Raw genomic sequence first — 115,343 nt, 5'->3', positions numbered from 1 at the left:
TGAACCAGTTCTTCCCTGATATCCTCGATGTCTTCAGAAGAAGCCAGCTCCATCTGCTGCAGCAGCCGGTCGAAATATTCCATTTCTACTTTTGCATTTTTAATTTCTTTCTGTACAAACTGCACAGAATTTTTTAATTTATGATATTTTTTAAAATACTGCTGGGCATTTTCAGAAGCTGATTTTCTTGGAGAAAGAGGAATGGAAAGTTCATTTTGATTTTCATCATAATAATCCACCACCGTAACTTCTTTCTGACCCGGTTGGACGATATGCATGTGAGCTGTAAGAAGCTCCCCGTATTTCTGCTGCTCAGCGGCTTTGTCGGCATCCTTTAAAGTTTTTTCCAGTTTTTTGATTTTCTTTTTGTTTTTTTCGTATTCGTTTTTCAAAAGACGCTCAAGGTCAAAAGCACGCTGTTTAACCCGGTCCCGCTCAGCTTTATTAGTGAAAAATTTGTCGAGCATTTCATGGACAGTATCGTATGTGGATACGTTCCCATGTTTATGGTGCATAGGCACAACAGAAAAACTTTCCCGGTTTGATTCAGTGATTATACCGTATTCAAATTGATAGTTCTTTACAGGGTTGATAACTGATTCGAAAGCATCCCTTAGTGTATCGGCGTTTAAAAATCGGGCGCGGTAAATTATTTCCTGTATAACCTGAGGTGAAAAACCGCTGAATAACTGAAGCAGCTGTTTGTCCATTTTACCCGCGTTAAAATCAACGGCTCGTATCAGCTCTTCACCCGAAGTTTCAAGAGGATTCTTTTTGTCCATGTGAGGAGGTTCAAGGTACGGCCGTCCGGGAAGTACCGTACGGTACTGTGATAGAGAAGGTGGAATATGCTTTATACTTTCCAGGATTGTATTGTTCTCAGAATCAAGAAATATTAAGTTGCTGTGTCTGCCCATTAGTTCCAGTATGAGCTTTTTGTAGGAAACGTCCCCAAGTTCGTTTCTTCCTTTGAAGGATATCGTTACTACCCGTTCCAGTCCTGTCTGTTCAAATGATTCGATTACAGCCCCTTCCAGATGCTTTCGGAGGACCATACAGAAAAGCGGGGGTTCCGAAGGATTCTGGAATTTCACATCTGTTAAGTGAAAGCGGGCGAAATTAGGGTTTACTGATAGAAAAAGCGGATAATTTTTCCCCTGTGCCCTTATCGTTATAACAAGGTCGGTAGGGTAGGGCTGGTGGATTTTAACCACTCTGCCTGACTGCAGTCTATTCTGCAGGTCATATGTTACGGCTCGTGTTGCAATACCGTCAAAAGCCATGTGTGGTGCCTCCTTTATCTTCACTACCAGCCTATTATAACAGACACTCGTTTGTCGGACCGTATAAAATGCTGTAGGATTAAACGAAGATGTATTACAGCTTCTGTGAAAGGTCCATACAGCCTGTTCCTCATCAGAACACATACTGCCAGCCGGTATTATTTACCGGGGGGATTGGACACAATATACGTTGTGTATGAGCTGGGCTTGTTGAAAATAAAAATATTAGTTAGAATAAAAGAGTGGATGTGATAGCTATGGTGAGAAGTATGACCGGATTTGGCCGCTCAGTGAAACAAATCAGCCACGGTCGGGTGACAGTCGAAATTAGGGCTGTTAATCATCGATTTTCTGATGTCAGCGTTAAACTTCCAAAACAGTGGAGTTTCATGGAAGAGAAAGTCCGCCGGTGGTCGGCCTCTGACATTCTTCGCGGAAAAGTGGAAGTTTCGGTGTACCTTGAATCAGAAGGTTCACCTGGTGAAGTACATATTAACTGGCCCCTGCTTACACAATTTCAAAAGAAGTTTGATGAATTGAAGGAAGCAACGGGATCAGCCGAGGATTTTCCGGCAGCAGCCATGCTTCAGCATAGTGACATCGTCTATATGAAACAACCGGAAGCAGATTCGGAACTGCTGGCGGAAGAACTCAGCGGCTGTGTAACTGAGGCTGCCCGGGAAGTGATGAAAATGCGCCGGATGGAAGGCAGACTGCTTAAGGAGGATCTGCAGAAAAAAACAGATCGACTCCGGCAGTTGACAGAAAGGATAAGCATGGAGGCTCCTCTGACTAAAAAAACAGTTTATGAGCGTCTGCGTCAGCGTGCAGAGGAATTTTTATCAGGGGTGGAAGTGGATGAAAGCCGCCTTTTGACAGAAGTTGCTGTGCACGTGGAAAAAGCGGATATAGAAGAAGAGCTTATAAGAATCGAAAGTCACATCGGGCAGTTTTTAAATACTCTCGAAGCAGAGGGAGCTGTTGGAAGAAAACTGGACTTTCTTCTTCAGGAGCTGAACCGTGAAGTAAATACGATCGGTTCAAAAGCAGCTTCAGCAGAAACAGGCGCCCTCGCTGTGGAAATGAAAGATGAGATCGAAAAGCTCAGAGAGCAGGTGCAGAATATTGAATAGGAAAAGAGGAGATCTTTCAGTGGATATTAAACTTATAAACATAGGCTTTGGCAATATTGTATCAGCAAACCGCATAATTTCTATTGTGAGCCCGGAATCGGCTCCGATAAAAAGAATCATTTCAGACGCCCGCGACCGAAATATGCTCGTTGATGCGACCTATGGGAGACGTACGAGAGCGGTTATAATAGCTGACAGTGATCACGTTATACTTTCTGCAGTACAGCCGGAAACGGTTGCTCAGCGAGTAATTACGAGTAAGGAAGATGCTACGGAAGAATAGAAAGACCGTGACGGAGCTGAGCTCCCCGTGCTATACTACGATAATACTGTACTAAGTGGAGGAAAAGAATGAAGCGTGAAAAAGGATTGCTCATCGTCCTCTCCGGACCTTCCGGGGTGGGCAAAGGGACAGTTTGTGGTGCCTTAAGAGAGCAGGATACAGACATTAAATATTCCGTTTCTGCAACTACACGCAGTCCGCGTGAAGGGGAAGTGGACGGGGTGAACTATTTTTTCAAATCTAAAGAAGAATTCGAGCGCATGATCCGTGAAGGAGAAATGCTTGAACATGCAAAGTACGTAAATAACTATTATGGAACACCCCGCACGTATGTTGAAGAAATGATCAATAAAGGACACGACGTTATCCTTGAAATTGAAGTCCAGGGAGCTCTTCAGGTTAAAGAAAGTTTTCCAGAAGGCGTATTTATTTTTCTTATGCCCCCGAGCCTGCATGAACTGAGGAATCGTATTGAAGGACGTGGAACTGAAACAGGCGACCTCATCGACAGCCGTATGACTGTGGCCAAAGAAGAAATTGACTTAATGGATAATTACGATTATGTCGTGGAAAATGATAAAGTGGAACTGGCGGTAGAACGTATAAAATCTATTGTTACTGCTGAAAACTGTAAAAAAGACCGTTTGATTCATCAATATAAACAACTAGCCGAGGAGTGATTAAAACGATGCTTCAGCCATCGATCGATTCATTACAAACAAAGATTAACTCGAAGTACACGCTTGTGACGGTTTCTGCCCAGCGGGCGCGCCAGCTTCGTGAGCATCCAGAAAAGTTCAATCAGCCGGATGGTGCCAAATCCGTTAATTATGTAGGTATGGCTCTGGAAGAAATTGATGCAGAACAGCTGAGTTTTGAACTAAACGAAGATGACGTAAAGGAAACGATCTGAGCATCAGATCGTTTTTCTTTTGGTTTCAGCTGAATCTGCTGATGACAAAATCTACGGAGGGGAATGGCATATGGAGAGGAAAAAAAGAGTGCTCTTGGCAGTTTCGGGAGGAATAGCGGCTTTCAAAGCAGCGGCTTTAACTTCCAAATTAGTACAGGCAGGGTACGAGGTGAAAGTTCTGATGACGCCTCATGCCCAGGAATTTGTTACACCTCTGACATTTCAGGCACTTTCAAGAGATCATGTTTATACTGATACGTTTACTGAACCGGATCCTGCAGGCATCGCCCACATTGATGTGGCAGACTGGGCGGACCTGATCTTTGTAGCACCTGCTTCAGCGAATATTATAGGTAAGCTTGCGAACGGTATAGCTGATGACATGGTCACCACCACTCTGCTTGCAGCAACAGCTCCCGTTTATATCGCTCCGGCTATGAATGTACATATGTACGCTCATCCTGCGGTTCTGCGCAATATGCAGCAGCTGGAGAAAGACGGATATTATTTTGTGGAACCCGACGAAGGATATCTGGCCTGCGGATATACAGGGAAAGGCAGAATGGCAGAACCGGAGGATCTTCTGGCCATGGTGAATTATCATTTCACTAAACAGAGCCATCCGGAGTGGCACGGAAAAAAAGTACTTGTTACAGCAGGACCTACCCAGGAAGTGCTCGACCCTGTACGGTTTCTCTCCAACAGGTCTTCTGGAAAAATGGGCTTTGCCATCGCCGGGGAGGCTGCTGCAAGAGGAGCGGACGTAACGCTTATAGCAGGCCCCGTTTCCCTTCCGGACCCGCACGGGGTTCGCAGAATTAATGTACAGTCAGCTGAAGATATGTACAATGCAGTCATGTCTGAAGCTGAAAGAATGGATATAATTATCAAAGCGGCAGCGGTTTCCGATTACACTCCCGCTGAAACTACGGCCCATAAAGTTAAAAAATCGGACCGCCCTTTAAGTATCGAAATGGAACGCACGAAAGATATCCTTCAGGAACTCGGGAGCAGAAAAAAAGATCAGGTACTTGTCGGTTTTGCAGCAGAAACCCAGGACATTGCACGTTATGCTGAAGAAAAACTGAATAAAAAAAATGCCGATATGATCTGTGCCAATTCTGTAATAGAAGCGGGCTCCGGATTTCAGGGGGATACTAACGCACTTACCTTATTCTTTAAAGCCCTTCCACCTCAGGAAATACCGCTGACATCCAAGACTAAAGCCGCAGAACTTATACTCGATGCAGCTGCCGGTCTGACGGGGAAAACAAAATGATAGCAAAAGTCATTGTAGACGTTCCTTCACAGGCTGTTGACCGGATGTTTGACTACTCAGTACCTGACTCGCTGGCAAAAACACTGGTTGTAGGATGCAGAGTCCACGTTCCGTTTGCGAACAGGCCCGTACAGGGATTCGTAGCGGAACTTTCCGATTCAACGGAAGTCCCAAAGCATAAGCTGAAACCTGTGACTGAACAGCTGGACCTGGTCCCGCCGCTTACGGAAGAACTTCTGCAGTTAGCGGAAAAGATAAAAACCGAAACCTTATCCCTTCATGTAGCTGTGCTGAAGGCAATGCTTCCCCAGGCGATGCGTGCCAAGTACAAAAAAATATTAACAGTGACAGCAGAAATAAATAAGCTGGACCCTCTGCTTCAGCCGTATTTTAAAACTTCTGAGGATGTTATCGAATGGGATGAGTGGATTAAAAATGCTTCCGAAAATGAGATAAAATCGGCCGTTTCTTCCCTGAGAAAAGGTCTGCTGTCAGCAGAGCCGGTCGTTACTACAAAAGATGCAGCGAAAAAAAGACTTGTTTATTCGCTTAAAGAAGAAAGCCGTCAGGCCATGAAAGAGGCGGAGTCCCTTCAGAAAAAAGCCCCAAAACAGGCGGCAGTGCTGCGTTTTCTGTCTGAGAGGCCGAATGATAAAGCCTATACTGCACAGGAACTTTCCGAATATGGCTCCAAAGCTGCCCTGGATGCACTGGTGGAGAAGGGGTGGCTTGCAAAACAGGAAACAGTCGTAAAACGGGATCCCTACGAAGGAAGGGAATTTGAATCATCTGAAAACCTTCCTCTGCTTGAAGATCAGGCAGTTGTCTTAGGTGAAATTACAGCAGCAATGGATGAAAAAGAACATAGAACATTTCTTCTCCGGGGTGTGACCGGCAGTGGAAAGACGGAAATTTACCTTCAGGCGATCGACCGTACGCTGAAAGAGGGTAAAGAAGCTATCGTACTTGTCCCTGAAATCTCTTTAACACCTCAGATGGTGAACCGTTTTAAAGCGAGGTTTGGTTCCAGAGTGGCGGTAATGCACAGCGCCCTCTCCAAAGGTGAAAAATACGATGAATGGAAAAAGATACGTGATGGGGAAGTGGATGTCGTTGTTGGAGCGAGGTCAGCTGTTTTCGCGCCATTCACTAATTTAGGAATTATCATCATCGATGAAGAACATGAGGCCAGCTATAAACAGGAAGAGGCTCCGCGTTACCATGCCAGAACGGTAGCTGTTGCCAGGGCGGAACATTATAACTGTCCGGTCGTGCTCGGGAGCGCGACCCCTTCTCTGGAAAGTTATGCAAGAGCCCAGAAAGGGGTCTATCAGCTTCTTACGATGGAAAACAGAGTGAATGACGCTGTTATGCCTTCTGTAACTTTAATTGATATGAGGGAAGAGCTGCGTACCGGAAATCGTTCCATGTTTTCTGAGGATCTTCTTGATAAGATGGAAGAACGCAGACTGAAAGGAGAACAGACTGTCCTGCTTTTAAACAGACGCGGCTACTCCACGTTTATAATGTGCCGGGAATGCGGTTTTGTCCCTGAATGTCCGCACTGTGACATTTCGCTTACGTATCACCGTACCAATCAGGCTCTGCAGTGTCATTACTGCGGGTACAGGGAAACGGTTCCTGTGAGGTGTCCCGACTGTGACAGTGACCAGATAAGGTTTTTTGGGACCGGTACCCAGAAGGTGGAGGAAGAATTAAAAAAGCAGCTGGATGGTATCCGTATTATAAGAATGGACGTTGATACAACCAGGACTAAAGGAGCTCATGAAAAACTGCTTACTAAGTTCGGCCGGGGGGAAGCTGATGTGCTTCTCGGAACACAGATGATAGCTAAAGGTCTGGATTACCCGAATATTACTCTAGTCGGTGTTCTTGCAGCTGACTCTATGCTTCATCTCCCGGATTTCAGAGCTTCAGAGCGAACGTTTCAGCTGCTGACCCAGGTGGCAGGGAGAGCCGGCAGACACAAAAAAACGGGTGAAGTGCTTATCCAGACGTATTCCCCGGAACACTACAGTATTACGGAAGTAAAACAGCATGATTTTTTGTCTTTTTATCAGAAGGAAATGCAGATGAGAAAGATGGGGGGATATCCTCCGTATTATTATTTAACAATGCTGCAGGTTAGCCATACCGATCTGCATAAAACGGTACAGTTTACAGAAAAAATTACTGACTTCCTGCGTCAGAACCTGTCTGATACAACGAAAGTTTTTGGTCCGGTCGCTTCTCCCATCCCCCGCATCAAAGATAGATATCGCTATCAAGTCATGATAAAATACAAAATTGAACCGCAGCTTGCTGATGTACTTCATGAACTGATGGTTTCCCTGCAGACAGATATTGCACGGACGGACCTGCAGGTGATAATAGACACCAACCCGCATATGATGATGTAGATTCAGGAAGGATGAGAAAAATGAAAATTGTTTTTATGGGAACACCGGATTTTGCAGTTCCTGTTATGGAGGCGGTTCAGGAAGCCGGACACGACATAGCTCTCGTTGTTACACAGCCGGACCGGCCGAAAGGAAGAAAGAAAACTCTTACTCCTCCCCCGGTAAAAACAGCAGCTGAGAGGCTTGACCTTCCTGTTTTTCAGCCGGAAAAAATTAAGGAAGATTATCAGCCTGTTTTAGAGGCTGCGCCGGATCTGATAGTTACTGCTGCGTTTGGGCAGCTTCTGCCTAAGAAAGTACTCGATATTCCTGAACTTGGAGCTGTAAACGTGCATGCTTCTCTGCTTCCTAAGTACAGAGGCGGAGCTCCAATACATTATGCTGTAATGAATGGCGAAAAAGAAACAGGGATTACTATTATGTACATGGCTGAAAAACTGGATGCCGGAGATATGCTCCTTAAACGATCTATTCCGATTAATCCGGACGACACGACCGGAACAATGCATGACAAACTAAGCCTGCTCGGAGCAGAAATGATAAAGGAAATTCTTCCTATGCTTGAAAAAGGCGAAGTGGAACCGGAGCCTCAAAACAGTAGTGAAGCAACATTTGCTCCGAATATTACGAAAGAAAAGGAATTTATCAACTGGGAAGCGCCGGCAGAAGAAGTCAGCAGCCAGATAAGAGGCCTTAATCCCTGGCCTGCAGCCTATACTACTTTTTTCGGTAAAAGGCTTAAAGTCTGGGAGGCAGAGCCGGTTGAAGGGTCGGTGAACGATCTTCCCGGAACAGTAACGGCTGTAACAGATAAAGCTGTACATGTAGCGTGCGGCAGCGGAACAGTCCTGGCATTAAAAAAAGTGCAGCCATCTGGTAAGAAGCCGATGGATATAGCAACTTTTTATAATGGTCAGGGCAGAGATGTAAAAGCGGGGACGGTGCTTGGAATCGATGAGTAATTCAAATGTAAGGGAAGCTTCGCTGGATGCTCTCTTAAAAATTCATAAAAACCAGACTTACAGCAATCTTCTGCTTAATGATGTTATTAACCAGAAAAAGCTCAGTAAAGTAGATGTCCCTCTCTATACTCAAATCGTTTACGGAACACTCCAGCAGCAGCGGTATATTGATTTCATTCTTGAAAGTTTCAGCAGAAAAGCTCTGGATAAACTTGAGCCCTGGATGCTTGTCCTCCTGAGACTCAGTATTTACCAGCTTAAATTTCTGGACAGAGTGCCTGATCATGCTGTTTTAAATGAAGCGGTTACAATAGCAAAGCAGAGGGGACATAAAGGCATTTCAGGAATGGTAAATGGCATCCTGCGTTCTTACCTTCGAAATGGGGACCCGGAACTTAAAGAAGCCGGCAGTCCATTAGTACAGCTCGCCGTCAAAACCTCCCATCCTGATTGGATGATAGAAAGATGGGTGAGTCAGTACGGTTGGGAAACTGCTGAAGAAGTCGCAGAAGCAAACAATCAGCCGCCCGGAACTTCTGTAAGAATTAATCCGCTCCGCGTTACCAGAGATGAAGCAGTAACGGAACTTCAGGAGGAAGGGCTGGAGCTGGAAATCAGTCCATTACTACCGGAAGATTCGCTGCGTATTCATAGAGGATCAGCGGCTGCTACGAGGGCCTTTCAGGAAGGAAGAATTACTATTCAGGATGAAAGCTCCATGATGGCCGGAAAGGTCCTTGCACCGAATTCAGGCGAACGGATACTGGATGCGTGTGCAGCACCTGGAGGAAAAACTACCCACCTGGCTGAGCAGATGCAAAATACGGGAGAAGTAATAAGTGTCGATCTTCATGAACATAAGATCCGCTTAATTAATCAACAGGCGGAACGATTGGGTCTGACTAATATTACCTCCCGGACCGGCGACGCCAGAACACTTGAATTGGAAGCGGCCGGCAGTTTCGATAAAATTCTGGTGGATGCACCGTGTTCCGGTCTTGGTGTTATACGCCGCAAACCAGACATGAAATGGACAAAACAACAGAAAGATCTTGAACGTCTCGTCTCCATTCAAAAAGAAATTCTCCAATCTGTATGGAAACTGCTGAAACCAGGGGGCAGACTGATTTACAGCACTTGTACAATAGATAAACACGAAAACGAACTGCAGGTTAAACGGTTCTTGGAAGATCATGACGATGCTTTGGCAGATCAGAAAATGTCCGACCGGCTTCCTGAAAAAGTAAAACAAGCTGTACAGGAAAATTATATGCTTCAGCTTATGCCGGGAAAATTCGGTACTGACGGTTTCTTTATGGCTTCATTGGAGAAGCGGTCCGACCAGGGAGAGTGAGGTGCCTAAATGGAATATAGTTCGGCTACAGATGTGGGAAAAGTCAGACAGCATAATGAAGATGCTGTAGCTGTAGTAGAAAGTGGAGAATACGTACTGGCTGTTGTTGCAGATGGAATGGGAGGTCACCGGGCGGGCGATACCGCCAGCAGGCTGGCCTGCGAAACACTCGTAACAGGTTTTTATGATATGAAAGAACCACTGGCCCGGGATGAGGTGACTGTATGGCTTGAAAAAGCGGCAGCAGAAGCCAACACGAATATTTTTGAATATCAGAAAGTCCATCCTGAGTGCCGGGGGATGGGAACAACGTTAACTGCAGCACTAAGTACGGCGGATTTCACTGCTTACGCCAATGCTGGAGACAGCAGGATATATATTTATGGGGAAAATGAACTCCGACAAGTGACAGAAGATCATTCTTTAGTGGAAGAACTTGTAAGGAGAGGGGAGATTTCCGTAGAGGAAGCTGAAAAACACCCCCAGAAACATGTTCTTACGAGAGCTCTCGGCACCGAAAAAACAATTATGGTCGATACCGGTATTATAGAATGGCAGAAGAAAGATACGATTCTTCTCTGCTCAGATGGACTGACGAATAAGCTGCCAGCTGAAGAAATAGAAGAAGTTTTAAAGAAATATTCGATAATGGAGATCCCCGGTTTATTGATAGATAAAGCAAACGAACGGGGCGGGGAAGATAATATTACAGCAGCGGCAGTCCAAAACAGGGAAGTGGGTATATGATGATCGGAAAGCGGATTAATGAGCGGTATAAGCTTATACGTCCGGCCGGAGGGGGCGGAATGGCCGACGTTTACTTGGCAAAGGACCTTATTCTCGATCGCCTTGTAGCGGTAAAAATGCTTAAATCCCAGTTCTCTGAAGATGAAGAATTTATTCGGAGGTTTCACCGGGAGGCAGAATCTGCGAGCAGTCTTTTTCATGATAATATTGTGTCTATTTTCGATGTTGGGGAAGAAGATGGTCTGTACTATATTGTTATGGAGTATGTAGAAGGGCAGACTCTTAAAGAGTACGTGCAGGAGCATGGTTCACTTGAGGTGAAGGAAGCAGTAAGGATTTTGAGCCAGATTACAGAAGCAGTGAGCCATGCCCACTATCATCACATTATTCACCGCGACATAAAACCGCAGAATATACTTATGAGTATTAATGGCACAGCAAAAGTAACGGATTTTGGTATAGCCAGAGCTATAAGCGAAGCTACGATCACTCACACAAATTCTGTGCTTGGTTCAGTCCATTATCTTTCTCCGGAACAGGCTCGCGGTGGCAAAATAACTTACAAATCCGACCTTTACGCTCTGGGAGTTATTTTGTATGAAATGCTCGCAGGAGAAGTTCCGTACAGTGGAGACACAGCAGTAACCATAGCTCTTAAACATCTTCAGGAACCGTTCCCGAAAATCAGCGAAGTAAATCCGTCTATTCCTCAAAGTGTAGAGAACATGATTATGAAACTGACTGCCAAAAATCCAGATAACCGGTACGAGAGTGCTGACGAAGTTTTTGCGGACCTGCAGACAGTTCTTAGTCCCGAAAGAATAAATGAAGAACCTCTTCATTTTGAAGATGATGACGAAGTAACTAAAGCAGTACCGGTTATTAATCCTGAGACACCTCCGGAAGAGAGTACGATGGTCCCGCCTATAAAAAACAAAAATGCTGAAAAAGAAGAAAAATCAGGCAGGCGCCCCTGGATGTGGGGCGTACTGGGAGCTGTTTTCCTTATAGGTCTGCTGTTTATAGTGATAGCGGTTGTACCGCGTTTTCTACATGTTGATGAAGTAGAAGTACCGAATGTCGCCGGACTGACTTCCGCTGAAGCTTTGGAAGAGCTGGAAGAGCTTGACCTTGAAGCAGATCTACAGGAACGGGAAGATGACAGTGTTCCGGTGGATCATGTGATATCAGTCCGTCCTGAAGCCGGAACTTCCGTTAAAATCGGTTCAGAAGTAACATTAATCGTCAGCAGCACTGAGCCTGTTACAGGAATGGAAAATGTTCTCGGTCTTTCCGAAGCAGAAGCGGAAGAAGCTTTAGCCGATTATGCTTCTGTAAATGTCTCTTATCGGGAAACAACAGAGGAGCCGGATGATACAGTGATCGAACAGCTTCCGGCGCCGGGGGAAAATACCGTATCGGAAGAAACGGAAGTCGAACTGATCGTTACAGAAAGGGAAGTCTTTACTCTTGGTAACCTGTATGGTATGACGAGAGAGGAAGTACTGGAAGAGCTTAATGATGCCCCCTACATTGATCTTGCATTCGAAGAGCAATATCACGATTCCATGGAGGAAGGCAGAGTGTTTTTTCAGGAACCGGCGCGTGGAACAGAAATAAGTGAAAGTATAACGGTGGATGTAACTTTTTCCCAGGGTCCTGAGGAAGAAGAAACGGACAGCGAAACTAATAACGAAGAAAATAATGAAGAAATGAATAATGAAGAAATGAATAATGAAGAAATGAATAATGAAGAAATGAATAATGAAGAACAAGAGATTGAACCGGAACCGTCACCTGAGGAAACTGAGGATAATAATAATGCAGACTCAGAAAATAATGATGAGCAGGAAGGGGTAAGAGCCGAAGTTCCTTTTGCTGTGAATCTTCCTGATTCAGACGGGGAAAATTCTGAAAGCTATGCAATTGAAATTCAGGTGGAGGATGCAATTAATCATTCACCTCAGACGGTAATTGAAGAAGAGATTACTGAATCAACACAATTTGCAGTTCCGATGGCTGTAGAGCCGGGTGGCTCCGCTGCGCTGATTTTAATTGTGGATGGGGAGGAATTTGCTGAATCTCCTTACAATTATACGTATGAGGAAGTCCAGCAGTATGAATGATGGAGGTGCGTATGCCTACAGGGAGAATTGTTAAGGCATTAAGTGGATTTTATTATGTGGAGAACGAAAACGGAATTTTTCAATGCAGAGCCAGAGGGAACTTTCGAAAAAGAAAAATAACACCGCTCGTCGGAGACTGGGTGGAGTTCGAAGCGGAAAACAGGACAGATGGCTATGTGTTGGAAGTTAATACCCGAATAAACGAACTGGTACGCCCGCCGATAGCGAATGTTGAACTGGCAGTGATCGTTTTTTCGGCCAGGGAGCCGGATTTCAGCACCTATCTGTTGGACAAGTTTTTAGTGCATATTGAAGCGAACGGCATAGAAGCGGTCATATGTCTCACCAAAACGGATCTGGGAGTCACTGAACAAACGCAGAAAGAAGCGGAGGTCTACGAAAGGCTCGGATACCAGGTGCTTTATACTTCACAGGAAAGTAAAGAGTCAGCCGATGATGTTGCAGAAGCTCTGCAGGGACGGATTTCCGTTTTCGCCGGGCAGTCGGGGGTAGGCAAATCCACGCTTCTTAACGTAATAAAGCCGGAATTGCACCTGGAAACAAACCCAATTTCACGCAGTCTCGGCAGAGGAAAACATACCACAAGACATGTAGAGTTAATAAAACTGGATGAAGGAACTTACGTAGCTGATACGCCTGGATTCAGTTCCCTCGACTTCCGGGGGATCGAAGCGGCTTCCCTTTCTCATTTATATCCGGAAATGGCAGCTTTAATAAATGACTGCCGTTTCCGGGCGTGTACGCACTTGAAAGAGCCGGGATGTGCTGTAAAGCAGGCTGTGGAGGATGGCAGTATTGCACAGTTCCGATATGAAAGCTACAAACAGTTTCATGACGAAATTCAATCCCAAAAACGGAGGTACTGAAGGAATGACTTTAAAAATAGCCCCTTCTATTTTATCGGCAGATTTTAGTGAACTTGGTTCAGAAATAAAAGAAGTGGATGCAGGAGGCGCGGACTATATTCACATAGACGTGATGGATGGCCATTTTGTGCCGAACATTACGATTGGTCCTCTCATTGTGAAAGCTGTCCGTCCGCATACGAATCTTCCGCTTGATGTTCATCTTATGATTGAAAACCCGGAGCTGTACATTCATGAGTTTGCGGAGGCCGGAGCTGATATTATTTCTGTACATGCAGAAGCGTGCCCCCATCTTCACCGGACCATTCAGCTAATAAAAAAAGAAGGAATTAAAGCTGGGGTTGTCATCAATCCGGGGACACCTGTAAGCATGATAGAGCACGTTATCCAGGATGTGGATCTTGTCCTTCTTATGACAGTTAATCCCGGCTTCGGTGGACAGACATTTATTGAAAGTGTACTGCCTAAAATTGAGTACGTACGGAGGCTGGCAGGCCCCGATAAAGATGTAGAGGTCGATGGGGGTGTGAACGCCGAAACAGCTGCATTATGTATAGAAGCAGGAGCCAACGTTCTTGTAGCCGGTTCAGCAGTATTCGGTAAAGAGGACCGTGCAGAAGCTGTTGCACAAATACGGGGAACTGAGTAAAATTTATAATGTAAACCACAGGGGAGTCTTTTGAAAGACTGAGAGGGAACTGTATGTTCCGACCCTTTGAACCTGAAAGCTGATACTTGCGAAGGGATGTGGAGTAGAAATGCTGTAATCACGGCTGTCTCCAGGGCAGTCGTGTTTTTTTATTTAAAGCTATGTTCGTTGACGGCTGGAGAAACACTTCGCTTTCAACCGGTATGTCGTGGAGGAGTTTTTCGGGGAGACTGCGCCCTGTCCTCCAATCTCTTTTTTCGACGACCGGAAGAAGCTCACTCCTGACATAATAAAGAAGAAGCTGCATAAAGCTGAGCTGTTCAAAAAAGTTGTCCGCGCGAATGAATGATGGAGCTGTAAAAGGAGGGGAAGAAATTGAACAGGTTAAAGCTGATTGTGATGATGGAAATTGCGCTCATGACAGGCCTTGCAGTTGTACTTGATTTTTTAACGCTATTCCGTATGCCTTACGGTGGATCAGTAACTCTCGCTATGCTGCCTATTTTAATTATGGCTTACCGGAGGGGAGTCGGGGCCGGGGTAATAACAGGTCTGCTTTTCGGACTTGCAAACCTTATGTTTGGCCCGTATATCGTTCACTGGATACAGGCGCTGCTTGAATATCCTGTTGCTTTTGCTGCTGCAGGACTTGCCGGTGTATTCCGGTTCAGTAGAAATGCTTCAGTAAAGAAAAAAATTGTTTACTTAAGTTCAGGCATTTTTCTGGCAGTTATTCTGCGTTTTGCAGCTCATTTCACAGCTGGTGTTATATGGTTCGGGGAGTTTGCACCGGAAGGAACTCCGGTAGCTTTATATTCATTTTTATATAATTTGAGCTACCTTGGACCGACATTCATACTGCTGCTGGTTATCATGTTTCTGTTTGCCCGAACAGGGAAGCAGCTCTTTCACCCTGCAGCTTAAAAGGAGAAATTGAATTAATGAAATATATTATTTATGGGGGAGGCCCTGCAGCCCTTATTCCGGCAACGGAGGATATTATTGAAAGGCATGGAAGGCATGTCAGATGGATTGGAGTGGACCGGGGAGCTTTTACGCTGGCAGAATCAGGAATTTCAATGGAAAAAGCTGTTGGTGATTTTGATTCTGTTTCCCGCCGGGAATGGGAGACGATAAAAACGGCGGTTCAACTACCGGAGATTTACCCGCCTGAAAAAAATGAAACCGACCTTGAACTGGCCGTGGACTTCGCAGAAAAGCAAAAGCCGGAACAAATTGTAATCGTTGGAGGCACCGGAGGACGGATGGACCATTTTTTATCTGCAGTACATTTAATGGAGATGAGCAGAAGCTATTTAACGATAGAAGACAAAGTTAATCGCATGTGTTCTCTGGAAGCCGGTCTGCACTGTGTGAGCCGTTCTTCTTTTCCCTACGTGTCTTTTCTTCCGGCTACAGATACAGTAGAAGGCCTTACTTTAAAGGGGTTCCGGTATGATCTGTCCAACAGGAAGCTTACGAAAAAATCGACCCTGTGTATCAGTAACGAATGGAATTATACTGAAGCTGAAGTATCTTTCCGCACAGGAAGACTTCTGATGGTCGAAAGCCGGGATATGTATTAATTAACTTTCCGGTTGGTTTTAAAGCTTAATAATGATGACGGGACGTGTGAGGTGCCTTTTCCTTTGACCGCCCCGTCATTTTTCCTGGACAGCCGTTCAGAGAACCGTTTTAACAAACGGCTTTATCAATGAATATAAAAAAGCTGCTCCCTTTTTCAGGGAAGCAGCTTAATTTATTATACCCGCTGAACTTTGCCGGATTTAAGTGCGCGTGCAGAAACATAAACACGCTTAGGCTTACCGTCCACCATAATTCGTACTTTCTGAACGTTGGCGCCCCATCGGCGTTTGTTAGCATTCATAGCGTGGGAACGTTTATTTCCAGTTGCCGGCCCACGGCCAGTAATTACACAACGACGTGCCATGCATATCCCTCCTTCTTACAATCAGCATAACTCATACTTGAATATTGTAGCATCACCATTTTTTAAATTCAAGGGATAATTTCAAGTTAAAAGCCTTGACACTAATCATCGCATTTTACGCAGGGGTGTGCTATTCTCAATGTCGGGCTGTCAGAGGAACTTTCCAATTCATTCTAACTGTAGTAAAATAACCTTAGCCATTCAGTAAATATACCTCGGAGGAGGCAGTTTTTTATGACCATTGAAATGAATACAAAGTATGGAAATATCGACGTATCGAAGGAAGTAGTTGCTGTGATCGCCGGAGGAGCGGCTGTAGACTGTTATGGCATCGTAGGAATGGCTTCCCAAAAACAATTGAAAGACGGTATTACCGACCTTCTCGGCAGAGAAAACATGGCCAGAGGAGTGGTTATACGTGAAGAAAACGATAAAGTTAACATTGATATGTATATAATCGTAAGCTATGGAACAAAAATTTCAGAAGTAGCCTACAATGTTCAGCAGAAAGTAAAGTACCAGCTGGAACAAATGCTCGGCTTAAAAGTAACTTCTGTAAATATTTTCATTTCGGGAGTCCGGGTAACAAATTAGTTTATGCTAGGAGGAACACATGTGGCTGTTCAAAAGATAGATGGAGAAAAACTTGCGCAGATGCTGCTCGAAGGGGCGGCGAACCTTTCTAATAACTCTAAAAAAATTGATGCATTAAACGTTTTTCCTGTGCCTGATGGTGATACTGGAACAAATATGAACTTAACTATGACTTCCGGAGTGAAGGAAGTTAAAGGAAACGAAAAAGCACACGCAGGTAAAGTGGCGGGATATTTCGCCAAAGGTCTCCTTATGGGAGCACGAGGAAATTCAGGGGTAATATTATCTCAATTGTTCCGGGGATTTTCAAAAAGCATTGAAAAACAGCCTGAGCTTCAGCCGTCACACATTGCAGATGCGCTGAAACAAGGCGTGGATATGGCCTACCGTGCCGTTATGAAACCTGTAGAAGGAACGATACTTACAGTAGCTAAAGATGCAGCAGAAGCGGCTGCAGCAGAAGCTGAAGCCGGGACGGATTGTATTTCCCTTCTTGAAAAAGTCGTGACAGAAGCAGATGCCTCACTGGAACGAACGCCGGATCTTCTGCCTGTTCTGAAGGAAGTGGGGGTTGTTGATTCGGGCGGCCAGGGTCTGCTTACCATTTATGAAGGGTTCCTCGCAGCCTTAAAAGGTGAAAAAATCAAAGTCTCCTCGAATGCGGAAACACCATCGATGGAGGAACTTGTTAAGTTTGAGCATCACCAGTCAGCCCAGAGCCACATGGCTACTGAGGATATTGAATACGGGTACTGTACGGAAGTAATGGTGAAATTCGAGGACAGTAAATTGAACGAGCACCCTTATAACGAGGACGCTTTCCGTAATCAGCTCGACAAATTTGGTGATTCACTGCTCGTAGTATCGGATGAAGACCTTCTGAAAATACATATTCACGTCGAGTATCCGGGATCTGTAATAAATGAAGCTCAAAAATTCGGGTCACTAGTGAATATTAAAGTGGAAAATATGCGTGAGCAGCATACTTCGATTTTGAATGAGGAGCAGCAGGCCTCCGCGTCAGAACCGGATGAATTCGCAGTTATTACTGTAGGTATGGGTAAAGGAATACGTGAATTGTTTGAAGGTCTTGGTGTGAAGAAAGTAATAGAAGGCGGACAGACGATGAACCCTTCCACGGAGGATTTTGTTAAAGCCATTGAGGAAGTGAACGCTGAGAATATTATACTTCTTCCTAATAACAGCAACATTGTGATGGCGGCAGAACAGGCGGCTGAAGTAGCAGAAGCGCACGTCAAAGTGGTCCCTTCCAAATCGGTGCCGCAGGGGCTGGCAGCTATGCTGGCTTTTAATGAAGAACAGAAACTTTCCGAAAACGCTGAGTCTATGTCTGAAGCTCTGACGTTTGTGAAAACAGGAGAAGTGACCTATGCAGTAAGGGATACAAGTCTGAATGGAGTTTCCATTAATGAAGGAGATTTTATGGGGATTTCAGAAAAAAATATTGTATCCAATGGATCGGATGTCAAAGAAGTAGCTGAGAAACTCGTTGATTACCTTGTGGATGACGAGAGCGAAATAGTAACTGTAATTTATGGGGAAGACCGCACTTCTTCGGATGCAGAGAAGTTGAGACAATACATTGAGTCCGAGCATGCAGAGGTGGAAGTAGAAGTGCATGCCGGTGATCAACCGCTGTATTCCTACATTTTATCCGTCGAGTAACGGAAGCAAAGGGGCTGGGAAAATGAGAAAAGTAACAATTGTCACGGATTCGACAGCGGATATTCCTGTAACAATGACAGAGGAGCTTAATATTCATGTGGTGCCGCTGAATGTACATTTCGGAGAGGAAACATATGAAGACGGAGTTGATCTGGGTGCTGAGGATTTTTATAAGAAGCTGAGAGAATCGCGGGATATTCCTACTACCTCCCAGCCCTCACCGGCACGCTTTGAAGAAGTCTACCGTAACCTTTATAAAGAAACCGGTACGGAAATTATCTCTATTCATCTATCTGCAAAAATGAGCGGCACTTTTCAGTCTGCACATATTGCCCAGCAGACGCTGGAAGGAGAGATCCCGGTAGATGTAATTGATTCCAAAAGAGCTTCCTATGCTATTGGTGTAATCGTAGTGGAAGCTGCCCAGCTGGCCGAACAGGGGGCTTCCAAAGCGGAAGTGATGGACAGAATTAATGAAATGCTGGAAGAAGCGAATGTTTATTTTATGGTGGACACCCTTGAGTATCTCCAAAAAAATGGCCGCATCGGCAAAGCTTCTGCCCTGGTAGGGTCACTGCTTAAAATCAAGCCGATACTTTCCCTTACGAAAGAAGGAGAGGTTTATCCTTTTGAAAAAGTAAGAGGTCAGAAAAAAGCAATTCAAAAAATATTAGCTGAAATGACGAAGAATTATAATGGAAAACCGCTGCATGTAGGTATCTCCCACGCAGAAGCAGAAGGAGATGCAGAATTAATCATGGAGCAGGTTAAAGAGCAGTTCGAAGTGGAACAGGAAGTAATAACTAATATCGGTCCTGTAATCGGAGCGCATGTTGGGCCGGGAACTGTAGCTGTCAGCGTTACTCCTGTCAGAAGAAAATAGAAAAACAGAACGGGCGCACGACATGTACAAAAAGCCGGCAGTTACTTTCTCCTGCCGGCAATTATCCACACAGGACTTTAAGATCGTTTTTTAAAGAGTATTACAGTAATGACAGCGCTTACAAAAAGATTTGTGCAGGAGGCATAAAATGAAATACAGAAGTGTATTTGACATTATTGGACCGGTAATGATCGGGCCTTCAAGTTCCCACACAGCAGGAGCTGCCCGAATCGGTCTGGTCGCACGGCAGTTGTTTCGGGATCAGCCCGAAAAGGTATCATTTCACCTGTACGGATCATTTGCTAAAACGTATCAGGGCCATGGGACTGATGTAGCTCTCATAGGTGGAATTCTTGGTTTTGATACCAGTGATCCACGGCTTACGAATGCGGTGGAAGAAGCTCAGAAAAATGAGCTGGCCTTTGAATTTATTATAGAAAACGAAGTGAGCCACCATCCAAATACCGTGAAAATTGTTATGGAGAAAAATGGGAGAAGTATGTCACTTATGGGAATATCAATAGGTGGAGGAAAAGTGGAAATTAAAGAGTTAAATGGTTTTGAACTTAATCTCAGCGGAAACCATCCGGCAATTTTAGTCGTTCATGAAGATAAATACGGTGCTATTGCTTCTGTAGCTGCTGTGCTGGCAGGGAAAAAAATCAATATCGGTCACATGGAAGTTTCCCGTAAAGAAGAGGGAAAGGATGCTCTGATGGTAATTGAAGTGGACCAGAACGTTGAGCAGGAAACACTTGAAGAAATTTCGGCTCTTGATCATATTACTCAAGTGACTAAAGTTCATGAGTAATGGAGGGAAAATAAATGTTTAAAACAGCAGAAGAACTCGTTCAGAAAGCAGAACGGGAAGGTATAAAAATTTCCGAAGTAATGATACGTCAGGAAATGAAAGTACACGACAGGTCAAGGGAAGATATTTATAACCAGATGGAAAGAAATCTGGACGTGATGGAGCGGGCTGTAAACAGAGGCATAACAGAAAGCGTGCGCTCTGTTTCCGGACTAACGGGAGGAGACGGAAAAAAGCTTCATGAATATATGATGCTGAACGATACCCTTTCCGGAAATCTGACGATGGATGCCGTTGCAAAAGCAATGTCCACTAACGAAGTTAACGCGGCTATGGGAACGATCTGTGCAACACCAACTGCAGGAGCAGCAGGGGTAGTGCCGGGCACGTTGTTTGCAGTAAAAGAGAAATTGAATCCGACGAGAGATGAAATGATACGATATTTATTTGTGAGTGGGGCTTTTGGATTTATTACGGCAAATAACGCTTCTATTTCCGGTGCTGCAGGAGGATGTCAGGCAGAAGTAGGTTCGGCTACAGGTATGGCTGCCGCAGCTATTGTGGAAATGGCTGGAGGAACCCCTCGCCAGTCTTCCCAGGCGATGGCCATGGCTTTGAAAAATATGCTTGGTCTTGTTTGTGATCCTGTTGCCGGACTCGTCGAAGTACCGTGTGTGAAGAGAAATGCTTTTGGTGCTTCCCACGCTCTTGTCGCAGCCGACCTCGCACTTGCCGGAATAGAAAGCCGTATTCCGTGCGATGAAGTAATCGACGCAATGTACCGGATTGGTGAAAATATGCCGACAGCTTTGAAAGAAACCGGCGATGGTGGTCTCGCAGCTACGCCGACCGGAAACCGGTATAAACAAGAAATATTCGGTGCAGGTAAGTAATGCCAGGAACTGCGGGAATGGACGTGCCGGTGCATGCAGTTAAAGGAATTGGTGCGAGAGCGGCGGAGCAGATGTCCTTAATGGAAATTCATACGGTGAAAGATTTGTTATTTTATTTTCCTTTCCGGTATGAAGATTTTTCGGTCCGGCGTCTGGAAGAAGTACAGCATGAAGAACGTGTAACTCTTCAGGGGACCGTTCACAGTTACCCGGAATTAAGGTTTTACGGAAAAAAGAAGTCCCGTTTGACCGTTCGCGTGCTCGTGGACGGTTTTCTCGTTCAAGCTGTATTTTTTAACCAGCCTTTCCTGAAACGGCAGATTGAGGTAGGGCAGAATCTTATTTTTCACGGAAAATTTGACCGCCACCGTCTTATGGTGAATGGAGCCATCGTTAAAACACCGACATCAGATGGGTCGCTGGAACCGGTATATCCCCTGAAAGGGGATGTGAAGCTTACATCACTCAGGAAGTGGATTGCCGGTGCTTTTGAAGATTACGGAGGAGAAATTAAAGAACTGCTTCCAGCATCAATACTTGAGAAATACAGGCTGATGCCTCGGAATGAAGCCTGTTATTATCTTCATTATCCCCAGGATATGGATATGTTCAAACAGGCTAAAAGGCGGATGGTTTACGAGGAGCTGCTGCTTTTTCAGCTGAAAATGCAGTATTTCAGAAAACGCACACGTGAATCTACAGACGGCGTTTCAAAAACATGGAATGAGGAACAACTCCAGAATTTTATTAATGAACTGTCTTTTTCACTTACCAATGCCCAGCACCGTGTATTAACAGAAATACTTGCAGACTTATATTCGCCTTACCGTATGAACCGTCTGCTGCAGGGTGATGTAGGTTCTGGAAAAACAGTAGTAGCTGCTGCAGCTTTATACGCCTCCGTACTTGCCGGATGTCAGGGGGCGCTGATGGTTCCAACAGAAATTCTGGCGGAGCAGCATACAGACTCCTTAAAAAGTCTATTTAAAGATCTGCCGGTTAACATTGGACACTTGTCAGGATCTTCGAAAGTTAAAGAACGCAGAGAAACGCTTGAAAAACTCGCGGCTGGAGATATTGATATTATTATCGGTACCCACGCTCTCATTCAGGAAGGTGTGGACTTTAAAAATCTCGGCTTAGTCATTACAGATGAACAGCACCGTTTTGGTGTTTCGCAGAGACGGGTACTCCGGGATAAAGGACTTAAACCGGATGTTCTCTTTATGACAGCCACTCCAATACCTAGAACGCTGGCGATTACAGCTTTTGGTGATATGGACGTGTCTACCATTGATGAAATGCCGGCCGGCCGGAAAACGATAGAAACTTATTGGGCGAAGCCGGATACGCTTCCCCGAGTACTTAATTTTATTGAAAAGCAGACAAAAGCCGGCCATCAGGCGTACGTAATATGTCCTCTCATTGAAGAATCAGATAAACTGGACGTTCAGAATGCAATAGATCTGCATGCTCATATTCAGGAATTTCTTCCCGATGTAAAAACCGGCCTTATGCACGGCAGGCTGCCTGCTGATGAAAAAGAGGAGATTATGCAGCAGTTTGCAGAAAATGAGATACAGATCCTCGTATCTACTACGGTCGTTGAAGTAGGAGTGAATGTTCCGAATGCTACTGTGATGGTTATATATGATGCCAATAGATTCGGACTCGCTCAGCTTCACCAGCTCCGGGGACGTGTAGGAAGAGGAGCTGATCAGTCATACTGTATCCTTCTTGCTGATCCAAAGTCCGATTCCGGAAAAGAAAGAATGAGTATCATGACAGAAACGAATGACGGATTTGAACTTTCCCAGCGAGACCTGGAGCTTCGCGGGCCTGGAGATTTCTTTGGCGTGAAGCAGAGCGGACTCCCCGAAATGAGAGTAGCAGACATTGTAGAGGACTATCGAACGCTGGAAGTAGCCCGTCAGGATGCAGCTAAAATGATAGAATCGAAAGCATTCTGGAATTCAGGGGTATACAGTGCTCTGCGGCAGGCACTTGAAGAGGAAGGTATATTGAATACCGATAAAATTGATTAACATCTTCCAGTTGAAAATGGAAGGTGTTATCTATATACTACAATTAGTACCTAGTCCTATGAGCTTGGAAGTGATGAATCTATGAAATGGACCAAAAAGCAGCGCCAGCCGAAGCTGCAGGAGCGGATTAAAGAAGATCCGTTTATTACAGATGAAGCTCTGGCTTCCTTGTTTCAGGTGAGTGTGCAGACGATCAGGCTTGATCGACTGGAAATGAACATTCCCGAAGTCAGGGAGCGCATCAAAGATGTCGCTCAAAAACAGTACGATCCAGTGAGGGCTCTGCCTGAAGAAGAAATTATTGGAGAAATTATAGACCTCGAACTGGATAAATATGCGATTTCTATTTTGGATATAAAGCAGGAGCATGTTTTTTCCAGAAACAATATAGCAAGAGGCCACCATTTGTTCGCCCAGGCGAACTCTCTCGCTGTAGCAGTAATCAATGATGAACTGGCTCTTACTGCTAATGCCGAAATTTCCTTTAAACGGCAGGTTTCAGCAGGAGAACGAGTAATCGCTAAAGCGAAGGTAGTTGATATCCGCCGGAACCGGACGGACGTCACAGTTGAAAGCTTCGTAGAACAGTCACTTGTTTTTGAAGGCCGTTTTTCCATGTTCCGTGAAGACTATGCAGAAGGCGGGGAATAAAAATGCGTTTAGCAGTGGATGCTATGGGCGGCGATAATGCCCCGGAAAGTGTTTTGCAGGGCTGCATCACAGCTCTTGATACATATAAAGATCTGCAGGTAATTCTAATTGGTGACAAGGATAAAATTACTCCTTATATCGAACAGTCGGACCGGGTCAAAATCATCCATACTACAACTGTGATTGATGCCGACGATTCACCTGTAAAAGCAGTACGCCGTAAAAAAGATGCATCGATGGTGCAGGCGGTACAGCTTGTAAAAGATGGAAAAGCGGATGCGGCTGTTTCAGCAGGAAACACCGGAGCACTTATGACAGCCGGGCTCCTCATTATCGGACGAACTAGAGGCATTGAAAGGCCGGCTCTTTCTCCAATGCTTCCAACCATGGAAGGAAAAGGTTTTCTACTGCTGGACGTAGGAGCGAATATGGAGGCTAAGCCGGCACATCTTGTACAGTATGCTTTAATGGGCGATGTTTATATGCGCAACGTGCGGGGAATGGACTCTCCGAGAATCGGCCTGCTGAACGTCGGGGCCGAGGCCGGAAAGGGCACGGAACTTGCTAAAGCAGCATACGAGGAACTGGAAAAAATGCCCCTGAATTTTATCGGTAATGTAGAGGCCCGGGACCTCCTGGACGGGGCGGCGGATGTAGTTGTCTGTGACGGATTTTCAGGTAATCTTGTGTTAAAGACAATTGAAGGCACAGCATTATCTCTTTTTGCCCTGTTAAAAGATGAACTGACTTCTTCTCTTAAAAACAAACTGGCGGCCGGAGTTCTTAAACCGGCGTTTAAACGGGTGAAAAATAAAATGGACTACTCCGAATATGGTGGAGCAGGTCTGTTCGGTTTGAATGCGCCTGTTATTAAAGCGCACGGTTCTTCAGATGCCCAGGCATTTTTCAGTGCTGTCCGTCAGGCTAAGACGATGCACGACGAAAAAGTAATCGACACGATCCGTGAGACGATAGAAGCCACAAAAAAATCGGAGGAGCAGCTATGAAAAAAACAGCAGTAATTTTCCCGGGACAGGGAGCTCAGCATATTGGAATGGGTCAGGAGCTTGCAGAAAAATACCCTGAAGCAAAAAAAGTGTTTGAAATGGCGGATCATGCTCTTGGAGAACATTTTTCTGAAATGATATTCAATGGAGAAGAAGCAATTCTAAAACGTACAGAAAATACACAGCCTGCTCTGCTGACTGCGAGTTTGGCAGCATGGAAAGTGCTTGAAAGCCAGGGTGTGAAAGCTTCTTACACAGCCGGACACAGTCTCGGTGAATACAGCGCACTTACAGCTTCAGGCACACTCTCGTTTACGGAAACCGTACAGGTAGTTCGTAAACGCGGCCAGTTTATGGAAGAAGCAGTACCAGAAGGCAAAGGAACGATGGCTGCCATTCTGGGGCTCGATCGTGACAAGCTTGAAAAGGTTACGAAGCAGGCTTCTGAAGAAGCAGGTGTTGTCGAGCCGGCCAACTTCAACTGTCCCGGTCAGATTGTCATTTCCGGAAGTGTTGAAGGAGTTAACCGTGCCGTGGAACTTGCTAAAGAAGCAGGGGCGAGAAGAGCAATGCTTCTGCAGGTGAGCGGCCCGTTTCATTCCAGTCTGATGCAGCCGGCAGCCGAAAAAATGAAGCCGGAACTTGCGCATATGGATGTCAACGGGCAGAGTATGCAGGTGATCGCCAATGTAACGGGAAGGCCGGTTACGAAAGAAAATGTAACAAAAGCTTTAACAGAACAAATATCATCCCCCGTGCTCTGGGAGGACACAATAAGGTACCTGCTCGATCAGGGCGTGGACACGTTTATTGAAGCAGGGCCTGGGAAAGTGCTCAGCGGCCTCGTGAAAAAAGTATCCCGTCAGGCAGTAACACTTCCTGTCTATGACAAAGAAACATTGGAGAAAGCTGTAGAGCATTTAAAGGAGGAAGAGAAATGAAAGGGTTGAATGCACTCGTCACAGGTGGTTCAAGAGGCATTGGAAGGGCGGTCTGCCTTGAACTTGCTGAAAAAGGGGTGAACGTTGCCGTTAATTATTCCGGAAACAGGGAAAAGGCAGAAAACACTGTCGAAGAATGCAGGAAACACGGTGTGGAAGCTTATGCTGTTCAGGCGGATGTGGCTGATGGGGAAGCAGCACAAAATATGGTGAAAGAAGTCGTCAAAACATTTGGAAGTATAGATATACTCGTAAACAATGCTGGTATTACAAGAGATAACCTTGTAATGCGCATGAAGGAAGAAGATTTTGATGCTGTTATAAATACAAATCTTAAAGGTGTTTTCAATTGTTCGAAAGCTGTAACCCGTCCTATGATGAAACAACGTTCCGGGAGAATAATTAACATTTCTTCAGTGGTGGGGGCGCTTGGAAACGCCGGCCAGGCTAATTACGCAGCCAGCAAAGCAGGAGTGATAGGGTTAACTAAGTCGCTCGCACGGGAATTGGCAAACCGGAACATTCTCGTGAATGCCGTTTCACCGGGCTTTATTTCTACAGAAATGACAGAGGAGCTGCCGGAGGAATCAAAAGAGGCACTCTACAGCCAGATTCCTCTAGGGAAACTCGGGCAGCCGGAGGACGTAGCACGAATTGTCCGTTTTCTGGCATCTGCTGACAGCGAGTATATGACTGGGCAGACACTTCACGTCGATGGTGGAATGTATATGCCGTAAAAGTGTCTGGCATTTCGCCGGGCTTTATCCTATAATGACGTAAGGAGGTGAAAGACATGGCAACGAATCAGGAACGCATTTCCAAAATCGTATCCGAGCGCCTCGGAGTTGACGAATCAGAAGTAAAGCGCGAAGCTACATTTAAAGATGATCTGGGTGCTGACTCTCTTGACGTAGTAGAACTTGTTATGGAGCTTGAAGACGAGTTTGATCTGGAAATCTCTGACGAAGACGCAGAGAAGATCGCTACAGTCGGTGATGTCATTGACTACATAGAGAATCATCAGTAATAACTGCAGGGTGATCCCGGTATCCACCGGATCGCCCTGATTGATTCTCTCGTACTGCCGGCTTATACGAAAAAAGAAACTGGTGGGGGTTTGCATGCAGCAATCAAGAAAAATTTACAGGCGGGGTATGAAACGTCAAGGAAAAAAACTTCAGATGACTCAGGCACAAAAAGCTAAATACAGGCAGTTTCTGGAGTCTATTGAAGTATCTTTTGAAAAAGAAGATCTGTTTATTCAGGCTTTTACACATTCTTCCTACGTAAACGAACATAGGATCCGTCCGCACGATGACAACGAAAGACTTGAATTTTTAGGCGATGCAGTTTTGGAATTGGCCATCTCACAGTATTTATTTAAACTTTTTGAACATATGAGTGAGGGAGAGATGACCAAACTCAGAGCTGCTATCGTATGTGAGCCTTCTCTTGCTAAAAATGCAGAAGAGCTGCATTTTGGTGACTATGTGCTGCTCGGTAAAGGAGAAGAAATGACGGGTGGCAGGGAGCGTCCTGCACTTCTTGCGGATGTATTTGAAGCGTTTATAGGCGCATTGTATCTGGATTCAGGAATGGAAGCAGTTTACGGATTTTTGGAGAAGTACGTTTATCCGAAAATTCATGACGGTGAGTTTTCCCATATGATGGATTTTAAGAGTCAGCTTCAGGAACTGATTCAGCGGGAAACCCAGGGACAGGTGCAGTATCATATTGTGCAGGAAAAAGGCCCTGCCCATTCCCGGGAGTTTGTATCCGAAGTCCAGCTGGACGAAGAGCCTCTCGGCACAGGAACCGGCAAGTCCAAAAAAGAAGCGGAGCAGATGGCTGCCCAGAAAGCGCTCGAAAAGCTGAACAATGAGGAATAAATAAAAAAGCGTGATCTATGAGCACCTGCACAGTGCTGATAGATCACGCTTTTACTGTTTAGTTCTGATACTGCGCGGTGTTTTTTAGAGCGCTCGAGGCTTTTTTCTTCAGTCGTCCACAGCGTACTGTTAAAAAGCTTTAAAAGCATTCATAACCGTTTGAAAAAGCCTTAATTAACTTTACAGAGCCCTTCATTAAACCCGGTACTCCTCCCGGACCCGCTGAAGTGCGCTGAAGCATGCTTTCGAGAAGTCGGAATCATTACTGCGGAGTTCTGCCGCATACGTATCCGCGGCTTGCCGCAGAGATTCTTCATAGGAAGGAGGATCTCCTTCGAAAGGTTTTAAATGAGTTACAGGAATATTAGCTTTCTCCGTATAACTCAATGCTTTTCTTTCATGAAAAAGAGGTACGTCCACCTGATTTGGATTATGAAGGTCACCTTGACGCGGATGCTTGGTTACTGCCAGAATCTTAACGACCGCAGTTTTTGAACCAGGAGACTGACTGATAATTTCTCCAATATAGCCGCCGGTTTTGTAAGTGCAGCGGACTAAATCTCCGTTTTCCATAAAAAACCTACTTTCTGATCTTTTACTGATTACGCATATTTCCAAGTTCAGAGACGATGGCATCCATTTCGTTAACGCTGAAGTTTGGTTTGGACATAACCATATCGTGAATTTCTTTTATTTCATCGTACTTCTCGGCACCATAAAATTCTGCTTTCATAGCTCCTCCATTAACGATCTGGAGCTTATCTTTTATATCTTCTATCATTTGTGCCATTTCTTCTTTTTTTACATCCGTATCCTTCAAATTTATCACCCTTTCTATTGATTATATTTAATTATAAGCTGAAGCTGTTTCAACTAACTATAACGCTGCCTTCTAACACAGCGAACAGCCTGTTTAACCGTAAGCAGCTGCCACCTTGCTTTTATCTTAACATGAGAAAGAGGAGCATAACAGCCATTTCCCCGTCACGATGTAAAAGCTAGTTAAACTGCCCTTTAATGTATGATAAAATAGCTTGGTTAGCACTATATAACTCATGAATAGAAGGTAGAGGTGAGTGACATGTTCCTTAAAAGGCTTGAACTCGCAGGATTTAAATCTTTTGCAGATCTGGTGCACGTGGAGTTTGAAGAAGGAGTAACGGCAGTGGTCGGTCCAAACGGCAGTGGAAAAAGTAATATTTCGGATGCCGTCCGCTGGGTACTGGGTGAACAGTCTGCGCGCAACCTGCGGGGAGCAAAAATGGAGGATGTCATTTTTTCAGGAAGTGAAACAAGACCGCCCCTGAATATGGCGGAAATTTCACTGATTTTGAATAATGAACAGCAGAAGCTGGCGGTGGACTACACAGAAGTAGCCGTCACAAGAAGAGTATTCCGGACAGGGGACAGCGAGTATTTAATAAACGGTCAATCCTGCCGCTTAAAGGATATTATAGATTTATTTATGGATTCAGGCATCGGCCGCGAATCCTTTTCAATCATCGGGCAGGGACGGGTAGAAGAAATATTAAGCAGTAAAGCAGAGGACAGACGTGCCATTTTTGAAGAAGCTGCCGGCGTAAGAAAATACAAGCAGCGCAAACAGCAGTCCGAAAAAAAGCTGCTGGATACTGAAGAAAACCTTAAAAGAGTCAGAGATATACTTCACGAGCTGGATGCTCAAGTCCAGCCGCTGGAGGAACAGGCTTCTGCAGCAAAAGAATATCTGGCACAGAAGGAAGAGCTGAAACAAATTGAGGCAGCTGTACTTGTTCACGAAGTTAAAGAAAAGCATAAAGAATGGACAGCTGAAAAAGAAAAATTAGAAGAACTCGAAACTAGAAAAGCCCGTCATGAATCAAAAATTTCTAAAATAGAAGAAAAGCAGGTTTCCGCCAGAAAATTAATGAGGACTCTTGATAAGGAAGTGGAGAAGCAACAGCACGATCTGCTTGAAATAAGTGAAGAGGTTGAAAAACAGGAAGGTCTTAAGGAGCTTTGGAAAGAGCGTAAAAAGCATTACTCCCAAAACCGCCAGCAGTACCGTAGAGAAATAGAAGTGCTTCAGCAGAAAAGAAGCGTGCTTGACGAATCATTGAAACGGGAAGAAAGTGTGCTGAAGAAAACAGTTTCAGAGCTTGATAATACGAAAGCAGAATTAAGGAAGGTCCAGGAAAAACTCAACGAGCTCGGGGAAAATAAGGAACAACAGCTTGAAGAACTGAAATCGAAGTACATTGATCTTCTCAATGAAAAAACCTCACTCGATAACGAAAGGCGCTACACAGAAGAACAGATTTTAAAAGCTGAAGAATACTTGAACAGGAGAGAAAAAGAGAACGCCGACGTTCTGAAGCAGCGGCAGGCTTTTGAACAGAAACTCCAGGAAAAAGAAAACAAACATAAGGCTGCCAAAGAAAAAGTAGAAGCGCTTACGAGCCGATGGTATGAAAAGAAGAAAGCATTTGAAAGTATGCTCCGTCAAAATGAGGAAAAAGAAAGCCTTTATTATGAAGGACTCCGTCACCTGCAGCAAATGGAAGCAAAGCGTGATACGCTGGAAAGTATGCAGCAGGAATACACAGGTTTTTTTACAGGTGTAAAACATATCCTTAAAGAAAGAGACCGGGACTTTTCCGGCGTGCGCGGGGCGGTTGCTGAACTTATTTCTGTACCGGAAAAGCTTGGGAGAGCAGTGGAAACAGCACTCGGGGCGAGCCAGCAGCATGTAGTGGTGGAAAATGAAGCTGCCGGAAGAAAGGCAATTCAATACTTGAAAAGCAAAAACCTTGGACGGGCGACTTTCCTGCCATTAGACACTGTAAAATCCAGGTTCATCTCCGAAACAGATCTGGATAAAGTGCGTAAATTCGATGCTTTTACCGGGGTGGCCAGTGAACTCGTGGAAACGGAGGACAAGTATCGTCATGTCATGCGGCACCTGCTTGGAAACGTCCTGATTGCCTCCGATTTACAATCAGCTGAAAGTCTGGCGAAGGCCGTAAATTACCGGTACCGTATCGTAACGCTGGAAGGCGATATCTTAAACCCTGGAGGTTCTATGACAGGGGGGAGTCTTCATAAAAAACAGACACAGCTTCTCGGACGTCAAAAAGAGCTGGAATCATTGAAAGAAAAAATCAGTTCTATGAACGAAAAAACAACCGAATTGGAAGCCGGTGTCCGAGCCTGGAAATCGAAAAGAAAAGAACTGGAAAATGAACTTCAGGAAATTAAACAAAGCGGAGAGAAAAACCGTGACGAAGAGCTGAGGATGAAAACAGAGCTGGAAGAATTCAGAGTCACCGGGTCTTCTCTGCAGGAGAAGCTGCGAATTTACGACATGGAAACGAAAGAAACAATGGAGGAACAGCATAACCGAAAGCATAATCTCCAAAAACTTACGAGAGAAGTGGATCAGCTGAACAGAAAGCTGGAATCGATGGATGAAAAAATTCGTAAGCTCTCAGAGAATCGTGAAAAAGAAGAAACTGACAAAGCTCAACTCGTTCAAAGAAGTACTTCCCTGCAGGTTACGTATGCTAAAGAGGAAGAGCAGGCCGCTAATCAGCAGGAAAACCTTCAACGAATCCGGCGGGAGCTGAAAGAACTTTCGGAAGAAATTGCAGAAAAAGATGAAGCAAACAGTCTTTTGGAAGCAGAATTAAACGAGAGGTCTTCCGATGCTTCTTCGGTTGAAGATATTCTTATGGAGAAAAAAGCAAGGAAGAGCGAACTCGCTTCAAAGCTTAAAAACCTGCGTGAAAATCGTACAGAGCAGGAAAAGCGACTTCAGGAAGTAGAAAGCGAATTAAAAGAAAACGCCAGTCAGGATACGTACCTGCAGGAACAGATTCATAACAGACAGCTCGAGGTAAATCGCCTTGACATGGAGCTTGACCACCGCCTGAATCATCTTCAACAGGAATATGAGCTTTCATTTCAGGCAGCAGAGCAGCGATACCGCCTCTCACTCCCGCTTGAAGAAGCACAGTCCAAAGTACGGCTTCTGAAAATGGGGATCAGTGAGCTGGGAGAAGTAAATACAGGAGCAATTGATGAATTTGAAAGGGTAAAAGAAAGATTTGATTTTTTGAACGGTCAAAAAGAAGATCTCGAAGAAGCAAAAGCTACCTTAACCAATATTATTCGTGAGATGGATGATGAAATGGTCAGCCGCTTTGAATATACGTTCAACAGTATACAGCAGCATTTTCAATCAGTATTCAGGGATCTGTTCGGGGGTGGAAACGCAGCTCTTGAACTGACAAATTCCGGGGACCTGCTTCATACAGGAGTGGAAATTTCAGCGCAGCCTCCTGGCAAGAAACTGCAGAACCTGGCTCTTCTTTCGGGCGGGGAGCGTGCACTGACGGCCATAGCACTTCTGTTTTCCATATTAAAAGCACGTCCAGTGCCTTTCTGCGTGCTCGATGAAGTGGAGGCAGCTCTCGATGAAGCAAACGTGAGCCGATTTGCCGAGTTTTTAAAGGATTTCAGTTGCGACACCCAGTTTGTTGTTGTCACCCACCGCAAAGGTACTATGGAAAAAGCCGATGCTCTTTATGGGGTGACGATGCAGGAGTCCGGTATTTCCAACCTCGTATCTGTAAAACTGGAAGAATCAAAAGAACTGGTAGGGACCGGTTCTTCTAAGGAGGAATAAAAATGAGCTTTTTTAAAAATATTAAAGATAAACTGTCGACACAGACAGATTCGGTAACAGAAAAATTTAAAGATGGTCTGTCAAAAACAAGAGACTCCTTTGTAGGGGCGATGAATGAACTGATGATGGATTACAGAACAGTGGATGAAGAGTTCTTTGAAGAACTTGAAGAAGTTTTAATTACAGCCGACGTAGGTGTCAGTACGTCTATGGAGCTCGTGGACGAGCTGAGAGACGAAGCTCTGCGCAGAAATATTAAAAATACACAGGATCTCCAGCCGCTTATAACGGAAAAGCTTTCAGCACTGCTTGTTAAAACGGAAGAAGAAACGGAACTGAACTTGCAGACAGATACCCTCACGGTGATTCTCGTAGTCGGGGTCAACGGGGTTGGAAAAACAACAACTATCGGCAAACTTGCCCATAAATTTAAACAGGAAAATAAAAAGGTGGTTCTGGCCGCCGGGGATACTTTCCGGGCCGGTGCTATTGAACAGCTGGAAGTGTGGGGCAGCAGGGCCGGAGTGGAAGTGGTCAAACAGCAGGCAGGGTCGGATCCTGCAGCTGTAATGTATGATGCTGTCCGATCTGCAAAATCCCGCGGTGCCGATATTCTGATCTGTGATACAGCCGGCCGGCTCCAGAATAAAGTTAATTTGATGAAAGAACTTGAAAAAGTAAAAAGGGTACTCACAAGGGAGATACCGGAAGCTCCCCATGAAGTGCTTTTAGTACTCGATGCTACTACCGGCCAGAATGCGATGACACAGGCTAAAATTTTTGGGGAAGCTACAGACGTAAGCGGTATTGTACTGACGAAGCTTGATGGTACAGCAAAAGGGGGTATCGTCATGGCTATTAGAAATGAACTTAATATCCCCGTGAAGTTTGTCGGTCTTGGGGAAGGTCTGGATGATCTGCAGAAATTTGTCCCGGAACAGTACGTGAACGGTCTTTTTTCTGATTTAATTGAAGAAAGAAAGAATGAGGAAGAAACCTCGTAGTTGACAGGCATTCTCTGCATCCTGTAGCATTAATTTGTAAAGGAAAACACCTTAACAAGGCGGTGGCGCTTTGATCGATAAAACTATTCGCATGAACTATTTGTATGATTTCTACTATGCATTACTAACGGAGAAGCAGAATCAGTATATGTCGATGTATTATCTGGATGACTGGTCACTTGGAGAAATTGCCGAATATTTCCATATCAGCCGTCAGGCAGTATACGACAATATCCGACGGACCGAAGTACTGCTGGAAGAATATGAAGAGAAACTGCAGCTTCTTAAAAAGTATGAAGGACGAAAGACAGAAATTGAAAAATTAAAAAAGCTGCTTCAGCAAGGAGAGCATCCGTATTTGGACGAGGTTGTTCGCGCCTTGGAAAATTTAGAATAGGAGGCGTATGCATGGCATTTGAAGGATTAGCTGAACGTCTGCAGGGAACGATGAAAAAGATTAAAGGCAAAGGGAAGGTTTCCGAACAGGACGTCAAGGAAATGATGCGCGAAGTACGTCTGGCACTCCTGGAAGCCGACGTAAACTTCAAGGTAGTAAAACAATTTATTAAAGATGTAAAAGAACGGGCGGTAGGGCAGGAAGTGATGGAGAGTCTGACGCCGGGACAGCAGGTAGTAAAAGTGGTTAATGAAGAATTAACACAGCTTATGGGCGGAGAACAGAGTAAAATAGCTGTTGCTCAAAAAGCACCTACTGTAGTAATGATGGTCGGCCTGCAGGGTGCCGGTAAAACGACAACTACCGGCAAACTCGCCCTTCATCTCCGCAAAAAGCACAATCGAAAGCCGCTGATGGCAGCGGCGGACGTTTACCGGCCGGCTGCCGTGCAGCAGCTTGAAACACTGGGTAAACAACTCGATATGCCGGTATTTTCGATGGGTGACCAGGTAAGCCCTGTAGAAATTGCGGAAAAAGCTGTGGAGCGGGCAAAAGAGGAACATAATGATTATGTTCTAATTGATACTGCCGGCCGGCTGCACGTCGATGAAAACCTTATGGATGAACTGGAGAACATTAAATCTGCGGTCAAGCCGGACGAAGTTTTACTTGTCGTCGATGCAATGACCGGGCAGGATGCAGTGAATGTTGCAGAAAGCTTTCATGAGCGGCTTGGTATTACCGGAGTCGTAATGACGAAGCTGGACGGCGATACACGCGGCGGTGCTGCAATTTCTGTTAAATCCGTAACGGGCCAGCCTATTAAATTTGCCGGAACGGGCGAAAAAACCGATGCTCTCGAACCTTTTCACCCTGAAAGGATGGCTTCACGGATTCTTGGGATGGGTGATGTCCTGAGTCTGATTGAAAAAGCGCAGACGAATGTGGACGAAGACAAGGCTAAAGAGCTGGAACGAAAAATGCGTTCGAACGATCTTACATTCGACGACTTTCTGGACCAGCTGTCCCAGGTAAAGAATATGGGACCTATCGATGAACTTCTGCAGATGATGCCGGGAGCGAACAAAATGAAAGGCCTGAAAAACATGCAGGTCGATGATAAACAGATTGCCCATATCGAAGCTATCGTCCGTTCGATGACAAAAGCAGAAAGGGATGACCCTTCTCTGTTAAATGCAAGCAGAAAAAGACGTATCGCAAAAGGCAGCGGAAGAAATATTCAGGAAGTAAATCGCCTGATCAAACAGTTTGATGAAATGAAAAAAATGATGAAACAGATGGCAGGTATGCAGAAAGGGAAGAAAAAAGGCGGATTCAAGATGCCTTTCATGTAAACAATTCAACTTGATTTTTAAAAAAATCAGGTGTGTAAAGATTTTTTCCTTTACTAGGGTTGTAGAATCCGGATTGGTGTGCTAATATAATTAATCGTGTGAGACAATTTTGGAGGTGAAACACATGGCAGTTAAAATTCGTCTAAAGCGAATGGGAGCAAAAAAATCTCCGTTCTACCGTGTGGTCGTAGCGGATTCCCGCGCGCCGCGTGATGGACGTTCTATTGAAGAACTAGGAACTTATAATCCACTTAAAGATCCGGTTGAATTCAATATCGATGAAGAGAAAGCTGTAAAGTGGATGCTGGATGGTGCAAAGCCGTCTGATACAGTTCGTAATCTTTTCTCCCGTAAAGGTCTTATGGAGCAGCTCCATAACGCCAAAAACGGCAAGTAATTAAAGCAGGAGGTGAATGACTGTGAAAGAACTCGTGGAGTCTATAGCAAAAGCACTTGTTGACTTTCCGGAAGAAGTTCATGTAACTGAGGAAGAAAATGGTCATTCACTGCTCCTGCGTCTGGAAGTTCATCCGGACGATATGGGAAAAGTTATCGGGCGGAACGGGAAAATTGCGAAAGCAATACGTTCGGTTGTTTACGCAGCCGGCACGAACCGCCAGAAACGGGTTCAGCTTGATATAGGCAGAGACTCAAAATAAGCCCGTAACAATTCAGTCAGAAAGATCTGTCAGTATACTCTGACAGATCTTTTATGCTTTTCAGGAAAAATTTCCGCTGTCTACTGAATCAGCCTGTACTCCGGTTATGTGAAAAGTATGGAAGCTGATGGACTACGGTAGTTGCAGCCGGGGTTCCGTCTGCAACTCCACTCTTTTTTTCCCTCCCTAAACAAGGTATACTGGGATTGCAACGTATAAATCAGGAGGTGCTCCACATGGAGATCATCAAAAAAGTCGTAGTAAAGCAAATTTTAACCGAAGCCAGCAAAACTAAACTTCAGGAACAGTTTTTATCCCGCCAGTATAAATTAAACAATGAACTAAAGCAGCTGGAGTTCGTGTTACATAAGAAACTTAAAGAAAATACCGATCCAAACTATCAGAAGTCTTTAAAAGAAAGCTTTAACAAAGAAGTGGCAAAACGTAAAGAACGTCTTCGTCAGATCGAGCTGAAGCAGGGCCAGCTGGAAGAACTGGATTTTGGAGCCGAGATTCGTGAAGGAACTATTCAAATGATTGAGCAGGTTGAAGAAGGCGACAACTGGGACGAAGTAATGAAAGGTACGGAAATTGTTATTAAAGACGGTATCGTCCACGAACTCCGGCACGGAGGCATGGAAGATGAGTGATTGGTTTAACGTCGGGGAAATCGTGAATACCCACGGAATCCGCGGCGAAGTGCGGGTTATTTCCCGTACGGACTTTCCGGAACGCCGTTATCGGAAAGGCATGGAGCTTACCGTATTTTCAGCAGAGCAGCCTCCTAAGCCGGTGACTGTCAGCGGCTGGAGAAAGCATAAACAATTTGATCTTCTGACTTTTGAAGGCTTTAATAATGTAAATGATGCAGAGCCGCTGAAAGGCGGCATGCTGAAGATTCATTCTTCAAAGCTGGAAGAAGATGAACTTTTGGAAGGCGAGTTTTATTATCATGAAATTATCGGGCTTGAAGTTTATACAGAAGCAGATCAGAAACTCGGGGTTGTCAAAGAAATTTTAACTCCGGGGGCAAATGATGTATGGATAGTAAAGCCCGATGCAGGGGGAAAAGACATATTAATCCCTTATATTAATGAAGTAGTAAAAACAATAAATCTTGAAGAGGGAAGGATCGTCATTACACCGATGGAAGGTCTGCTTGATTTATGAAAATATCGATTCTTACTTTGTTTCCGCAGATGTTTGAAGGGTTGTTCTCCCATTCCATCCTTCATCAGGCTCAAAAGAAAGGGATAGTGGAGTATAACGTCATGGATTTCAGAAATTACAGTGCTGATAAACACGGCCGGGTGGACGATTATCCATACGGGGGCGGCGGAGGAATGGTACTTACACCGCAGCCTTTGTTCGATGCAGTTGAGCAGGAGAAAAGAGAAAGTAAATCTGTTCCGAGAGTTATTCTGCTCTGTCCGCAGGGCGAAAGGTACACCCAAAAAAAAGCAGAGGAACTCGCCCGGGAGGAGAGCTTAATTCTTCTGTGCGGCCATTATGAAGGGTACGATGAGCGTATCAGGGAGTATCTTGTTACAGATGAAATTTCTATTGGTGATTACGTGCTCACCGGCGGGGAAATAGGTGCCATGGTGATTACGGACAGCGTAACAAGGCTTCTGCCGGGGGCGCTGGGCAACGAAAGCTCTGCGGTTACAGATTCTTTCAGTACCGGTCTTCTGGAATATCCCCATTATACAAGGCCTGCTGATTTCCGGGGGTACAAAGTGCCGGAAATTCTTTTGTCCGGACACCACGCGAAGATAGAGGCATGGAGAAGAGAACAGGCTGTCAGGCGGACATGGGAAAGAAGACCGGATCTGCTGGAGCACGTCCCGCTGTCCGATAAGGAAAAAAAGATGATTGAAAAATGGGATGAAGAATAAATTTTTGGTTGCTGAAGCCGGCTTGCTGTGTTATTATTTTCTTTGTGGCTTTGGCCAGATCAAGACGTTCCGCTGATGAAACTGTTATGAATGTCTGTAGGGAAGGAGGCGAACAAAATGGAACAACTTATTCGTGATATTACTAAAGAGCAATTGAAGTCTGACATTCCTGAGTTCCGTGCAGGGGATACTGTACGTGTCCATGCAAAGGTTGTCGAGGGTTCACGTGAGCGTATCCAGGTATTCGAAGGTGTCGTAATCAAGCGCCGTGGATCCGGTATCAGCTCTACATTTACTGTTCGTAAAGTATCTTACAACGTTGGCGTTGAGCGTACATTCCCAGTACACTCACCTCGTATCGACAAGATTGAGGTTAAGCGTCGTGGTAAGGTCCGTCAGGCGAAGCTTTACTATCTGCGTTCTCTACGCGGAAAAGCTGCGCGAATTAAAGAGCGATAGTAAGAAAAAGAGACTGTCCTTTACTGGACAGTCTCTTTTTTTCAGTTTGTTGATTAAATAATCGGTGCAGAATATGTATTCCAGATGTTGTATAATCTCCTTTTCTTACCGGGCATGCCGTGGTCTGACTGAGCTCAATTCCCACCGGCATCTCCGCCGTATAGGAGGGAAAAGCCTCTCTTGATCGAAAAATAACGGCTTTATAAAGAGAGGTTTTTCATGGCAGAAAACTTTTTTGATTTCTCTGCAGCGTCCCGGAAGGTGAAGGCAGGTAAGCGTCTGTCTATACAAACAAAAATATCTTATCGACAGCTTGAAAAAAGACTGTTCATAAATGTTTCTGCAAATACCCGCTAACGTGCAGGCTGAATACGGTTTTTTCATACAGTAAACTTCAGCTGCAATTGTATTGATTTAAACCCCTGATTCAAGTAAATCTCGTCCGGATGAATTCCTTGTGATAAAATATTAAAAAGTGCGGGGGTGGAGAGATGGTCGAATCAGGGGTTCGGGAATGGGTAAAAACAGTCATGCTGGCAGTTATTTTCGCGCTGGCAGCACGATATTTTCTTTTCGCCCCAATACTTGTGGACGGTCAGTCGATGCTTCCCGCTCTCAATCATGAGGATCGGATGCTCGTAAATAAGATAGGGTATTTTATCTCAGAGCCGGACCGCTTTGATATTATCGTTTTTGAAGCAGAGGAAGATATAAATTATATTAAGCGGGTGATTGGACTGCCGGGAGACGAGATATCGTACAGAGATAATGTACTTTATATTAATAATGAAGCTGTTGAAGAAGATTTTTTAACAGAGTACAAACAAAATCTCCCTCTCGTGCCCTTCACTGCTGATTTTGAAATGGAGGAGCTCACTTCCTATAAAAAAAGTGCCTGAAGACCATCTGTTTGTTCTCGGGGACAACCGGCAGTTCAGCAGAGACAGCCGGCACATAGGAGTAATTCCATTCGACAAAGTTCTCGGTGAAGCAGAAGTTATTATATGGCCGATAAATAATGTGAAGATTGTAGACTAAGGTGGTGCAGACTATGGCAATTCAATGGTATCCCGGTCATATGGCAAAAGCCAGAAGACAGGTGCAGGAAAAACTCAGTCAGATAGATGTCGTAATAGAAATCGTCGACGCAAGAACTCCTCTGTCTTCCCGTAATCCTATGATCGAGGAACTCGTAGAGCAGAAGCCGAGGCTCGTGCTTTTAAATAAAGCTGACCTCGCCGATACTGAAATGACCAAGCGCTGGCTTGAATACTTTGAAACAGAATTTTCGAAAAGCCTCGTGATCGACGCACAAAGAGGAAAAGGAATGAATAAAATTCCGGAAGCGGTAAGAAGTCTTGCTGCGCCGTTGCTTGAAAAATGGAAGCGTAAAGGTATTAACCCTCGGGCACTTCGGACATTAATACTTGGAATACCCAATGTAGGAAAATCCACTGTCATTAACAAGCTCGCGGGTAAAAAAATTGCAAATATTGGCGACAAACCAGGGGTTACGAAAAAACAGCAGTGGATAAAAGTCGGTGGAGAGATGGAGCTTCTGGATACACCGGGCATACTCTGGCCGAAATTCGAAGATGAAGAAGTAGGCTACCGTCTCGCTTTAACCGGGGCGATCAAAGAAGAGATTTTTGATTTTCAGGATACCGTTGTATTTTTTCTGAAATTTATGAAGGTGCATTATCCTCAGCTTTTAAAGCAGAGGTATGACCTGGAGGAGCTGCCGGAGGACGTAGTAGACCTTTTTGATGCTGTTGGAAAAAGGCGGGGGTGTCTGGTAGCCGGCGGTCTGATTGATTACGACCGGGTTGCAGAAATTATTTTCCGGGATTTCAGGCATGGCAAGTTTGGCCCTGTTACGCTGGAAACTCCGTAAATAATAGCCGCACAGCTTTTATACTGCCCGCGAGCTGATTCGTTTATTTGTCGAATATGCAGTTAGTTCCGGGCCGTTTTATTGACGAGCAGAACAGCGTCATTAATTGTAGCTGAATTATGAATAACAAGAAGCCGGGGGGATTCCATGAAAGAAAGCATTAATCAAATCAAAAAAGAACTTCAGTTTATTACAGCTGAAGACCGACGAATTCAGGAGTGGCGGAAGGATGAAAGAAAAGGAGTCAGAGTACTCCTGGAAAAATGGGACAAAAAGCAGGAAACAAAGAAAAAACTAATGGATGATCGGGAAGAGATGCTTTACTTTGAAAAAAAAGAAAAAGACTTAGGTTTTACAGCGACAGCCGGCATAGATGAAGTCGGCCGCGGACCGCTCGCAGGACCGGTTATTGCAGCAGCGGTTATTCTCCGCACATCGGAACCTCCACTTGGCATTACAGATTCCAAAAAACTTTCAGAAAAAAAGCGGAATGAATTTAATGAATGGATCTGGACAAACGCTTCGGTAGGTATTGGAAGAGCAGAAGCGTGGGAGATCGATAAATATAATATATATCAGGCTTCCAAAATGGCTATGAAGCGTGCGGTTGACAGCCTCCCGCAGCTGCCGGACTCCCTGCTTATCGATGCTATGGAAATAGAAACCGACGTGCGTCAGACCTCTTTAGTTAAGGGAGATACCCGCTCTGTTTCAATTGCTGCAGCTTCCATAGCTGCGAAAGTTAAACGGGATGAGTGGATGAAGCAGCTCGCAGAAAAGCACCCGGGCTATGGGTTTGAAAATCATGCCGGGTACGGGACGAAAGAACATCTTCAGGCGATGGCTGGATTAGGAGTAACTGAAGAACACCGAAGAAGTTTTGCTCCGGTCAAGGAGGCTGTTTGCATAACGGAAAATTAAATCTGTCGAAGCGGTATTAGTCAGCCCTTGGAAAATTCACGTATCCCCATACTACGCGTAAAACTTTCCGCAGCACCTTTATCAAAAGCAGGGCAATATGTAAAAATGAAAAAATTCTATTTTTTTTTGCTTTCCTGTACATAATCTTCCCAATCTATTGTAAAATGGTAATTGTGTGAAATTGTTCTCACAGGAGTGGGGCAGTTTTATTCCTAAGACAATGCTTCTTTAAAAGCAGTAGCAGTGACTCAAGTAAGGAGGATGGCTATGAATATCCATGAGTATCAAGGTAAAGAAATATTGAGGGACTATGGTGTTGCTGTCCCAAATGGAAAAGTTGCCTATACACGCCAGGAAGCGGTAGACGCAGCTAAATCTTTGGGTACAGATGTAACCGTTGTCAAAGCACAGATCCACGCAGGTGGACGAGGAAATGCAGGCGGAGTTAAAATCGCCAAAAATCTGGATGATGTACGTACATATGCGGAGGAGATTCTGGGCAAGACTCTCGTTACGCACCAGACAGGTCCAGAAGGGAAAGAAGTGAAGCGTCTTCTTATCGAAGAAGGCTGTGATATTAAAGATGAATATTACGTAGGTCTGGTTGTAGACCGCGACACTTCCCGCATTGTCATGATGGGATCTGAAGAAGGCGGTACAGAAATTGAAGAAGTTGCCGCAAAAACACCGGAAAAAATCTTCAAGGAAGTTATTGATCCAGTAACAGGCCTAATGCCTTATCAGGCCCGGCGTCTTGCATTTAACATGAATATCCCTAAAGAACTTGTAGGGAAAACTGTTAAATTCATGCTCGGTCTCTACAAAGCGTTTGAACAGAAAGACTGCTCCATTGCAGAAATAAATCCTCTTGTTACGACTGGGGACGGAAATGTAATGGCACTGGATGCAAAAATGAATTTTGATTCCAACGCCCTTTACCGCCAGAAAGACGTACTGGAACTCCGTGATCTGGATGAGGAAGATGAAAAAGAAATCGAAGCATCCAAATATGATCTCAGCTACATTTCTCTGGACGGCAATATCGGATGCATGGTAAACGGTGCCGGATTGGCTATGGCTACGATGGACATTATTAAATACCATAACGGTGACCCTGCGAACTTCCTCGACGTTGGGGGCGGTGCTGACGCAGAAAAAGTAACCGAAGCATTTAAAATCATTCTTTCCGACAAATCGGTTAAAGGGATTTATGTAAACATTTTCGGCGGTATCATGAAGTGCGATGTAATTGCTGAAGGTATCGTAGAAGCTACAAAGCAGATGGGTCTGGAGCTTCCTCTCGTTGTTCGGCTTGAAGGTACAAACGTAGAGCTTGGAAAGAAAATTCTGGACGAATCCGGCTTGAATATTACTTCTGCAGATTCCATGGCGGACGGTGCAGAAAAAATTGTTAAAGCAGTGAACTAGGCAGAAAGGCGGGATATTGCATGAGTATCTTACTTAATAAAGACACAAAAGTGATCGTACAGGGGATCACCGGGGCGACAGGTCTTTTCCATACTAAACAGGCAGTGGAGTATGGAACAAAGATTGTCGGCGGTGTAACTCCTGGTAAAGGCGGTACAGAAATTGAAGGCATACCAGTCTTTAATACCGTAGAGGAAGCAGTGAAGCAGACTGGTGCCAATGCCTCAGTAATTTATGTTCCACCTCCGTTTGCAGCGGACGCTATTATGGAAGCGGCAGATGCAGGAGTGGAACTGGTCATTACTATTACAGAGGGAATTCCTGTAATCGATATGATTAAGGTTAAACGTTTCCTTGAAGACAAAGAAACGCGTCTTATCGGGCCGAACTGTCCAGGTGTTATTACTCCGGAAGAATGTAAAATTGGTATTATGCCGGGTTACATTCATAAAAAAGGACATGTTGGTGTAGTATCCCGTTCAGGTACTCTCACTTATGAAGCGGTTCACCAGCTTTCCACAGAAGGAATCGGCCAGTCAACAGCTGTAGGAATCGGCGGAGACCCGGTTAACGGTACTAACTTCATCGATGTTCTGAAACTTTTCAATGAAGATCCGGACACCCACGCTGTTATTATGATCGGTGAAATCGGCGGAACGGCTGAAGAAGAAGCTGCAGATTGGATTAAAGAGAATATGACGAAGCCGGTAGTTGGATTTATCGGCGGGAAAACAGCACCTCCTGGAAAGCGCATGGGCCACGCTGGTGCGATTATTTCCGGAGGTAAAGGCACAGCAGACGAGAAAATTAAGTCTCTGAACAATGCAGGTGTGAAGGTGGCTGAAACACCTGCTGTTATGGGTGAAGCGCTTATTTCCGTGCTGAAAGAAAATAATATTTACGATAAATGTGTTACACACCCGGTCAAATAAACCGGAACGGCAATTTTTGAGTGTGTGAAAAAGGAGAATTCTCCTTTTTCGCGCGCTCTTTTTTTATGGAGAAAGCTCCGTGTTGTATGTGAAGGTTGCCTGCGGCTGTCTTTCCATCCGGGAGGATCTGCGCGCTTCCACAGGCGTCTCGAAAAATCGCTATGGCATCAGTTTTACAGCATAAAGAGCAGTGTTTATGAAAAGCAGAATTTTTCTTTTTCTGTGAAAAAACGAAGCGGACACCGGCCCGTGGAAGAAGGATATTGGAGGATAGGGCGCAGCCTGCCCGAAAATCTCCTCCACGGCAGGCCGGTTGGAAGCGAAGTGTTTCTCAAGCCGTCAGCGATATTTAAATAGCTATGGAAAAAAGGTAACCAGCCGAATACAGCTGGAGATGAGGCTGCAAATTGGTGATCCGTATATTTTTACGATAGACCGCAGGAAAATACGAGAGCCGGAGGAGAAAATATGATTCCAGAGAGCATAAATGACCGTGTAATTCATCTGCACTACTGCAGTGGAGGGAACAGCAGACTGGTAAATGAAATTTTTCGGATGGACCCGGATATGAACGGAATATATGAAAAAAATTCATTTCTCCTGGGGGAAATCCCATTTCAAAGAAAGGAAAAGCTGCGGACGATTGTGCAAAAAGTCCGGGATCTCTCCTACGACGCCATTCAGGAACTTCTTTTGAAAGACGGCGTAAAAGCCATTTCATTAATTGACGAAGATTACCCTTCCCATCTCTTTCACATGACTGTCCCGCCTGCTGTTCTTTACTGTAAAGGAAAAACATTCCCTCTTCAGAACATGACGCTCGGTGTTGTCGGAGCCAGACATCCTTCCGTTTATGCAGCAGGAAATATGGAAGTGCTCTTAAGGCCGGCAGTAGAAAAAGGTATAGTAGTCGTCAGCGGGATGGCAGCAGGTATAGATACTCTGGCCCACAAAACTGCTATAAAATTTGGAGGAGAAACGGCAGCTGTTCTTGCTTACGGGCTGAATCACCTGTACCCCGTAAGCAGCAGAAATCTCAAGGAGAAAATGGAAAGGGATCACCTTGTCTTTGGCGAGTATCCCCCGTATATAAAACCTATGAAACACCGATTTCCTGAAAGAAACCGGATAATCAGCGGGTTAAGCAGGGGGGTCTTCGTTGTAGAAGCTAAAATGCGGAGTGGCTCACTGATTACAGCAGAAACTGCCCTGGAGCAGGGGAGAGATATTTACGCACTTCCTGGAAGAATAACTGACCAGCTTTCTGAAGGGACAAACCGTCTTATTCAGGATGGTGCCAAGTCAATATTGACTCCGGAGGATCTGCTTGAGGAGTTTGGTTATTAAAAAGACTTTTAAAAGCAGTTTGACAAATTGAGACAGAGTGTTTAATAATAGGGGAGATTCTTTTACTTGTGATACAGGGAGGAGCGACAGCACATGTCGGATTACTTAGTGATCGTAGAATCTCCCGCTAAGGCGAAAACGATTGGAAAATATTTAGGGAAAAAATACGTTGTTAAAGCATCGATGGGTCACGTCATCGATTTACCTAAAAGTCAGATGGGTGTAGATGTAGAAAATAATTATTCTCCTAAGTATATTACGATTCGCGGAAAAGGGCCGATTCTTAAAGAACTCAAACAGGCTGCAAAGAAAGCCAAGCGTATTTATCTTGCTGCCGACCCCGACAGGGAGGGGGAAGCAATTGCCTGGCATCTGGCAGACAGCCTGAATATTGATATGGATTCCAAATGCCGGGTTGTATTTAATGAAATTACTAAACAGGCTATCAAGGATTCTTTTAAGCATCCAAGAGAAATTAACACAAACCTTGTAGATGCCCAGCAGGCCAGACGTGTTCTCGACAGACTGGTAGGTTATAACATCAGTCCGCTTTTATGGAAAAAAGTTAAAAAAGGACTGAGTGCAGGGCGTGTGCAGTCTGTCGCAGTTAAATTAATAATTGACCGGGAAAACGAAATTAAAGCTTTCGAGCCGGAAGAGTACTGGTCAATTACAGCAGACATGGAAAAAGACGGCAGGTCTTTTGAAGCGAAATTCGTATCTTTGGACGGAGAAAAGAAAGAACTGAAATCTGAAGAAGACGTCAACCATGTACTCGACAGGATGGAAGGAAGAGATCTGACCGTTGATTCAGTAAAAAAGAAAGAGCGGCGCAGAAAGCCGGTCGTTCCTTTTACTACGTCCTCACTTCAGCAGGAAGCCGCCAGAAAACTGAATTTCCGTGCCAAGAAAACAATGATGCTTGCGCAGCAGCTTTATGAAGGTATTGCTATAGGTAAAGCCGGAACAACCGGTTTAATAACGTATATGCGTACTGACTCAACCAGGATATCAGATACAGCTAAAAACGAAGCATATGACTATATTCTGGAAAATTTCGGTAAAGAGTATGCTGGAGAAACAGGTGAGCAGAAGCAGTCTTCCAAATCTCAGGATGCCCACGAGGCAGTAAGACCTACAGTAGTTAAATATGATCCAAAGACGATAAAACAATATTTATCGCGGGATCAATACCGTCTGTACAAATTGATATGGGAGAGAATGGTCGCCAGCCGAATGGCACCGGCTGTGATGGACACAATGGCTGTTGATATGTCAAACAACGGTGTTCAGTTCAGGGCAAATGGTTCCAAGTTAAAATTTGCAGGGTTTATGAAAGTGTATATTGAAGGCAGTGACGACGGAAAAGAAGAAAAAGATAAACTTCTTCCGGATATGGAAGAGGGAGAAGTCACCACTGCGGAAACTATCGCTCCTAACCAGCATTTTACACAGCCGCCTCCACGTTTCACGGAAGCGAGGCTTGTAAAAACTCTGGAAGAGCTTGGTATTGGGCGTCCTTCCACATATGCCCCGACGCTGGATACGATTCAGCGGCGAGGATATGTTGCTCTTGAAGAAAAGCGTTTTGTTCCTACTGAACTCGGAACGATTGTTCTGGAACTGATTAATGAATTTTTCCCGGAAATTCTTAATGTGGAATTTACGGCTACGATGGAATCTGATCTTGACTCTATTGAAGATGGTGAAAATTCCTGGGTCAGTATCATTGACCGTTTCTATACGGATTTTGAAAAGCGCCTGAAAACAGCAGAAGAGGAAATGGAAGAAGTCGAGATTAAAGATGAGCCTGCCGGGGAAGACTGCGAAAAGTGCGGCCACGAAATGGTCTATAAAATGGGCCGCTATGGTAAATTCATGGCCTGCTCCAACTTTCCGGAATGCAGAAACACGAAAGCCATTGTTAAAGATATAGGGGTTCCGTGTCCTTCATGTAACGAAGGAAATGTAGTGGAACGTAAAAGTAAAAAGAAGCGTATATTTTACGGATGTGACCGTTATCCGGAGTGTGAATTCATTTCATGGGATAAACCAATTGAACGTAAATGTCCTAAATGCAGCAGCCTGCTCGTAGAGAAAAAATCGAAAAAAGGCACACACGTCCAGTGTACGGAATGTGATTATAAAGAAGACCGCAATTAACGAAGGAGGGCTGTTACCTTTTTAGGTGATGGTCCCTTGTTTTGGATGCGGGTCTTCATTTAGAATCCTCCACTTTCTGAAGTGCCGTTTTATAAAGAGTCGCTCTTTTAAAAACGCCGTGTTATTTTTTAGAGTCCGTGCGGCTCTTCACCTCTGCTGCGGAGGTCCTTCCGTCCGGGAGCGTCTTCTCACTTCTGCTGGAAGTCTCTGCCCTGGCATCATTTTACGGAACAAAGAACAGAACTGATGAAAAGCAGAAACACTTTTCTCTCCAAATATCGACGCGGGCTTTAACATAGTGTAAATTACGAAGTATTTTTCATTCGACGGGCCCGGGCATCATTTCATGACCTTTTTCCAGTCTTTGAATAGTTGGAAGGAAGTGTCTTCAAGTTCATCTGCTGATTCAATACCAGGAATACAATTCTGAATTTTGTGAAAAAAATGTAAAGTTTATTGAAAGAGCTGCTGGATTATGATACTATTTAGTAGCTCTAATTTTATGTTTTCTAAATGTGCCGGAAAGGAATGTGCTATGGACCGGGAATATTCAGATTTTCTTACATTTCTCCGTATTGAAAAACGTGCTTCTAAGCATACTGTAAGCAGTTATGAAAAAGATATTGCTCATTTTCTGAAATATATTGATCAGCGGTGGAATATTTCTGCGGCTGAGGTTTCGTATGTACATATCCGGGAGTATTTAACAGAGTTGTACGCTGAAAAGCTGGCGCGTACGACCGTAGCCAGAAAGATTTCATCCCTGAGGTCGTTTTATACGTATCTTTTAAGGGAAGAATCAGTTGTGGAAAACCCTCTCACGCTTATTCACGTGCCGAGGAAGGGAAAAAGGCTTCCTTCTTTTTTTTATGAGGAAGAAATGCTTCAGCTGTTCGATTCTGTAGATACAGAAACAGACCTTGGAAAAAGAAACTCAGCACTGCTCGAGCTGTTTTATGCAACTGGGATCCGCGTAGGAGAATGTATTAAACTTGATGTTAAAGATTTCGATATATATTTGGAAACTCTTCTCGTCAAAGGAAAGGGTGGCAAGGAGCGTTATGTTCCGGTCGGAAGTTTTGCAGCGGAGGCCCTCACGGTTTATATTAATGAAAGCCGCCCGAGACTTAAGCCGCAGGATGATGCACTTTTTCTTAATTACACGGGAAAAAGACTTACTGCCCGGGGTATCCAGAAAATTCTCAACAAATTATCCGTGGATGCCTCATTGACTTCCCGTATGAGTCCTCATATTCTGCGGCACACATTTGCTACGCACCTTCTGAATGAAGGTGCCGACCTGCGGACGGTTCAGGAGCTTCTCGGTCATACAGATCTTGCCGCTACCCAGATTTATACTCATGTAACGAAGGACCGGCTTCGCGAAGTATACCGAAATACTCATCCGCGGGCATAAAACGACCGGAAAGGAAGATGCAGGTGGAACCGATTAAAGGAACAACAATTTTTGCTGTGCGTCATAAAGGCCAGTCTGCCATGGCCGGCGACGGGCAGGTCACTTTTGGAAATGCTGTAGTGATGAAACATTCAGCCCGTAAAGTACGTACACTGTACCGGGGGAAAGTTACGGCAGGTTTTGCCGGTTCAGTGGCGGACGCTTTTACACTTTATGAAAAATTCGAAACAAAACTGGAGGAATTCAGCGGTAACCTGCAGCGTGCTGCAGTGGAACTCGCAAAAGAATGGAGAAGCGACAGAGTGCTCCGCCGGCTGGAGGCTATGCTGATCGTAATGGATAAGAATTCTATTTACCTTATAGCAGGAACCGGAGAAGTTATAGAACCGGATGACGGAATTATTGCTATAGGTTCCGGGGGAAATTATGCTCTTGCCGCCGGCAGGGCAATGAAGCAGCATGCTTCCCACTTATCAGCAGCTGAAATCGCGAAAGCAAGTCTTGAGACGGCCGCGGACTTATGTGTTTATACAAATCACCACATTATTGTAGAATCACCGGATGGAACGGAGGAGAGCTAAGATGAACAGTTCACTTACCCCTGTTCAAATTGTTGAACGTCTGGACCAGACAATTGTCGGTCAAAGGCAGGCAAAACGGTCAGTAGCAGTAGCTTTAAGAAACCGTTACCGCCGCAGCAGGCTGGACGATAAAATAAAAGAAGAAATAACTCCAAAAAATATATTGATGATTGGGCCTACTGGTGTAGGTAAAACAGAAATAGCACGTCGTCTTGCTAAGCTGGTCGGAGCCCCTTTTATTAAAGTGGAAGCGACCAAATTTACTGAAGTGGGGTACGTCGGCAGAGATGTGGAATCAATGATCCGCGACCTGGTCGAAACCTCGGTCCGGCTCGTTAAAGAAGAAAAAATGACGGAAGTAAATGATAAAGCGGAGAAACTTGCTGAGAAGAAACTTGTAGATCTTCTGCACCCGCACAATAAAAAATCCAAATCTTCCCAAAATTACAGAAATCCTCTCGAAATGTTTTTTCAAAACGAAGAAGAGGAACCGGAGGAAGAAGAAAAACCTGCAGATGAAACCTACCGCCAGACACGGAGAAAAATACAGGAGCAGCTGAAAAATGGCGAACTGGAAAATAAAGAAGTAACAATTACTGTAGAAGAACAGGGAAAATCATTTACAGACATGTTCCAGGGCGGCGGTATGGAACAGATGGGAATGAATATGCAGGAAATGCTTGGGGGAATGATGCCGAAGCAGACAGCCGAACGAACGCTTCCTGTCAAAGGTGCCCGCCGTGTACTGGCCGAGCAGGAAGCTCAGAAACTAATCAACATGGAAGAAGTTTCCCAGGAAGCTGTAGAAAGAGCAGAGCAGCTCGGTATAATTTTTATTGATGAAATTGATAAAGTTGCCGGAAAGAGTCAGCAGTCGGCGGATGTTTCAAGAGAAGGGGTTCAGCGTGATATTCTCCCGATTATTGAAGGCTCAACTGTAGTTACAAAATACGGAGCGGTGCAAACGGATCATATGCTCTTTATAGGGGCAGGAGCCTTCCATTTCTCCAAGCCTTCAGATTTAATTCCTGAACTTCAGGGAAGACTTCCTATAAGGGTGGAGCTTGATTCCCTCGGAGTCGACGATTTCGTCAATATTTTGACGAAACCTCAGTATGCTCTGCTGAAGCAGTATGAAAGTATGCTGGAAGTGGAAGGAATTAAGCTCGTATTTGAAGATGGAGCAGTCCGCCGTATGGCAGAAATTGCAGCCGAAGTTAATGACCAGACGGAAAATATTGGTGCCCGAAGGCTCCATACTATTTTGGAAAAGCTGCTTGAAGACCTATCTTTTGAAGCTTCAGAAATAACAATGGATACTGTTACAATTACACCGGCATATGTAGAGGGAAAACTGGCCTCGGTAGCTAAAAACCGTGATGTCAGTCAATATATTTTATAAATCTCAGGAGGGTATTAACCTATGGATCTACTCACAAAAACAAGAAAAATCAATGACCTGCTTCAAAAAAGTGCAGGACAGGCTGTAAACTTCAAAGAAATGGCCGAAACGCTTCGCGACGTAATCGAAGCGAATATATTCATCGTCAGCCGGCGTGGAAAGCTTCTTGGATACTCTATTAAGCAGGAAATCGAAAACCAGCGTATGAAGTCCATGCTGGAACAGCGTCAGTTTCCTGAACAGTATACAAGCGGACTTTTTAACATCCAGGAAACTTCTTCGAACCTCGATATCGAAAGTGATTATACAGCTTTCCCTGTAGAGAATAAAGACCTCTTTAAAAATGGGCTGACAACAATTGTACCGGTACAGGGCGGAGGCCAGCGGCTCGGGACACTCATCCTCGCTCGTCTTGATGATTCCTTTGACGATGATGACCTCCTTCTTGCCGAATACGCTTCAACTGTTGTCGGCATGGAAATCCTTCACGAGAAGCAGGAGGAAATTGAGCAGGAAGCGCGTAGTAAGGCTGTTGTTCAGATGGCAATCAGCTCACTTTCCTACAGTGAACTCGAAGCTGTAGAGCATATTTTTGAGGAACTGGACGGAAACGAAGGCCTCCTCGTAGCAAGTAAAATTGCCGATCGTGTAGGAATTACCCGATCAGTGATTGTAAATGCGCTTCGTAAGCTGGAGAGTGCGGGTGTAATTGAATCACGCTCTCTCGGAATGAAAGGGACTTATATTAAAGTGCTTAACGATAAGTTCCTGGCAGAACTTAAAAAGCAGCGCGGCTGATAGGTGTCAGGTTTTTCAGCTGGAAGTATTGCGGATTATTAAAAGATATGATATATTTTTTGATGGTGTTAAAAACACACGGTTTTGGATTCTGCGCCGGGGTGCTCAGTCGAGTCCGGGTGGAAGATGATATTACCGGAGGTAAAAAACCAAGAGGAGGTGAGTGATTATGGCAGTGATTTCCATGAAACAGCTTCTTGAAGCTGGGGTACATTTTGGACACCAGACACGCCGCTGGAATCCAAAAATGGATCGCTACATTTTCACAGAAAGAAACGGTATTTATATTATTGACCTTCAAAAGACGGTCAAAAAAGTTGAAGAGGCATTCAATTTTGTACGTGACCTTGCGTCACAGGGCGGAACAGTTTTGTTCGTAGGTACAAAAAAGCAGGCTCAGGATTCTGTTAAAGAAGAAGCCGAGCGTGCAGGAATGTACTACATCAACCAGCGCTGGTTGGGTGGAACACTCACGAACTTTGAAACTATCCGTAAGCGTATTGCGCGTCTTAAGCAGCTTGAAGTAATGCAGGAAGACGGAACGTTCGAAGTTCTGCCAAAGAAAGAAGTTGTCATTCTTAACAAAGAAATGGACAGACTTGAAAAGTTTCTTGGTGGTATTAAAGAAATGAACAAGCTTCCGGATGCCCTGTTTATTATCGATCCTCGTAAAGAGCGTATCGCAGTGGCAGAAGCGCACAAGCTGAATATTCCTATCGTAGGAATTGTAGATACTAACTGTGACCCTGATGAGATCGACCACGTCATCCCGGGTAACGACGACGCTATTCGTGCGGTTCGTCTGTTAACTGCTAAAATGGCGGATGCGATCATTGAAGCAAACCAGGGTGAAGAAACTACAGCATAGGTAATCAGAAGGGTGATAGAGGGGCTGACCCTTTATCACCTTTTTTTAAGAAAAACGGATTATTTATAATAGACGGCCGGCCTGAATGAACGGATTTTTTTATTCTGCCGGTTACTACGGATTTATATTATTAAGGAGGAATTTTACAATGGCGATTACAGCAAAGCAGGTAAAAGAGCTTCGTGAAAAAACAGGGGCAGGTATGATGGACTGCAAGAAAGCCCTTTCAGAAACAGACGGTGATATGGATAAGGCAATTGATTTCCTTCGTGAGAAAGGAATTTCCAAAGCAGCAAAAAAAGCAGACCGCGTTGCTGCTGAAGGTCTTGCTCATATTGTACAGGAAGGCAACCAGGCAGTTATCGTAGAAATTAATGCTGAAACAGACTTTGTATCAAAGAACGAAAACTTCGTAAACATGGTGGATGCTGTAGCAAAGCACATTCTTGAAAACAAGCCGGCTACTGCGGCTGATGCTCTTGAGCAGGGCTTTGCAGGAGAAGAAAACACTCTCCAGGACTTTATTACTTCCCAGATTGCTAAAATTGGAGAGAAAATCTCCCTCCGCCGTTTTGAAATTGTAGAACTTCAGGAAAATCAGCATGCTGGTTCCTATATTCACATGGGAGGCCGTATTGGAGTACTTGCAGTCGTTGATGGAGCAGATGCACAGACAGCCAAAGATGTGGCTATGCACGTAGCTGCTATCAACCCAAAATATGTAAGCCGTGATGAAGTTTCCAAGGAGGAGACTGACCGGGAGCGTGAAGTTCTTAAGCAGCAGGCAATGAATGAAGGCAAGCCTGAAAATATTGTAGAGAAAATGGTGGAAGGCCGTCTCAGCAAGTTTTTTGAAGAAATCTGCCTTAATGAACAGGCGTTTGTAAAAGACAGCGATCAAAAAGTAGGCAAGTACGTAGAGTCCAAAGGTGGATCCGTCAAAACTTTCTTCCGTTATGAAGTTGGAGAAGGCATGGAGAAACGTGAAGACAACTTTGCCGAAGAAGTTATGTCCCAAGTGAAAAAGTAAGGAAACGGAGGGGCACTTTGTGTCCCTTTTTCCTGAGCGGTTTTTCGAATACATGGTAAATTTTAATCACTGGAGGGACCTATGGAGCAGCCAGCTTACAAACGTATCGTACTTAAATTAAGCGGAGAAGCACTTGCGGGAGAGAAAGGCTTTGGAATTGATCCGGAAATGATTCAGTCCATTGCGGAACAGGTCAAGGAGCTTCAGGAAATGGATGTAGAAGTAGCTATCATCGTCGGTGGAGGAAATATCTGGCGCGGTATGGCTGGAGCAGCCAAAGGAATGGACCGTGCAACAGCTGACTACATGGGAATGCTCGCCACCGTAATGAATTCACTGGCTCTGCAGGACAGCCTGGAAAACATTGAAGTGCAGACAAGGGTTCAGTCTTCTATTGAAATGAGACAGGTGGCAGAACCTTATATCAGAAGACGTGCCATCAGGCACCTGGAGAAGAAGCGAGTTGTGATTTTTGCTGCAGGAACGGGAAATCCTTATTTCTCAACAGATACGACAGCCGCTCTCCGGGCTGCTGAAATAGAAGCGGACGTTATTTTAATGGCAAAAAATAATGTAGACGGTGTTTACAGCGCAGACCCATCCACTAATGCCGATGCTGTAAAATATGAAAAACTCACTTATCTTGATATACTGAAAGATGGATTGGCAGTGATGGATGCTACAGCTTCCTCTCTATGTATGGATAATGATATTCCTCTCATTGTTTTTTCCATCGGTGAAAAAGGCAATATTAAACGTGTAGTAAACGGCGAAGAAATAGGTACGATTATAAGGGGGCAGTCTTAATGTCATCATCAGTATTAAAACAGGCAGAAGAAAAAATGAACAAATCAGTGGAAGCTTTCGGAAAAGAACTGGCTACAATCCGCGCAGGCCGTGCAAACCCGTCCCTTCTGGATAAAGTCCAGGTGGAATACTACGGGGCGCTTACTCCTCTAAATCAACTGGCTTCCATTTCCGTACCGGAAGGACGGATGCTTCTCATCACACCGTTCGATAAGTCTGCTATGCAGAACATCGAAAAAGGAATTCAAAAAGCCGATCTGGGCCTTTCCCCGAACAATGACGGAAATGTGATCAGAATTACAATTCCTGCATTAACCGAAGAGCGGCGCAAAGAACTCATTAAGCTGGTCGGACGTTATGCAGAAGAAGCAAAGGTGGCTGTGCGAAATATCCGCCGCGAAGCAAACGACGAGCTTAAAAAGCTTCAGAAAGATGGGGAACTTACAGAAGATGAGCTTAAGCGCAGTCAGGAAGATGTTCAGAAGCTTACTGACAAGACGATTAAGTCAATCGACGAGCATTCCAAGAGGAAAGAAGACGAAGTCCGGGAAATTTAATCTTCTCTGTAGGCTGTGCTGCTGAAAATTACTCGGCAGGACAGTCTTTCTTTATTTAACAGAAGGAAAGGAATACATAAAATAACTATTCTTAGTTATACCCTGGCAGCAAACGTGATAGAATAAGAACGGAGCTTTTCAAAGACAGACAGAACCAGCTGGAGGCATACGTTCATGCTTAATAAACTGACAAAACGAAAAAAATTAGAATATAATAAAGAATATCCGAATCTTCTGGAGGGGGAGGTCCCTGCCCATATTGCAATAATAATGGATGGTAACGGCCGATGGGCTAAACAGCGGGGGCTTCCACGAATAGCCGGCCACCGGGAAGGTATGAATGTGGTCCGGAACATAGTTGAAACGGCGAGCGAAATAGGAGTGAAATATCTTACTCTTTATGCTTTTTCCACAGAAAACTGGAAGCGTCCAAAAACAGAAGTGGATTTTTTGATGAGACTTCCCGAACGTTTTTTAAATAGTGAACTTCCTAAATTAACAAAAGAAAACGTTCAAGTAAAAATAACAGGGGATATCGAAAAACTTCCGGAATTTACGATCCGTGCAGTAAACAAAGCGGTGGAGGCCACAAAAGAAAACAGTGGACTGATATTAAATTTTGCCTTAAATTATGGGAGCAGAGCAGAGTTGATGGATGCTTTCCGGGCCATGTATGAAGATGTAGAAAAAGGACGCCTTTCGGAAGAAGAAATTACAGAGGATACAGTAACGGAGTATTTGATGACGAGCAGTTTTCCTGAACCTGATCTCCTGATCAGGACAAGTGGTGAAATCAGGCTCAGTAACTTTATGCTATGGCAGCTTGCGTATTCCGAGTTCTGGTTTACAGAAGTATTATGGCCGGATTTTTCACCGGATAATTTTATTGAGGCTGTCAGTGCATATCAGCAACGGCAGAGGAGATATGGCGGAGTTTAGAGGAGGGTTTTTTTGAAGCAGCGTATTATTACGGGAGTAATAGCAGGGGCCGGGTTTTTAGGGCTGATTTATCTCGGGGGTCTCCCCTTCACTTTACTTATTATACTACTTGCCTTAATAGGCATATGGGAACTTCTGAAGATGAAGCAGATTCCTGTCTGGAGTATGCGGAGTTTAATTGGGTTTATATTTGTCCTGCTTCTTGTTCTGCCCCAGAATTGGCTTTTAACAGAATTTTGGCAGGTGGAACGGCTGGAATTGTTTTTACTTCTTATTATTGTGATGCTGGCACTGACAGTTATTACTAAAAATAAATTCACATTCGATGAAGCAGGATTTATGATACTGGCCTCCGTTTATGTCGGATTCGGTTTTCATTATTTTATGTATGCGAGGTTTTTGGATAATGGCCTTGCTTTAATATTTTTTCTACTTATTTTAATCTGGGCAACGGATTCCGGGGCTTATTTTGCAGGACGAAGTTTTGGGAAGCATAAACTCTGGCCGGAGATCAGTCCTAAAAAAACAATTGAAGGTTCTCTCGGGGGGATTGCGCTGGCCTACATTGCGGGGTTGATCTTTGTAATGATAGTGCCCGTTTTTGACTCTTTATGGACAGTTATACTTGTCATACTCACCGTTTCAGTAGCGGGTCAGCTCGGAGATCTGGTGGAATCCGCTTTTAAAAGGCACTACGCAGTTAAAGATTCCGGCCATGTCCTGCCTGGTCATGGCGGTATACTTGATCGTTTTGACAGCCTTATTTTTGTAATGCCTATATTGTATCTGTTCGGATTTTTAACTTAACACAGGGGGCACAGTATGAAATCGATTCATTTACTCGGAGCTACAGGTTCCATAGGAGAACAGACTCTGGACGTTTTGGCTAATCATCCTGAGGAATTTAAACTTGTTTCTTTAGCCTATGGGAGGAACACTGCTACAGCACTTCCATATATCGAAAAATTTCAGCCTGAGCTTATATCTGTGCAGGGAACAGAAACAGCACACGAGCTCCGGGGCCTTCTGACTTATCATCCGGAGATTGTAACAGGAAAAGAAGGACTGATTGCAGTTGCAGAAGCAGGCAGCCCGGGTGATATACTCGTAAATGCAGTGATGGGAAGCGTTGGGCTTCCACCTACACTTAAAGCGATGGAATCCGGTAAGGACATAGCTATTGCAAATAAAGAAACGCTCGTTACAGCCGGCCACATTGTCACAGAGCTGCAAAGAAAATACGGGGTGAAGCTCATCCCTGTAGACAGTGAGCATTCGGCCATTTATCAGTGTCTGCACGGAGATGCTAAAGAAGTAGAAAAACTGATTCTCACCGCATCTGGTGGAAGCTTCAGGGACAAAGCCCGAAAAGACCTGCAGGGGGTAACGGTTAAAGAAGCGCTTAACCATCCCAACTGGAGTATGGGAGCGAAAATTACGGTGGATTCGGCTACTATGATGAATAAAGGGCTGGAAGTTATTGAAGCACACTGGCTTTTTGGCGTGGATTACGACGACATAGACGTAGTGCTTCATAAAGAAAGTATTGTCCACTCGATGGTGGAGTATGTGGACGGAAGTATCCTCGCCCATCTTGGGACACCCGACATGAGAGTCCCGATTCAATATGCACTTACCCAGCCGTCCAGGCTTGCTATACCAGGCTCCAGAAGGTTAAAATTATGGGAAGCAGGAGCGCTTCATTTCGAAAAAATGGATTACGAAAGGTTCAGAGCCTTAAAGCTTGCAATTCAAGCGGGCAGAGAAGGCGGTTCTGCTCCTGCAGTTCTGAATGCTGCAAATGAACAAGCTGTAGCTATGTTTTTAGAAGATAGAATACGTTTTCTGGAGATTGATGAATTTGTGGAACGGGCGCTGGAAGAACACGAAACTTTAACCGCCCCCTCTTTGGAAGAGATTCTGGAAATTGATCAAAAAACCCGATCAAGCGTAGCTGATTATTCACGTTAAAGGGTGTGTGCATAAATGAATACTTTATTAGCCGTAATCGTTATTTTCGGTTTACTTGTTTTTATCCATGAATGGGGACATCTTATCGTTGCAAAGAAAGCAGGGATTCTCTGTCGGGAATTTGCGATCGGCTTCGGACCGAAGTTGTTCAGCTTTGTCCGCAATGAAACCCTCTACACCATCCGTCTGCTTCCACTCGGTGGCTTCGTCCGTATGGCCGGGGAAGATCCTGAACTTGTACAGATAAAGCCGGGATACGAAATCGGTCTGCTGTTTACAGAAGAAGGAAAAGTCAGCAGGATGATCATTAATAACAAATCAAAGCATCCGGACTGCAAAGTGATCCAGGTGGAAAAAGTCGATATGGAAAAAGATTTGTTCATTCAGGGATACACTGAAGATACTGAAGAGCTGGTTACGTACGAACTGGATCGGCGTGCAGAATATGTGTATGATGAAAAGCCGACTCAAATTGCCCCATATGACAGACAATTTGGTTCAAAAACCGTCGGTCAGCGGGCTGCGGCTATCTTCGCCGGCCCTTTTATGAATTTCGTTCTGGCGGTATTTGTTCTCATCATCTACGCTGCTGTAGCCGGTCTTCCGGTAAACGAGTCAGTTATAGGGGATGTGACCGATGATGGTCCGGCGGTGGAAGCCGGACTTGAAAGTGGTGACAGAATTACTTCCATAGATGGTGAGGAAGTTGCTACATGGGAAGATATGACAGAGATTATCCAGGAAAATCCCAACGAAAACATGGAGTTTGAGATTGCCAGAGGAAATGAAACGTTTAATTTAGAGATGACACCGGAAGAAAGAGAAGTGCCGGAAGCGGAAAACGTTGGTGTAATAGGGGTTATGGCTCCGACAGAAAGAAGTATCTCAGGAGCACTTGCTTTTGGATTTACTCAGACATATGAATACACAGCACTCATCATTGAAGCTCTTGGACTGCTTATTACCGGGGAGTTTTCGCTTGACGCACTGGCGGGTCCTGTAGGTATTTATGAATACACTGGTGAAGTAGCGGCAATGGGCTTTCTTGTACTCTTACAATGGACAGCTATTTTAAGTGTGAATCTCGGTATTATCAATCTGCTTCCACTGCCGGCTCTTGACGGGGGAAGGCTTATGTTTATCGGGCTGGAAGCTGTCCGGGGGAAACCGGTTGATCCCCAAAAAGAAGGTATGGTGCATTTAATAGGGTTTGCGCTTCTTATGCTTTTAGTACTTGCAGTAACATGGAATGATATCAACCGATTATTTTTATAAAACACGTTAATAGAGGTGGCTCATATTGAAACAATCAACGTATTTAATTCCTACATTAAGAGATATACCAAGCGGAGCGGACATCGTCAGTCATCAGCTGATGCTGCGGGCAGGACTGATCCGTCAGAGCGCGGCAGGTGTTTATTCCTTTCTTCCTTTAGGATGGCGTGTACTCCGGAAAGTTGAGCAGATTGTCCGGGAGGAAATGGACCGCTCGGGGGCTCAGGAGATGCTCATGCCATCGATTCAGCCGGCGGAGCTGTGGAAGGAATCCGGCCGCTGGGAAGCTTATGGCGAGGAGTTAATGAGAGTTACTGACCGCCATAACAGAGAATTTGCCCTCGGGCCGACCCACGAAGAAGTTATTACTTCCATTGTTCGGGACGATGTAAGATCGTATAAAGAACTGCCCATGACTCTTTATCAAATTCAGACAAAATTCCGGGATGAGAGGCGGCCGAGATTCGGAGTACTCCGCGGCCGGGAGTTTCTCATGAAAGATGCCTACTCGTTCGATAAAGATTTTGAGGGGCTCGACGAAAGCTATGAAAAAATGTATACAGCCTACAACAGCATTTTTTCGCGGCTCGGATTGAATTTCAGGGCTGTTATAGCTGATTCCGGGGCAATGGGCGGAAAAGACACCCATGAGTTTATGGTACTCTCAAATGTAGGGGAAGATACCATAGCTTACTCCGATGCCTCTGATTTTGCAGCAAATATTGAAATTGCACCTGTGAATGCTTCATACGATAAACCGGATGAAGCCGCCGGAGAACTTAGAGAGGTTGAAACCCCGGAGCAGCGGACGATTGAAGAAGTATCACGGTTTTTAGACGTTAAACCTGAAAAGTGTATTAAATCTATTCTTTTCATGGCGGATAATGAACCAGTTCTTCTTCTCGTACGGGGCGACCACGAGGCCAACGAGATTAAACTGAAGCATGAACTGAATGCCGAAACGGTCGAAATGGCAACTGAACAGCAGACAAAAGAAATTCTTGGGTCAGTGCCTGGATTTATCGGTCCGGCAGGAGTGCCGGCAGAATTGAATGTGTATGCGGACCATGCAGTCGAATATATAGTGAACGGCGTGTGCGGAGCCAATAAGGAGAAATTTCATTTACTAAATGTGAACCCGGAAAGGGATTTTTCTGTAACAGCCTTTAAGGATCTGCGCAGCATTCAGGAAGGAGATCCTTCTCCTGACGGCAGAGGGGTTATACATTTTAAAGAGGGCATAGAAGTAGGACACGTATTTAAACTCGGAACTAAATACAGTGAAGCTCTTGGAGCCGAATATTTAAATGATCAGGGAAAGGCAAAACCTATTGTTATGGGCTCCTATGGAATAGGTGTTTCCCGGACGGTTGCTGCTGTTATCGAAGAAAATTATGATGAAAACGGCATCGTCTGGCCGGCCTGTGTTTCTCCGTTCGACGTACATTTAATTGCAATTAACGTAAAGCAGGAAGAGCAGAGAAGCCTTGCCGAAAAAATTTACGGGACACTGCAGGCCAGGGGTACAGAAGTTTTATATGACGACCGGCCTGAACGTGCAGGCGTAAAATTCAAGGACGCGGATCTTATCGGCATTCCGCTTCGCGTCCAGGTAGGTAAAAAAGCTTCTGAAGGTTTTGTGGAACTAAAACACCGAAAAACTGGAGAAGTGGAAGAAGTACATGTCGATGAACTTTCTGATGTGCTGGAGAAATGCCAGCAGTAAAATAAAGGCTGTCCTTGATATTTCAGGGCAGCCTCTCTTTATCTGCTCAGTCTGTTTCCTTTTTCATTTTCAACAGTTCATTTTGGAGGGAGAAACCAGACCTGAGTTCAAGGTCAGCAGAGAAGGCTGATAAATTAAGTTTACAATATGAATCAAAATATCAGATATATCATAAGAAGGGAGCAGCAGAAGATGTCGATAGAACTTCAAAACCGACAGGAGCGGTTCAGGCTGCTGATGGAGCAGGTGCAGATGCCGGATGATTTCATGAAAAAATATGCGGAAGGCGCCTATATAGAAAAACTGGAAATTCATCAAAAAGATCATAAGTGGAACTTTTTTATTGCTATGCCGAAGCCGCTTCCCTTTCCAGCATTTGAACTTCTCCAGACCCGTATAGTACAAGGTTTAAGCCATATTGCGGAAGTTTCATTATTTCTGCGTTACGAAGAAAATTTTCAGGCTGAAGAATTGATAGAAAGCTATTGGCCGTATTTTATTGAGCGTTTAAGAAGTTCAACAAACGGTCTCATTCAGCGTCTTGAAGCACAGGTTCCAAGAATCGATAACAATCGGATGTATCTCGCAGTAATGAATGAAACAGAAGCGGAAATACTTGAGCGGAGAGTCAAAGCTCCACTTAAGCAGCTTCTTGCCGGAGCGGGTTTTCCGGACTTTATTATTGCTACGGAAGTAAGAGAGGCAAAGGAAGAAATTAAAAGATTTGAAGAGCAGAAGCAGGAAGAGGATCATAATAAAGTCGTCGAAGCGATGCTCGAAAAGAAAAAACAGGAGTCTAAAGCAAAAGAGCTGCAGGACGAGCAGAAAGTTTCTGTCGGCATGGCGATTAAAGATGATCCGGTTGCGATGGAGCAGATTATCGAAGAAGAAAAACGGATTACCGTGCAGGGGTACGTTTTTCATGCCGAAACAAAAGAATTGAAGAGCGGCAGAATGCTTTTAACGTTTAAAATAACGGATTATACTGATTCCCTGCTTATAAAAATGTTTTCCAATGATAAGGAAGACGTGCCTGTGATGGAAGCTGTGAAAGAAGGAATGTGGATTAAAGCGAGAGGGTCCGTTCAGTACGACACCTTCATCCGTGATCTGACAATGATGGCAAGGGACTTTCACGAAATTAAGCCGTACGTCAGAACAGATGAAGCAAAAGAGGAAAGCAAGCGTGTAGAGCTTCATGTGCACTCAACAATGAGCCAGATGGACGCGGTTACTTCTATTAGTGATTACGTAAAACAGGCTGGAAAATGGGGGCACCCTGCCATCGGTCTGACAGATCATGCAGTGGCACAATCCTTTCCCGAAGCGTATGCTGCCGGCCAGAAGCATGGGGTGAAAATTCTTTACGGGCTGGAAGCCAATCTTGTGGATGATGGAGTACCTATCGCTTACAATGCTTCACGACGTGAACTTAAAGATGAAACATATATTGTGTTTGATGTGGAAACTACAGGACTGTCTGCCGTTTATAATACTATTATAGAACTGGCAGCGGTGAAAATTAAAAACGGGGAAGTAATTGATAAATTTGAATCTTTCGCGGATCCTAAAGAAAAACTGAGTCCGACAATTATAGAATTGACAGGTATCACTGATGACATGGTCGAAGGACAGCCTGATCCAGGAGAAGTACTTAAACAATTTTATGAGTGGTGTGGAAATGATATTCTTGTAGCCCACAATGCAAGTTTTGACATCGGCTTTTTAAATGCAGGCTATGAAAAAATCAATTACAGTAAAGTTAAAAATCCGGTAATAGACACGCTTGAAATGGCAAGGATGCTTTATCCCCACTTTAAAAACTACCGGCTGAACACACTGTGTAAGAAGTTCAACATAGAACTCGTTTCTCACCACCGGGCTATATACGATGCAGAGGCGACGGGGCACCTGCTCTGGAAAATGGTAAAGGATGCACTGGAAAAAAATATAACAGTGCACGAACAACTGAACGAGCAGGGATCAGCTGAAGACTATAAGAAGCAGCGTCCTGTCCACTGTACGATTTATGCAAAAACGAAAGAAGGATTAAAAAATCTTTACCGTCTCATCTCGATGTCCCACATTAATTATTTTTACAGAGTTCCACGAATACCGAGATCAGTACTTGTTAAAAACAGAGAAGGACTGATTGTAGGGTCCGGGTGTGACCGGGGGGAAATATTTGAAGGGCTGATGCAGAAGGGGCTCGAAGAAACAAAGGAAGCCGCAGCCTTTTATGACTTTATTGAAATTCAGCCTCCGGGAAATTATGCACACCTTATAGAGAAAGAAATTGTGCGTGACGAACTTGCTTTAAAGGATATATTGAAGCAGCTTGTTAAACTAGGAGAAGAAACAGGAAAACCGGTGGCAGCTACAGGCAACGTCCATTATCTGGATCCTGAAGATTACGTTTATCGAAAAATACTTATCGCTTCCCAGGGGGGAGCCAACCCTTTGAATCGCCAGAGGCTCCCGCAGGTCCATTTCAGGTCAACCGATGAAATGCTGAATGAATTCAGTTTTCTGCCTGAAGAAAAAGCAGAAGAGATTGTAGTTACTGCGACGAGGGAGATTGCGGACAGTATTGACGATATTAAACCGATTCCGGATGATCTTTACACACCTCATATTGAGGGTGCTGATGAAGAAATGCGTCAGCTTTGCTACGATATGGCCAAATCTATCTACGGGGAGGAGCTCCCTCAGCTCGTTATTGACCGGCTGGAAAAAGAATTGACGAGTATTATTTCCAATGGGTTTTCGGTAATCTACCTGATTTCCCAGAAACTTGTTAAAAAATCACTCGATGACGGCTACCTTGTTGGTTCCAGAGGATCCGTCGGCTCGAGTTTCGTGGCTACAATGACTGAAATAACAGAAGTTAATCCTCTTCCGCCGCATTATGTCTGTCCAAACTGTAAACACTCCTACTTTTTCAATGACGGGAGTGTCGGATCCGGATTTGACCTGCCGGACAAAAACTGTGAAAAATGCGGAGAGCTCTACGCAAAGGATGGGCATGATATTCCTTTTGAAACCTTCCTTGGATTTAAAGGGGATAAAGTGCCGGATATCGATTTAAACTTTTCCGGAGCTTATCAGCCGGTGGCCCATAACTATACGAAGGAACTGTTCGGAGAAGACTACGTGTACCGCGCAGGAACGATTGGTACTGTGGCGGAAAAAACAGCCTACGGATTCGTGCGGGGATATGAAAATGACGAAGAAATGCAGCTCAGAGGAGCAGAAATAGACCGGCTCGTACAAGGATGTACAGGAGTCAAACGAACAACCGGCCAGCATCCGGGAGGCATTATTGTTGTTCCTGATCATTTGGACATCTACGATTTTTCTCCTATCCAATTTCCGGCAGATGACCGGGAATCAGAATGGAGAACGACTCACTTCGATTTTCATTCCATACACGATAACCTGCTCAAGCTGGATATACTCGGTCATGATGATCCTACAGTAATACGGATGCTTCAGGATTTGAGCGGCAGGGATCCGAAGACGATTCCTGTGGATGACCCGGAAGTATTTAAACTTTTCAGTGGCACAGAGTCTCTCGGGGTAACAGAAGAACAGATCATGTGCAAAACAGGAACCTACGGTATTCCGGAATTTGGCACACGGTTTGTAAGGCAGATGCTTGAAGAAACAAAACCGTCCACTTTCAGTGAGCTCGTGCAGATTTCCGGACTTTCCCATGGGGCCGACGTATGGCTCAATAATGCAGCAGATCTGATCGCTGCGGGAACATGTGAGCTGAAAGATGTTATAGGCTGCCGTGATGATATCATGGTATATTTAATGTACAAAGGACTGGATCATCCTTTAGCCTTTAAGATAATGGAATTTGTGAGAAAAGGCCGCGGGCTGGAGGAAGAATGGATCGAAGAAATGAAAAAGCATGGAGTACCGGACTGGTATATAGGCTCCTGTTTAAAGATCAAGTACATGTTTCCTAAAGCCCATGCCGCAGCGTATGTTTTAATGGCTGTCCGCATCGCATACTACAAAGTTCATGAACCAATGATGTTTTACGCGGCGTACTTCACGGTAAGAGCAGACGATTTTGACCTTGATACAATGATCCGGGGATCAGCAACAATCCGAAAGAAAATCGAGGAAATTCATGCAAAGGGGCTGGACGCTTCCCCGAAGGAAAAAAGTCTCGTTACAGTACTGGAGCTTTCGCTGGAAATGTGCGAGAGAGGCTTTTCATTCCAGAAGGTGGATCTGTACCGCTCGAAGGCGACAGAATTTCTGGTGGAGGGGGACACCCTTATCCCACCGTTCAATGCTATTACCGGTGTTGGTACAAATGCTGCTCTCGCTGTAGAGAAAGCGCGGAAAGACGGAGAATTCCTATCTAAGGAAAATTTAAGGGAAAGAAGTAAAATCACGAAAAGCGTTCTTGAGAAACTGGACGAGCACGGCTGTCTCGATGAGCTTCCCGACTCCAACCAGCTCTCCTTGTTCTAGTCTGTTTGCATCAGGCAGGTCAATATGGTATATTGTATTTAGACAGAGCGATACGAGCGTAGGGAAGAGTGGGGAAACCCACTCTTTCTTTTGCGAAAAAATCCAATATTTGTAATAAATTTTCCAGTTAACCGTCTGGATCAAGGAGGGAAGAAGTGATGTCCAATCAAATATATGAATCTGTGGAGAAGCTCGTACTTCCAATTTTGGAAGAAGAAAACCTTGAACTCGTGGATATAGAGTTTGAAAAAGAAGGGAAAAACTGGTTCCTTCGAGTATTTATTGATTCTGATAACGGGGTTGACCTTGATGACTGTACAAAAGTCAGTGAGCAGCTCAGCGAGATGCTGGATAAGAAGGATCCAATTGAGCAGGCCTACTACCTGGAAGTCTCATCACCGGGGGCAGAACGTCCTTTGAAAAAGAAAAAAGACGTTGAAAAAGCAGTAGGGAGTAATATTTATGTTACTACCTATGCACCGGTAGAAGGAGAAAAAGCATTCGAAGGTACACTTGCTTCTTTTGAGGACGATGTTCTTAAAATGGAAGTGAAAGTAAAAACCCGGGTAGTGGTATATGAAATTCCTTACAGCCAAGTAGCAAAAGCAAGACTCGCCGTAGCGTTTTAATTTTGAAAGGGGGACATCAGCTCCATGAACAGTGAATTTATGGAAGCACTTGCGACTATAGAAAAAGACAAGGGTATTGATAAAGAAATTATTCTCGAAGCTATAGAACAGGCGCTTATTACAGGTTATAAAAGAAACTTTAATTCCGCACAGAACGTCAGGGTGCAGATCGACCGGGAAGTTGGAACAATTCGAGTCTTCGCACGTAAAGAAGTAGTAGAGGAAGTGTTTGACGCCCGTCTTGAAATTTCTCTGGCTGAGGCTCATGAAATTAATCCGCTTTATGAAGTTGGAGATATCGTTGAAATTGAAGTAACTCCCCGTGATTTCGGGCGTATTGCAGCGCAGACCGCTAAACAGGTAGTTACTCAGCGTGTCAGGGAAGCGGAAAGAGGAATTATTTATTCCGATTTCATTGACAGGGAAGAAGATATTATGACAGGGATAGTCCAGCGTCAGGATCATCGTTTTATTTATGTTGATCTTGGAAAAGTCGAAGCCCTCATGCCGCTGTCTGAACAAATGCCTACAGAGTCATACAAACACAATGATCGTATAAAAGCATTTATCACTAAGGTGGAAAAAACAACTAAAGGGCCTCAAATCATGATTTCCCGCACCCATCCCGGCCTGCTGAAAAGACTATTCGAACTTGAAGTTCCGGAAATTTATGATGGAACGGTTGAAGTTAAATCTGTTTCAAGAGAAGCAGGAGAACGATCTAAAATTGCGGTTCATGCGGAAGATGAAGAGATTGATCCTGTGGGCTCCTGTGTAGGTCCAAGAGGACAGAGAGTACAGACGATTGTCGATGAGCTCAAAGGAGAAAAAATTGACATAGTACGCTGGTCGGAAGACCCTAAAGTATATGTAGCCAACGCACTCAGTCCTTCCAAAGTAGTGAAAGTAACGGTAGATGAAGAAGAAAAGATGACACAGGTTATCGTACCTGATTATCAGCTTTCCCTCGCTATCGGGAAAAAAGGACAAAACGCCCGTCTGGCAGCAAAACTGACGGGATGGAAGATCGACATCAAGAGTGAATCGGAAGCGGAAGAACTGGGTCTGCTTGCGGAGGGAGAAGAAACGGAAAGTATTTCCGGGGAATATGAAGCGTATTCAGCTTCTCCCAACGACGTTGCCGACTGGCTGAATGAGGAAGAAGAAAAGTAAAAGGAGGGGTATGTATGCAGAATAAAAAGACCCCGTTCCGTAAATGCATCGTTACTCAGGAAATGAAGCCAAAAAAAGAGCTGCTGCGAATCGTACGCTCACCGGAAGGAGAAGTCTTTCTTGATCCGACTTCCAAAAAATCCGGAAGGGGAGCTTATATATCCAATGATCAGGCTGTTATTGACGAGGCTGAGAAAAAAGGAATTTTAAGCCGACATTTGAAAACGGAAGTTCCTGCTGAGCTTTATAATGAACTGCGCAGGTATCATCTTCGGAGTCAGTTGAAATAATGGATAAAAAACAATATTCTCTGCTCGGGCTTATGCAGCGGGCCGGAGCCCTGATAACCGGTGAAGAACTCGTCGTTAAGGCTGTGCAGTCCAACAAAGCCAAACTGGTAGTATTAGCGGAAGACGCATCAGCGAATACCGAAAAAAAAATAAGCGACAAATGCCGTTATTATAATATCCCTCTTTACCGGCTGGGGAGCCGTGATGATCTTGGTGCTGCTGTTGGAAAAGAGCGTCGTGTAGTTATAGCGGTAACAGACACCGGATTTGCGGATGCATATCAAAAAAACGAAAAGAAACGGGTCTGAGTCAGCACACAGAGTCGTTTATTAACAGGAACTATAGGAGGTACGTTTATGAAAAAGCGGATTTATGAGTACGCCAAAGAAAAAAACGTTACAAGCAAAGAAGTGATAGACAAACTCGCTAAAATGGGTATTGAGGTTAACAACCACATGAGCGTTATTACCGAAGATACGATCAACAAGCTCGAAGGTAAAACCGGGGACACGGCGGATAAAAAAGTTTCCTCCAATCCTAAACGTTCTAGTGATAACGCTTCTGTCAAAGAAAAAAGTTCAAATAACAATACTTCAGCTAATAAGGGTGCCCGCAAAGGACCCCAGAGCAAAGGACCGCAGAACAAAGGACCGCAGAACAAAGGGCCTCAAAATAATAAGCGGGGCCGTAAAGGCGGAGGCGGGCCAAAACCGCAGAAACCTAAAGCGGCGACACCGGAATATGTAAAATATGAGCTTCCTATTACGGTCGGCGCTTTCGCTGACAAGCTTAACAAAGAACCGTCCGAAATCATTAAAAAATTAATGGGACTCGGAGTTATGGCGACAATTAACCAGGAGCTTGACAAAGACACGGTAGAGCTTCTCGGTGAGGAATTCGGGGTAGAAGTTGAAGAAGAAATTATCATAGACGAATCCGAATTTGAGAATATTATGGAAGAGGACGATCCGGCAGATCTTGTAGAGCGTTCTCCGGTTGTTACAATTATGGGTCACGTAGACCACGGTAAAACAACTCTTCTCGACGGCATTCGGCATACGAAAGTAACTGCCGGTGAAGCTGGCGGTATTACCCAGCATATCGGAGCCTATCAAGTGGAAGAAAACGAAAAGAAAATCACTTTCCTGGATACTCCCGGACACGCAGCATTTACAACAATGCGTGCACGCGGTGCTCAGGTAACCGACATTACTATTCTGGTAGTTGCAGCAGATGACGGTGTTATGCCACAGACTGTGGAAGCTATTAATCATGCCAAAGCTGCAGAAGTTCCGATTATTGTAGCGGTTAATAAAATTGACAAAGAAGGGTCCAATCCGGATCGGGTGATGCAGGAGCTTACCGAACACGGATTAGTCGCTGAAGCCTGGGGCGGAGAAACAATCTTTGTTAATGTATCGGCTATCCAGGGTGAAGGGATAGATGAACTGCTGGAAATGATTCTGCTTGTTTCTGAAGTTGAAGAACTGAAGGCCAATCCAAATAAAGAGGCTTTCGGAACGGTTGTAGAAGCCGAACTGGACCGTGGACGAGGACCGGTTGCTACACTGCTCGTCCAGGCAGGAACATTAAACGTGGGTGATCCTATCGTTGTCGGAAATGCTTTTGGTAAAGTGCGTGCGATGGTGAATGATTTAGGCCGCCGTGTGAAAAGTGCGGGACCTTCCACGCCGGTGGAAATTACGGGTCTCAATAGTGTTCCGCAGGCAGGGGATCAGTTCAAAGTATTTAAAGACGAGAAGAAAGCCCGTCAAATTGGGGAAGCCCGTGCTGTGAAGCATAAAGAAGCGACGAGAAAGGAAAGCTCCAAAGTCAGCCTTGATGATCTTTTTGATCAGATTCAGCAGGGAGAAATTAAAGATATCAATATCATAGTTAAAGCAGATGTGCAGGGATCCGCTGAAGCAATGAAAGGTTCTCTCGAAAAAATTGAAGTAGAGGGTGTGAAAGTAAACATCATCCACACAGGTGTCGGGGCTATTGCAGAATCCGATATCATTCTTGCCGCAGCCTCCAATGCAATCGTTATCGGCTTCAATGTGCGACCGGACGTGAATGCTAAACGTACGGCTGAAGCAGAAAAGGTTGATGTACGTCTTCACCGCGTTATCTATGATGCAATCGAAGAAGTAGAAGCTGCGATGAAAGGGATGCTTGATCCAGTTTACGAAGAAAAAGTAATCGGGCAGGCTGAAGTACGCCACTTGTTTAAAGTGTCACGTATCGGTACGATTGCCGGCTCCTACGTAACTGATGGGAAAATCACCCGCGATTCTTCCGTACGTGTTATTCGTGAAGGAGTAGTCGTTTTTGAAGGCAAGCTAAAAGATTTAAAACGCTTTAAAGATGACGTAAAAGAAGTGGCTAAAAACTATGAGTGTGGGATTACGCTGGAAAACTTTAACGATGTGAAAGAAGGCGACACAATCGAAGCTTATATTATGGAAGAAATTAAGCGGTGACCATAGGAGTGCTCACTTTGGAGGCGGTTATTTATAATGCCGGCTCTCTCAAGGAAAAGCGTTCTGTAACCAAAAGTGTAGCTGATAAAGTGAAGCGGAAGTTTAACGTTTCTTTTTCAGAAATTGCTTATCAGAATGTTTGGCAGCGCGTAAAGTGGGTAGCAGTAACAGTAAGCGGGGACCGTCGTACAGCGGAAAGAGAACTCCAGTCTCTGCTGGATTTTATCGACGGTTTTCCTGCTCTGGATGTTTCCCTGACAGAATGGGAGTGGCTTTAGTAAAGCGACTATACAGGAGTGATTAATATGAGTAACGTTCGTGCAAACCGTGTCGCAGAACAGCTGAAAAAAGAAGTTTCCGCGATTATTCAGCGGGAACTTAAAGATCCACGTATCGGGTTTATTACCGTTACGGATGTTGATGTAACAGGAGATCTTCAGCAGGCGAAAGTTTTTATAACGGTTTACGGAGAAGAAGAAGAAAGAAAGCAGACTTTTGACGGTCTGGAAAAAGCTAAAGGGTTCATCCGTTCCGAAGCAGGGAAGCGGATTCAGCTGCGCAAAACTCCGGAAATTTCTTTTGAATTTGATGAAAGTATCGAACGCGGTAACCGTATTGAGACATTAATCCGCGAAATGAAAGAAAAAGAATAGATTATGGTCAGAGCTGTCCTGAATTCAGGACAGCTTTCTATGTGGACGTTGATGATCTTCCTTTCATATAAGCAGAGGCCTGTGAATGTTAAGATCTCCAGCTATTTCAGAAAAAGTCAGACCACATACGAGCGTTGGGGGAGACAGAGCTATCTATGTTCGCTGTTGGGTTGGAGAAACACTTCGCTACCAACCCCGGCCTGCCGTGGAGGAGATTTTCGGGCAGGCTGCGCCCTATCCTCCAATCTCCTTCTTCCACGGGCTGCTTTCCGCTTCGTTTTTCACAAAAAAGTAAAGTTCTGTTTTCATAGACGCTGCTCTTTAATCTACAAAACCGCCGCCAAGATGATTTTTCGAGACGCCTGCGGAAGCGCGAAGATCCTCCCGGACGGAAGGGACAGCTGCATGCTTTCTCCGCGGCAGGTGTAAAGAGCCGCAGGCAACCTTAAATAATAACCCACGGAGCTTTAACAGAGCTTTAAATAAAAGGAGTAACATTAGATTACATATGTTAACCTTGTAAACAAACAGCGTGTAACAATCAGAAACAGTATAGGTCAGACAGATTGATGGAGGGAAATTCATGGATACAACTGGAGGAATAGTACCCTTATGGAAACCAAGAGGAATGACTTCTTTTGATGCAGTGAAAAGAATCAGGACCATTTACGGAACAAAAAGGGCAGGGCATACCGGGACGCTGGATCCTGATGTCGAAGGAGTACTGCCCATCTGCCTTGAAAGGGCGACGAAACTTGTAGAATATTTAACTGCTGATAAAAAGGTATATGAGGGAGAAGTAACAATAGGTTTTTCAACAGATACGGAAGACGCCGGCGGAAAAGTAATAAAAACTACTCCAATCCAGAAAGCCATATCAGAAAATGAAGCAGATGATGTGCTCCTCCGGCTCACCGGTCGAATAAAACAGGTGCCGCCGATGTATTCTGCAGTTAAGATAAAAGGAAAAAAGCTGTATGAGTATGCAAGGGAAGGTATCGAAATTGAAAGGCCCGAACGTGAAGTGACCATCTATAAGCTGGAGCGTCTGACTGCTGTGAAAAACACGGAAGACACAGCTTCTTTCTCTTTCAGGGCGGAATGCAGTAAAGGTACTTATATACGTACGCTGGCAGTGGAAATCGGGGCACGACTCGGCTACGAAGCACATATGTCTTCTCTTATCAGGACATCTTCCGGTTCTTTTCGGGGAGAATCCTGTGTTACACTGGAAGAGCTGGAAAAGATGGATGATCCGGAAAAAGCGTTACTGACAGTTGAAGAGGCGGTTAAACACATTCCTTCTATTACAGTAGCACGTGAAGATGAGCTAAAAGTCCTTCAGGGAGCTATTCTTCCACTTCCGGACGTACAAAAAATTGCAGATGCACCTTACTTCGGTCTGTATAATCGTAAGCACGAGCTGCTCGCTCTTTATAAAAAAGATGAAAAGCGGGCTGGGAAAATGAAGCCTGAAAAAATGATACGTATAATGAACTGATAATTGAGGTGTCGCTTGTGGAAACAATCAAATTGGCTTATCCTGCAGTTTCTGGTGACTACCCGGCGGCTTGTGCTGCTCTGGGTTTTTTCGACGGAGTACACCGGGGGCACAGAGACGTGATCGAAACTGCTGTGAGGATTGCAGAAAAAGATAATTTAACGCCGGCGGTAATGACTTTTTATCCGCATCCTAAAGAAGTGCTGCGTGGAACACCGGCAGAGTACCTGACTACTCTTGAAGAAAAGAAGCAGCTTCTGCAGGATCTGGGAGTAAAGATACTTTATCTCATACAATTCGATGAGAACTTTGCTTCTCTGTCACCTCAGGAGTTCGTCGACGAGTTTATTATTAATTTAAATATAAGGCACGTCGTGGCAGGGTTTGATTATTCTTACGGTCACAAAGGGAAAGGCAGTATGGAAGCGTTTCGGTTTCATTCGAGAAATCAGGTGGAAGCCACCACAGTAGCGAAATTCGCTGAAAATGAAGTGAAAATAAGTTCCACTGCGGTGAGAGAAGCACTTAAAATGGGAGATGTCGAAAAGGCGGCACTGTATTTAGGAAGGTTCTATAAAGCTTCCGGAAAAGTAATTACCGGAGAAAAGCGTGGTCGGACGATAGGATTTCCAACAGCTAATGTAGAGCCGCCGCCGAAACTGCTGCTTCCAGCTCCTGGAGTATATTCTGTAGCAGCAGAGATCGAAGGGCAGCGTTTTCCTGGTGTTGCAAATTTAGGATATAAACCTACTTTTCATGAAAATGGCCATTCACAGACATTGGAAGTCCACCTGTTTGATTTTGACAGTGATATTTACGGCAAGGAAATACAAGTTGAATTTCATGCACATATACGGGATGAAAAACGGTTCAATTCCGTAGAAGAACTCATTAATCAAATTAATAAGGATGCTGAAACAGCGAGAAACTATTTTCTGGACAAATAATCTGACCGGTTGCAAAAAATAGAGATTTCATGTATATTAGGTGAAGTCGGAACCAATGCTTGGCAAGACGATTCACCAACGTCAGCTAGGCACTTGGCGATTATTTTTAAATTTTTAGGAGGTGAAATGGATGGCACTTACTCAAGAGCGTAAAAATGAACTCATCAGTGAGTTCAAAACGCACGAAAATGACACTGGATCCCCGGAGGTTCAGGTAGCTATCCTTACAGAACAGATCAACACATTAAACGAGCACCTGCGTACTCACAAGAAAGATCACCACTCTCGACGTGGTCTTTTGAAAATGGTAGGTCAGCGCCGTAACCTTCTTACGTATCTGCGTAAAAAAGACGTAACGCGCTACCGTACACTTGTGGACAAGCTGGGTCTTCGTCGATAAGGTACTGAAGCGGGAGGCTTACTCCCGCTTTTTTTTATGCATATATACATACTGCTGTGCTTTTCTTCCCGGGGCATTTTTGATATGATATATTAGGATGTGGGCAGAAGAGAGCGCAGCTATTTTCCGCGTTTACATATGGCATAACTATGCTGAATATGAGTAGCCGGCAGAGGCGGGCCGATTCCAACCGGAGCCTTCCGGCTGAAGATGTACGAAGAGAGGAGCAATACAAAAATGTCAACTGAATCAAAGATTTTTTCTACAGAATGGGCAGGCCGTAAACTTTCGGTCGAAATTGGCAAATATGCAAAACAGGCAAACGGAGCAGTGATGGTGAGGTACGGTGATACCACTGTTTTATCCACAGCTACTGCCTCCAAGGAACCGAAAGATCTTCCATTCTTTCCACTGACTGTAAATTACGAAGAACGTCTTTATGCCGCGGGTAAAATACCAGGCGGTTTTATCAAGCGGGAAGGACGTCCGAGTGATCATGCAGTTTTAACGAGCCGTCTGATCGACCGGCCGATACGACCTCTTTTTCCTGACGGTTTCCGAAACGATCTTCAAGTTATCAGCATGGTAATGAGTAACGACCAGAATTGTTCTCCGGAGATGGCTGCAATGCTTGGTTCGTCACTTGCAGTGAGTGTTTCCGACGTTCCTTTTGATGGTCCTATTGCCGGTGTTACGGTAGGACGCATTGATGGAGAATTCATGATCAATCCGAGTACGGATGATATGGAAAAAAGCGATATTGAATTAATCGTAGCCGGTACAAAGGATGCTATTAATATGGTGGAAGCGGGAGCTGAGGAAGTTCCTGAGGATGTAATGCTTGAAGCTATCCTTTATGGTCATGAAGAAATCAAAAGACTCGTGGAATTCCAGGAAAAAATTATTGAAGAAGTCGGCAAAACTAAAATGGAAGTTCAGCTTGTTAAAATTGATGAAGCTCTCGAAGAAGAAGTTCGCAGCTTCACAGGAAACAGGCTGACGGAAGCGGCTACAGTGATCGAAAAACAGGCACGCGAAACGGCAATTCAGGAAGTATTTGACGATACTCTGGAACATTTCGCTCCAGAAGAGGATACAGAAGACCGTTCGAAGGAAGTAAAGGAAGTTCTTAATAAGCTCCTGAAAGAAACAGTACGTAAGCTTATAACGAAGGAAGGTCTTCGTCCTGACGGAAGAAAAGTTGATGAAATTCGTCCTCTTGCCTCTGAAATTGATATACTTCAGCGCACCCACGGGTCAGGGCTGTTCACACGCGGTCAGACTCAGGCACTGAGTGTATGTACACTCGGCCCTCTTGGTGATATGCAGGTACTTGATGGACTGGGAATTGAAGAATCAAAAAGATTTATGCATCATTACAACTTCCCTCTTTTCAGTGTTGGGGAAACCGGACCGATCAGAGGACCTGGACGAAGGGAAATCGGTCACGGAGCACTCGGGGAACGTGCTCTCGAAAAATCGATTCCTTCGGAAAAAGATTTTCCTTATACGATCCGTCTTGTATCAGAAGTGCTTGAATCCAACGGCTCTACTTCTCAGGCGAGTATTTGTGCCAGCACACTTGCAATGATGGCAGCAGGAGTTCCGCTTAAAGCTCCGGTCGCTGGAATTGCAATGGGACTCGTTAAACATGAAGAAGATGTGGCCGTACTCACCGATATTCAGGGAATGGAAGACGCCCTTGGTGATATGGACTTTAAGGTAGCCGGTACAAAAGATGGCGTCACTGCTCTGCAGATGGATATCAAGATTGAGGGTATCGATAAGCAGGTACTTGAAGAAGCTCTTTCCCAGTCTAAAAGAGGCCGTCTTGCTATTCTTAAAAACATGCTGGATGCCATTCCTGAAGCCCGTTCAGAACTGAGTGAATATGCTCCTAAGATCATGATGATGTCCATTAATCCGGACAAAATCCGTGACGTTATCGGACCGAGCGGAAAAACAATCAACCAGATTATCGACGAAACTGGAGTTAAAATTGATATTGAACAGGATGGCACTGTTTATATCGCTTCTTCAGATGCCGAGGCAAATGAGCAGGCCAAAAAGCGCGTCGAAGATCTGGTGAGAGATGTGGAAGTCGGCCAGACTTATCTGGGAAAAGTAAAAAGGATCGAAAAATTCGGGGCTTTTGTTGAGCTTTTCAAAGGAAAAGACGGACTTGTTCATATCTCTCAGCTTGCCAATGAAAGAGTAAACAAAGTAGAGGACGTTGTAGCCATCGGAGACGAAGTTCTCGTAAAAGTTACAGAAATTGATAACCAGGGACGTGTAAATCTTTCGAGAAAAGTAATGCTCGATAAATAAACTTATATTTCCGCCAGAAGAGATTCTTCTGGCGGATTTTTAAAACCGGCCCGACAGAATAAGCCGCAGTTTAGTGGAGGAATCGGAATGAAACGTTTTGTACTGGATAATGGAGTAAGAGTAGTGCTGGAACCTAACAGCACCGTGCGTTCAGTCGCACTGGGTATATGGATTAACACAGGTTCCCGGTATGAAAAGGCTGAGGAAAACGGAATGGCCCACTTTATTGAGCATATGTTTTTTAAAGGCACAAAAAATCGCAGCGCGAAAGAAATAGCAGAAGCTTTTGATTCGGTGGGTGGATATGTGAATGCTATGACTTCCAAGGAATATACTTCTTATTACGCTAAAGTTTTGGATACTCATGCAGAAACAGCTTTGGATATTCTTGCAGACATGTTCTTTAATTCTGAATTTAAAGAAGAGGAAATGCGCAAGGAAAAACAAGTAGTTCTTGAGGAAATTTACATGTATGAAGATGCCCCTGATGATCTTGTACATGAACTTCTTGCAGAAGCAGCCTACGGAAGCGACCCCCTTGCTTCACCGATACTTGGAACAGAAGAAACATTGAAAGGTTTTACGAAAGAAAAGCTGGATCAATTTATGAAAGAACATTATGCGGCGGATCAGGTTGTTATTTCTGCAGCCGGCAACATTGATGAATCATTTGTTGAAACAGTCGAATCCTATTTCGGAAACCTTGAAAAAGGCCGTTCGTTCAGGGAACATCCAAAGCCGGTTTTCAGAAGCGGACAGATTGTTCGCAAAAAACAGACAGAGCAGGCTCATTTTTGTCTTGGATATGAAGGGTATGCCCTGGGAGATGAAAAAATGTATGCTCTCGTGCTCATGAATAACGTTCTGGGAGGCAACATGAGCAGCCGTCTTTTTCAGGAAGTCCGTGAGAACAAAGGACTCGCCTATGCTATTTTCTCCTATCACGAAGCTTTTCGTGATACGGGAATATTGACCGTCTACGCAGGGACTCAGGAAAAATATCTGGATGAAGTTTTTGATATTACAGCCGCTGCCATCTATGATATTTCCCGTAATGGAATAAGCGATAAGGAGCTGCGGAACGCAAAAGAGCAGCTGAAAGGAAGCCTGCTGCTGAGCCTGGAAAACACGAACAGTCATATGAGCAGAAACGCGAAAAATGAACTGCTGAAAGATCATCGTTCCATCGATGAAGTGGTAGAAAAAATCGAAGCAGTATCTATGGATAAAATAAAAGAAGTGAGCCGGGATCTTTTATCCAAAGAACCTGCAGTTTCCCTCGTAAGTACAAGCGGAATTCTGCCAGTCTCCCTTAGAAAGACTACGGGCGAGTTAGAAAAGCGGTGATGACAGCCTCCTATGCTGATTTATCAAGATTAACCGGAAGTGCAATTGTGAGCTTCCATTGTTACAATTAATGCTGTGTGATTATAGACTAAAATTCGGAAGGGGTACGTTAGATATGACGAAAACTTTTAATGTAGCAGTACTTGGAGCAACCGGAGCTGTAGGGGAACAGATGCTGAAAACACTGGAGCGTCTGGATTTTCCTATAGCATCCCTTAAACTGCTTTCTTCCAAACGGTCGGCCGGTAAAAAAATCAAATTCAAAGGAGAAGAAATTACGGTGGAAGAAGCGAAGCCTGAATCTTTTGAAGGTATTCAGCTTGCTCTGTTTTCCGCAGGTGGATCCATCTCCAAAGCGCTGGCGCCGGAAGCAGTTAAGCGGGGGGCGGTCGTAGTGGATAACACCAGTGCGTTCAGAATGGATGAAGAAGTTCCCCTCGTGGTACCGGAAGTTAACGAACATGCGCTTCAAAATCATAAAGGTATTATTGCCAATCCGAATTGTTCTACAATTCAAATGGTTGCGGCACTGGAGCCTGTCAGAAAGGAATTCGGCCTGAAAAAATTAATTGTATCCACTTATCAGGCGGTATCGGGTGCTGGATCCGAAGCTGTCGATGAAATGTATGAGCAGTCGCGCCAGATTATGGACAATGAAGAAATCGATCCAAAAGTCCTTCCGGTGTCGGGTGACAAAAAACATTACCAGATAGCCTTTAATGCTGTTCCACAAATTGATGTATTTACAGACAATGGATTTACTTTTGAAGAGATGAAGATGATTAACGAAACAAAGAAAATCATGGAGGACAGCAGTATTAACGTTGCTGCTACATGTGTCAGGCTCCCAGTGGAAACTGGCCACTCGGAATCTGTTTATATCGAAGTCGAAAAAGACGGCCTTGACGTATCCAGACTGCAGGAATTGATGAAAGATGCTCCGGGAATTACGCTTCAGGACGATCCTTCCCAGCAGATATATCCTCTGGCAGCTGATTCCAAAGGAAAAGACGATATATTCGTAGGAAGAATCCGACAGGATCTGGACGAGAAAAAAGGTTTCCACTTATGGATTGTATCCGATAACCTATTAAAAGGTGCAGCTCTGAATTCCGTACAGATTGCTTTTTCTCTCGTGAATACAGGTCTGCTAAAATAACCTGAAAGCCGAAGGTGACAGAGAATGAAGATCATTGTGCAGAAATTTGGAGGGACTTCCCTTCAGACTGAAGAACGCCGGGGCCGATGTGCTGAGCATGTAGCTTCGGCGCTCCGGGAAGGTTATAAAGTGGTGGTCGTAGTGTCTGCTATGGGGCGCTCGGGAGACCCTTACGCTACTGATTCTCTGTTGGAAATGGCCGGGGGCACCCCCCCGGACGTTTCACCAAAAGAGCAGGATATGCTGATGGCCTGTGGAGAAACCATTTCCGCCGTAGTGTTTTCTTCTATACTACAGAAAAAAGGAATTAAATCGGAGGCCGTAACAGGTGCTGAAGCTGGATTCCGTTTGACGGAAAAATTTGGGGACGCACGCATCCGTGAGATGAAAACAGATCATCTGGAAGAATTGCTGGAAAAGATGGATGCAGTAGTTGTAACCGGATTTCAGGGACAGACTCCCAAAGGCCACACAGCAACACTGGGACGCGGAGGATCAGATACATCTGCTACTGCGCTTGGAGCCGCCCTTGAAGCTTCCTATGTCGATATTTTTACTGATGTAAACGGGATTATGACTGCAGATCCACGTGTCGTTAAAAATGCCAAGGCGCTGAGCGTCATTACATATGGAGAAGTCAGCAATATGGCTTATCAGGGAGCAAAAGTTATACATCCACGTGCGGTTGAAGTAGCTATGCAGGCGGACATTCCTATTCGTATTCGCTCCGCCTCTGAGGAGGGGGGAGGTACATTGATTACTTCCAGCACTACCAGTATACGGGGGAAAGATTTGGAAGAGAGGCCTGTAACAGCAGTCACACATGTAAAAGATGTCGTTCAGCTGAAAATTAATAACCCGGATGATCCGGCCCGTATATTTGAATGCATGGCGGAGGAGAATATTTCTGTAGATTTTATTTCTATTCATCCTGAATTTATTACTTTTACCGTACCTTCCCATATAAGGATTAAGGCGGAAGACTCTTTACAATCAGAAGGTTATCACGTAACATGGACTGACCGATGTGCGAAGATAGCAGCCGTTGGTGCAGGAATGAGCGGAGTACCGGGCATTGCCGCACGGATTGTAAAAGCGTTGAAAGATAAAAATATACCGATTATGCAGTCAGCAGATTCCCATACAACGATCTGGGTTCTCGTGAAGGAGAAGCATATGCTGGACGCTGTAAATGCCCTGCATGATGCGTTTTTGCACGAATTGTGCCCTTAAAAGGAGGAAGAAGTATGAATTTAGGAAATGTAGTTACAGCGATGGTGACCCCTTTTAATAAAGAAGGCAGGGTGGATAATGCCAAGCTGAAAGAACTCATGGATGTACTGATTTCCCGTGGAACTGAAGCCGTAGTTGTCGGTGGCACGACCGGAGAATCGGCCACGTTAAGCATGGAAGAAAAAGCAGCACTCTATAAAGCGTCTGTTGAAGCCAGTGGGGGCAGAATTCCAGTTATAGCCGGCACGGGCATGAATGATACCCATGCAACAGCAGAGCTGTCCCTTCAGGCTCAGAGGGATGGTGTGGATGGCATTATGCTGGTAGCTCCCTACTATAATAAACCTTCCCAGCAGGGCCTTTATGAACATTTTAAAACGATAGCTGATCAGCTGACGCTCCCGGTTATGCTTTACAATGTTCCGGGACGAACAATGGTAAATATGCTTCCGGAAACTACAATAGCTCTTTCTGAGGTTCCCAATATTACTGCTGTGAAGGAAGCGAGCGGCAATCTTGACCAAATAACTGCAGTTATTGCCAACACACCACCGGAATTTAAAGTGTATTCTGGTGATGACAGCCTGACGCTTCCTGCTGTTGCTGTAGGCGCGGATGGCATTGTTTCGGTTTCCAGTCATGTAATCGGTTCCGAGATGCAGGACATGATTCAACTGTACAGATCCGGCCGTGTGGAAGAAGCGGCGAAGCTTCATCAACGGCTTGTACCATTTATGCAGGCTATGTTTATCGCGCCGAGTCCTTCGCCGGTAAAAACAGCTCTTCATATACAGGGTATTGATACAGGAGGAGTCCGCCTGCCCCTCATACCACTTTCACAGACTGAACGTGAAATAGTTGAACATGCGCTCAATGAGGCAGCTGGAATCTCCCGCTTTCCGTCATCTTGATGAAAGTATAGTGAAGGCGTCATGACGTAAGGTCATGGCGTCTTTTTTATGGGAAACAACGGGCAGAGCAGGAAATATTTTATCTGCAGTGCTTGTAGTAGAAAACATACTTCATGTATACTTGTTTCGAGAGGCAGAGAACGGGCTTGAATATATAAAACAGGAGGAACATTCATTGTCAAATCAACAAACAGAAAAAATACGTATATTCGCCCTCGGCGGATTGGGAGAAACAGGAAAAAATCTTTACGTTGTGGAACTGGATGAAGATATTTTTATTCTCGACGCCGGGTGCATGCATCCCGAAGATGATATGCTCGGAGTAGATATCGTCATTCCGGATACAAGCTACCTTATAGAAAACAAAGACCGGGTAAAAGCTATTATACTGTCCCATGGTCACGAAGAACATATTGGAGCGGTGCCTTACCTGCTGCGGGATTTGAAAGCTCCGGTCTACGGTTCAAAGTTCACCCTTGCACTGCTGAAAGATCAATGTGATGAAATTAAACTGAAAAAACGTCCGAAATTTCACGAAGTCCACGCCGATTCCAAAATAAAAATTGCCAAAACGCCGGTAAGTTTTTTCCAGACTAATCACAGCATACCGGATTCTCTCGGAATTGTGATTCATACTTCACAGGGACCGATCCTTTACACTGGAGATTTTAAATTCGATCAAAATCCGGTGGATGGAAAAACAATGGACATTGATAAACTTACTGAAATTGGTTCCAAAGGCGTTCTATGTCTTCTCTCGGACAGCAGTAACGCGGAAACCCCGGGTTATACTCCGTCGGAATCACTGGTCGCAGAGGGATTGAAAGAAGCTTTTCATGAAGCGCCCAAAGCAATCGTCGTGTCCACTGTAGCATCAGATATACATCGTATTCAGCAGGTTATAAAAGCTGCTGAAAATCAGGAAAGAAAAATTGTCGTTGTAGGAAAGGACATCGAAAGAGCGACTTCCATTGCTCTCGATATGGGCTATTTGACAGATGAAAATGAAACTTTCATCAATAAAAAAGAAGTTAAGCAGAGCGCGCGCGAAGATCTGGTTATTCTGACTACGGGAAGCCAGGGCGAACCTGTGAGCGAACTCGCACGGATGGGCAAAGGCTCCCACCCGCTGTTTAAGCTTGAAAAGAAAGACCGTGTTGTAATTTCGGCTATGCCGAATCCGGGCAATGAGAAACTTGTTTCCCAGCTGATCGATTCAATTTCCCGGACAGGAGCAGACGTTGTTTACGGAAAAACGAAAAAAATTCACGTTTCCGGCCACGCGAGCCAGGAAGAATTGAAGCTGCTTCTGAATTTAGTCAAGCCCCAGCATTTTATACCTGTAAGCGGTGAATTCCGTATGCAGTATGCTCATAAACAGCTTGCAGAATCTGTTCATGTGGAAAAGGACAACATTTATCTGCTGGAAAAAGGAGAGATTGCTGAGTTTTCTAAAAGGAAAGGAAAACGTACTAATAAAATTCCTTCCGGGCACGTTCTTATCGATGGCCTTGGTGTGGGAGATGTAGGTAACATTGTGCTTCGGGACCGCAGACTTCTTTCCAAAGACGGTATACTTGTCGTCGTTGTTACACTGAACAAAAAACATGATAAAATTCTCTCTGGACCGGATATTATTTCAAGAGGATTTGTGTACGTAAGAGAATCAGAAAAATTGATTAAAGAAGCGGAGGATCTTGTGACGAAGTCTCTCGGAGAGGCGATGGAACAAAATCAGACAGAGTGGTCTCAGCTGAAAAGTCATGTGCGGGACAAACTAAGCCGCTATTTATATGAAAAAACAAAACGCCGTCCGATGATTATGCCGATTATTATGGAAGCCTGATAAAATTTCCGTTGCGGAGATGTTCCCCATGCCCGAGCCGGCATGGAGGATATCTCCTTTTTATTTTATTCTGTAACGGAAGTTAACGAAAACCACTGGAGCAGAAACTTCAAGTAAGTAGTCGAAGTTTGTTGATTAAATGATTAATGCAGAATATTTATTCCAGTCATTGTATAACCCCCTTCTCTTACCGAGGCTGGGTAGTGCCCCTCTTATTTTGGACACTCCTGCGTTTAAGAAGGGATTCTTATGGCAGTTGGGAAGTTCACGGAACAGGAAATAATAGTGCCGGTTCCACCGGACGTTACGCAGCTGGAGCCATTTCTTTATCAGAAAACGGCTTTTTTAAGGATATTTTCTAGAAAAGAAAACTTTTTTGCTTTCCCTGCAGCAGACGCACAGGCGACTCCTGGGCGATCCAGGAAGGCGTAAGCAGAGCAGCATAATCCATACATGAAAAAACACTTTATCAACAGCCTGAAACTTCAATAATGAAGTTGCGATCGCAAGAGAAAATTAAGAAGACAGTAACCGCTGGAATCATGATAAAAAGCAGAGCTGCTTTTACATAGAGTGTCTGCGTGGTAAAATAATAAGAGAAAAACAAACGTTCGTAAAGTAAAGCTGAAATAAAGGAGTGCTCACTTTGGCAGTGAAATCTACAAAAAAGAAACCAGGGCGTCCGGCCAGAAAGACGACAAAAAAACATCAACAGTGGAAACAGGCCCTCATAATAGAAGTTACCGGGCTCTTTCTGCTCATTATTTCAGTTGTGATACTTCTCGGATTGGGACCTGCAGGTGAAGCAGGAAGATCTGTTCTCCGCTTTATTTCAGGAAGTCTACACCCTGTTTTAAATGCAGGACTCGTTTTATTTTCACTGTTTTTTATGTGGAAAAGGAGACTTCCAGAATTATGGACAAGAAGAGCTGCAGGAATATTCGTGACTTCTTTAGGGTTAATGATGCTGTTCCATCTGCCTCTACATAATTATCTTCCCGACAGCAGTTTTCAGACTCCCTTTCAATACTATATAAACAATTTCGGGAATCCTCAGAGTGTTTCCGGAGGGATAATAGGGGCTGCTTTATTTCAGACGGCCTATCAGCTCATTGCCGCGGCCGGCGCTGTGCTTCTCGGTATAGGTATTACGGCTTCGGGGCTGATTATATTAACAGGCAGGTCATTTGTAGAAATTTTAAGGCAGAGCAGTGAAAAGCAGAAACCGTTCTGGAAAGGACTGCTGGATAAAACTACTGCTATTTTTTCAAGATTTCAATCCGATATGAAAGAACGGTGGAAAAGCAGAAAAACAGAAGCAGTCAAGAATCCTTCACAAGAAGCAGAGCAGGACCCACCAGAAGCAAAGCAGAAAGAAAATGTTGAAGAGACAGAAAACAGGGAACCGGAAATATACGACTTTACAGCCAATGCCTACGACCCAATTGAAAAATCACCGGAACCCGCACCAGTAGAGACTAACGTGGAATCCGGACATACAGACGAAAGTAAAGAAGGGGCGTCCCTTGTCGTTCAGGAACAGGAAAATGTGGATTATCAGCTTCCTTCACCGGAACTTTTGCAGACACCTGTCAAGCAGTCCCAGGCGAAAGAACATTCGCTTCTTTCCAAAAATGCCCGTAAGCTGGAAGAAACGCTCTCAAGCTTTGGTGTTTCTGCAAAAGTAACGAAAGTACATCTCGGGCCTTCCGTGACAAAGTATGAAGTTTACCCTTCCACCGGTGTAAAAGTCAGTAAAATTGTAAATCTGACCGATGATCTGGCACTGGCTCTTGCAGCTAAAGATATCAGAATGGAAGCTCCTATACCTGGGAAATCAGCTATTGGTATCGAAGTTCCGAATCAGGATGTTTCACTCGTTACGCTGAGGGAGGTACTTGAATCCCCGGGTATGAAAACGAAACAGAATCCGCTGGCTATCGCACTCGGACGCGATATATCGGGAGATGCAGTGATGGCAGAATTGAACAAAATGCCGCATCTTTTGGTGGCCGGTGCTACAGGAAGCGGAAAAAGTGTGTGTATTAATGGAATAATTGTGAGCATCCTGCTGCGGAGCAAGCCGCATGAAGTTAAGCTGATGATGATTGATCCTAAGATGGTGGAGCTGAACGTGTATAACGGTATTCCACATCTGCTGGCTCCTGTAGTTACTGAGCCTAAAAAAGCTGCCCAGGCGCTGAAAAAAGTTGTTAGTGAAATGGAACGGCGCTATGAACTGTTTGCTTCTACAGGTACCCGTAATATTGAAGGATACAATCAGCATATCATGAAGGAAAACGAAAACCGTAAAGAAGATCCTTATAACCCGCTTCCTTATATTGTAGTGCTTGTGGATGAACTTGCGGACCTTATGATGGTAGCTTCCGGAGAAGTGGAAGATGCTATAACAAGGCTTGCCCAGATGGCACGTGCGGCAGGAATTCATCTTATTATAGCGACACAGCGTCCATCCGTTGACGTTATTACAGGAGTAATCAAAGCTAATATACCTTCGCGTATCGCTTTCGGTGTGTCCAGCTCCACGGATTCCAGGACTATCCTGGACAGCAACGGAGCAGAAAAACTGCTTGGAAAAGGAGATATGCTGTTTATGCCCGTCGGTTCCAACAAAGCTACCCGGATTCAGGGAGCCTTTCTCGGAGATGAAGAAGTCGAAAGCGTTGTTCGCCACTGCATTGAACAGCAGCAGGCTCAGTATGCCGAAGATATGATACCTTCAGATGTACCTGATAAAGAAATGGGTGAGGCGGAAGACGAACTTTATACGGATGCAGTACAGCTTGTAACTCACATGCAGACTGCTTCAGTTTCTCTCCTCCAGAGAAGATTCCGTATTGGATACTCGAGGGCCGCAAGATTAATAGATGAAATGGAACAAAGGGGAGTAGTCGGCCCGTACGAAGGCAGCAAGCCCCGGGAAGTTTTGGCAGCCCGTTCTGAAGAATCTTGACCGATGAAGAATTAGTGACAGGGCTTTTTTCGTGATAAAGTATAAAATAATAAATCAGACGGGCAGGGGGAAAACGGGATGATTAAATCAGACTCAAGACCTTTATATCTTCAAGTAATCGATAAAATAAAAGATGATATTGAAACAGGAAATTATGAAACAGGTGAGCGGCTTCCTTCAGAGTTTCAACTTTCCAAACAGCTCGGAGTAAGCCGGGCGACTTTAAGGGAAGCACTGCGTATGCTGGAAGATGAGAGTGTTGTGATCCGTCGTCATGGAGTCGGGACCTTTATTAATTCCCGGCCGCTGTTTTCTTCCGGGATCGAGGAGCTGTTCAGTGTTACTGACATGATTCGGAGGGGAAAGAAGGAGCCAGGAACTATTTTTTTATCTTCTTCAATAAATACGGCAGAAGAGGAAGATAAACACAGGTTTCATAATGATGATCTTAATGAAATGATAACGATTGAACGTGTCCGTACGGCCGACGACGAGCCCGTCGTGTACTGCCTCGATAAAATTCCGGCACAGCTTGTAAGTGATTACGTTCCTCATGAAAATCAATCCCTGTTTGACCAGCTTGAAAAGAAAGGGACCACTATCGCCTATGCCATGACTCAGATTGAGCCGATAGGCTATCACGATACTATTTCAGAAATACTTGAATGCGGGCCTGAAACAGCTCTGCTCGTTTTGAAACAAATGCATTACGATGAAAATGAAGAACCCGTGCTTTACTCTATAAACTATTTCCGCGCAGATAAATTCAAATTTCACGTCTTAAGAAAACGTGTATTTTAACAGTTTGAACAGGTGAGAGGAACTATATTTTCTTACAGGTGTCCAGAACGAAAAATTGTATAAAATGGATAATAAGAGAAGTTAAACTAATGGAAAGAAAGGATGATCTGATTGGAAAATGTAACAATCAACTCTATTAATACACATATTATGCCGGTGAAAACTTTTAAAACAACAACCTTCGTACTGCAGGTACGTACAAAACTTTCGAGAGAAACTGTGACCGCGCGGGCCCTTCTTCCTTCCGTACTGGAAAGAGGAACTGAACATTTTCCGGGCAGACAGTATATACAGGGGGCCCTTGAAGAATTATACGGCGCCCACCTGACTGCTGATGTCGTAAAAAAAGGAGAACACCACGTAATTACGTTCCGGATTGAAGTTGCTAATGAAAAATTTCTTTCAGATAATACACCGCTTACCGGCCGGGCGGTTCAGCTTCTCGCTTCTGTACTGCTTTATCCCCTCACTGAAAATGAGAGTTTTCCGGCAGAGGCAGTAGAAGAGGAAAAAAGATCCCACCGTCAGAAAATCGCCGGTATTTACGATGACAAAATGAGGTATGCCGGTATGAGGCTGAATGAGGAAATGTGCAGGGCAGAAGCTTATGCACTTCCTATACTCGGGTTTGAAGAAGACCTGGATAATATAACAGGGGCTTCCCTCTACGAAGTATATAAACAAATGCTCCGGGAATCAGTGCTGGATTTATATGTTGTAGGTGACGTGGAAGAAGAAGAAATTAAAAATTTTGTTGAGCAGTATCTGCAGGTAACAAACAACGAGCCTGTGCCCTACAGCACAGAAGGTACTAAAGAATCTGAGAAGCCCCGCCTTGTAAAAGAGGAACAGCAGATCCAGCAGGCCAAGCTTCACATAGGATACCGGACAGGAACAACGTTTGGTGATAAGGATTACTTTGCTCTGCAGGTATTCAACAGTCTGTTCGGGGGTTCTCCTCATTCCAAGCTGTTTGTGAATGTCCGGGAAAAAGCCAGCCTGGCTTATTACGCAGCTTCACGTGTTGAAAGTCACAAGGGACTGCTTCTCGTACTTTCCGGCATTGAATCAGACAAATACGAAGAGGCTGTAACCATTATAGATAAGCAGATGGAAGACATGAAATCCGGGAATTTTACAGAAGAAGATATCTCCCAGACGAAAGCAGTCCTGAAAAATCAAATTCTGGAAACTATCGATGTGCCAAGAGGAAGAATTGAACTGGAGTATCATGGAGCAATAGCAGGCCGGAAGATCAGGGCCGAAGACTGGGTTAAAGAAATTGATCAAGTATCCAAAGAAGATATTGTCCGGGCAGCTTCCAAAATAGTTAAAGATACTACGTACTTTCTTTATGGAAAGGGAGGGAATTAATGATGGAGCAGGTAGCATTCGATCAGCTTCAGGAAACTTTATATAGGAAAAAACTTGCGAATGGGCTGGATGTATTCATTCTTCCAAAACCGGGGTTTAACAAAACTTATGCAACTTTCACAACAAAATACGGGTCGGTAGATAACGAATTTGTTCCTCTGGGAGAAAAGGAAAGCGTAAAAGTTCCGGATGGAATAGCCCATTTTCTTGAACATAAAATGTTTGAAGATGAAAATGGTGATGTTTTTCAGGATTTCAGCAGGCAGGGGGCAAGTGCCAATGCTTTTACGAGCTTTACGAGGACAGCTTATTTATTTTCAAGTACCTCCAACGTAGAAACAAATTTGAAAACTCTGCTGAATTTTGTCCAATATCCGTATTTCACGGAGGAAACAGTGGAAAAGGAAAAAGGAATAATTGAACAGGAAATCAGCATGTATGAAGACAACCCAGACTGGCAGAACTTTTTTGGTCTCCTGCAGGCTATGTATCAGAACCACCCTGTCAAGACAGATATAGCCGGGACAGCAGAGTCTATCGGCCGTATCACAAAAGATGATTTATATATGTGCTACAGGACATTCTATCATCCGGCAAATATGACAATGTTTATTGTTGGAAATGTAGAACCGGAAAAAGTGATGAATTTTATTGAACAGAATCAAAAAGAAAAGAATTTTCCGGCAGCCGAAAGCCCACAGCGCTTCTTTTCGGACGAGCCGGGCCAGGTGTCCGAAAAGATGAAAACAATTCCGATGCCTGTAAAAGTAGGAAAGACACTGGTAGGCATTAAGGAATCAGAACCGGATAAGCAGGGCAGGGAACTGCTGAAACATGAACTTTCTGTTCAGCTCCTTCTGGAAATGATGTTTGGTCAAAGTTCGAAAAATTATCAGGATCTTTTTTCTTCCGGTTTAATAGATGATTCTTTCAGCTTTGACTATACGGCTGAAAAAGGTTTTGGTTTTACTGTGATTGGAGGAGATTCCAGTGAACCTGAATCATTGGCAGGAAAAATTACTGAGTTAATCGAAGAGTTTAAAAAGCAGCCCTTCGACGAAGAAAGCTTCAGGAGAATCAGAAAAAAGAAAATTGGTTTTTTCCTCCGGGCAATGAATTCACCGGAATACATCGCCAATCAGTTTACGAGGTATTACTTTAACGACATGCACCTTTTTGATGTGATTCCTGTGCTCGAAGAACTTACGCCTGAAAGTCTCCAGTCAACCCTGCAGACTCATTTTGACACAGAGACGAGGCTTTCAGCCTGTGTAATAAAGCCGGAGGTCAGTGAATAATGAAGCCCTGGGCTTTAATTACAGGAGCTACAGGCAGTATTGGACAAGCTGCAGCTGAGGCCCTCGCTGAAAAGTATAATTTGATTCTTCACTACTGCCACAATAAAGAAAAAGCGGAAAAGCTTAAGGAAGAGCTTGTCCCAGTTACTAAAGTAACGCTTTTCCAGGCGGATTTTAATAATCCCGGTCTTACGGTGGAAACACTGGCAGAGCTTCCGGATACTCCAGCCCTGCTCTTACACAGTGCGGGAGTATCCAGGCCGATGCTGTTTCAGGAGGAGGCATTCGGAAAAATGAGTGAAGAAATGAATATTGCTGTCATAACTCCTGCGGCCATCATCCGTTCCTTGCTTCCTCATATGATTCAAAGACAGAGTGGAAACATTATTTTCGTTTCGTCCATCTGGGGAGAAACTGGAGCGTCGATGGAAGTCACCTACTCTACCTGCAAAGCTGCACAGAATGGTCTTGTTAAGTCTTTAGCGAAGGAAACAGCTCCAAGCGGCATACGTGTCAACGCAGTAGCTCCTGGAGCGGTAGAGTCAGATATGATGAAAATGTATTCTCCTGAGGAGCAGCGGGAGATTACGAGTGAAATCCCTTTATCACGGTTTGCAAAACCTGAAGAAATAGCGTCCTGTATCACTTTTCTTTCAGAAAAAGATTCCAGTTATATCAGCGGCCATGTTCTTCAGGTAAACGGTGGATGGTATACTTAAACAAATCATCCATGTCAGCTTTTCTTTTCAAACGTCCCACTTACGTTTATGATATAAATAAACAGCTCTGCTGTAGAAGGGGTGTGCAGTGATGGAAAAGAAGGAATGGTATATGGAATACCAGATACACGAAAACCGTCCGGGTCTGCTTGGTGAAATTGCTTCGCTTCTCGGAATGCTGCGTATTAACATTTCCACTATCAATGGAGTAGAGCATCAGCGGCGTGGTCTTCTGATCCGGAGCCAGAGTGATGAAGCAATCATGCGCCTCAGACACATTATGGATACGATGGATGTTATCACACTACTGAAACTCCGGGAGCCTAAACTCCGGGACAGGCTTGCTGTGCGTCACGGCCGGTACATCGTCCGCGATGAAGACGAAAAGAAAACATTCCGCTTTGTGAGGGATGAACTCGGTATTCTTGTCGATTTTATGGCGGAAATATTTATGAAAGAAGGACACCGCCTTATTGGAATCCGGGGCATGCCGCGGGTCGGTAAAACAGAATCGATCGTAGCTGCCAGCGTCTGCGCCAACCGCAAGTGGTCATTTCTGTCCTCCACGTTATTAAAGCAGACAATACGGAGCCAGCTGGCGGATGATGAAATGCTCGAAGATAACATATATATAATAGATGGAATTGTGTCTACCATGAGAGGATCTGAAAAACACCACATGCTCGTTTCTGAAATGATGCGTCTTCCTGCAACGAAAGTGGTGGAACATCCGGATATATTCGTGAGGTCCACAGAATATACGATTGATGACTTTGACTACATCATTGAACTTCGAAGTGATGAAAATCAAGTAATTTCCTACGAAGATGTGGAACAGGAATATTCTTCTTTTTAATATTACCTTTAGTTAGTAGGTGGGAGAATGTCAGAACTGGGTGAAAAGCTAAAATCAGCACGGCTTGAAAAAGGATGGTCACTGGACGAACTGCAGAAAAGAACAAAAATTCAGAAAAGATACCTCGAGGCAATCGAGGAGGGGGATTTCTCCAGCATGCCCGGAGACTTTTACGCGAGAGCATTTGTAAAAACGTATGCTGAGACTGTCCATCTCAATACCACGGAAATTTTTGCCGCTTATGAAGAAGAGCTTCCCAAACTTGAAAAACCGGAAGCTGCCGATCTTCCCCGAAGAGCTGAACGTACCCGTACAGCCGGAAGATCCAGACCCAATTCCTCTTCCTCCCTGCTGCCGACACTTTTCGGCATTGGTTTTATTTTAATTGTCGGACTCGCTGTATGGTTTTTTATTCAGGATAACGATCAGCCTGAAAGAACTGCTGTGAACAATGATCAGCAGGAAAATGGTGTGGAAGTGAACGACAATCCTGCAGACGAAAGCGGGAATGAAAATTCCGGGGAGACCGATTCAGATAACGATAACAACAATGAGGGCGGAAGCCTCAACTTTTCTGAGCAGGAGGACAACAGGTTCTATTACACATTCGATGGCCCGGAAGAATGGGAAATCGAGCTGAATTTTACCGGAAACAGCTGGATTCAGATTCTTGATGAAAATGACAGTGAAATTCACCAGCAGGAGCATGGAGAAGGAGAAGAAATATCTTTCGATCTGAACGGTGACGACGCTGTAACTTTCAATCTCGGCAATGCCAGAACTGCCCGCATATTTATTAATGGAGAAGAATTAGAATATGTTAACGATCAGACCCGAAAGTATGTTATAGTTGAAAGAGTTTCTCCGTAAAAGAAGTGCCCTTCCGGCCTTTTAGTCTGGATATGGGTGCTTTTTTTTTGACTTCAGCCGGTGTCCATCGGCATTTGCTGATTTAAACTGTAAATTAAGTGGTATAGTAAGCATATAATCAGCGGCGCGCATCAATTGATAATAAGTAACCAGAAAACAGAAAGATCGTTCGCATTTAATGGTGGTTTTTGTTAAAATAAATACGGCTTACATATCAGTTGTACTCAGTCTGCTCAGGGAGGGTACTATGAATATACCTAATCAGATTACAATCTCGCGAATATTGCTAATACCAATTTTTATGATTTTTCTACTGATCGATTTTAACTGGGGATCGTTAGGTATTCTCGGAGCTGAGGTCCCTGTCTCCCATTTTATTGCTGCCATTATTTTCATAGTCGCAGCAGGAACAGACTGGCTTGATGGCTACTACGCCCGTAAATACAACCTGGTCACTAACATGGGGAAATTTCTCGATCCGCTTGCGGATAAACTGCTTATCACTGCAGCATTTGTCGGCCTGGTCGGGCTGGATATGTTTCCGGCGTGGGCTGCTGTTGTCATTTTAAGCAGGGAATTTGCTGTTACCGGCCTGAGACTGGTTGCTTCCGGAAGCGGGGAAGTGATCGCTGCGAGTATTTGGGGCAAGTGGAAAACTGTAAGCCAAATTGTAGCTGCTGCTGCTGTTCTTTTGCATAACCCCGTGTTTGCACTGGCAGGAATCCCGTTTGATCTTATTATGATTTACACTGCAGTAATATTGACAGTATTTTCCGGGGTGGATTATTTTATTAAAAATAAACATGTTCTTACAAGTGCGGAGTAGGAGGAACTATTTAAATGAATGCAGAAATTATCGGAGTAGGCTCTGAACTTATTCTCGGACAGATTGATAACACTAATGCTACTTTTCTATCCAAGCAGCTTTCTTCAATCGGGATCGATGTGTATTTTCATCAGAACGTCGGGGATAATAAAGATCGTCTCAGGGACGCTGTGGAAACAGCTGTCGCCCGGGCAGATATTCTCATCCTGACAGGAGGGCTTGGTCCCACCAAGGATGATATTACACGGGAGACAGTGTCCGAAATGATTGGCCGCAAACTTGTATATGATGAAAATGCTAAAGATCAGCTGGAAGTATTTTTTCGCGACCGTGACCGCCCTATGACGGATAATAACCTGAAACAGGCACTTGTGCCTGAAGGAGCTGAATCATTTCCCAATGATGAGGGGCTTGCCTGGGGATCGGCGGTAGATCATAACGGGACACTGATCATAATGCTTCCCGGGCCGCCGAGAGAGCTTCATGCAATGTTCCGGAGTTATGCACTTCCTTATCTCACAGGTCAGCTGAACGACCATCAGGAAATACTGTCTTCTGTACTCCGTTTTTACGAAATTGGAGAGTCACGACTTGTCGAAAAAATCGATGATCTTCTGGAACAGCAGACAAATCCTACGATTGCCCCGCTTGCTTCAGATGGAGAAGTAGCCCTTCGTCTTACAGTAAAAGGATCTTCCCGCGAAGAGAATGAAACGCTTCTTCAGGAAATGAAGGAAAAAATACTCGACCGTGCAGGGGATTATTGTTATGGAGAAGGCGATAAGGAACTGGAGCAGATCGTAGCCGATATACTCCGTGATAATAAATTAAGCGTTGCTTCTGCTGAGAGTCTCACAGGAGGGGCTTTTGCGAATACGATGACTAAGTTTCCGGGAGCCTCTATGATTTTCCCGGGCGGCGTCGTATGTTATAGTAATGAAGCGAAGCAGGCGTCGGTTGGTGTTCCTAAAGAAGTTCTTGATGAGCACGGTGCAGTAAGTGAAGAAACTGCAGAAGCAATGGCAGAAGGTGCCAGAGATCTGTTCAAGTCAGACTACGGCGTCAGCTTTACTGGAGCGGCCGGTCCTGATCCGATGGAAGGTTATGATCCGGGAGAAATGTTTATCGGTATTGCGAGTCCTTCCGGTACAAAAGGTCATTTTGTTAAAATCAAAGGCAGCCGCAGCAGAATCCGTACGTACGCGGTGAAACAAGCTTTATATTTATTGTTTCAAGAGTTACGAAATAAAAAAGGTGGATGAATTAATGGAAACGAAGTTTGAAGAATTCGAAATATCTAGCAGTCTGCAAAAAGCAATCAAGGAAATGGGCTTTGAAGCCCCTTCTCCTATCCAGGAAAAAGTAATTCCTGAAATTTTAAAAAAGCACGACGTAATTGGTCAGGCTCAGACAGGAACAGGAAAAACAGCGGCATTCGGTATTCCGCTCATCAACGATGTAAACTCCAAGCAGAAGCATATCCAGGCGTTGATTTTAACTCCTACACGTGAACTGGCTATCCAGGTAGCAGGAGAATTTCAAAAGCTTTCAAAGCATACGAAAGTGCAGACGCTTCCTGTTTACGGCGGTCAGTCAATCGGCCATCAAATCAAAACGCTGAAACGTGGGGTACAGGTAGTAGTCGGTACACCCGGTCGTATTCTTGACCACGTAAACCGTGGAACAATCAAGCTGGACCGTATTAATACACTCGTGCTTGATGAAGCCGACGAAATGCTTGATATGGGCTTTATCGATGATATTGAAAAAATACTCAAAAACGCCAATGAAGAGCGTCAGACGCTGCTCTTCTCTGCAACAATGCCTCCGGCAATCCGAAAACTTTCCAATAAGTATATGACGAAACCGGAACATGTAACGATTGATAAGGGAGAAGTCGCTGCACCTTCCATTGAACAGGTTTATTACAAGGTGCTTGAGAAAAACAAACTTGAATCCCTGACCCGCATTATCGACAGCGAAACGCTGGATCTCGGTATAATCTTCTGCCGTACGAAAAAAGGCGTATCAGAACTTACAGAATCCCTTCAGGCCAGGGGTTACATGGCAGACGGGCTTCATGGAGATCTTACGCAGTCGCAGCGGGATGTAGTTATGAAAAAATTCCGTAAGTCGACTATTGAATTTCTTGTCGCGACAGACGTCGCAGCCCGTGGTATTGACGTTCAGAACGTTACTCACGTTATTAATTATGATATACCTCAGGATCCTGAAAGCTATGTACACCGTATTGGACGTACGGGAAGAGCAGGTCGTGAAGGTATCGCAATCACTCTTGTTACACCACGGGAAATGAAACATCTGCGTTCAATTGAACGTGAAATTAAAAACCCAATTCCCGCACGTGGTATTCCTTCTATAGAGGAAGTAGTGGAAAAGCAGCAGGAAGGATGGAAAGCTCAGATCGTTCAACTTATTGAGGATAACGAACAGGACGACTCCCTGTATTCATCACTTGTTGCTGACCTGCTCGGTGAGTATCCGTCAGACAAAGTAGTCAGCTCCCTCTTGAAGCTTGCTTTCTACAGCCACGATGATACTAAAAAGTCAGAAGCCTACGACTTTGGTGACACCGGTGCTCAGAAAGGCATGACCCGGTTCTTTATAAACGTTGGAAGAAATGTGGATATGACGCCTAAAAAACTCGTGGACGATGTAGCGAAGCTTGTAGGCATCAGTCCAAAAGTGATTGGTAAAATCGACATTTTTGAAAACTTTACGTTCATGGAAGTGCCGCAGGAATCAGCACCTTTCGTGTACGAAGGTCTTAAGCACGCTCGTGTAGGCGGAGCCAAGATTAATCTGGAACCAGCAAAGCCCCGTCCAGGAAGAAAATAATATTCAAACATCCGCTTCTCTTTGATTGACGAAGCGGATGTTTTTATAATATACTATAAATAAGCGAACGGATGTTTGCAAAAACCTCTGAATTATAACTTTGCCTAATTCTGAAAATAGAAATTGCAGATGCGGAGGAATTCAGCGCGGGCCGGAATATTTCAGAAACATTCCGGGCGTATACAATTCCGGATTTGAAGACAAAGTTTTAAAATACAGAAACATTCAAAGGAGAGATGTATTCGTGTCAGATAGAAAACAGGCGCTGGACATGGCGCTCAAACAAATTGAAAAACAGTTCGGTAAAGGATCAATTATGAAACTCGGTGAACAAACAGACCGTCGGGTCTCTACTATTTCAAGCGGCACACTTGCACTGGATATTGCTCTTGGGGTCGGCGGCTATCCAAGGGGACGTGTCGTGGAAATATACGGCCCTGAGTCTTCCGGTAAAACGACTGTAGCTCTGCATGCTATTGCAGAAGTACAGCGTAACGGCGGACAGGCTGCTTTTATTGATGCAGAACATGCTCTTGATCCGGTTTATGCCCAGAGACTCGGAGTCAATATAGATGAACTGCTTTTATCCCAGCCGGATACAGGCGAACAGGCACTGGAAATTGCAGAAGCACTTGTCCGAAGCGGAGCGGTTGATATGATCGTTGTGGACTCTGTAGCAGCCCTGGTCCCGAAAGCGGAAATTGAAGGGGAAATGGGGGACAGCCATGTAGGACTCCAGGCGCGCCTCATGTCCCAGGCTTTAAGAAAGCTTTCCGGGGCGGTTTCTAAATCTAATACGATTGCTGTTTTCATTAACCAGATCCGCGAAAAAGTAGGTGTAATGTTCGGTAATCCGGAAACTACTCCAGGAGGACGGGCGTTGAAATTTTATTCTTCTGTACGTCTGGAAGTACGCCGGGCAGAGACATTGAAGCAGGGAAATGAAATGATAGGTAATAAAACAAAAATAAAGGTTGTTAAAAACAAAGTCGCTCCTCCATTCCGAACAGCTGAAGTGGACATTATGTACGGAGAAGGTATTTCCAGAGAAGGATCGCTTATTGATATGGCTTCTGAGCTTGATATTATTCAAAAAAGCGGTGCCTGGTACTCCTATGAAGGTGAACGAATGGGCCAGGGCCGTGAAAATGCCAAGCAGTTCCTGAAGGAAAATGAAGGAACGATGGAAGAAATTGAGCGTCGGGTCAGAGAACATTACGGACTCCTTGAACCACTTGAAGTGGAAGCACCGGAAGCACCGGGAGATGCTGAGGATCCGGAAGATGAAAGCGGACTTAATTTAAAATAATTTTTCTATAAGATAAAAACCGGTATGGAATTGTTCCTGCCGGTTTTTTAATATTGTTAAACTAAAACCAGGTTCAACTATAAAAAATCGGGTCGAAGTTTGTTAACGATAAATTTCAGAAAGCTCCAGAAGAAAAATCACGTATAACTAACAGAATTCAGATCTTAAACATCGGCTCTCATATTTTTGTTCCGACAATACCAAACAAGACTTTAAACATAGTAAAAACCCTGAAATTTCCAGTGCTTGACATAATACTTTTGGAAGCATACAATTAATTAGGAACACTTTATTACAGGCCGTTTTTCGCTGGTTTGTCTGTGAAGATATGTTCTTAAATTTAGTGCTAATGATTTAGTAAGACGTAAAAATCAGCTCTACTTCAGAAATAGCATGAGGAGGTGAGTCAATCATGAATTTGACGCTGCAAATCCTCATTTTGCTATTCACTGCAGTAATCGTGTTCTTTGTCGGATATTTTGTACGTAGATCTATTGCAGAAGCTAAAATTTCCAGTGCGGAAAGGCTTGCAAAGCAGACAATAGAAGATGCGAAGAGGGAAGCAGAATCCAGCAGGAAAGAAGCCGTGCTGGAAGCTAAGGATGAAGCCCACAAAATCCGTCTGGAAGCGGAGCAGGAGCTTCGCGACCGGCGTACCGACATTCAAAAGCAGGAGAACCGATTAGTTCAAAAGGAAGAAGTCCTTGATCGTAAAAGTGAGACGTTGGACAAAAAAGAAGAAGCACTCGAAGTCCGGGAGCAGAAGCTGTCTGAACGTCAGCTCGAAATCGACGACATGAATAGCAGAGTCGAGGAACTGGTAAAGAAGCAGCAGGAAGAAATGGAAAGAATTTCAGGATTTACGAAAGATGAAGCAAGGGACATGATTATGGAAACGATGGAGAATGATCTCCGTCACGAAAAAGCAGTTTTCATTAAAGATTATACGTCCCGTGCGAAAGAGGAAGCTAACAAAAACGCGAAGGAAGTTCTGTCACTTGCAATTCAGCGGTGCGCAGCGGATCATGTAGCAGAAACTACTGTGTCTGTCGTCAATCTGCCCAACGATGAAATGAAGGGACGGATTATCGGGCGCGAAGGTAGAAATATTAGAGCGCTTGAAACGCTGACTGGAATCGATCTTATCATTGATGATACGCCGGAAGCTGTTATATTGTCCGGATTCGATCCGATCCGACGTGAAATTGCTAAAACTTCCCTTGAAAAATTAGTGCAGGATGGACGTATTCACCCTGCACGAATTGAAGAAACGGTGGAGAAATCACGCCGTGAAGTTGACGAAATGATTCGGGAATACGGAGAGCAGACGACATTCGAGATGGGAATTCATAATCTGCATCCAGACCTGATAAAAATTCTCGGACGGTTAAAATTCCGTACAAGCTACGGACAGAACGTTCTGAAACATTCCGTGGAAGTAGCTCATCTGAGTGGAATTATGGCAGCTGAACTCGGAGAAGACGTACAGCTTGCAAGAAGAGCAGGCCTCCTTCACGATTTAGGCAAGGCAATCGACCACGAAGTGGAAGGCAGCCACGTGGAAATTGGTGTTGAGCTCGCTACGAAGTACAAAGAACATCCTGTAGTGATTAACAGCATTGCTTCGCATCACGGCGATACTGAAGCAACGTCTGTTATAGCCACACTCGTTGCAGCTGCTGATGCTTTATCTGCTGCACGTCCCGGCGCAAGAAGAGAGACGCTGGAAACATATATTAAGCGTCTTGAAAAGCTGGAGGAAATTTCCGAGTCCTTTGAAGGAGTAGAAAAAACGTATGCTATCCAGGCAGGACGGGAAATTCGTATCATGGTAAAACCTGATACTATTTCTGATGAAGATTCCTATCGTCTTGCAAGAGACATTACAAAGCGTATCGAAGACGAACTTGATTACCCTGGTCATATCAAAGTTACTGTGATAAGGGAGACAAGGGCTGTGGAGTACGCTAAATAGCTGGATTCTAAAGAGCTGTCCCGCAGGCACCAAGTTGCTGTCTGCGGAATAGCTCTTCTTTTTTGACTAATTTAGAGAAAGAGGCAGGGTACAAAATGAAAATAATGTTTATTGGCGATATAGTAGGTTCACCAGGGCGCGATATTTGGAAACAGTATGCAGCCCGTCTGAAAAGCAAATATAAACCTGGATTAACAATAGTGAATGGTGAAAATGCTGCAGCTGGAAAAGGTATTACTAAAAAGATTTATCATGAACTGCTGGAAGCCGGAGCGGACATTCTGACGATGGGTAATCACACGTGGGATAAAAAAGAAATTTTTGACTTTGTGAGTGAAGCTGATAAAATGGTTCGTCCAGCTAATTTTCCTCCTGGAGTACCTGGAGAAGGCCTTCGATATATTAAATCAGGGAAAAAGAAAGTGGCAGTAATAAACCTGCAGGGCCGGACGTTTATGCCGCCGATAGACTGCCCTTTTCAAAAAGCGGACGAGCTGGTGGCAGCTGCAGAAAAAGAAACATCCATAATATTTGTTGATTTTCACGCCGAAGCAACAAGTGAAAAGCAGGCTTTGGCCTGGTATTTAAATGGGAGGGTTTCAGCAGTTATCGGTACCCACACTCATGTTCCAACAGCAGATAATCGTATTTTGGATAAAGGGACTGCCTATATGTCAGATGCAGGAATGACAGGCCCTCATAACGGCATTCTTGGAATGGATCGTGAAGTAATTATCAATCGTTTCCTTACGGGGCTTCCCGGACGTTTTGAAGTCACAGACGGCCCTGTTCAGCTGAATGGTATCGTTGTTGAAATTGACGATACTACCGGGAGGAGCACCTCCATACAGCGAATCCATATTAGTGAAGATGCTCCTTTTTTCGACTAGATATTCTTTTGAGGTTTAGCAGGTGTAAGAAATGTGGTAAAGGTTAAAAAGAATGTACTGCACCAGACAGGAAGCAAAAATATACCAGACAATGTGGCTTGTATTACGCTTTTCCAATTTGAAGGAGGTACTTTTCATGGAAATTTTAAAAGTCTCAGCTAAATCCAATCCCAACTCTGTCGCTGGTGCACTGGCGGGAGTAATCCGTGAGCGAGGAACTGCTGAAATTCAGGCAATAGGTGCGGGTGCACTTAATCAGTCTGTAAAAGCAGTAGCCATTGCCCGGGGATTTGTCGCGCCGAGCGGAATTGATTTAATCTGCATTCCTGCTTTTACTGACATTGAAATAGATGGCGATGAAAGAACGGCAATAAAACTGATTGTAGAACCGAGATAAGCTTATAAAACCGGGATTTCCCGGTTTTTTTGCTGTCAGCTCATTTTTCAACTGCCTGCTGCAAGCAAAGTTTTTAATGTAAAGAGGAAGATTTTCGTTAGAAACATATTAGTGTAAACTGCGCACAGCTTCAACGTCTCAGGAAAATCACAAGAAAAGCACTAAATTTACTATTATTATTTACATGGTGAGCGTATGTGTTTTTGAGGAGGACAGTACAGTTGAGGCACACAACAAGCCGTGCTACACTTAAGGCAGCTTATTAAAGGTGGCGAGTAATGTGCAGAAATCAATGAAAGCAATTGTGAAATCCGCCCGGGGAAAAGGAGCAGAACTTCAGCGTGTACCGGTACCTGACTGCGGTCCGCAGGAGGTGCTTATACAGGTGAAAGCAACTTCCATCTGCGGGACAGATGTTCATATTTATGAATGGGATGAATGGTCCCAAAGCAGGGTTAATCCTCCTTACATATTTGGCCATGAATTCTCCGGAATAGTAGTGGAAAAAGGAAATCTTGTTCAAAATGTGGAAATCGGTGATCATGTTTCCGCAGAAACTCATATCGTTTGCGGACACTGTCCTCAATGCATGACAGGTAATGCTCACATCTGCCAGAATACGGAGATTATCGGTGTAGACCGTGACGGCTGTTTCGCTGAATACGTTGTACTTCCTTCAGAAAATCTGTGGAAGAATGATCCCTCGCTCCCATGGGACGAAGCCAGTGTTCAGGAACCTATGGGTAATGCTGTACATACGGTACTGGCAGGGGATGTAGTGGGAAAAACGGTGGCGATTATAGGCTGCGGACCAATTGGTCTTATGGCGGCAGCGGTAGCGAAAGCAGCCGGAGCATCACGGGTATTTGCTTTTGATCTTAACGATTACCGGCTCGAGCTTGCAAGAAAGATGGGAGCTACAGACATTATTAATTCACTGAATGCTGATCCGCTTCATATTGTTAAACAGGAAACCGGAGGTGCAGGAGTAGACGTAGTCTGCGAAATGAGCGGTCATCCGGCAGCGATGAACCAGGGATTTAAGATGGTTACGAACGGAGGCCGTATCTCGATACTCAGTCTACCTGTGCGCCCTGTAGAAATTGATGTCACAAATGATATCGTCTTTAAAGGAATTACTGTCCAGGGAATTACAGGCAGACGTATGTTTCAGACGTGGCAGCAGACAGCGGGTCTGCTTCAATCAGGCCAGGTCGATGTGAAACAAATGATTACTCACCATTTTCCTCTGGAGGAATTTGATAAAGGCTTTCAGCTAATGCTCGAAGGCAACTGTGGTAAAGTTATACTACACCCATAACAGAAAGGAATGAGCAATATTGAAGGGTTTTGAATATTTAGAACAGGAACTGGAGCAGATGAAAAAAGATGGTGTTTACCGTCAGCTTGTGCCTATTGAATCAGATCAGGGGGCGAAAGTTACGATAGATGGGAAAGAACTGATTCAGCTCTCTTCCAATAACTATCTCGGACTTACGACGCATCCAAGATTGAAGCTGGCAGCGGTAAGAGCCGCGGATGAATACGGTGCGGGGACCGGCTCGGTAAGAACAATTGCCGGAACATTTACGATGCACAACGAATTTGAGGAAAAACTTGCAGAATTTAAACATACGGAAGCAACGCTTGTACTGCAGTCGGGATTTACCGCTAATCAGGCGGTACTTGCATCACTTCTTACAAAGGAAGACGTCGTGATTTCTGATGAGCTGAATCATGCCTCTATTATTGACGGTATACGGCTGACAAAGGCTGCGAGAAAAATTTATAAACATGTGGACATGGAAAGTCTCGAAAAAGCCCTGAAAGAAACTTCCGGCTACAGAAAGCGCCTCGTAGTTACGGATGGAGTATTTTCCATGGATGGTAATATTGCCCCACTTCCGGAGATTGTTGAACTTTGTGAAAAGTATGATGCGCTCATAATGGTTGATGATGCACATGCGAGCGGGGTTCTCGGAAGAAACGGCCGGGGAACGGTAGATCATTTTGACCTTAATGGGCGCGTTCATATTCAGGTAGGTACACTTAGTAAAGCAGTAGGCGTGCTCGGCGGCTATATTGCAAGCACCCAATCCGTGAGAGACTACCTGATTCATAAAGGACGTCCGTTTTTATTCAGTACGTCACACCCACCGGCAGTAACAGCAGCCTGCATGGAGGCAGTGAATGTGCTTCTCGAAGAACCTGAGCTTATTGAAAAGCTTTGGGATAACACACGCTACTTTAAAGATAAGCTGAAGAAAATAGGTTTTGACACAGGCAGAAGTGAAACCCCGATTACCCCGGTAATTGTCGGTGACGAAGCAAAAGCCCACCAGCTGTCAGATAAGCTGAAAGAATACGGAGTCTTTGCCCAGGGCATCGCTTTTCCAACCGTTGCGAAAGGCATGGCGCGCGTGAGAACAATTGTAACAGCAGAACATTCCAGAGAAATTCTCGACGAGGCACTGGATGCATTTGAAAAAGCCGGAAGAGAATTAAATATTCTATCATAAATGAGATATAAGAGTTAAAAATTTTAAGTACCGTTATGGCGAGAGCTGGTCAGAATCACTGACCGGCTCTTTTATGTAATAGTTTTTGAGAGCCCGGCATGTATGAAGGTAATATGGCTTTAAGTGGCGGCTTTAATAATAAAACAAAATTTAAAGCGACATCTATTTTCGCTCTTATAAAGGGATTTTCGACAGCACCTCTATGTTTTTCCACTTCCGGTAAAATACTTATTCGTATCCCGGGGTTATAAAACGTTAAAAGTCACTATGTAAAAGAAAATGTGTTAAGGTTGTGCCGTGCCCGAAAACCATCTATAATTATAGGCTGACAGCTTAACAATAAAGGAGCGCATCGTATGAATGAAGAACAGCGTAAACAACAGGCAGGCACAGGCGATGCTGAACATAAGAAGAAAAAAGAAACAAAAGATTATTCACAGTACTTTGAAACAACATACGTACCGCCCAGCCTGAAACAGGCGAAAAAGCGTGGAAAAGAAGATGTGGAAATACATTATGATTTTGACGTTCCGGAAGACATGCAGGGCATAGGTCACGGCAAGAAATTTTTAATTCGCACTTACGGTTGTCAGATGAATGAGCACGATTCAGAGAATATGGCCGGCATCCTCATGCGCATGGGATTTGAATCAACTGCCGTCACAGAGGAAGCTGACGTCATTCTGATCAATACGTGTGCCATCCGTGAAAATGCTGAAAATAAAGTTTTTGGAGAAATCGGCCACCTGAAGAATTTAAAGAGAGATAATCCAGGACTTGTCATAGGTGTATGCGGATGCATGTCCCAGGAAGAATCTGTAGTGAACCGCATTCTGCAGAAACACCAGCAGGTAGACTTGATTTTCGGAACACACAATATCCACCGTCTCCCGGAGCTTTTGAAAAATGCGATCTTTAACAAAGAAATGGTCGTGGAAGTCTGGTCAAAAGAAGGGGATATTATTGAGAATATGCCCCGGGCCCGAAAAGGTAAGATTCAAGGCTGGGTAAACATTATGTACGGATGTGATAAATTCTGTACATACTGTATCGTTCCTTACACAAGAGGTAAAGAACGAAGCAGACGTCCGGAGGATATTATTGAAGAAGTAAGACACCTTGCGAGAAACGGCTATAAAGAAATTACGCTTCTCGGTCAAAATGTTAATGCATACGGAAAAGACCTGGCGGACATTAATTACGGCCTGGGTGATCTTATGGAAGAAATTCAAAAGATTGATATTCCAAGAGTCCGCTTTACAACAAGCCATCCACGGGATTTCGATGATCATCTGATCGAAGTGCTGGGCAGAGGTGGAAACCTCGTGGAGCATATCCATCTACCGGTGCAGAGCGGTAACAACCAAATACTGAAGCTGATGGCAAGAAAATATACGAGGGAATCCTATATTGAACTTGCAGAAAAAATTAAAAAGGCTGTACCGAATGCTTCTTTCACTACGGACATTATTGTAGGTTTCCCTAACGAAACAGAGGAGCAGTTTGAAGATACAATGTCTCTGGTCCGTGAAATGGAGTACGACAGTGCTTTTACGTACATTTATTCCCCGCGTGAAGGTACGCCTGCCGAAAAAATGGAGGACAATGTGCCCCACGATGTAAAAAGGCAGCGGCTGGCGCGTTTGAACGCACTTGTCAACGATCTTTCAGCGGAGAAAAATAAACAGTACAGCGGCAAAACCGTTGAGGTGCTTGTGGAAGGTGAAAGCAAGAAAGATCCGGAAGTGCTGAGCGGCCGTACAAGAACGAACCGTCTTGTTAACTTCCGTGGTTCAAAATCTCTGATTGGAGAAATTGTACACGTACACGTTACAGAAGCAAAAACATGGTCTCTAAACGGAGAACTTACAGAAACTGCAGAGGTGAATTAATAATGGCAGAGTACTATACAAAAAAACAAATTATGGAAGAAGCGCGTGGTCTTGCTGATAAAATAGCAGAAACAGAAGAAGTTGATTTTTTCAAACGTGCTGAACATCAAATTAACGATCACTTAAAAGTTCAGGAAATCATCGGCAAAATTAAATCCCTGCAGAAAGAAGCAGTTAATTTAAAGCACTATGAAAAATCAGAAGCGCTCAAGGCCACAGATGAGAAAATAGATGCCCTTCAGGACGAGCTTGATCAAATACCGCTCGTTCAGGAATTTAAGCAGTCCCAGATGGAAGTAAACGAGCTTCTTCAGATGGTAAGCAATACAATTTCCAATACTGTCACACAGAAAATTATTGAATCCACGGGCGGGGACCTGCTCAAGGGTACAACGACTAAGAATCCGTTTGATCACGGCTGTTAATGAAAAATGAGGCTGTCCCGTTTCTTTGGGACAGCCTTTTTAATCGGTCTGCCGTGCTATAATAGCAGTAATGGATCCAATAAATAGAGCAGCGTCATCACCTGATAAATTAATTTTATATAAACAGAAAACAAGAATATGAGGAAAGTTGGCTGATAGTATGACTCAGAGTACACCAATGATGAAACAGTACGAAAAAATAAAATCGGAATATGAGGATGCATTCCTTTTTTTTCGTCTTGGTGATTTCTATGAATTGTTTCATGATGATGCTCTTAAAGCAGCCAGGGAGCTTGAAATAACGCTCACGAAAAGGGGAAAGGGGGACAGTGCGATTCCAATGTGCGGCGTCCCCCATCATTCCTCGGAACAATACATTTCCCAGCTTATTTCCAAAGGATATAAAGTAGCTGTCTGTGAGCAGACGGAAGATCCTGCTGCAGCAAAAGGGGTAGTAAAAAGAGAAGTAGTCCAGGTAATTACTCCCGGAACTGTGATGGACGGAAAATCACTGCATGATCAGAGCAATCAATATGTTGTTTCAGTGGAAAAAAACGAAGGACTGTACGCTGTATGTGCAGCTGATATTTCGACAGGAGAAATGTTTATTACAGGAGTGGACGAAGAAATACTGGCACTTGAGGAAGCTGTTTCCTTTGATCCGAGAGAAATAGTTCTTCCGGGAAACGTATCAGATTCTTTTTCCAGCAGGATAAAAACACGCACCGGGGCTGCAGTTTCTCTTACCGGGAAACCCTCTATGAGAAACGAGGATGAAGTCCTCCTGAGTAATATTCCAGATAAACGTCTATGGCCGGGTGCCTTCAGGCTGATTACTTATTTTTCCGAAACGACTAAAAGGGCGCTCTCCCATCTGCAGAAAGCTGTATATTATGAAGCGGCACAATTTCTTTCGATCGACAGTTATTCGCGCAGAAATCTGGAAATAACTGAGACGATGAGAGACCGGAAAAAAAACGGATCGCTTCTGCATGTTCTTGACCAGACAGAGACAGCAATGGGAGCACGCCGCATGAAACGATGGCTTGAACGGCCTTCCATTCATAAAGAAACGGCAGAACGACGCCAGAGTCTGACAGCTTCTTTCGTAGACCACTTCATGGATCGGGAAACCGTCCGCGAGCAGCTGCGCGGTGTATATGATCTGGAAAGACTCAGCGGAAGAGTAGCTTTCGGTAATGTCAATGGCAGAGATCTTATCCAGCTTAAAAAGTCACTGCAGCAGATTCCCTATATCATCGAAACGATGAAAGGTGTTAATAACAGCTACGCAGATGAGCTGCTTGCTTCCATGGAAAGTCCAGAACCGCTTGTGCAGCTGCTCGATGCAAGCATTAAGGAAAACTGTCCTCCGTCTATCACAGAAGGAAATCTTATTAAAGACGGGTATAATGATAAACTGGATGAATATCGTTCTGCTATGACCAACGGAAAAAGCTGGCTCGCGGAGCTGGAAGCAAAAGAAAAAGAAGCTACCGGCATAAAATCTATGAAAGTAGGTTTCAACAAAGTTTTCGGATATTATATCGAAGTTTCAAGAGCGAACCTGAAATACTTACCGGAAGGACGGTATGAAAGAAAGCAGACACTTTCCAACGCTGAAAGATATATTACTCCTGAGCTGAAAGAAAAAGAAACGATCATTCTGGAAGCGGAGGAAAAAGCCGAAAAACTTGAGTACGATTTGTTTTTGACAGTCCGTGAAAAAGTCAAAAGTTATATTCATGTTATACAGGAAACAGCTAAAACTTTAAGTATTATTGATGTGCTTCAAAGTTTTGCAGAAACAGCCGAAACATGTCATTATGTAAAACCGTCATTTACTGATGAGCGTCGTATTGAACTCGAAAACAGCAGGCATCCGGTAGTAGAACAGACCATTGATGCCGGTGAATACGTAGCCAACGATCTGCTTCTGCACGATGAAAGAGAAATGCTTTTAATAACTGGACCGAATATGGCCGGTAAAAGTACGTATATGCGGCAGCTCGCACTTATCGTAGTTATGGCACAGGCCGGATCCTTTGTACCGGCAGACCGGGCTGTACTGCCGATGTTTGATCATATTTTTACCCGTATCGGTGCTGCTGATGATCTCTCCCAGGGTCAGAGTACATTTATGGTCGAGATGCTCGAAACAAAACAGGCGGTGGAACGGGCCACTTCCAGCAGCCTGATTCTACTTGATGAAATCGGGAGGGGAACTTCCACGTACGATGGAATGGCCCTTGCTCAGGCAGTTATTGAATTTATTCATAATGAAATAAGAGCGATGACTCTTTTTTCCACTCATTACCATGAACTGACCCGCCTGAGCGGAGAGTTAAAACGGCTCCGCAATGTACACGTCTCTGCGAGAGAAGAAAATGGCAGTCTGACTTTCCTCCATAAAGTGGTCGAAGGGGCAGCGGATAAGAGCTATGGAATTCATGTAGCTAAACTTGCCGATCTGCCGTCCGGGCTGATATCGAGAGCGGCTGAAATACTCACTTCCCTTGAAAGTGAAAGCAGAGACAGGCGGGCTGATCCCCCGGAAGATAATGCAGTGCAGCAGCTTTCTCTTTTTCCCGAAGAAAAAAACCATCCTGTACTGGATGAGCTGAAAAAAACTGACCTTATGCAGATGACTCCACTTCAGGCAATGCAGCTGATTGACGATCTGCAGAGGAAACTAAAGTAAAGGAGGCGTGGAAATGGGACGAATTGTTCAGCTGGACGAAAAGCTTTCCAATAAAATTGCAGCCGGAGAAGTAGTGGAAAGACCGGCCTCCGTAGTGAAAGAGCTCGTAGAAAATGCTATGGATGCCAACAGCAGCAAAATCAGGGTAGACGTGTCGGAAGGCGGCCTTTCCAGTATCCGCGTCCTCGATAATGGCGAAGGTATTCTCCCGGAAGACAGAGAAACTGCTTTTTTCAGGCATGCGACGAGCAAAATTAAAACGGACAGAGACCTTTTCCGTATTGGAACACTCGGGTTCCGGGGCGAAGCACTTCCAAGTATAGCTTCGGTCGCTGAAGTGACACTAAAAACGTGCGCCGGGGAATCGGAAGGAGAAAAAATAACTGTAAAAGGCGGACAGATTACGGAGAGGATAACAGCTCCTCCAAGGCAGGGGACAGAAATTGTTGTCCGGGATTTGTTTTATAATACGCCTGCCCGGCTGAAGTATATGCGTACAGTATACACGGAGCTTGGCCACATAAGTGACGTCGTTAACAGAATGGCTCTTGCGAGACCGGATATAGCGTTTGAATTATGGAGCGATGACAGAAAAATGCTGAAAACTGCCGGTCATAATGACCTTCTGCGTGTGTTAAATGAAGTATACGGCAGAGCAGTCGTTAAAGAAATGAAGTATGTCAAAGCTTCTTCTGAAGATTTTCAGGTAACGGGGTACATTGCAGCTCCCAGCGAAGCGAGATCCAACCGGTCGTATATGACTACCATTTTGAATGGAAGGTACATTAAAAACCCGGCACTGACAAAAGCAGTACAGACAGGGTATGCCACGCTGCTTCCTGTTGGCCGTTTTCCTATCGTTTGTCTTCACATTACGATGAATCCGCTTCTTGTGGATGTTAATGTTCATCCTTCCAAAATGGAAGTGCGGCTGAGTAAGGAAAGAGCGCTGCAGGAGCTTGTGTCGGAAGCAGTAAAAGAAGTTTGGGAGAATACGAGATTGATTCCAGAAATGAGCAGTCCGGAAAAAAGCACTCCTAAACCGGAGCAGATGTCCCTGAATTTCCAGGAGCAGAACAGCGCCTCCGTAAAAAAACAAGCGGAAGGAAATCAAACTTATAAAGTTCCGAAAAACAAAGAATCCATCTTTTCTCCGGACGTGTCAAAAGCGGTTTCTAATAGCAAAGAAAACGAAGGAACCGGTGATTTCACCAGAAGTCAAACGGACAGCATACATTCGACAATTCGTGACCCGGAAATAGAGAGTGTGTCTGAGGAGGTACATTCCCCGACAGTTGAGAGTGCTGAAATTCCTGCTCTCTATCCGATCGGTCAGCTGCACGGCACGTATATACTGGCGCAGAACGAAAGCGGCTTTTACATGATCGATCAGCACGCAGCACAGGAAAGAATTAATTACGAATATTATGCAGACAAACTGAAGCAGCCGTCCAATCAGCTTCAGGAGCTCCTCGTTCCACTGACACTGGAAGTAACAGCTTCAGAAACGGGTATGCTCAATGGAAATAAGGAAGAACTGGAAAAAGTGGGACTGTTTCTGGAGCCGTTCGGCACTAACACCTTCTTAATAAGGGCCTATCCGGAATGGTTTCCACCGGGGGAGGAAAAAGAAACCATTCAGGAAATGATTGAACATATACAAAAAGCCGGCAAAGTGGACATCGGATTAATCAGGGACGAAGCAGCGGCAATGATGTCGTGTAAAGGAGCGATTAAAGCAAATCATTATCTGCGTCAGGAGGATATGGAAGCCCTTCTCGTCGAATGGAGAAAATGCCGTAATCCCTACACCTGCCCCCACGGCAGACCCGTCATGGTCCAGTACACAATTTATGAAATAGAAAAGATGTTCAAACGGGTGATGAATTAATGGAGGCCCCGCAGAAAGCGGTGGTTACTACAGCAGCCAAACAGGAGAAACTTCTTAGCAAAAAAGCCAGAGAGCTCGCAAAAATGTATAACTTTCCATTTGTTCCGAGAAGAAAACAGCCGCTGGCAGATATTATAAATACTTGGAATCTTCCGGTTATTATCTACGGGAAAATAAGACTTGAATTATATTTAGAACACAATTCACCCCCGTTCTTTTTTCATCCGAACACAGCAGCACTGAAAGTCAGGAAACTTGTTGAAGCTGGAACCAGCCCTTTAACAGAAACAGGGAAAATTAAACAGGGAGACGTTATCGTAGACTGTACGCTTGGATTAGGGGCTGACAGTCTGCTTATGGCAGCTGCTGCAGGGCCGGAAGGGAAAGTTACCGGAATTGAAAGCAGTAAGTTAACAGCCCTTATCGTTAAAGAAGGACTGCAGCACTTTCCAATGCCTCTGCAGGAACTTCAACAAGCGGCCTCAAGAATTAACGTTCTTCACGGGAGAGCAGAAACGATTTTAAGTGCGATGGAAAAAAACAGTGCGGATATCGTTTACCTGGATCCTATGTTTAACACGCCGCTTTCCAAAGCTTCGGGCATCGACCCTCTGCGGAAACTGGCTGACTATAACCCGGTGACAGAGGAATTAATACAGCTTGCTGTAAAAACGGCCAGCCGTGGAGTGGTTATTAAAGAACACACCAAAAGCCCAGTTTTTGAAAAGTACGGATTTACTGTGAAAAAAAGGAGAGGTGCTTCCTTTCAGTACGGATTTTTAACAGGAAAGGAGGGGGAAGGATGAAACAGCCGCTTATTGTGATTGTTGGACCGACGGCGGTTGGAAAAACGACAGCAGGTATAACGCTGGCCCAAAAATTTGAAGGAGAAATCATCAGCGGCGATTCCATGCAGGTTTACAAAGGTATGAATATCGGCACGGCCAAAGTTACTGAAAATGAAAAAAAAGAGATCCTTCACCATCTGATTGATATACGGTCTCCGGGGGAGGAATTTTCTGCAGCTGATTTTAAAAAAGAAGCAGAGACAGCGATCGAAGCCATCGCTTCAAAACATAAAATTCCAATTATTGTCGGTGGGACCGGTATGTACATTCAAAGTCTCCTGTATGGTTATTCTTTCGGACATTCCGACGAAGATCCCGAATACAGAAAAGAACTGGAACATACTGCCCAATTGCGCGGGGGAGACTATCTGCATCAGATTCTCACTCAAAAAGACAGACGGACAGCGGAAGCTGTCCACCCGAACAATGTCAGACGTGTCATACGTGCACTGGAAATTATCCATAGGACAAATGCACCAGTGCCGACTGAAGAGGAAAGAAAGAAACAAAGTCCATATAATATTATACCGGTCGGATTAACGATGGATAGAAAAGTCTTATATGAGCGTATTAATAAGCGCGTTGACGACATGATTAACTCAGGTCTCCTGGAAGAAGTGGCCCGCCTTGTAGAGATGGGATATGAAAATTCGAGGGCGATGCGGGCTATCGGTTACAAGGAACTTATCCCTGTAGTGAAAAAAGAACAGAGTCTGCAGGAAGCAGCAGAAATGCTGAAAATGAACTCAAGGCGCTTTGCAAAGCGGCAGTTGACATGGTTTCGTAATAAAATGCCCGTGGAGTGGTTTGATATGACGGTCGACAGGGAAGAAAAGCTACATGAAATAGAAGATTTTGTTGCAGGAGTTTTGACAACGGCGGAGAAATAATACTTATAACGCCTGAATGAGGGGGAACTTATAATGAAACAACAGCCTGTTAATATTCAAGACCAGTTTCTGAATCAGCTTCGAAAAGAAAACATTCCAGTTACTGTGTTTCTTCTGAACGGGTTTCAGCTCCGTGGACAAATAAAAAGTTTCGATAATTTTACGGTCATACTGGAAACCGACGGCAAACAGCAGCTGGTCTATAAGCATGCTATTTCTACTTTTTCCCCGCAGCGTAATGTTCAGCTCCAGCAGGACAAACCTTCCTGAGTCTTCGACTGAGTAAAGCCGGCAAAGAGTAATTGACGCTCTCTGCGGGCTTTTTTACCTTGAGGCAGTTTTTATTAAGCTGCCGCAGAGTTTTCAGATTGTATATTTTCAGCATGAAAAACTGTACAGCAAAAAAGTCTGCACAGTTGGGATGATAATTGACACGAACTGAGCATAGTGGAAAGGAGAAGCTGTATGAAGCAAAAAGAACGGGTCGTTGTCGTAGGAGTTAAAACGGAAAAAATGAGTGAAGAATCTTTTGCATACCGGATGGACGAGCTGAAGGCGCTTGCCGAGACAGCAGGCGGTGAAGTGAGAGGGACTGTCACCCAGGCGATGGATCACCCGAAAACCGGTACATATGTTGGAAAAGGTAAACTGGAAGAGATCGCAGCTGCCGCGGAGGAATGGGAGGCGGATCTGGTCATATTCAACGACGAACTCACACCCTCCCAGCTGAGAAACATCACTGACAGTATGGATGCAGCGGTCCTGGACCGGACGCAGCTGATTCTTGATATTTTCGCGCAGCGTGCGAATTCCCGGGAAGGTAAACTGCAGGTAGAGCTTGCACAGATGAGCTACACCCTTCCGAGACTTCGGGGCCAGGGGCATGTTCTTTCCCGTCTCGGAGGAGGGATAGGCACCAGGGGGCCGGGTGAAACAAAACTGGAAACGGATCAGAGACATATCCGGGACAGAATGACAGACCTGCGCCGCCAGCTTGATCAGGTAGCGAAGCACCGTGTGCAGTACCGGGAAAGACGCAAAGAAAATCAGGCGTTTCAAGTGGCCCTCATCGGTTATACGAACGCGGGGAAATCAACAATTCTTCATAAATTTTCCGAAGCGGACCTTTTGATGGAAGATAAACTTTTTGCCACACTGGATCCTACGACGAAAAAACTGACGCTCCCTTCCGGATTTGATATCTTAATGACGGATACTGTCGGATTTATTCAGCAGCTGCCTACGACTCTTGTGGCAGCTTTCCGGTCCACGCTCGAAGAAGTCAAGGAAGCAGACTATCTTCTTCACGTAGTGGATGCTTCCCATCCGGATGCTTTCAACCACGAAAAATCCGTTCTTGATTTGTTAAAAGAACTGGATGCGTCACACATTCCGATGCTGACAGTTTACAACAAACGGGATAAAATCCACGGGGATTTTGTCGCTTCTGTTTCGTCCGGCAATTCTGTACTGATCAGTGCCAATGAACCAGAAGACTTAAAAGAACTGATGAGAAGACTGGAAGAAGCAGTAACCTCAATTTTTCGACCTTACGTGACACGCTTTCCAGCAGAAGATGGAAAGAAGATTTATAAATTAAGAAGAGAAACGATTGTAAAAAAAGAGCTTTTTATGGAGGAAGATGAAACGTACGAAGTGAGAGGATATGCTCCTCCTTCTTCAGCGGTATATCATGAAATGCTCGAATAATGAAAGGTGGGACAGGGAAGTGGCCTGACACGGGCCGCTTCCTTAATCATGATGGAAAAAACCGAGATTAAAGCAGATGAGATTCATAAAGCGTTATTAACACGATTTTTCGAAATAGGAAAGATAGTGGAAAAAAATCAGGAAAGAGTATTGAGAGCTTTCAGACAGCAGCAGATATCTGAATTTCATTTTCAGGCTTCCACAGGATACGGGTATGATGACATCGGACGGGAGGCGCTCGAGAGGATATATGCCGATGTATTTGGAGGGGAGGCTGCCCTCGTAAGAAATCAATTTGTGTCCGGAACCCACGCCATCAGCACAGCTTTATACGGCGTATTAAGACCGGGAGATGAACTCATGTATATTACCGGAAGGCCATATGATACATTGGAGGAAATAATCGGTCTGCGGGGCCGTTCCGGCAGCGGTTCACTTAAGGAATATAACATTTCCTACCGGGAAGTAGAGCTTCAACACGGATTGATTGATACTGAAACGGTGCTGAAGTCGGTACGGGCTGAAACGAAAGTTCTCGGCATTCAACGGTCCTGCGGTTATGATAACCGTCCTTCCGTTAACGTCTCTGAAATTAGAAGAGCAGTTGAAGCGATTAAATCTGTTTATCCGGATATGATTATATTTGTAGATAACTGTTATGGAGAATTTGTCGAAACAGAAGAGCCCCCTCACTGTGGAGCGGACCTTACAGCAGGATCTCTTATAAAAAATCCCGGTGGCGGGCTCGCTAAAACAGGAGGTTACATTGTAGGGGACTCTTCCTTAATAGAGCAGTGCTCATTCAGGCTGACGGCGCCAGGAATTGGAGCAGAGGGAGGCGCGTCCCTTGGGCTGCTGAGGGACATGTATCAAGGATTTTTCATGGCGCCCCACACGGTAGGTGAAGCATTAAAAGGAGCTGTTTTTACATCAGCTTATCTTGGAGCACAAGGGATGGAGACATTTCCTGCACCGGAAGACGCCCGCACAGACTTAATTCAGTCAGTTTCATTTCCGACGAAGGAGTCGATGATAGCGTTCTGTCAGGCTGTGCAGTCCTGGTCGCCCGTTGATTCCCACGTAAAACCCCAGCCATCTCCCATGCCGGGATACGAGAGCGATGTCATTATGGCAGCAGGAGCTTTCACGCAGGGGGCTAGTATTGAACTTTCAGCGGATGGTCCACTGCGTGAACCGTACCGGGCTTATGTCCAGGGGGGACTTACTTTTGAACATGTCAAAACTGCTGTAGTCAACGCAGTGAAACAGCTTGAAGAAAACAGGATGTTGGGCAATAAATTGTAATTAATTGAAGCAAACTGAACGATATAAGAGCCCTTTTGGAACTGCAGAGTGTTTTCGGGCGAGAAAAAGCTGTAAAGCAGCACATGCATTGTCAGAAAATTTCCCTGTCAGAAAACCTGACAAAAGTGTGCATAACTTTTAAAAATGAGGGTATTATACAACTATCGCAGCGGATAATTCGTGTACAGTAATTAATAAACGGAGCTGCTGTTCAGATTATTGAAGGAGGAGAATGATTGCATGAGTAAAACGACTAGAAAAGACATCCTTAAAATGGCAGAAGAGGAAAATGTAAAATTTATCCGTCTGCAGTTCACTGACCTGCTTGGTATTATTAAAAACGTGGAAATTCCGGTGGATCAGCTGGAAAAAGCACTGGATAACCTGATGATGTTTGACGGATCTTCCATCGAAGGTTTTGTACGTATCGAAGAATCTGATATGTACCTTCACCCGGACCTTGATACGTGGGTAGTATTCCCGTGGACACCGGAAAAAGGGAAAGTAGCCCGTCTTATCTGTGATATTCATAACCCTGATAAAGACAGAACTCCATTTGAAGGAGATCCTCGGGGTGTTCTTAAAAAAGTACTTAAGGAAGCTGAAGAGCTTGGGTTCTCTGATTTTAATATCGGACCGGAACCGGAATTCTTCCTTTTCAAAAATGACGAAAATGGAGAACCTACACTTGAACTGAATGATAAGGGTGGATATTTCGACCTGGCACCTACAGACCTCGGCGAAAACTGCCGTCGTGATATCGTGCTTGAGCTGGAAGACATGGGCTTTGAAATTGAAGCTTCCCACCACGAAGTGGCACCGGGACAGCACGAAATTGATTTTAAATACGCTGATGCTGTAACAACATGCGATAATATCCAGACGTTCAAGCTGGTTGTTAAAACTATTGCACGTAAACACGGTCTGCACGCTACATTTATGCCAAAGCCGCTCTTCGGTGTGAACGGAAACGGAATGCACGCCAACATGTCCCTTTTCCGCAGCCCGAAAGACAATGCCTTTTACGATGAAAAAGCAGAAAACGGTCTGAGCGAAACAGCGATGCATTTCCTTGCAGGGATTTTAAAGCACGCAGATGCATTTACAGCAATCACGAATCCTACCGTTAATTCATATAAGCGTCTCGTACCTGGTTACGAAGCGCCGGTATATATTGCATGGTCCATGCGTAATCGTTCGCCGCTTGTACGTATTCCATCCTCACGCGGTCTGAGCACGAGAATTGAAGTGCGAAGCCCGGATCCTGCAGCAAACCCATATCTCGCTATGGCTGCCCTGCTGGCATCAGGACTTGATGGAGTTCGCAAAAAAATGGCTCCTCCGGAAGAAACAAACCGCAACATCTACGCGATGGATGCGAAAGAGCGTGCGGCAGAAGGAATTGATGCCCTTCCGGCTTCACTGAAAGAAGCAATTGAAGCTCTTGCGAAGGATGATACAATTACAAACGCTCTCGGTGGACACGCTGTTGAGCACTTCATCGAATCAAAAGAAATCGAATGGGATATGTTTAATACCCAGGTTCATCCATGGGAGCGCGAGCAGTATATCCAGACGTATTAAAAGCATAATTTAGAATGGAAAGACCCATTATGATCGGAAATGAAAAAGCGGTGCCGGATGTTTCCGGTACCGCTTTTTTTCTGAAATTGAAAGTATTTCGTATAATATGAAGGTTTTTCACTTTCCTTTAGTTTTTTCACGTTTTTTATCGGGTATACGTATTTATAGTACGGCAGATGTCCAGGCCGTCTTTAGGGTAGAAACGACTATTACTCAAAGGAGGAGTACTCATGAAAGTTACTGCTACTTATATTACAGGAGAAAATTCCAGTGGAAATGTTATCTGGGATCACAATAACAAGAAGAAAATCGATCTGGAAATTCCAGACAGTAAAAAGCAGGATGAGGAATTTGTTGAGCAGAAGATTGCAGAAAATGTAAGTGATCAAAATATTAAATTAGTACACTTTGAATAATCAATTAACCCGGAAACTTAAATAGTTTCCGGGTTTCAGAGTGTTGATTAAGTCTTGGTTTCAGAATCATTATTCTTCTGAGCGTATAGCTTTCTCCTGCACTCCCGAGCCTGCCGTGGGGCTCGTCATCAGCTGTTTGCCCTTCGGCCGTGTAGGATCTTCCGACTTCGCTTTATCCCACCGGCGTCCCCGCCGGTCGTTCCGGAGGAAGAAGCCTCTCCTGAATGGAAGAAAGGACGGAATCAACACATTTTTTAGAAGAGGAACCTTCTTTTTATTTTCCTGCTGGAGCTGCAGCAGGCGACTCCCTCGGGAAAGATTGATATGGCAGGGTTTAAGACCTATTTTTTTTATTTAAAAAATTTTTTTGAGCTTTCCTCCTTTATGAAGCAGAACACAAATAACCATTTGATGAAAATAATGGATAAATCAGGGACGCGCTGCGTAGGGAGTCTGTTAAAATACTTCCAATTCTTCCTGTGTTCGCAGGAGGTATCTCTGCTGGTATCAGGGGAACGCACCCTCCCATGTCTCTTGGCATCGTGTGCCCACATTCCTTCGTTGGATCTACCCTGATGCAGAGCCGGACGTTTACTCCGAGATGGACTGACTAAAGGATTAGCCGTCGAACGTCGCCTTTTTGCCGGTTCTCTCTGCCTGTATTGTTTTCTTACGAAATCAAGGGATGAAGCCGGACTGGGTTACGAAGCCTGCAAAGAGAGATGAGAAAGGTCCCTGA

At 44.5% G+C, this 115,343-nt stretch carries 104 protein-coding genes, 1 pseudogene and 1 riboswitch (1 of these 106 running past the window's edge); of the genes and pseudogenes, 101 read left to right on the top strand and 4 right to left on the bottom strand.

Annotated features, from left to right (window positions below; translation table 11 throughout):
• Positions 1-1,283 carry the 5' portion of an Rqc2 family fibronectin-binding protein gene (locus C6Y45_RS05020; RefSeq protein ID WP_107583935.1) on the bottom strand. Its footprint begins 445 nt before the window's first position, so 1,283 of the gene's 1,728 nt are visible here — the first part of the coding sequence; the start codon lies at positions 1,281-1,283; its stop codon lies off the left edge, out of view.
• Between the two features lie 242 nt (positions 1,284-1,525).
• Here C6Y45_RS05020 and C6Y45_RS05015 point away from each other — a divergent pair, with 242 nt between their 5' ends.
• From C6Y45_RS05015 to C6Y45_RS04945, 14 genes are all read left to right on the top strand, one after another.
• On the top strand, positions 1,526-2,416 hold the full coding sequence (locus C6Y45_RS05015; protein ID WP_160058134.1) for a YicC/YloC family endoribonuclease: 891 nt from the start codon (positions 1,526-1,528) through the stop codon (positions 2,414-2,416).
• 19 nt (positions 2,417-2,435) lie between these two features.
• The gene (remA, locus tag C6Y45_RS05010; protein ID WP_026696207.1) at positions 2,436-2,699 is read left to right on the top strand and encodes an extracellular matrix/biofilm regulator RemA; all 264 of its coding nucleotides are present in this window, start codon (positions 2,436-2,438) and stop codon (positions 2,697-2,699) included.
• 68 nt (positions 2,700-2,767) lie between these two features.
• Entirely contained in the window at positions 2,768-3,379 is a 612-nt protein-coding gene (gene gmk, locus C6Y45_RS05005) for a guanylate kinase (RefSeq protein WP_107583933.1), read from the top strand.
• Positions 3,380-3,387: 8 nt separating this feature from the next.
• Entirely contained in the window at positions 3,388-3,612 is a 225-nt protein-coding gene (gene rpoZ / locus C6Y45_RS05000) for a DNA-directed RNA polymerase subunit omega (RefSeq protein ID WP_107583932.1), read from the top strand.
• A 70-nt stretch (positions 3,613-3,682) separates the two neighbouring features.
• Positions 3,683-4,891: a bifunctional phosphopantothenoylcysteine decarboxylase/phosphopantothenate--cysteine ligase CoaBC gene (gene coaBC / locus C6Y45_RS04995; protein ID WP_107583931.1), complete on the top strand. Its 1,209-nt coding sequence runs from the start codon at positions 3,683-3,685 to the stop codon at positions 4,889-4,891.
• Entirely contained in the window at positions 4,888-7,311 is a 2,424-nt protein-coding gene (gene priA, locus C6Y45_RS04990; RefSeq protein WP_107583930.1) for a primosomal protein N', read from the top strand. The genes coaBC and priA overlap by 4 nt, the downstream gene beginning before the upstream one ends.
• A 20-nt stretch (positions 7,312-7,331) precedes the next feature.
• Positions 7,332-8,273 (top strand): methionyl-tRNA formyltransferase, encoded by a 942-nt coding sequence (fmt, locus tag C6Y45_RS04985; RefSeq protein WP_107583929.1) that lies wholly within the window; start codon positions 7,332-7,334, stop codon positions 8,271-8,273.
• Positions 8,266-9,627, top strand: coding sequence for a 16S rRNA (cytosine(967)-C(5))-methyltransferase RsmB (gene rsmB, locus C6Y45_RS04980; protein ID WP_107584007.1), 1,362 nt, complete (start codon positions 8,266-8,268; stop codon positions 9,625-9,627). Before fmt ends, rsmB begins: the two co-directional genes overlap by 8 nt.
• A 9-nt stretch (positions 9,628-9,636) precedes the next feature.
• Positions 9,637-10,374, top strand: a complete 738-nt coding sequence (locus tag C6Y45_RS04975) for a Stp1/IreP family PP2C-type Ser/Thr phosphatase (RefSeq protein ID WP_107583928.1) — start codon at positions 9,637-9,639, stop codon at positions 10,372-10,374.
• The gene (gene pknB, locus C6Y45_RS04970; RefSeq protein WP_107583927.1) at positions 10,371-12,500 is read left to right on the top strand and encodes a Stk1 family PASTA domain-containing Ser/Thr kinase; all 2,130 of its coding nucleotides are present in this window, start codon (positions 10,371-10,373) and stop codon (positions 12,498-12,500) included. Before C6Y45_RS04975 ends, pknB begins: the two co-directional genes overlap by 4 nt.
• Positions 12,501-12,511: 11 nt before the next feature.
• Complete coding sequence (rsgA, locus tag C6Y45_RS04965; RefSeq protein WP_107584006.1) at positions 12,512-13,387, top strand: ribosome small subunit-dependent GTPase A; 876 nt, start codon at positions 12,512-12,514, stop codon at positions 13,385-13,387.
• A 4-nt stretch (positions 13,388-13,391) separates the two neighbouring features.
• A complete protein-coding gene (rpe, locus tag C6Y45_RS04960; protein ID WP_107583926.1) occupies positions 13,392-14,036 on the top strand; it encodes a ribulose-phosphate 3-epimerase in 645 nt (214 codons plus the stop codon).
• Between the two features lie 9 nt (positions 14,037-14,045).
• Positions 14,046-14,151, top strand: a riboswitch (TPP riboswitch).
• A gap of 260 nt (positions 14,152-14,411) precedes the next feature.
• Positions 14,412-14,960, top strand: a complete 549-nt coding sequence (gene thiT, locus C6Y45_RS04950; protein WP_107583924.1) for an energy-coupled thiamine transporter ThiT — start codon at positions 14,412-14,414, stop codon at positions 14,958-14,960.
• Positions 14,961-14,977: 17 nt separating this feature from the next.
• A complete protein-coding gene (locus tag C6Y45_RS04945) occupies positions 14,978-15,622 on the top strand; it encodes a thiamine diphosphokinase (protein WP_107583923.1) in 645 nt (214 codons plus the stop codon).
• A gap of 176 nt (positions 15,623-15,798) precedes the next feature.
• Here the strand turns inward: C6Y45_RS04945 and rpmB are convergent, their stop codons facing one another.
• On the bottom strand, positions 15,799-15,987 hold the full coding sequence (rpmB, locus tag C6Y45_RS04940) for a 50S ribosomal protein L28 (RefSeq protein ID WP_107583922.1): 189 nt from the start codon (positions 15,985-15,987) through the stop codon (positions 15,799-15,801).
• Positions 15,988-16,221: 234 nt separating this feature from the next.
• Here rpmB and C6Y45_RS04935 point away from each other — a divergent pair, with 234 nt between their 5' ends.
• The 12 genes from C6Y45_RS04935 (at position 16,222) to rnc (ending at position 27,387) form a co-directional block, all read left to right on the top strand.
• The gene (locus C6Y45_RS04935) at positions 16,222-16,581 is read left to right on the top strand and encodes an Asp23/Gls24 family envelope stress response protein (RefSeq protein ID WP_107583921.1); all 360 of its coding nucleotides are present in this window, start codon (positions 16,222-16,224) and stop codon (positions 16,579-16,581) included.
• Positions 16,582-16,602: 21 nt separating this feature from the next.
• Positions 16,603-18,267 (top strand): DAK2 domain-containing protein, encoded by a 1,665-nt coding sequence (locus C6Y45_RS04930; protein ID WP_107583920.1) that lies wholly within the window; start codon positions 16,603-16,605, stop codon positions 18,265-18,267.
• Between the two features lie 22 nt (positions 18,268-18,289).
• Positions 18,290-19,150, top strand: a complete 861-nt coding sequence (locus C6Y45_RS04925; protein ID WP_107584005.1) for a DegV family protein — start codon at positions 18,290-18,292, stop codon at positions 19,148-19,150.
• Between the two features lie 148 nt (positions 19,151-19,298).
• Positions 19,299-19,961 (top strand): L-serine ammonia-lyase, iron-sulfur-dependent subunit beta, encoded by a 663-nt coding sequence (gene sdaAB / locus C6Y45_RS04920; protein WP_107583919.1) that lies wholly within the window; start codon positions 19,299-19,301, stop codon positions 19,959-19,961.
• A gap of 14 nt (positions 19,962-19,975) precedes the next feature.
• Positions 19,976-20,854, top strand: a complete 879-nt coding sequence (gene sdaAA / locus C6Y45_RS04915; RefSeq protein WP_107583918.1) for an L-serine ammonia-lyase, iron-sulfur-dependent, subunit alpha — start codon at positions 19,976-19,978, stop codon at positions 20,852-20,854.
• The gene (gene recG, locus C6Y45_RS04910; RefSeq protein WP_245922564.1) at positions 20,854-22,899 is read left to right on the top strand and encodes an ATP-dependent DNA helicase RecG; all 2,046 of its coding nucleotides are present in this window, start codon (positions 20,854-20,856) and stop codon (positions 22,897-22,899) included. Before sdaAA ends, recG begins: the two co-directional genes overlap by 1 nt.
• A gap of 81 nt (positions 22,900-22,980) precedes the next feature.
• On the top strand, positions 22,981-23,550 hold the full coding sequence (gene fapR, locus C6Y45_RS04905; protein ID WP_107583917.1) for a transcription factor FapR: 570 nt from the start codon (positions 22,981-22,983) through the stop codon (positions 23,548-23,550).
• 2 nt (positions 23,551-23,552) lie between these two features.
• Entirely contained in the window at positions 23,553-24,557 is a 1,005-nt protein-coding gene (gene plsX / locus C6Y45_RS04900; protein ID WP_107583916.1) for a phosphate acyltransferase PlsX, read from the top strand.
• Positions 24,554-25,498, top strand: a complete 945-nt coding sequence (gene fabD, locus C6Y45_RS04895; RefSeq protein ID WP_107583915.1) for an ACP S-malonyltransferase — start codon at positions 24,554-24,556, stop codon at positions 25,496-25,498. Before plsX ends, fabD begins: the two co-directional genes overlap by 4 nt.
• A complete protein-coding gene (gene fabG / locus C6Y45_RS04890; RefSeq protein ID WP_107583914.1) occupies positions 25,495-26,235 on the top strand; it encodes a 3-oxoacyl-[acyl-carrier-protein] reductase in 741 nt (246 codons plus the stop codon). The genes fabD and fabG overlap by 4 nt, the downstream gene beginning before the upstream one ends.
• Before the next feature lie 56 nt (positions 26,236-26,291).
• The gene (gene acpP / locus C6Y45_RS04885) at positions 26,292-26,525 is read left to right on the top strand and encodes an acyl carrier protein (RefSeq protein WP_107583913.1); all 234 of its coding nucleotides are present in this window, start codon (positions 26,292-26,294) and stop codon (positions 26,523-26,525) included.
• Between the two features lie 94 nt (positions 26,526-26,619).
• A complete protein-coding gene (gene rnc / locus C6Y45_RS04880) occupies positions 26,620-27,387 on the top strand; it encodes a ribonuclease III (protein ID WP_107583912.1) in 768 nt (255 codons plus the stop codon).
• A gap of 195 nt (positions 27,388-27,582) precedes the next feature.
• Here rnc and kapB read toward each other — a convergent pair whose 3' ends face one another.
• Together kapB and C6Y45_RS04870 are read right to left on the bottom strand one after the other, a co-directional pair.
• On the bottom strand, positions 27,583-27,960 hold the full coding sequence (gene kapB / locus C6Y45_RS04875) for a kinase-associated lipoprotein KapB (protein ID WP_107583911.1): 378 nt from the start codon (positions 27,958-27,960) through the stop codon (positions 27,583-27,585).
• Between the two features lie 22 nt (positions 27,961-27,982).
• The gene (locus tag C6Y45_RS04870) at positions 27,983-28,216 is read right to left on the bottom strand and encodes a DUF1128 domain-containing protein (RefSeq protein ID WP_425427849.1); all 234 of its coding nucleotides are present in this window, start codon (positions 28,214-28,216) and stop codon (positions 27,983-27,985) included.
• 252 nt (positions 28,217-28,468) lie between these two features.
• On the opposite strand from C6Y45_RS04870, the gene smc reads away from it, so the two are divergent.
• The 75 genes and pseudogenes from smc to C6Y45_RS04495 all read left to right on the top strand — a co-directional run bounded on the left by smc (position 28,469) and on the right by C6Y45_RS04495 (position 114,604).
• Positions 28,469-32,053 carry a chromosome segregation protein SMC gene (gene smc, locus C6Y45_RS04865; protein ID WP_107583910.1) on the top strand — a complete coding sequence of 1,195 codons (3,585 nt, stop codon included), beginning with the start codon at positions 28,469-28,471 and terminating at the stop codon, positions 32,051-32,053.
• 2 nt (positions 32,054-32,055) lie between these two features.
• On the top strand, positions 32,056-33,057 hold the full coding sequence (ftsY, locus tag C6Y45_RS04860) for a signal recognition particle-docking protein FtsY (RefSeq protein ID WP_107583909.1): 1,002 nt from the start codon (positions 32,056-32,058) through the stop codon (positions 33,055-33,057).
• A 70-nt stretch (positions 33,058-33,127) separates the two neighbouring features.
• Positions 33,128-33,454: a putative DNA-binding protein gene (locus C6Y45_RS04855; RefSeq protein WP_107583908.1), complete on the top strand. Its 327-nt coding sequence runs from the start codon at positions 33,128-33,130 to the stop codon at positions 33,452-33,454.
• Positions 33,455-33,465: 11 nt separating this feature from the next.
• Positions 33,466-34,809: a signal recognition particle protein gene (gene ffh, locus C6Y45_RS04850; RefSeq protein WP_107583907.1), complete on the top strand. Its 1,344-nt coding sequence runs from the start codon at positions 33,466-33,468 to the stop codon at positions 34,807-34,809.
• A 124-nt stretch (positions 34,810-34,933) separates the two neighbouring features.
• Complete coding sequence (rpsP, locus tag C6Y45_RS04845; RefSeq protein ID WP_107583906.1) at positions 34,934-35,206, top strand: 30S ribosomal protein S16; 273 nt, start codon at positions 34,934-34,936, stop codon at positions 35,204-35,206.
• A 22-nt stretch (positions 35,207-35,228) separates the two neighbouring features.
• Entirely contained in the window at positions 35,229-35,468 is a 240-nt protein-coding gene (locus tag C6Y45_RS04840) for a KH domain-containing protein (RefSeq protein ID WP_107583905.1), read from the top strand.
• A gap of 236 nt (positions 35,469-35,704) precedes the next feature.
• Positions 35,705-36,118 (top strand): YlqD family protein, encoded by a 414-nt coding sequence (locus C6Y45_RS04835; protein WP_107583904.1) that lies wholly within the window; start codon positions 35,705-35,707, stop codon positions 36,116-36,118.
• On the top strand, positions 36,111-36,638 hold the full coding sequence (rimM, locus tag C6Y45_RS04830) for a ribosome maturation factor RimM (protein ID WP_107583903.1): 528 nt from the start codon (positions 36,111-36,113) through the stop codon (positions 36,636-36,638). Before C6Y45_RS04835 ends, rimM begins: the two co-directional genes overlap by 8 nt.
• Positions 36,635-37,366, top strand: coding sequence for a tRNA (guanosine(37)-N1)-methyltransferase TrmD (gene trmD / locus C6Y45_RS04825; RefSeq protein ID WP_107583902.1), 732 nt, complete (start codon positions 36,635-36,637; stop codon positions 37,364-37,366). Before rimM ends, trmD begins: the two co-directional genes overlap by 4 nt.
• A 117-nt stretch (positions 37,367-37,483) precedes the next feature.
• Positions 37,484-37,825: a 50S ribosomal protein L19 gene (gene rplS, locus C6Y45_RS04820; RefSeq protein WP_107583901.1), complete on the top strand. Its 342-nt coding sequence runs from the start codon at positions 37,484-37,486 to the stop codon at positions 37,823-37,825.
• A gap of 491 nt (positions 37,826-38,316) precedes the next feature.
• A pseudogene (lepB, locus tag C6Y45_RS04815) lies at positions 38,317-38,863 on the top strand (signal peptidase I).
• A gap of 13 nt (positions 38,864-38,876) precedes the next feature.
• Complete coding sequence (ylqF, locus tag C6Y45_RS04810; protein WP_107583900.1) at positions 38,877-39,719, top strand: ribosome biogenesis GTPase YlqF; 843 nt, start codon at positions 38,877-38,879, stop codon at positions 39,717-39,719.
• Between the two features lie 147 nt (positions 39,720-39,866).
• The gene (locus tag C6Y45_RS04805; RefSeq protein WP_107583899.1) at positions 39,867-40,640 is read left to right on the top strand and encodes a ribonuclease HII; all 774 of its coding nucleotides are present in this window, start codon (positions 39,867-39,869) and stop codon (positions 40,638-40,640) included.
• 267 nt (positions 40,641-40,907) lie between these two features.
• On the top strand, positions 40,908-42,068 hold the full coding sequence (sucC, locus tag C6Y45_RS04800; protein ID WP_107583898.1) for an ADP-forming succinate--CoA ligase subunit beta: 1,161 nt from the start codon (positions 40,908-40,910) through the stop codon (positions 42,066-42,068).
• A 20-nt stretch (positions 42,069-42,088) separates the two neighbouring features.
• A complete protein-coding gene (gene sucD, locus C6Y45_RS04795) occupies positions 42,089-43,000 on the top strand; it encodes a succinate--CoA ligase subunit alpha (protein ID WP_107583897.1) in 912 nt (303 codons plus the stop codon).
• A 468-nt stretch (positions 43,001-43,468) separates the two neighbouring features.
• Positions 43,469-44,347 (top strand): DNA-processing protein DprA, encoded by an 879-nt coding sequence (gene dprA / locus C6Y45_RS04790; RefSeq protein WP_107583896.1) that lies wholly within the window; start codon positions 43,469-43,471, stop codon positions 44,345-44,347.
• Between the two features lie 93 nt (positions 44,348-44,440).
• Entirely contained in the window at positions 44,441-46,510 is a 2,070-nt protein-coding gene (topA, locus tag C6Y45_RS04785; RefSeq protein ID WP_107583895.1) for a type I DNA topoisomerase, read from the top strand.
• A 502-nt stretch (positions 46,511-47,012) separates the two neighbouring features.
• Positions 47,013-47,927: a tyrosine recombinase XerC gene (xerC, locus tag C6Y45_RS04780; RefSeq protein WP_245922559.1), complete on the top strand. Its 915-nt coding sequence runs from the start codon at positions 47,013-47,015 to the stop codon at positions 47,925-47,927.
• Between the two features lie 23 nt (positions 47,928-47,950).
• Positions 47,951-48,508: an ATP-dependent protease subunit HslV gene (gene hslV, locus C6Y45_RS04775; RefSeq protein ID WP_281260584.1), complete on the top strand. Its 558-nt coding sequence runs from the start codon at positions 47,951-47,953 to the stop codon at positions 48,506-48,508.
• Position 48,509: 1 nt separating this feature from the next.
• On the top strand, positions 48,510-49,910 hold the full coding sequence (hslU, locus tag C6Y45_RS04770) for an ATP-dependent protease ATPase subunit HslU (protein ID WP_107583892.1): 1,401 nt from the start codon (positions 48,510-48,512) through the stop codon (positions 49,908-49,910).
• 21 nt (positions 49,911-49,931) lie between these two features.
• Positions 49,932-50,708, top strand: coding sequence for a GTP-sensing pleiotropic transcriptional regulator CodY (gene codY / locus C6Y45_RS04765; RefSeq protein WP_107583891.1), 777 nt, complete (start codon positions 49,932-49,934; stop codon positions 50,706-50,708).
• 169 nt (positions 50,709-50,877) lie between these two features.
• Positions 50,878-51,576 (top strand): 30S ribosomal protein S2, encoded by a 699-nt coding sequence (gene rpsB / locus C6Y45_RS04760; protein WP_107583890.1) that lies wholly within the window; start codon positions 50,878-50,880, stop codon positions 51,574-51,576.
• Between the two features lie 148 nt (positions 51,577-51,724).
• Positions 51,725-52,606, top strand: a complete 882-nt coding sequence (tsf, locus tag C6Y45_RS04755; RefSeq protein ID WP_107583889.1) for a translation elongation factor Ts — start codon at positions 51,725-51,727, stop codon at positions 52,604-52,606.
• Between the two features lie 81 nt (positions 52,607-52,687).
• Positions 52,688-53,413 (top strand): UMP kinase, encoded by a 726-nt coding sequence (gene pyrH, locus C6Y45_RS04750; RefSeq protein ID WP_107583888.1) that lies wholly within the window; start codon positions 52,688-52,690, stop codon positions 53,411-53,413.
• A complete protein-coding gene (frr, locus tag C6Y45_RS04745; RefSeq protein ID WP_107583887.1) occupies positions 53,413-53,970 on the top strand; it encodes a ribosome recycling factor in 558 nt (185 codons plus the stop codon). Before pyrH ends, frr begins: the two co-directional genes overlap by 1 nt.
• A 174-nt stretch (positions 53,971-54,144) precedes the next feature.
• A complete protein-coding gene (locus C6Y45_RS04740; protein WP_107583886.1) occupies positions 54,145-54,909 on the top strand; it encodes an undecaprenyl pyrophosphate synthase in 765 nt (254 codons plus the stop codon).
• Positions 54,910-54,921: 12 nt separating this feature from the next.
• Positions 54,922-55,716: a phosphatidate cytidylyltransferase gene (locus C6Y45_RS04735; RefSeq protein WP_107583885.1), complete on the top strand. Its 795-nt coding sequence runs from the start codon at positions 54,922-54,924 to the stop codon at positions 55,714-55,716.
• Between the two features lie 15 nt (positions 55,717-55,731).
• Positions 55,732-56,880, top strand: coding sequence for a 1-deoxy-D-xylulose-5-phosphate reductoisomerase (gene dxr, locus C6Y45_RS04730; protein ID WP_107583884.1), 1,149 nt, complete (start codon positions 55,732-55,734; stop codon positions 56,878-56,880).
• 15 nt (positions 56,881-56,895) lie between these two features.
• On the top strand, positions 56,896-58,155 hold the full coding sequence (gene rseP / locus C6Y45_RS04725) for an RIP metalloprotease RseP (protein WP_107583883.1): 1,260 nt from the start codon (positions 56,896-56,898) through the stop codon (positions 58,153-58,155).
• Positions 58,156-58,180: 25 nt separating this feature from the next.
• A complete protein-coding gene (locus tag C6Y45_RS04720) occupies positions 58,181-59,881 on the top strand; it encodes a proline--tRNA ligase (RefSeq protein WP_107583882.1) in 1,701 nt (566 codons plus the stop codon).
• A 192-nt stretch (positions 59,882-60,073) separates the two neighbouring features.
• On the top strand, positions 60,074-64,375 hold the full coding sequence (locus tag C6Y45_RS04715) for a PolC-type DNA polymerase III (protein ID WP_107583881.1): 4,302 nt from the start codon (positions 60,074-60,076) through the stop codon (positions 64,373-64,375).
• 158 nt (positions 64,376-64,533) lie between these two features.
• On the top strand, positions 64,534-65,004 hold the full coding sequence (gene rimP / locus C6Y45_RS04710) for a ribosome maturation factor RimP (RefSeq protein ID WP_107583880.1): 471 nt from the start codon (positions 64,534-64,536) through the stop codon (positions 65,002-65,004).
• Between the two features lie 24 nt (positions 65,005-65,028).
• A complete protein-coding gene (gene nusA / locus C6Y45_RS04705) occupies positions 65,029-66,177 on the top strand; it encodes a transcription termination factor NusA (protein WP_107583879.1) in 1,149 nt (382 codons plus the stop codon).
• A 14-nt stretch (positions 66,178-66,191) separates the two neighbouring features.
• Positions 66,192-66,467 (top strand): RNase P modulator RnpM, encoded by a 276-nt coding sequence (gene rnpM, locus C6Y45_RS04700; protein ID WP_107583878.1) that lies wholly within the window; start codon positions 66,192-66,194, stop codon positions 66,465-66,467.
• Positions 66,464-66,775 carry a YlxQ family RNA-binding protein gene (locus C6Y45_RS04695; RefSeq protein WP_425427850.1) on the top strand — a complete coding sequence of 104 codons (312 nt, stop codon included), beginning with the start codon at positions 66,464-66,466 and terminating at the stop codon, positions 66,773-66,775. The genes rnpM and C6Y45_RS04695 overlap by 4 nt, the downstream gene beginning before the upstream one ends.
• A 48-nt stretch (positions 66,776-66,823) precedes the next feature.
• A complete protein-coding gene (gene infB / locus C6Y45_RS04690; RefSeq protein WP_107583876.1) occupies positions 66,824-68,950 on the top strand; it encodes a translation initiation factor IF-2 in 2,127 nt (708 codons plus the stop codon).
• Positions 68,947-69,228, top strand: a complete 282-nt coding sequence (locus tag C6Y45_RS04685; RefSeq protein ID WP_107583875.1) for a DUF503 domain-containing protein — start codon at positions 68,947-68,949, stop codon at positions 69,226-69,228. The genes infB and C6Y45_RS04685 overlap by 4 nt, the downstream gene beginning before the upstream one ends.
• A 27-nt stretch (positions 69,229-69,255) precedes the next feature.
• Complete coding sequence (rbfA, locus tag C6Y45_RS04680) at positions 69,256-69,603, top strand: 30S ribosome-binding factor RbfA (RefSeq protein ID WP_107583874.1); 348 nt, start codon at positions 69,256-69,258, stop codon at positions 69,601-69,603.
• A 583-nt stretch (positions 69,604-70,186) separates the two neighbouring features.
• A complete protein-coding gene (truB, locus tag C6Y45_RS04675; RefSeq protein ID WP_107583873.1) occupies positions 70,187-71,104 on the top strand; it encodes a tRNA pseudouridine(55) synthase TruB in 918 nt (305 codons plus the stop codon).
• A gap of 17 nt (positions 71,105-71,121) precedes the next feature.
• Positions 71,122-72,051: a bifunctional riboflavin kinase/FAD synthetase gene (locus tag C6Y45_RS04670; RefSeq protein WP_107583872.1), complete on the top strand. Its 930-nt coding sequence runs from the start codon at positions 71,122-71,124 to the stop codon at positions 72,049-72,051.
• A 130-nt stretch (positions 72,052-72,181) separates the two neighbouring features.
• Entirely contained in the window at positions 72,182-72,451 is a 270-nt protein-coding gene (rpsO, locus tag C6Y45_RS04665; RefSeq protein ID WP_107583871.1) for a 30S ribosomal protein S15, read from the top strand.
• A gap of 237 nt (positions 72,452-72,688) precedes the next feature.
• Positions 72,689-74,779: a polyribonucleotide nucleotidyltransferase gene (pnp, locus tag C6Y45_RS04660; protein WP_107583870.1), complete on the top strand. Its 2,091-nt coding sequence runs from the start codon at positions 72,689-72,691 to the stop codon at positions 74,777-74,779.
• An 87-nt stretch (positions 74,780-74,866) separates the two neighbouring features.
• Positions 74,867-76,126: a M16 family metallopeptidase gene (locus C6Y45_RS04655; RefSeq protein WP_107583869.1), complete on the top strand. Its 1,260-nt coding sequence runs from the start codon at positions 74,867-74,869 to the stop codon at positions 76,124-76,126.
• 115 nt (positions 76,127-76,241) lie between these two features.
• A complete protein-coding gene (gene asd / locus C6Y45_RS04650; protein WP_107583868.1) occupies positions 76,242-77,285 on the top strand; it encodes an aspartate-semialdehyde dehydrogenase in 1,044 nt (347 codons plus the stop codon).
• Positions 77,286-77,309: 24 nt separating this feature from the next.
• The gene (gene dapG, locus C6Y45_RS04645) at positions 77,310-78,518 is read left to right on the top strand and encodes an aspartate kinase (protein ID WP_107583867.1); all 1,209 of its coding nucleotides are present in this window, start codon (positions 77,310-77,312) and stop codon (positions 78,516-78,518) included.
• 14 nt (positions 78,519-78,532) lie between these two features.
• The gene (gene dapA / locus C6Y45_RS04640; protein ID WP_107583866.1) at positions 78,533-79,429 is read left to right on the top strand and encodes a 4-hydroxy-tetrahydrodipicolinate synthase; all 897 of its coding nucleotides are present in this window, start codon (positions 78,533-78,535) and stop codon (positions 79,427-79,429) included.
• A gap of 175 nt (positions 79,430-79,604) precedes the next feature.
• Positions 79,605-81,275 (top strand): ribonuclease J, encoded by a 1,671-nt coding sequence (locus C6Y45_RS04635; RefSeq protein WP_107584002.1) that lies wholly within the window; start codon positions 79,605-79,607, stop codon positions 81,273-81,275.
• Positions 81,276-81,927: 652 nt separating this feature from the next.
• Complete coding sequence (locus C6Y45_RS04625) at positions 81,928-84,249, top strand: FtsK/SpoIIIE family DNA translocase (RefSeq protein ID WP_107584001.1); 2,322 nt, start codon at positions 81,928-81,930, stop codon at positions 84,247-84,249.
• A 78-nt stretch (positions 84,250-84,327) separates the two neighbouring features.
• Complete coding sequence (locus tag C6Y45_RS04620) at positions 84,328-85,050, top strand: GntR family transcriptional regulator (RefSeq protein WP_107583864.1); 723 nt, start codon at positions 84,328-84,330, stop codon at positions 85,048-85,050.
• A 111-nt stretch (positions 85,051-85,161) separates the two neighbouring features.
• Entirely contained in the window at positions 85,162-86,424 is a 1,263-nt protein-coding gene (gene yfmF / locus C6Y45_RS04615) for an EF-P 5-aminopentanol modification-associated protein YfmF (RefSeq protein WP_245922557.1), read from the top strand.
• 2 nt (positions 86,425-86,426) lie between these two features.
• Positions 86,427-87,722: an EF-P 5-aminopentanol modification-associated protein YfmH gene (gene yfmH / locus C6Y45_RS04610; protein ID WP_107584000.1), complete on the top strand. Its 1,296-nt coding sequence runs from the start codon at positions 86,427-86,429 to the stop codon at positions 87,720-87,722.
• Entirely contained in the window at positions 87,722-88,441 is a 720-nt protein-coding gene (gene ymfI / locus C6Y45_RS04605) for an elongation factor P 5-aminopentanone reductase (RefSeq protein WP_107583863.1), read from the top strand. Before yfmH ends, ymfI begins: the two co-directional genes overlap by 1 nt.
• 91 nt (positions 88,442-88,532) lie before the next feature.
• Positions 88,533-89,297 carry a DUF3388 domain-containing protein gene (locus C6Y45_RS04600; RefSeq protein ID WP_107583862.1) on the top strand — a complete coding sequence of 255 codons (765 nt, stop codon included), beginning with the start codon at positions 88,533-88,535 and terminating at the stop codon, positions 89,295-89,297.
• A gap of 27 nt (positions 89,298-89,324) precedes the next feature.
• The gene (locus tag C6Y45_RS04595) at positions 89,325-90,167 is read left to right on the top strand and encodes a helix-turn-helix domain-containing protein (protein WP_107583861.1); all 843 of its coding nucleotides are present in this window, start codon (positions 89,325-89,327) and stop codon (positions 90,165-90,167) included.
• 247 nt (positions 90,168-90,414) lie between these two features.
• Positions 90,415-90,993 carry a CDP-diacylglycerol--glycerol-3-phosphate 3-phosphatidyltransferase gene (pgsA, locus tag C6Y45_RS04590; protein WP_107583860.1) on the top strand — a complete coding sequence of 193 codons (579 nt, stop codon included), beginning with the start codon at positions 90,415-90,417 and terminating at the stop codon, positions 90,991-90,993.
• 14 nt (positions 90,994-91,007) lie between these two features.
• Positions 91,008-92,255 (top strand): competence/damage-inducible protein A, encoded by a 1,248-nt coding sequence (locus tag C6Y45_RS04585; RefSeq protein WP_107583859.1) that lies wholly within the window; start codon positions 91,008-91,010, stop codon positions 92,253-92,255.
• Between the two features lie 4 nt (positions 92,256-92,259).
• Positions 92,260-93,852, top strand: a complete 1,593-nt coding sequence (locus C6Y45_RS04580) for a DEAD/DEAH box helicase (protein WP_107583858.1) — start codon at positions 92,260-92,262, stop codon at positions 93,850-93,852.
• A 244-nt stretch (positions 93,853-94,096) separates the two neighbouring features.
• The gene (gene recA / locus C6Y45_RS04575; RefSeq protein ID WP_107583857.1) at positions 94,097-95,161 is read left to right on the top strand and encodes a recombinase RecA; all 1,065 of its coding nucleotides are present in this window, start codon (positions 94,097-94,099) and stop codon (positions 95,159-95,161) included.
• A gap of 412 nt (positions 95,162-95,573) precedes the next feature.
• Entirely contained in the window at positions 95,574-97,136 is a 1,563-nt protein-coding gene (gene rny / locus C6Y45_RS04570; protein ID WP_107583856.1) for a ribonuclease Y, read from the top strand.
• Positions 97,137-97,231: 95 nt separating this feature from the next.
• On the top strand, positions 97,232-98,026 hold the full coding sequence (locus C6Y45_RS04565; RefSeq protein ID WP_107583855.1) for a TIGR00282 family metallophosphoesterase: 795 nt from the start codon (positions 97,232-97,234) through the stop codon (positions 98,024-98,026).
• A gap of 136 nt (positions 98,027-98,162) precedes the next feature.
• Positions 98,163-98,423, top strand: a complete 261-nt coding sequence (locus tag C6Y45_RS04560) for a stage V sporulation protein S (RefSeq protein WP_107583854.1) — start codon at positions 98,163-98,165, stop codon at positions 98,421-98,423.
• A gap of 280 nt (positions 98,424-98,703) precedes the next feature.
• Positions 98,704-99,744: an L-threonine 3-dehydrogenase gene (gene tdh / locus C6Y45_RS04555; RefSeq protein WP_174703872.1), complete on the top strand. Its 1,041-nt coding sequence runs from the start codon at positions 98,704-98,706 to the stop codon at positions 99,742-99,744.
• Between the two features lie 19 nt (positions 99,745-99,763).
• The gene (locus tag C6Y45_RS04550; protein WP_107583853.1) at positions 99,764-100,942 is read left to right on the top strand and encodes a glycine C-acetyltransferase; all 1,179 of its coding nucleotides are present in this window, start codon (positions 99,764-99,766) and stop codon (positions 100,940-100,942) included.
• 98 nt (positions 100,943-101,040) lie between these two features.
• Positions 101,041-101,193, top strand: coding sequence for a hypothetical protein (locus C6Y45_RS17360; protein ID WP_160058132.1), 153 nt, complete (start codon positions 101,041-101,043; stop codon positions 101,191-101,193).
• A gap of 105 nt (positions 101,194-101,298) precedes the next feature.
• Positions 101,299-102,834, top strand: coding sequence for a tRNA (N6-isopentenyl adenosine(37)-C2)-methylthiotransferase MiaB (gene miaB / locus C6Y45_RS04545; protein WP_107583852.1), 1,536 nt, complete (start codon positions 101,299-101,301; stop codon positions 102,832-102,834).
• A 2-nt stretch (positions 102,835-102,836) separates the two neighbouring features.
• Positions 102,837-103,259: a YlbF/YmcA family competence regulator gene (locus C6Y45_RS04540; RefSeq protein ID WP_107583851.1), complete on the top strand. Its 423-nt coding sequence runs from the start codon at positions 102,837-102,839 to the stop codon at positions 103,257-103,259.
• Between the two features lie 160 nt (positions 103,260-103,419).
• Positions 103,420-105,960: a DNA mismatch repair protein MutS gene (mutS, locus tag C6Y45_RS04535; protein WP_107583850.1), complete on the top strand. Its 2,541-nt coding sequence runs from the start codon at positions 103,420-103,422 to the stop codon at positions 105,958-105,960.
• Between the two features lie 13 nt (positions 105,961-105,973).
• The gene (mutL, locus tag C6Y45_RS04530) at positions 105,974-107,851 is read left to right on the top strand and encodes a DNA mismatch repair endonuclease MutL (protein WP_107583849.1); all 1,878 of its coding nucleotides are present in this window, start codon (positions 105,974-105,976) and stop codon (positions 107,849-107,851) included.
• Positions 107,851-108,657, top strand: a complete 807-nt coding sequence (locus tag C6Y45_RS04525; protein ID WP_107583848.1) for a class I SAM-dependent methyltransferase — start codon at positions 107,851-107,853, stop codon at positions 108,655-108,657. The genes mutL and C6Y45_RS04525 overlap by 1 nt, the downstream gene beginning before the upstream one ends.
• Complete coding sequence (miaA, locus tag C6Y45_RS04520) at positions 108,654-109,589, top strand: tRNA (adenosine(37)-N6)-dimethylallyltransferase MiaA (RefSeq protein ID WP_107583847.1); 936 nt, start codon at positions 108,654-108,656, stop codon at positions 109,587-109,589. The genes C6Y45_RS04525 and miaA overlap by 4 nt, the downstream gene beginning before the upstream one ends.
• Positions 109,590-109,622: 33 nt before the next feature.
• Positions 109,623-109,859 carry an RNA chaperone Hfq gene (gene hfq / locus C6Y45_RS04515; RefSeq protein WP_107583846.1) on the top strand — a complete coding sequence of 79 codons (237 nt, stop codon included), beginning with the start codon at positions 109,623-109,625 and terminating at the stop codon, positions 109,857-109,859.
• A gap of 195 nt (positions 109,860-110,054) precedes the next feature.
• A complete protein-coding gene (gene hflX, locus C6Y45_RS04510) occupies positions 110,055-111,299 on the top strand; it encodes a GTPase HflX (protein WP_107583845.1) in 1,245 nt (414 codons plus the stop codon).
• 48 nt (positions 111,300-111,347) lie between these two features.
• On the top strand, positions 111,348-112,604 hold the full coding sequence (locus C6Y45_RS04505) for a methionine gamma-lyase family protein (RefSeq protein ID WP_107583844.1): 1,257 nt from the start codon (positions 111,348-111,350) through the stop codon (positions 112,602-112,604).
• Between the two features lie 240 nt (positions 112,605-112,844).
• On the top strand, positions 112,845-114,188 hold the full coding sequence (gene glnA, locus C6Y45_RS04500; RefSeq protein WP_107583843.1) for a type I glutamate--ammonia ligase: 1,344 nt from the start codon (positions 112,845-112,847) through the stop codon (positions 114,186-114,188).
• Between the two features lie 230 nt (positions 114,189-114,418).
• Positions 114,419-114,604 (top strand): hypothetical protein, encoded by a 186-nt coding sequence (locus C6Y45_RS04495; protein WP_107583842.1) that lies wholly within the window; start codon positions 114,419-114,421, stop codon positions 114,602-114,604.
• The last annotated feature ends 739 nt before the right edge of the window (positions 114,605-115,343 follow it).

It is taken from the genome of Alkalicoccus saliphilus (assembly GCF_003044065.1).
GTDB lineage: Bacteria > Bacillota > Bacilli > Bacillales > Salisediminibacteriaceae > Alkalicoccus > Alkalicoccus saliphilus.
Note: the sequence above shows the minus strand (reverse complement) of the source record. Positions and strands in the feature narration are given on the sequence as shown.

Bases quoted from the DNA above. Each gene is read 5' to 3' on its own strand.
- gmk (WP_107583933.1), top strand. From the start codon at position 2,768: ATGAAGCGTGAAAAAGGATTGCTCATCGTCCTCTCCGGACCTTCCGGG.
- rpoZ (WP_107583932.1), top strand. From the start codon at position 3,388: ATGCTTCAGCCATCGATCGATTCATTACAAACAAAGATTAACTCGAAG.
- coaBC (WP_107583931.1), top strand. From the start codon at position 3,683: ATGGAGAGGAAAAAAAGAGTGCTCTTGGCAGTTTCGGGAGGAATAGCG.
- priA (WP_107583930.1), top strand. From the start codon at position 4,888: ATGATAGCAAAAGTCATTGTAGACGTTCCTTCACAGGCTGTTGACCGG.
- fmt (WP_107583929.1), top strand. From the start codon at position 7,332: ATGAAAATTGTTTTTATGGGAACACCGGATTTTGCAGTTCCTGTTATG.
- rsmB (WP_107584007.1), top strand. From the start codon at position 8,266: ATGAGTAATTCAAATGTAAGGGAAGCTTCGCTGGATGCTCTCTTAAAA.
- C6Y45_RS04975 (WP_107583928.1), top strand. From the start codon at position 9,637: ATGGAATATAGTTCGGCTACAGATGTGGGAAAAGTCAGACAGCATAAT.
- pknB (WP_107583927.1), top strand. From the start codon at position 10,371: ATGATGATCGGAAAGCGGATTAATGAGCGGTATAAGCTTATACGTCCG.
- rsgA (WP_107584006.1), top strand. From the start codon at position 12,512: ATGCCTACAGGGAGAATTGTTAAGGCATTAAGTGGATTTTATTATGTG.
- rpe (WP_107583926.1), top strand. From the start codon at position 13,392: ATGACTTTAAAAATAGCCCCTTCTATTTTATCGGCAGATTTTAGTGAA.
- C6Y45_RS04945 (WP_107583923.1), top strand. From the start codon at position 14,978: ATGAAATATATTATTTATGGGGGAGGCCCTGCAGCCCTTATTCCGGCA.
- rpmB (WP_107583922.1), bottom strand. From the start codon at position 15,987: ATGGCACGTCGTTGTGTAATTACTGGCCGTGGGCCGGCAACTGGAAAT.
- C6Y45_RS04935 (WP_107583921.1), top strand. From the start codon at position 16,222: ATGACCATTGAAATGAATACAAAGTATGGAAATATCGACGTATCGAAG.
- C6Y45_RS04925 (WP_107584005.1), top strand. From the start codon at position 18,290: ATGAGAAAAGTAACAATTGTCACGGATTCGACAGCGGATATTCCTGTA.
- sdaAB (WP_107583919.1), top strand. From the start codon at position 19,299: ATGAAATACAGAAGTGTATTTGACATTATTGGACCGGTAATGATCGGG.
- sdaAA (WP_107583918.1), top strand. From the start codon at position 19,976: ATGTTTAAAACAGCAGAAGAACTCGTTCAGAAAGCAGAACGGGAAGGT.
- recG (WP_245922564.1), top strand. From the start codon at position 20,854: ATGCCAGGAACTGCGGGAATGGACGTGCCGGTGCATGCAGTTAAAGGA.
- fapR (WP_107583917.1), top strand. From the start codon at position 22,981: ATGAAATGGACCAAAAAGCAGCGCCAGCCGAAGCTGCAGGAGCGGATT.
- plsX (WP_107583916.1), top strand. From the start codon at position 23,553: ATGCGTTTAGCAGTGGATGCTATGGGCGGCGATAATGCCCCGGAAAGT.
- fabD (WP_107583915.1), top strand. From the start codon at position 24,554: ATGAAAAAAACAGCAGTAATTTTCCCGGGACAGGGAGCTCAGCATATT.
- fabG (WP_107583914.1), top strand. From the start codon at position 25,495: ATGAAAGGGTTGAATGCACTCGTCACAGGTGGTTCAAGAGGCATTGGA.
- acpP (WP_107583913.1), top strand. From the start codon at position 26,292: ATGGCAACGAATCAGGAACGCATTTCCAAAATCGTATCCGAGCGCCTC.
- rnc (WP_107583912.1), top strand. From the start codon at position 26,620: ATGCAGCAATCAAGAAAAATTTACAGGCGGGGTATGAAACGTCAAGGA.
- kapB (WP_107583911.1), bottom strand. From the start codon at position 27,960: ATGGAAAACGGAGATTTAGTCCGCTGCACTTACAAAACCGGCGGCTAT.
- smc (WP_107583910.1), top strand. From the start codon at position 28,469: ATGTTCCTTAAAAGGCTTGAACTCGCAGGATTTAAATCTTTTGCAGAT.
- ftsY (WP_107583909.1), top strand. From the start codon at position 32,056: ATGAGCTTTTTTAAAAATATTAAAGATAAACTGTCGACACAGACAGAT.
- ffh (WP_107583907.1), top strand. From the start codon at position 33,466: ATGGCATTTGAAGGATTAGCTGAACGTCTGCAGGGAACGATGAAAAAG.
- rpsP (WP_107583906.1), top strand. From the start codon at position 34,934: ATGGCAGTTAAAATTCGTCTAAAGCGAATGGGAGCAAAAAAATCTCCG.
- C6Y45_RS04835 (WP_107583904.1), top strand. From the start codon at position 35,705: ATGGAGATCATCAAAAAAGTCGTAGTAAAGCAAATTTTAACCGAAGCC.
- rimM (WP_107583903.1), top strand. From the start codon at position 36,111: ATGAGTGATTGGTTTAACGTCGGGGAAATCGTGAATACCCACGGAATC.
- trmD (WP_107583902.1), top strand. From the start codon at position 36,635: ATGAAAATATCGATTCTTACTTTGTTTCCGCAGATGTTTGAAGGGTTG.
- rplS (WP_107583901.1), top strand. From the start codon at position 37,484: ATGGAACAACTTATTCGTGATATTACTAAAGAGCAATTGAAGTCTGAC.
- ylqF (WP_107583900.1), top strand. From the start codon at position 38,877: ATGGCAATTCAATGGTATCCCGGTCATATGGCAAAAGCCAGAAGACAG.
- C6Y45_RS04805 (WP_107583899.1), top strand. From the start codon at position 39,867: ATGAAAGAAAGCATTAATCAAATCAAAAAAGAACTTCAGTTTATTACA.
- sucC (WP_107583898.1), top strand. From the start codon at position 40,908: ATGAATATCCATGAGTATCAAGGTAAAGAAATATTGAGGGACTATGGT.
- sucD (WP_107583897.1), top strand. From the start codon at position 42,089: ATGAGTATCTTACTTAATAAAGACACAAAAGTGATCGTACAGGGGATC.
- dprA (WP_107583896.1), top strand. From the start codon at position 43,469: ATGATTCCAGAGAGCATAAATGACCGTGTAATTCATCTGCACTACTGC.
- topA (WP_107583895.1), top strand. From the start codon at position 44,441: ATGTCGGATTACTTAGTGATCGTAGAATCTCCCGCTAAGGCGAAAACG.
- xerC (WP_245922559.1), top strand. From the start codon at position 47,013: ATGTTTTCTAAATGTGCCGGAAAGGAATGTGCTATGGACCGGGAATAT.
- hslU (WP_107583892.1), top strand. From the start codon at position 48,510: ATGAACAGTTCACTTACCCCTGTTCAAATTGTTGAACGTCTGGACCAG.
- codY (WP_107583891.1), top strand. From the start codon at position 49,932: ATGGATCTACTCACAAAAACAAGAAAAATCAATGACCTGCTTCAAAAA.
- rpsB (WP_107583890.1), top strand. From the start codon at position 50,878: ATGGCAGTGATTTCCATGAAACAGCTTCTTGAAGCTGGGGTACATTTT.
- tsf (WP_107583889.1), top strand. From the start codon at position 51,725: ATGGCGATTACAGCAAAGCAGGTAAAAGAGCTTCGTGAAAAAACAGGG.
- pyrH (WP_107583888.1), top strand. From the start codon at position 52,688: ATGGAGCAGCCAGCTTACAAACGTATCGTACTTAAATTAAGCGGAGAA.
- frr (WP_107583887.1), top strand. From the start codon at position 53,413: ATGTCATCATCAGTATTAAAACAGGCAGAAGAAAAAATGAACAAATCA.
- C6Y45_RS04740 (WP_107583886.1), top strand. From the start codon at position 54,145: ATGCTTAATAAACTGACAAAACGAAAAAAATTAGAATATAATAAAGAA.
- dxr (WP_107583884.1), top strand. From the start codon at position 55,732: ATGAAATCGATTCATTTACTCGGAGCTACAGGTTCCATAGGAGAACAG.
- rseP (WP_107583883.1), top strand. From the start codon at position 56,896: ATGAATACTTTATTAGCCGTAATCGTTATTTTCGGTTTACTTGTTTTT.
- C6Y45_RS04715 (WP_107583881.1), top strand. From the start codon at position 60,074: ATGTCGATAGAACTTCAAAACCGACAGGAGCGGTTCAGGCTGCTGATG.
- rimP (WP_107583880.1), top strand. From the start codon at position 64,534: ATGTCCAATCAAATATATGAATCTGTGGAGAAGCTCGTACTTCCAATT.
- nusA (WP_107583879.1), top strand. From the start codon at position 65,029: ATGAACAGTGAATTTATGGAAGCACTTGCGACTATAGAAAAAGACAAG.
- rnpM (WP_107583878.1), top strand. From the start codon at position 66,192: ATGCAGAATAAAAAGACCCCGTTCCGTAAATGCATCGTTACTCAGGAA.
- infB (WP_107583876.1), top strand. From the start codon at position 66,824: ATGAAAAAGCGGATTTATGAGTACGCCAAAGAAAAAAACGTTACAAGC.
- rbfA (WP_107583874.1), top strand. From the start codon at position 69,256: ATGAGTAACGTTCGTGCAAACCGTGTCGCAGAACAGCTGAAAAAAGAA.
- truB (WP_107583873.1), top strand. From the start codon at position 70,187: ATGGATACAACTGGAGGAATAGTACCCTTATGGAAACCAAGAGGAATG.
- rpsO (WP_107583871.1), top strand. From the start codon at position 72,182: ATGGCACTTACTCAAGAGCGTAAAAATGAACTCATCAGTGAGTTCAAA.
- pnp (WP_107583870.1), top strand. From the start codon at position 72,689: ATGTCAACTGAATCAAAGATTTTTTCTACAGAATGGGCAGGCCGTAAA.
- C6Y45_RS04655 (WP_107583869.1), top strand. From the start codon at position 74,867: ATGAAACGTTTTGTACTGGATAATGGAGTAAGAGTAGTGCTGGAACCT.
- asd (WP_107583868.1), top strand. From the start codon at position 76,242: ATGACGAAAACTTTTAATGTAGCAGTACTTGGAGCAACCGGAGCTGTA.
- dapG (WP_107583867.1), top strand. From the start codon at position 77,310: ATGAAGATCATTGTGCAGAAATTTGGAGGGACTTCCCTTCAGACTGAA.
- dapA (WP_107583866.1), top strand. From the start codon at position 78,533: ATGAATTTAGGAAATGTAGTTACAGCGATGGTGACCCCTTTTAATAAA.
- C6Y45_RS04620 (WP_107583864.1), top strand. From the start codon at position 84,328: ATGATTAAATCAGACTCAAGACCTTTATATCTTCAAGTAATCGATAAA.
- yfmH (WP_107584000.1), top strand. From the start codon at position 86,427: ATGGAGCAGGTAGCATTCGATCAGCTTCAGGAAACTTTATATAGGAAA.
- ymfI (WP_107583863.1), top strand. From the start codon at position 87,722: ATGAAGCCCTGGGCTTTAATTACAGGAGCTACAGGCAGTATTGGACAA.
- C6Y45_RS04600 (WP_107583862.1), top strand. From the start codon at position 88,533: ATGGAAAAGAAGGAATGGTATATGGAATACCAGATACACGAAAACCGT.
- C6Y45_RS04595 (WP_107583861.1), top strand. From the start codon at position 89,325: ATGTCAGAACTGGGTGAAAAGCTAAAATCAGCACGGCTTGAAAAAGGA.
- pgsA (WP_107583860.1), top strand. From the start codon at position 90,415: ATGAATATACCTAATCAGATTACAATCTCGCGAATATTGCTAATACCA.
- C6Y45_RS04585 (WP_107583859.1), top strand. From the start codon at position 91,008: ATGAATGCAGAAATTATCGGAGTAGGCTCTGAACTTATTCTCGGACAG.
- C6Y45_RS04580 (WP_107583858.1), top strand. From the start codon at position 92,260: ATGGAAACGAAGTTTGAAGAATTCGAAATATCTAGCAGTCTGCAAAAA.
- rny (WP_107583856.1), top strand. From the start codon at position 95,574: ATGAATTTGACGCTGCAAATCCTCATTTTGCTATTCACTGCAGTAATC.
- C6Y45_RS04565 (WP_107583855.1), top strand. From the start codon at position 97,232: ATGAAAATAATGTTTATTGGCGATATAGTAGGTTCACCAGGGCGCGAT.
- C6Y45_RS04560 (WP_107583854.1), top strand. From the start codon at position 98,163: ATGGAAATTTTAAAAGTCTCAGCTAAATCCAATCCCAACTCTGTCGCT.
- C6Y45_RS17360 (WP_160058132.1), top strand. From the start codon at position 101,041: ATGTATGAAGGTAATATGGCTTTAAGTGGCGGCTTTAATAATAAAACA.
- miaB (WP_107583852.1), top strand. From the start codon at position 101,299: ATGAATGAAGAACAGCGTAAACAACAGGCAGGCACAGGCGATGCTGAA.
- C6Y45_RS04540 (WP_107583851.1), top strand. From the start codon at position 102,837: ATGGCAGAGTACTATACAAAAAAACAAATTATGGAAGAAGCGCGTGGT.
- mutS (WP_107583850.1), top strand. From the start codon at position 103,420: ATGACTCAGAGTACACCAATGATGAAACAGTACGAAAAAATAAAATCG.
- mutL (WP_107583849.1), top strand. From the start codon at position 105,974: ATGGGACGAATTGTTCAGCTGGACGAAAAGCTTTCCAATAAAATTGCA.
- C6Y45_RS04525 (WP_107583848.1), top strand. From the start codon at position 107,851: ATGGAGGCCCCGCAGAAAGCGGTGGTTACTACAGCAGCCAAACAGGAG.
- miaA (WP_107583847.1), top strand. From the start codon at position 108,654: ATGAAACAGCCGCTTATTGTGATTGTTGGACCGACGGCGGTTGGAAAA.
- hfq (WP_107583846.1), top strand. From the start codon at position 109,623: ATGAAACAACAGCCTGTTAATATTCAAGACCAGTTTCTGAATCAGCTT.
- hflX (WP_107583845.1), top strand. From the start codon at position 110,055: ATGAAGCAAAAAGAACGGGTCGTTGTCGTAGGAGTTAAAACGGAAAAA.
- C6Y45_RS04505 (WP_107583844.1), top strand. From the start codon at position 111,348: ATGATGGAAAAAACCGAGATTAAAGCAGATGAGATTCATAAAGCGTTA.
- glnA (WP_107583843.1), top strand. From the start codon at position 112,845: ATGAGTAAAACGACTAGAAAAGACATCCTTAAAATGGCAGAAGAGGAA.
- C6Y45_RS04495 (WP_107583842.1), top strand. From the start codon at position 114,419: ATGAAAGTTACTGCTACTTATATTACAGGAGAAAATTCCAGTGGAAAT.